Annotated in this window: 107 protein-coding genes, 1 pseudogene and 2 riboswitches (1 of these 110 only partly in view); of the genes and pseudogenes, 54 read left to right on the top strand and 54 right to left on the bottom strand. The window is 63.5% G+C overall.

Annotation, left to right across the window (positions count from 1 at the left end; all coding sequences use genetic code 11):
• From HU720_RS00540 to HU720_RS00530, 3 genes are all read right to left on the bottom strand, one after another.
• Window positions 1-2453, bottom strand: the 5' portion of a protein-coding gene (locus tag HU720_RS00540; RefSeq protein ID WP_186516344.1) for a TonB-dependent receptor. Its footprint begins 7 nt before the window's first position; 2453 of the gene's 2460 nt are visible here — the first part of the coding sequence; the start codon lies at window positions 2451-2453; its stop codon lies beyond the left edge, outside the window.
• 108 nt (window positions 2454-2561) lie between these two features.
• On the bottom strand, window positions 2562-3524 hold the full coding sequence (locus tag HU720_RS00535) for a FecR domain-containing protein (protein WP_186516343.1): 963 nt from the start codon (window positions 3522-3524) through the stop codon (window positions 2562-2564).
• Window positions 3521-4036 carry a sigma-70 family RNA polymerase sigma factor gene (locus tag HU720_RS00530; protein WP_186516341.1) on the bottom strand — a complete coding sequence of 172 codons (516 nt, stop codon included), beginning with the start codon at window positions 4034-4036 and terminating at the stop codon, window positions 3521-3523. Before HU720_RS00530 ends, HU720_RS00535 begins: the two co-directional genes overlap by 4 nt.
• A 168-nt stretch (window positions 4037-4204) precedes the next feature.
• On the opposite strand from HU720_RS00530, the gene HU720_RS00525 reads away from it, so the two are divergent.
• Together HU720_RS00525 and HU720_RS24140 are read left to right on the top strand one after the other, a co-directional pair.
• A complete protein-coding gene (locus HU720_RS00525; protein WP_186516339.1) occupies window positions 4205-5416 on the top strand; it encodes a zinc-dependent alcohol dehydrogenase in 1212 nt (403 codons plus the stop codon).
• Window positions 5413-5685 (top strand): annotated as a pseudogene (locus HU720_RS24140) (short-chain dehydrogenase); the annotation flags it as partial. The gene HU720_RS00525 and the pseudogene HU720_RS24140, both read left to right, overlap by 4 nt.
• A 361-nt stretch (window positions 5686-6046) precedes the next feature.
• Here HU720_RS24140 and HU720_RS00515 read toward each other — a convergent pair.
• Window positions 6047-6271: a hypothetical protein gene (locus tag HU720_RS00515; protein WP_186516328.1), complete on the bottom strand. Its 225-nt coding sequence runs from the start codon at window positions 6269-6271 to the stop codon at window positions 6047-6049.
• A gap of 62 nt (window positions 6272-6333) precedes the next feature.
• Entirely contained in the window at window positions 6334-7056 is a 723-nt protein-coding gene (locus HU720_RS00510) for a DUF72 domain-containing protein (RefSeq protein WP_186516327.1), read from the bottom strand.
• Window positions 7057-7157: 101 nt separating this feature from the next.
• Between HU720_RS00510 and HU720_RS00505 the strand changes: the two genes are divergently transcribed.
• Window positions 7158-7541 carry a low affinity iron permease family protein gene (locus HU720_RS00505; RefSeq protein WP_186516325.1) on the top strand — a complete coding sequence of 128 codons (384 nt, stop codon included), beginning with the start codon at window positions 7158-7160 and terminating at the stop codon, window positions 7539-7541.
• Between the two features lie 6 nt (window positions 7542-7547).
• Here HU720_RS00505 and HU720_RS00500 read toward each other — a convergent pair whose 3' ends face one another.
• On the bottom strand, window positions 7548-7847 hold the full coding sequence (locus HU720_RS00500; RefSeq protein ID WP_186516324.1) for a hypothetical protein: 300 nt from the start codon (window positions 7845-7847) through the stop codon (window positions 7548-7550).
• A gap of 208 nt (window positions 7848-8055) precedes the next feature.
• Between HU720_RS00500 and alkB the strand changes: the two genes are divergently transcribed.
• Together alkB and HU720_RS00490 are read left to right on the top strand one after the other, a co-directional pair.
• A complete protein-coding gene (gene alkB, locus HU720_RS00495; RefSeq protein WP_186516323.1) occupies window positions 8056-8700 on the top strand; it encodes a DNA oxidative demethylase AlkB in 645 nt (214 codons plus the stop codon).
• A 131-nt stretch (window positions 8701-8831) separates the two neighbouring features.
• On the top strand, window positions 8832-9863 hold the full coding sequence (locus HU720_RS00490) for an RHS repeat-associated core domain-containing protein (RefSeq protein WP_186516322.1): 1032 nt from the start codon (window positions 8832-8834) through the stop codon (window positions 9861-9863).
• Between the two features lie 245 nt (window positions 9864-10108).
• Here HU720_RS00490 and HU720_RS00485 read toward each other — a convergent pair whose 3' ends face one another.
• The 8 genes from HU720_RS00485 to HU720_RS00450 all read right to left on the bottom strand — a co-directional run bounded on the left by HU720_RS00485 (window position 10109) and on the right by HU720_RS00450 (window position 23904).
• Window positions 10109-11602: an efflux transporter outer membrane subunit gene (locus tag HU720_RS00485; RefSeq protein ID WP_186516321.1), complete on the bottom strand. Its 1494-nt coding sequence runs from the start codon at window positions 11600-11602 to the stop codon at window positions 10109-10111.
• The gene (locus HU720_RS00480) at window positions 11599-14709 is read right to left on the bottom strand and encodes an efflux RND transporter permease subunit (RefSeq protein WP_186516319.1); all 3111 of its coding nucleotides are present in this window, start codon (window positions 14707-14709) and stop codon (window positions 11599-11601) included. The genes HU720_RS00485 and HU720_RS00480 overlap by 4 nt, the downstream gene beginning before the upstream one ends.
• Entirely contained in the window at window positions 14706-17804 is a 3099-nt protein-coding gene (locus tag HU720_RS00475; protein ID WP_186516317.1) for an MdtB/MuxB family multidrug efflux RND transporter permease subunit, read from the bottom strand. The genes HU720_RS00480 and HU720_RS00475 overlap by 4 nt, the downstream gene beginning before the upstream one ends.
• Window positions 17801-19075: an MdtA/MuxA family multidrug efflux RND transporter periplasmic adaptor subunit gene (locus tag HU720_RS00470; protein WP_186516314.1), complete on the bottom strand. Its 1275-nt coding sequence runs from the start codon at window positions 19073-19075 to the stop codon at window positions 17801-17803. The genes HU720_RS00475 and HU720_RS00470 overlap by 4 nt, the downstream gene beginning before the upstream one ends.
• A 203-nt stretch (window positions 19076-19278) precedes the next feature.
• Window positions 19279-19779 (bottom strand): thiol peroxidase, encoded by a 501-nt coding sequence (gene tpx, locus HU720_RS00465; protein ID WP_186516311.1) that lies wholly within the window; start codon window positions 19777-19779, stop codon window positions 19279-19281.
• Between the two features lie 168 nt (window positions 19780-19947).
• Window positions 19948-21228 carry a serine/threonine transporter gene (locus tag HU720_RS00460; protein WP_186516308.1) on the bottom strand — a complete coding sequence of 427 codons (1281 nt, stop codon included), beginning with the start codon at window positions 21226-21228 and terminating at the stop codon, window positions 19948-19950.
• A 326-nt stretch (window positions 21229-21554) separates the two neighbouring features.
• Window positions 21555-22757, bottom strand: a complete 1203-nt coding sequence (locus HU720_RS00455; protein ID WP_186516305.1) for an aromatic amino acid transaminase — start codon at window positions 22755-22757, stop codon at window positions 21555-21557.
• A 121-nt stretch (window positions 22758-22878) separates the two neighbouring features.
• Window positions 22879-23904, bottom strand: a complete 1026-nt coding sequence (locus HU720_RS00450) for an Ldh family oxidoreductase (RefSeq protein ID WP_186516302.1) — start codon at window positions 23902-23904, stop codon at window positions 22879-22881.
• 606 nt (window positions 23905-24510) lie between these two features.
• On the opposite strand from HU720_RS00450, the gene HU720_RS00445 reads away from it, so the two are divergent.
• The 5 genes from HU720_RS00445 (at window position 24511) to HU720_RS00425 (ending at window position 31463) form a co-directional block, all read left to right on the top strand.
• The gene (locus HU720_RS00445; RefSeq protein WP_186516299.1) at window positions 24511-25320 is read left to right on the top strand and encodes a type 1 glutamine amidotransferase; all 810 of its coding nucleotides are present in this window, start codon (window positions 24511-24513) and stop codon (window positions 25318-25320) included.
• A 374-nt stretch (window positions 25321-25694) separates the two neighbouring features.
• Window positions 25695-26612, top strand: a complete 918-nt coding sequence (gene kdgD / locus HU720_RS00440; protein WP_186516296.1) for a 5-dehydro-4-deoxyglucarate dehydratase — start codon at window positions 25695-25697, stop codon at window positions 26610-26612.
• 168 nt (window positions 26613-26780) lie between these two features.
• On the top strand, window positions 26781-28133 hold the full coding sequence (locus HU720_RS00435) for an MFS transporter (RefSeq protein WP_186516293.1): 1353 nt from the start codon (window positions 26781-26783) through the stop codon (window positions 28131-28133).
• Window positions 28134-28211: 78 nt separating this feature from the next.
• Entirely contained in the window at window positions 28212-29765 is a 1554-nt protein-coding gene (garD, locus tag HU720_RS00430) for a galactarate dehydratase (protein ID WP_186516291.1), read from the top strand.
• Window positions 29766-29882: 117 nt separating this feature from the next.
• On the top strand, window positions 29883-31463 hold the full coding sequence (locus tag HU720_RS00425) for an aldehyde dehydrogenase (NADP(+)) (RefSeq protein ID WP_186516288.1): 1581 nt from the start codon (window positions 29883-29885) through the stop codon (window positions 31461-31463).
• A 141-nt stretch (window positions 31464-31604) separates the two neighbouring features.
• Here HU720_RS00425 and HU720_RS00420 read toward each other — a convergent pair whose 3' ends face one another.
• Window positions 31605-32354: a FadR/GntR family transcriptional regulator gene (locus HU720_RS00420; protein ID WP_186516285.1), complete on the bottom strand. Its 750-nt coding sequence runs from the start codon at window positions 32352-32354 to the stop codon at window positions 31605-31607.
• Between the two features lie 172 nt (window positions 32355-32526).
• On the opposite strand from HU720_RS00420, the gene HU720_RS00415 reads away from it, so the two are divergent.
• On the top strand, window positions 32527-32856 hold the full coding sequence (locus HU720_RS00415; RefSeq protein ID WP_186516282.1) for a hypothetical protein: 330 nt from the start codon (window positions 32527-32529) through the stop codon (window positions 32854-32856).
• A 31-nt stretch (window positions 32857-32887) separates the two neighbouring features.
• Here the strand turns inward: HU720_RS00415 and HU720_RS00410 are convergent, their stop codons facing one another.
• From HU720_RS00410 to HU720_RS00380, 7 genes are all read right to left on the bottom strand, one after another.
• Entirely contained in the window at window positions 32888-33835 is a 948-nt protein-coding gene (locus HU720_RS00410) for a LysR family transcriptional regulator (protein WP_186516279.1), read from the bottom strand.
• Between the two features lie 17 nt (window positions 33836-33852).
• On the bottom strand, window positions 33853-34827 hold the full coding sequence (locus tag HU720_RS00405; protein WP_186516277.1) for a quinone oxidoreductase: 975 nt from the start codon (window positions 34825-34827) through the stop codon (window positions 33853-33855).
• A gap of 106 nt (window positions 34828-34933) precedes the next feature.
• On the bottom strand, window positions 34934-35686 hold the full coding sequence (locus tag HU720_RS00400; RefSeq protein ID WP_186516275.1) for a methyltransferase domain-containing protein: 753 nt from the start codon (window positions 35684-35686) through the stop codon (window positions 34934-34936).
• 63 nt (window positions 35687-35749) lie between these two features.
• On the bottom strand, window positions 35750-38191 hold the full coding sequence (locus HU720_RS00395; protein ID WP_186516440.1) for an alpha/beta hydrolase: 2442 nt from the start codon (window positions 38189-38191) through the stop codon (window positions 35750-35752).
• A 22-nt stretch (window positions 38192-38213) separates the two neighbouring features.
• Complete coding sequence (locus HU720_RS00390; RefSeq protein WP_186516274.1) at window positions 38214-38645, bottom strand: cell division protein; 432 nt, start codon at window positions 38643-38645, stop codon at window positions 38214-38216.
• Window positions 38642-39055, bottom strand: coding sequence for a hypothetical protein (locus HU720_RS00385; RefSeq protein ID WP_186516273.1), 414 nt, complete (start codon window positions 39053-39055; stop codon window positions 38642-38644). Before HU720_RS00385 ends, HU720_RS00390 begins: the two co-directional genes overlap by 4 nt.
• Window positions 39055-39270: a hypothetical protein gene (locus HU720_RS00380; protein WP_186516270.1), complete on the bottom strand. Its 216-nt coding sequence runs from the start codon at window positions 39268-39270 to the stop codon at window positions 39055-39057. Before HU720_RS00380 ends, HU720_RS00385 begins: the two co-directional genes overlap by 1 nt.
• 165 nt (window positions 39271-39435) lie before the next feature.
• Between HU720_RS00380 and ampC the strand changes: the two genes are divergently transcribed.
• From ampC to HU720_RS00365, 3 genes are all read left to right on the top strand, one after another.
• A complete protein-coding gene (gene ampC / locus HU720_RS00375; RefSeq protein ID WP_225917171.1) occupies window positions 39436-40557 on the top strand; it encodes a class C beta-lactamase in 1122 nt (373 codons plus the stop codon).
• Window positions 40558-40559: 2 nt separating this feature from the next.
• Window positions 40560-41183, top strand: coding sequence for a glutathione S-transferase (locus tag HU720_RS00370; protein WP_186516266.1), 624 nt, complete (start codon window positions 40560-40562; stop codon window positions 41181-41183).
• Between the two features lie 306 nt (window positions 41184-41489).
• Window positions 41490-41822 (top strand): hypothetical protein, encoded by a 333-nt coding sequence (locus tag HU720_RS00365; RefSeq protein ID WP_186516264.1) that lies wholly within the window; start codon window positions 41490-41492, stop codon window positions 41820-41822.
• Between the two features lie 49 nt (window positions 41823-41871).
• Here HU720_RS00365 and HU720_RS00360 read toward each other — a convergent pair whose 3' ends face one another.
• From HU720_RS00360 to HU720_RS00345, 4 genes are all read right to left on the bottom strand, one after another.
• A complete protein-coding gene (locus HU720_RS00360) occupies window positions 41872-42177 on the bottom strand; it encodes a hypothetical protein (RefSeq protein WP_186516262.1) in 306 nt (101 codons plus the stop codon).
• Window positions 42178-42366: 189 nt separating this feature from the next.
• On the bottom strand, window positions 42367-42555 hold the full coding sequence (locus HU720_RS00355; protein WP_186516261.1) for a hypothetical protein: 189 nt from the start codon (window positions 42553-42555) through the stop codon (window positions 42367-42369).
• 143 nt (window positions 42556-42698) lie between these two features.
• Window positions 42699-43019 carry a YbjQ family protein gene (locus HU720_RS00350; RefSeq protein WP_186516260.1) on the bottom strand — a complete coding sequence of 107 codons (321 nt, stop codon included), beginning with the start codon at window positions 43017-43019 and terminating at the stop codon, window positions 42699-42701.
• An 85-nt stretch (window positions 43020-43104) separates the two neighbouring features.
• Complete coding sequence (locus tag HU720_RS00345) at window positions 43105-43992, bottom strand: EamA family transporter (protein WP_186516258.1); 888 nt, start codon at window positions 43990-43992, stop codon at window positions 43105-43107.
• A 391-nt stretch (window positions 43993-44383) separates the two neighbouring features.
• Here HU720_RS00345 and HU720_RS00340 point away from each other — a divergent pair, with 391 nt between their 5' ends.
• Window positions 44384-45691 carry a phosphate ABC transporter substrate-binding/OmpA family protein gene (locus HU720_RS00340; protein ID WP_186516256.1) on the top strand — a complete coding sequence of 436 codons (1308 nt, stop codon included), beginning with the start codon at window positions 44384-44386 and terminating at the stop codon, window positions 45689-45691.
• 4 nt (window positions 45692-45695) lie between these two features.
• On the opposite strand, the gene HU720_RS00335 is transcribed toward HU720_RS00340, so the two are convergent.
• Window positions 45696-45989: a DUF1330 domain-containing protein gene (locus HU720_RS00335; protein WP_186516254.1), complete on the bottom strand. Its 294-nt coding sequence runs from the start codon at window positions 45987-45989 to the stop codon at window positions 45696-45698.
• 77 nt (window positions 45990-46066) lie between these two features.
• Here HU720_RS00335 and ribBA point away from each other — a divergent pair, with 77 nt between their 5' ends.
• From ribBA to HU720_RS00305, 6 genes are all read left to right on the top strand, one after another.
• Window positions 46067-47176 carry a bifunctional 3,4-dihydroxy-2-butanone-4-phosphate synthase/GTP cyclohydrolase II gene (ribBA, locus tag HU720_RS00330; protein ID WP_186516252.1) on the top strand — a complete coding sequence of 370 codons (1110 nt, stop codon included), beginning with the start codon at window positions 46067-46069 and terminating at the stop codon, window positions 47174-47176.
• A 294-nt stretch (window positions 47177-47470) separates the two neighbouring features.
• Window positions 47471-48496: an ABC transporter substrate-binding protein gene (locus HU720_RS00325; protein WP_186516251.1), complete on the top strand. Its 1026-nt coding sequence runs from the start codon at window positions 47471-47473 to the stop codon at window positions 48494-48496.
• The gene (locus tag HU720_RS00320; protein ID WP_186516250.1) at window positions 48493-49410 is read left to right on the top strand and encodes an ABC transporter permease; all 918 of its coding nucleotides are present in this window, start codon (window positions 48493-48495) and stop codon (window positions 49408-49410) included. Before HU720_RS00325 ends, HU720_RS00320 begins: the two co-directional genes overlap by 4 nt.
• A 6-nt stretch (window positions 49411-49416) precedes the next feature.
• The gene (locus HU720_RS00315) at window positions 49417-50223 is read left to right on the top strand and encodes an ABC transporter permease (protein ID WP_186516249.1); all 807 of its coding nucleotides are present in this window, start codon (window positions 49417-49419) and stop codon (window positions 50221-50223) included.
• Between the two features lie 20 nt (window positions 50224-50243).
• The gene (locus tag HU720_RS00310; protein ID WP_186516248.1) at window positions 50244-51392 is read left to right on the top strand and encodes an ABC transporter ATP-binding protein; all 1149 of its coding nucleotides are present in this window, start codon (window positions 50244-50246) and stop codon (window positions 51390-51392) included.
• A 119-nt stretch (window positions 51393-51511) separates the two neighbouring features.
• Complete coding sequence (locus HU720_RS00305) at window positions 51512-51886, top strand: DUF2784 domain-containing protein (RefSeq protein WP_186516246.1); 375 nt, start codon at window positions 51512-51514, stop codon at window positions 51884-51886.
• Here HU720_RS00305 and tam read toward each other — a convergent pair.
• Window positions 51863-52639 (bottom strand): trans-aconitate 2-methyltransferase, encoded by a 777-nt coding sequence (gene tam / locus HU720_RS00300; RefSeq protein ID WP_186516243.1) that lies wholly within the window; start codon window positions 52637-52639, stop codon window positions 51863-51865. The two genes, HU720_RS00305 and tam, sit on opposite strands and share 24 nt — an antisense overlap.
• Window positions 52640-52708: 69 nt before the next feature.
• Entirely contained in the window at window positions 52709-53500 is a 792-nt protein-coding gene (gene hisN / locus HU720_RS00295; protein ID WP_186516240.1) for a histidinol-phosphatase, read from the bottom strand.
• A gap of 129 nt (window positions 53501-53629) precedes the next feature.
• Here hisN and HU720_RS00290 point away from each other — a divergent pair, with 129 nt between their 5' ends.
• A complete protein-coding gene (locus HU720_RS00290) occupies window positions 53630-54685 on the top strand; it encodes a HEAT repeat domain-containing protein (RefSeq protein ID WP_186516237.1) in 1056 nt (351 codons plus the stop codon).
• Between the two features lie 12 nt (window positions 54686-54697).
• Here the strand turns inward: HU720_RS00290 and HU720_RS00285 are convergent, their stop codons facing one another.
• The 3 genes from HU720_RS00285 to katG all read right to left on the bottom strand — a co-directional run bounded on the left by HU720_RS00285 (window position 54698) and on the right by katG (window position 59747).
• Window positions 54698-56728 (bottom strand): ATP-binding protein, encoded by a 2031-nt coding sequence (locus tag HU720_RS00285; protein WP_238337584.1) that lies wholly within the window; start codon window positions 56726-56728, stop codon window positions 54698-54700.
• Entirely contained in the window at window positions 56709-57158 is a 450-nt protein-coding gene (locus tag HU720_RS00280) for a nucleoside deaminase (RefSeq protein WP_186516233.1), read from the bottom strand. Before HU720_RS00280 ends, HU720_RS00285 begins: the two co-directional genes overlap by 20 nt.
• A 318-nt stretch (window positions 57159-57476) precedes the next feature.
• Window positions 57477-59747, bottom strand: coding sequence for a catalase/peroxidase HPI (gene katG, locus HU720_RS00275; protein WP_186516230.1), 2271 nt, complete (start codon window positions 59745-59747; stop codon window positions 57477-57479).
• A gap of 285 nt (window positions 59748-60032) precedes the next feature.
• Here katG and HU720_RS00270 point away from each other — a divergent pair, with 285 nt between their 5' ends.
• Both HU720_RS00270 and HU720_RS00265 read left to right on the top strand, forming a co-directional pair.
• Entirely contained in the window at window positions 60033-60938 is a 906-nt protein-coding gene (locus tag HU720_RS00270; RefSeq protein WP_186516227.1) for a LysR family transcriptional regulator, read from the top strand.
• A gap of 101 nt (window positions 60939-61039) precedes the next feature.
• Window positions 61040-61516: a hypothetical protein gene (locus tag HU720_RS00265; protein ID WP_186516225.1), complete on the top strand. Its 477-nt coding sequence runs from the start codon at window positions 61040-61042 to the stop codon at window positions 61514-61516.
• A gap of 207 nt (window positions 61517-61723) precedes the next feature.
• On the opposite strand, the gene HU720_RS00260 is transcribed toward HU720_RS00265, so the two are convergent.
• Together HU720_RS00260 and HU720_RS00255 are read right to left on the bottom strand one after the other, a co-directional pair.
• The gene (locus tag HU720_RS00260; RefSeq protein WP_186516224.1) at window positions 61724-62605 is read right to left on the bottom strand and encodes a LysR substrate-binding domain-containing protein; all 882 of its coding nucleotides are present in this window, start codon (window positions 62603-62605) and stop codon (window positions 61724-61726) included.
• Window positions 62606-62783: 178 nt separating this feature from the next.
• Entirely contained in the window at window positions 62784-63668 is an 885-nt protein-coding gene (locus HU720_RS00255) for a Dyp-type peroxidase (RefSeq protein WP_186516222.1), read from the bottom strand.
• A 183-nt stretch (window positions 63669-63851) separates the two neighbouring features.
• Here HU720_RS00255 and HU720_RS00250 point away from each other — a divergent pair, with 183 nt between their 5' ends.
• Window positions 63852-64739, top strand: a complete 888-nt coding sequence (locus HU720_RS00250) for a bile acid:sodium symporter family protein (RefSeq protein WP_186516221.1) — start codon at window positions 63852-63854, stop codon at window positions 64737-64739.
• Here HU720_RS00250 and HU720_RS00245 read toward each other — a convergent pair.
• Window positions 64669-65169, bottom strand: a complete 501-nt coding sequence (locus HU720_RS00245) for a sterol desaturase family protein (RefSeq protein WP_186516220.1) — start codon at window positions 65167-65169, stop codon at window positions 64669-64671. The two genes, HU720_RS00250 and HU720_RS00245, sit on opposite strands and share 71 nt — an antisense overlap.
• Before the next feature lie 413 nt (window positions 65170-65582).
• Here HU720_RS00245 and HU720_RS00240 point away from each other — a divergent pair, with 413 nt between their 5' ends.
• Window positions 65583-66296, top strand: coding sequence for an MgtC/SapB family protein (locus HU720_RS00240; protein WP_186516219.1), 714 nt, complete (start codon window positions 65583-65585; stop codon window positions 66294-66296).
• On the opposite strand, the gene HU720_RS00235 is transcribed toward HU720_RS00240, so the two are convergent.
• A complete protein-coding gene (locus HU720_RS00235; RefSeq protein ID WP_186516217.1) occupies window positions 66293-67882 on the bottom strand; it encodes a sensor domain-containing diguanylate cyclase in 1590 nt (529 codons plus the stop codon). The genes HU720_RS00240 and HU720_RS00235 overlap by 4 nt on opposite strands.
• A 124-nt stretch (window positions 67883-68006) precedes the next feature.
• Window positions 68007-68249, bottom strand: coding sequence for a hypothetical protein (locus HU720_RS00230; RefSeq protein ID WP_186516215.1), 243 nt, complete (start codon window positions 68247-68249; stop codon window positions 68007-68009).
• A gap of 169 nt (window positions 68250-68418) precedes the next feature.
• Between HU720_RS00230 and HU720_RS00225 the strand changes: the two genes are divergently transcribed.
• Window positions 68419-68910 (top strand): DUF4142 domain-containing protein, encoded by a 492-nt coding sequence (locus tag HU720_RS00225; RefSeq protein ID WP_186516213.1) that lies wholly within the window; start codon window positions 68419-68421, stop codon window positions 68908-68910.
• Window positions 68911-68923: 13 nt separating this feature from the next.
• A complete protein-coding gene (locus HU720_RS00220; RefSeq protein WP_186516211.1) occupies window positions 68924-69175 on the top strand; it encodes a hypothetical protein in 252 nt (83 codons plus the stop codon).
• A 149-nt stretch (window positions 69176-69324) separates the two neighbouring features.
• Here HU720_RS00220 and HU720_RS00215 read toward each other — a convergent pair whose 3' ends face one another.
• The 3 genes from HU720_RS00215 to HU720_RS00205 form a co-directional block, all read right to left on the bottom strand.
• Entirely contained in the window at window positions 69325-69492 is a 168-nt protein-coding gene (locus HU720_RS00215; RefSeq protein ID WP_186516209.1) for a DUF6021 family protein, read from the bottom strand.
• A 76-nt stretch (window positions 69493-69568) separates the two neighbouring features.
• The gene (locus HU720_RS00210) at window positions 69569-70501 is read right to left on the bottom strand and encodes a LysR family transcriptional regulator (protein ID WP_186516208.1); all 933 of its coding nucleotides are present in this window, start codon (window positions 70499-70501) and stop codon (window positions 69569-69571) included.
• A gap of 79 nt (window positions 70502-70580) precedes the next feature.
• Window positions 70581-71276, bottom strand: a complete 696-nt coding sequence (locus HU720_RS00205) for a tRNA (adenine(22)-N(1))-methyltransferase TrmK (protein WP_339599948.1) — start codon at window positions 71274-71276, stop codon at window positions 70581-70583.
• 174 nt (window positions 71277-71450) lie between these two features.
• Between HU720_RS00205 and HU720_RS00200 the strand changes: the two genes are divergently transcribed.
• Window positions 71451-71831 (top strand): RidA family protein, encoded by a 381-nt coding sequence (locus HU720_RS00200; protein WP_186516206.1) that lies wholly within the window; start codon window positions 71451-71453, stop codon window positions 71829-71831.
• A 37-nt stretch (window positions 71832-71868) separates the two neighbouring features.
• Here the strand turns inward: HU720_RS00200 and HU720_RS00195 are convergent, their stop codons facing one another.
• From HU720_RS00195 to HU720_RS00185, 3 genes are all read right to left on the bottom strand, one after another.
• The gene (locus tag HU720_RS00195; protein ID WP_186516204.1) at window positions 71869-72603 is read right to left on the bottom strand and encodes a hypothetical protein; all 735 of its coding nucleotides are present in this window, start codon (window positions 72601-72603) and stop codon (window positions 71869-71871) included.
• A 111-nt stretch (window positions 72604-72714) separates the two neighbouring features.
• Complete coding sequence (locus HU720_RS00190) at window positions 72715-73500, bottom strand: AraC family transcriptional regulator (protein WP_186516203.1); 786 nt, start codon at window positions 73498-73500, stop codon at window positions 72715-72717.
• A gap of 10 nt (window positions 73501-73510) precedes the next feature.
• On the bottom strand, window positions 73511-74053 hold the full coding sequence (locus tag HU720_RS00185; protein WP_186516202.1) for an XRE family transcriptional regulator: 543 nt from the start codon (window positions 74051-74053) through the stop codon (window positions 73511-73513).
• Between the two features lie 154 nt (window positions 74054-74207).
• Between HU720_RS00185 and HU720_RS00180 the strand changes: the two genes are divergently transcribed.
• From HU720_RS00180 to HU720_RS00150, 7 genes are all read left to right on the top strand, one after another.
• Window positions 74208-74990, top strand: a complete 783-nt coding sequence (locus HU720_RS00180) for an aldolase (protein ID WP_186516201.1) — start codon at window positions 74208-74210, stop codon at window positions 74988-74990.
• A gap of 35 nt (window positions 74991-75025) precedes the next feature.
• Window positions 75026-75919, top strand: coding sequence for a dihydrodipicolinate synthase family protein (locus HU720_RS00175; RefSeq protein ID WP_186516200.1), 894 nt, complete (start codon window positions 75026-75028; stop codon window positions 75917-75919).
• A 324-nt stretch (window positions 75920-76243) separates the two neighbouring features.
• Window positions 76244-77431: an MFS transporter gene (locus HU720_RS00170; protein WP_186516199.1), complete on the top strand. Its 1188-nt coding sequence runs from the start codon at window positions 76244-76246 to the stop codon at window positions 77429-77431.
• 176 nt (window positions 77432-77607) lie between these two features.
• Window positions 77608-79737, top strand: coding sequence for a TonB-dependent siderophore receptor (locus HU720_RS00165; RefSeq protein WP_186516198.1), 2130 nt, complete (start codon window positions 77608-77610; stop codon window positions 79735-79737).
• 152 nt (window positions 79738-79889) lie between these two features.
• Window positions 79890-80849 carry a ribonuclease Z gene (locus HU720_RS00160; RefSeq protein ID WP_186516190.1) on the top strand — a complete coding sequence of 320 codons (960 nt, stop codon included), beginning with the start codon at window positions 79890-79892 and terminating at the stop codon, window positions 80847-80849.
• Window positions 80850-80968: 119 nt separating this feature from the next.
• Window positions 80969-81178 (top strand): hypothetical protein, encoded by a 210-nt coding sequence (locus tag HU720_RS00155; protein WP_186516188.1) that lies wholly within the window; start codon window positions 80969-80971, stop codon window positions 81176-81178.
• Between the two features lie 101 nt (window positions 81179-81279).
• Window positions 81280-82464, top strand: coding sequence for an acetyl-CoA C-acyltransferase family protein (locus HU720_RS00150; RefSeq protein WP_186516186.1), 1185 nt, complete (start codon window positions 81280-81282; stop codon window positions 82462-82464).
• 3 nt (window positions 82465-82467) lie between these two features.
• On the opposite strand, the gene HU720_RS00145 is transcribed toward HU720_RS00150, so the two are convergent.
• Window positions 82468-83793 carry a sigma-54 dependent transcriptional regulator gene (locus tag HU720_RS00145; protein ID WP_186516184.1) on the bottom strand — a complete coding sequence of 442 codons (1326 nt, stop codon included), beginning with the start codon at window positions 83791-83793 and terminating at the stop codon, window positions 82468-82470.
• Window positions 83794-84114: 321 nt separating this feature from the next.
• Here HU720_RS00145 and HU720_RS00140 point away from each other — a divergent pair, with 321 nt between their 5' ends.
• Window positions 84115-84381, top strand: a complete 267-nt coding sequence (locus tag HU720_RS00140) for a hypothetical protein (protein WP_186516182.1) — start codon at window positions 84115-84117, stop codon at window positions 84379-84381.
• 95 nt (window positions 84382-84476) lie between these two features.
• On the opposite strand, the gene HU720_RS00135 is transcribed toward HU720_RS00140, so the two are convergent.
• The 4 genes from HU720_RS00135 to cobW form a co-directional block, all read right to left on the bottom strand.
• The gene (locus HU720_RS00135) at window positions 84477-85043 is read right to left on the bottom strand and encodes a VWA domain-containing protein (protein ID WP_186516434.1); all 567 of its coding nucleotides are present in this window, start codon (window positions 85041-85043) and stop codon (window positions 84477-84479) included.
• Window positions 85044-85138: 95 nt separating this feature from the next.
• Window positions 85139-86149, bottom strand: coding sequence for an AAA family ATPase (locus HU720_RS00130; protein WP_186516180.1), 1011 nt, complete (start codon window positions 86147-86149; stop codon window positions 85139-85141).
• Window positions 86150-86151: 2 nt separating this feature from the next.
• Window positions 86152-89913, bottom strand: coding sequence for a cobaltochelatase subunit CobN (cobN, locus tag HU720_RS00125; protein WP_186516178.1), 3762 nt, complete (start codon window positions 89911-89913; stop codon window positions 86152-86154).
• A 3-nt stretch (window positions 89914-89916) separates the two neighbouring features.
• Entirely contained in the window at window positions 89917-90984 is a 1068-nt protein-coding gene (cobW, locus tag HU720_RS00120; protein ID WP_186516176.1) for a cobalamin biosynthesis protein CobW, read from the bottom strand.
• 97 nt (window positions 90985-91081) lie between these two features.
• Window positions 91082-91279, bottom strand: a riboswitch (cobalamin riboswitch).
• A 60-nt stretch (window positions 91280-91339) separates the two neighbouring features.
• Window positions 91340-91561, top strand: a riboswitch (cobalamin riboswitch).
• A 96-nt stretch (window positions 91562-91657) separates the two neighbouring features.
• On the opposite strand from cobW, the gene HU720_RS00115 reads away from it, so the two are divergent.
• From HU720_RS00115 to HU720_RS00085, 7 genes are all read left to right on the top strand, one after another.
• Window positions 91658-91843 carry a CbtB domain-containing protein gene (locus HU720_RS00115; protein ID WP_186516175.1) on the top strand — a complete coding sequence of 62 codons (186 nt, stop codon included), beginning with the start codon at window positions 91658-91660 and terminating at the stop codon, window positions 91841-91843.
• A gap of 10 nt (window positions 91844-91853) precedes the next feature.
• On the top strand, window positions 91854-92549 hold the full coding sequence (locus tag HU720_RS00110; protein WP_186516174.1) for a CbtA family protein: 696 nt from the start codon (window positions 91854-91856) through the stop codon (window positions 92547-92549).
• Entirely contained in the window at window positions 92549-92959 is a 411-nt protein-coding gene (locus HU720_RS00105; RefSeq protein WP_186516173.1) for a cobalamin biosynthesis protein, read from the top strand. The genes HU720_RS00110 and HU720_RS00105 overlap by 1 nt, the downstream gene beginning before the upstream one ends.
• Window positions 92960-92987: 28 nt before the next feature.
• The gene (cobM, locus tag HU720_RS00100; RefSeq protein WP_186516172.1) at window positions 92988-93740 is read left to right on the top strand and encodes a precorrin-4 C(11)-methyltransferase; all 753 of its coding nucleotides are present in this window, start codon (window positions 92988-92990) and stop codon (window positions 93738-93740) included.
• A 64-nt stretch (window positions 93741-93804) separates the two neighbouring features.
• Window positions 93805-94047, top strand: a complete 243-nt coding sequence (locus HU720_RS00095; RefSeq protein ID WP_186516171.1) for a DUF1272 domain-containing protein — start codon at window positions 93805-93807, stop codon at window positions 94045-94047.
• 197 nt (window positions 94048-94244) lie between these two features.
• Window positions 94245-94859 (top strand): response regulator transcription factor, encoded by a 615-nt coding sequence (locus HU720_RS00090; protein WP_186516169.1) that lies wholly within the window; start codon window positions 94245-94247, stop codon window positions 94857-94859.
• 17 nt (window positions 94860-94876) lie between these two features.
• Window positions 94877-98137, top strand: coding sequence for a transporter substrate-binding domain-containing protein (locus HU720_RS00085; RefSeq protein WP_189672589.1), 3261 nt, complete (start codon window positions 94877-94879; stop codon window positions 98135-98137).
• On the opposite strand, the gene HU720_RS00080 is transcribed toward HU720_RS00085, so the two are convergent.
• Window positions 98112-99431, bottom strand: a complete 1320-nt coding sequence (locus HU720_RS00080; protein WP_186516167.1) for a PAS domain-containing methyl-accepting chemotaxis protein — start codon at window positions 99429-99431, stop codon at window positions 98112-98114. The two genes, HU720_RS00085 and HU720_RS00080, sit on opposite strands and share 26 nt — an antisense overlap.
• A 99-nt stretch (window positions 99432-99530) precedes the next feature.
• On the bottom strand, window positions 99531-100550 hold the full coding sequence (locus tag HU720_RS00075; protein ID WP_186516166.1) for a LacI family DNA-binding transcriptional regulator: 1020 nt from the start codon (window positions 100548-100550) through the stop codon (window positions 99531-99533).
• Window positions 100551-100758: 208 nt separating this feature from the next.
• On the opposite strand from HU720_RS00075, the gene HU720_RS00070 reads away from it, so the two are divergent.
• The 3 genes from HU720_RS00070 to HU720_RS00060 all read left to right on the top strand — a co-directional run bounded on the left by HU720_RS00070 (window position 100759) and on the right by HU720_RS00060 (window position 103193).
• Complete coding sequence (locus HU720_RS00070; RefSeq protein WP_186516165.1) at window positions 100759-101298, top strand: gluconokinase; 540 nt, start codon at window positions 100759-100761, stop codon at window positions 101296-101298.
• Window positions 101299-101417: 119 nt separating this feature from the next.
• Window positions 101418-102770, top strand: a complete 1353-nt coding sequence (locus HU720_RS00065) for a GntP family permease (protein ID WP_186516164.1) — start codon at window positions 101418-101420, stop codon at window positions 102768-102770.
• Between the two features lie 120 nt (window positions 102771-102890).
• Window positions 102891-103193 (top strand): hypothetical protein, encoded by a 303-nt coding sequence (locus HU720_RS00060; protein WP_186516163.1) that lies wholly within the window; start codon window positions 102891-102893, stop codon window positions 103191-103193.
• A 367-nt stretch (window positions 103194-103560) separates the two neighbouring features.
• Here HU720_RS00060 and HU720_RS00055 read toward each other — a convergent pair whose 3' ends face one another.
• A complete protein-coding gene (locus HU720_RS00055) occupies window positions 103561-104475 on the bottom strand; it encodes a tyrosine-type recombinase/integrase (RefSeq protein ID WP_186516162.1) in 915 nt (304 codons plus the stop codon).
• 184 nt (window positions 104476-104659) lie between these two features.
• Between HU720_RS00055 and HU720_RS00050 the strand changes: the two genes are divergently transcribed.
• Together HU720_RS00050 and HU720_RS00045 are read left to right on the top strand one after the other, a co-directional pair.
• Window positions 104660-105841: an NnrS family protein gene (locus HU720_RS00050; RefSeq protein ID WP_186516161.1), complete on the top strand. Its 1182-nt coding sequence runs from the start codon at window positions 104660-104662 to the stop codon at window positions 105839-105841.
• A 98-nt stretch (window positions 105842-105939) separates the two neighbouring features.
• Window positions 105940-106572, top strand: a complete 633-nt coding sequence (locus HU720_RS00045; RefSeq protein WP_186516159.1) for a LysE family translocator — start codon at window positions 105940-105942, stop codon at window positions 106570-106572.
• A gap of 3 nt (window positions 106573-106575) precedes the next feature.
• Here HU720_RS00045 and HU720_RS00040 read toward each other — a convergent pair whose 3' ends face one another.
• Window positions 106576-107760, bottom strand: a complete 1185-nt coding sequence (locus tag HU720_RS00040; RefSeq protein ID WP_186516157.1) for an MFS transporter — start codon at window positions 107758-107760, stop codon at window positions 106576-106578.
• 111 nt (window positions 107761-107871) lie between these two features.
• Between HU720_RS00040 and HU720_RS00035 the strand changes: the two genes are divergently transcribed.
• Window positions 107872-108789 carry a LysR family transcriptional regulator gene (locus tag HU720_RS00035; RefSeq protein ID WP_186516156.1) on the top strand — a complete coding sequence of 306 codons (918 nt, stop codon included), beginning with the start codon at window positions 107872-107874 and terminating at the stop codon, window positions 108787-108789.
• Between the two features lie 11 nt (window positions 108790-108800).
• Here the strand turns inward: HU720_RS00035 and nfsB are convergent, their stop codons facing one another.
• Window positions 108801-109454, bottom strand: coding sequence for an oxygen-insensitive NAD(P)H nitroreductase (gene nfsB, locus HU720_RS00030; RefSeq protein WP_186516155.1), 654 nt, complete (start codon window positions 109452-109454; stop codon window positions 108801-108803).
• Window positions 109455-109642: 188 nt separating this feature from the next.
• On the opposite strand from nfsB, the gene HU720_RS00025 reads away from it, so the two are divergent.
• The 4 genes from HU720_RS00025 (at window position 109643) to HU720_RS00010 (ending at window position 112143) form a co-directional block, all read left to right on the top strand.
• Window positions 109643-110473, top strand: coding sequence for an AraC family transcriptional regulator (locus HU720_RS00025; protein ID WP_186516154.1), 831 nt, complete (start codon window positions 109643-109645; stop codon window positions 110471-110473).
• A gap of 49 nt (window positions 110474-110522) precedes the next feature.
• Window positions 110523-111107 (top strand): LysE family translocator, encoded by a 585-nt coding sequence (locus HU720_RS00020; RefSeq protein ID WP_186516153.1) that lies wholly within the window; start codon window positions 110523-110525, stop codon window positions 111105-111107.
• Window positions 111108-111196: 89 nt separating this feature from the next.
• Complete coding sequence (locus tag HU720_RS00015) at window positions 111197-111679, top strand: hypothetical protein (protein ID WP_186516152.1); 483 nt, start codon at window positions 111197-111199, stop codon at window positions 111677-111679.
• Window positions 111680-111765: 86 nt separating this feature from the next.
• On the top strand, window positions 111766-112143 hold the full coding sequence (locus tag HU720_RS00010) for a hypothetical protein (protein WP_186516151.1): 378 nt from the start codon (window positions 111766-111768) through the stop codon (window positions 112141-112143).
• A gap of 3 nt (window positions 112144-112146) precedes the next feature.
• Here HU720_RS00010 and HU720_RS00005 read toward each other — a convergent pair whose 3' ends face one another.
• Complete coding sequence (locus tag HU720_RS00005) at window positions 112147-112506, bottom strand: VOC family protein (protein WP_186516150.1); 360 nt, start codon at window positions 112504-112506, stop codon at window positions 112147-112149.
• Between the last annotated feature and the right edge of the window lie 138 nt (window positions 112507-112644).

Below are 112644 nucleotides of genomic sequence, written 5' to 3'. Positions count from 1 at the left end.
CTGTACTTGACGTTGAACATCACATTGCGTGGGTCGCCATAGTAAGCGGTGTTGTAGTTGCCAATGCCGCTGTAATAGACCCGATCAAACAGGTTATTGACGTTCACCGTACCCTTCAGATGCTCGTCGAAGTCGTAGCTGGCCATCAGCCCAACCAACGCGTAGCTGCCGCGCTCGAACTTTTGCGGGCCAACTGCGGCGGCAAAACTGTCATCGCCGAAGAAAGTCGCACTCTGCCACTGCACATTTCCGCCCACGATCGCCCGGTTCAGCACGCCCGGCAGGCGGTAGGTGGTTGCGGCCTTGAACAGGTGCTGAGGCTGGGTGGTGGCCACACGCACATGGTCGGCATCGTAGGAAGCCTGGTACACGTAGCCTGCATTGATGTTCCAGTCAGGTAGCAACTCGCCGGCAACCTCAAGCTCCACGCCGTTGGTGGTCGCGCCCGACACCGCACGCATTTCTTCAAAACCTTCGCTGTTGGTACGCCCGGTGCTCTGCGCCAGGTTGTCCTGTTTGAGCTGGAACAGCGCAAGGCTTGCGTTGAGGCGCCCATCAAAGTACTCACCCTTGATACCCAATTCGTAGCTCTGCCCGGTCAGCGGCTCGATGGGGTTGTCGTTGGCGTCCTTGTTGTAAGGCTGCGGCTTGAAGATATCGGTGTAGCTTGCGTACACCGTGTATTGCTCATCCAGGTCATACGTAATACCGGCGTACGGAATGACCTCACCGCTGTTGGTGGTCGGGTAGGACCTGCTGATACCCGCGCCGTTGATGCTGTCCAGCGACCATTCATAGTCGTTGACCCGCGCACCCAGAATGACGCTCAAGGCATCGGTGGGTTTGAGCACCACGGCGGCGTAGCTGACTTTCTGCGTGGCTTCGATCTGCTGCGTCGACCACCAGGCCCAGTCGGTCGGGTACGCGGCGTTGTTATCCCAGGTAAACGGGTTGACGCTGGCGTCGGTGGTGCCGTCAGTCCGTTTGGAGGTCGAGCTATTGCGCGCATAGTTGTAGCCGACGACCAATTCGTGGGTGCGGCCAAACAGCTCGAATGGCCCTTTGGCAAACAGGTCGACGGATTTCTCGTCGGTGTCGGTATTGAACTTGGACGCGCCGCCGGCATAAAAACCGTGATCGATGGTGTTGGTCACCGGGTCGATATGCGCGCCCGACAACCCCGCCAGAATTTCGCGAGAGGTGTACTTGCGATAGGACACGGTGCCTTTGACCACCCAGTCGTTCTGCAACTGGTGCTCAAGGCCTACGAACGCGCGGTGGGTGTTCTGGTTGCGGTACGCCCACTTGTCGCCGGGGTTGCTTGAGCGCGACAGGTCGACCCGCCGGCCATCGCTGTAAAACACCGGCAGGTGGGCGTTGGTAGTCGCGTCGTTATTGTTCTTCTGGTAGTCGTAGCCAACGCTCAGGGTGGTGGCATCGTTCAGGTCGGCCTCGACAATGCCGTAGAACACCTGCTGCTCGCCCTTCTGGTAGTCGATGAAACTGTCGTGCTGCTCGGTCCCGGCGACCATACGCCCGCGCAGGGCGCCGCTATCGACCAGCGGGCCAGACACATCCACCTCGGTGCTGTAACGGTCCCACGAGCCCGCTCCTGCCGCCACATGGCCCTGCGCCTCGCGGGTTGGGCGCTTGCGCACCATGTTGATCACCCCGGATGGGTAACCCACGCCGTTGACCAGGCCGGTGGCGCCCTTGAGCACTTCGATGCGGTCATAGATCAGCGAGTTGCCGATGCTGTAGTTGTCGCGCACGTTGCCGCCATCGCTGCTCAGGCTGGGGATGCCGTCGTACTGGAAGGCCTGGATCTCGAAGCCGCGGGCGTAGTAGGTGTAGCCTTCGGAGTTTTCCCGGTTGACGGTGATGCCTGGGGTTTGTTGCAACACCTTGGCCAGGTCGACCAGGCCCTGGTCATCCATTTGCTGACGGGTGATCACACTGACCGACTGCGGCGTCTCGCGCAGCGACAATGCCATGCGCGTGGCCGAGGCGCTCTGGCCGGTGGTGTACGACCCGCTGCCTTCGGTGGTCAGGCCCAGCGCTGCGCTGTTGATGGTGGTGGCGCCCAGCTCTACCGCGCCGTCGGCTTTGTAAAGCGGGCGCAGCGCGTAGCTGCCATTGCTTTGCGGTATGGCTTGCAGCCCGGAGCCTTGCAGCAGCACAGCAAAGCCTTCGGCGACGCTGTAGTTGCCTTCAAGCCCTGCAGATTTCAGCCCGTCGAGCAGCGCCGCATCGAACGACAGCGCACTGCCTGAGGCCGAGGCAAAGGCACTGAGCGCGCGGGTCATGCTGCCGGCCGGCACATGGTAGTACTGCGCGCCGCTGGCCTGCGCGGCGTGTGCCACGTTCGGCAGGCTGGCAACGCCCAAGCCACAAAAACTCAGGCCAAATGCAACGGCAGCGGGCTTGAGCAGCCCATGGTGCGGGTATTTCATTGTTTCCCTTCCCCAAATTGAATCGATCAATCGATACCTGTCAGGGGATGAGCCGAGCGAAGGGTGCAAACAGTGCAATGCGAATGAAAATATTTTTCAATGGTCCGGTCATGCCGGTAGCACGGTCACCCAGTAATCGGTGCGGCGCACGATGCGCAGGCCGAAGCCGCTGTGCAGGGCCGCCAGGGCAAGGTCGATGTCATGCAGAGGAAACGCCCCGGAGATCTTCAACCCGGCGATGGCGGGGTCACACCTCAGCCAGCCATGGCGGTAGCGCGCAAGCTCATCGAGCAGGTCCGCCAGCGGGCGCTCAATGGCGATCAGGCTGCCGGTGCGCCAGGATGCAGCAGTTATGTCACTGTTCCAGGGCTGGCCCAGCGCGTTGGCATCGAAACGCACCTGCTCCCCGGCATTGACCCGCAACGAACCCGCAGTCGCAGCCGGCCGTACCAGAACCGCGCTTTCCAAAACCGCCACTTCGCAGAACTGCGCTTCGACCTGCACGGTAAAGCGCGTCCCCAGTGCCTCGACCTGACCCTGCGCCACATCCACGCGCAACGGCCTGCCCAGCGGGTCGGCAGCGGTTTCGACCAGCACTCGCCCACTCAGCAGATGCAGTAAGCGCTGCGCGTTGTCGAAGCTGACATCCAGTGCCGATTGGCTATCGAGCAACACCCGGCTGCCATCGGCAAGCAGCACCTGGCGCTGCTCACCGACCCGCGTGCGGTAACTAGCCATCAGGCTTGCCCGCCAGTCGCTGTGCCAGCCGTTCCAGCCGACCACGCCGAACCCCGCCAACATCAGCAACTGCTGCAGTACCCGGCGCCGGGTTTCACCGGTATGTTGCAGCACCGGAGCGCCAAGTTCGCCTGGCACACGGGCAATCATCTGCTGCACAGCTTCCACCTGCTGCCACGCCTCGCGGTGCAGCGGGTCGGCGTTGTGCCACTGCTGCCAGCGGGCCTGTTCGGCGGCGCCGCCCTGCCCCGACGACAGCCGCGCATACCACTGCGCCGCGCTGCGCAACGCCTGGCGCTCGGCCAGCCCGAGCACAGCACGTGGCGTAGTCATAGCAGGCCCATGCGCACCAGGCAGCAATGCTCCATGGCCTTGGCCATGTGGTTGTTGACGGTGCGCAGCGAGATACCCAGGCGCTGGGCGATGGCCGGGTAACTCAGGCCTTCGAACTGCGACAGGATGAACGTCTGCCGGACCTTGTCGCCGAGGCTATCGAGCATGCGGTCGATCTCCATCAGCGTTTCCAGCACCAGCGCCTGGGTTTCTTCGCTGGGGTAGACATCTTCGGGCAGCGCCGCCAAGGCTTGCAGGTAGCTCTGCTCCAGGGCACGGCGCCGGTAAAGGTCGATCACCAGGCCCTTGGCAACTGTGCTCAGGTACTGCCGAGGCTGGCGCACATCCAGGGCCTGACGGGCTTTGATCACCCGCACGAAGGTGTCTTGCACCAGGTCCGCGGCATCGCAGCTGCTGCCCAGGCGCTTGCGCAGCCAGTTGCGTAGCCATGGGCTGTGGTCGGCATAGAGGTTATGCAGCGCGGTGCTCAGCGCAAGATCGGTTGAGGCCATGAAAATCAAGTCACTAATGAGAATTAGTTGCAATTTGCCATTTTATTGTGTGTCTTGGCAATGCCAACGCCATGCCCACCACTGGAACAGTTCACCTGAACTTTCCCTCCTCCATTGGCTTCCCCTGTACAGACCACCCCAAAAACAGGCCTCTGCAGGAGTAGAACAATGCGAGCACTGACCTATCACGGCGCCAACGATGTCAGGGTCGACACCGTCGCGGACCCGATCATTCAGGATGAGGACGACATCATCCTCAGGGTGACTGCAACCGCGATCTGCGGCTCTGATCTGCACCTCTACCACGGCAAGATTCCGCATACCGAAGCGGGCGATATCTTCGGTCACGAGTTCATGGGTGTGGTGGAGGACACCGGGCGCGGCGTTACCGACCTGCAAGTCGGCGACCGTGTGGTGATCCCCTTCGTGATCGCCTGCGGCAGCTGTTTTTTCTGCCAGCTCGACCAGTTCGCCGCCTGCGAAACCACCAATACGGGCCGGGGCGCGATCATCAACAAGAAAGGCATCCCGCCGGGCGCCGCGTTGTTCGGCTACAGCCACCTGTACGGCGGCGTGCCTGGCGGCCAGGCCGACTACGTGCGCGTGCCCAAGGCCAACGTCGGGCCGTTCAAGGTGCCGGGCACGCTGACCGACGATAAAGTGCTGTTTCTGTCGGACATCCTCCCCACCGCCTGGCAGGCCGTGACCAACGCACAAATTGGCCAAGGCTCGACGGTTGCCATCTATGGCGCAGGCCCCGTGGGCCTGCTGAGCGCGGCATGCGCGCGCATGCTGGGGGCACAAAGCATCTTCATGGTCGACGACAACGACTACCGGCTGGCCTTCGCCCGCGACACCTATGGCGTGATCCCGATCAATTTCACCCAGGACGACGACCCCGCCGACAGCATCATCCGCCAGACCCCGGGCATGCGCGGGGTGGATGCGGTCATCGATGCGGTGGGTTTTGAGGCCAAAGGCAGCACCACCGAAACGCTGCTGACGGCGCTGAAGATCGAAGGCAGCAGCGGCAAGGCGTTGCGCCAGAGCATTGCAGCGGTGCGCCGTGGCGGGGTGGTCAGCGTGCCGGGGGTGTATGCGGGGTTCATCCATGCCTTCATGTTCGGCGATGCGTTCGACAAGGGCCTGACCTTCAAGATGGGCCAGACCCACGTGCAGAAATTTCTCCCGGAGCTGCTCGATCATATCGAGGCTGAGCGCTTGCACCCCGAGTTGATCGTCACCCACCGCCTGGCGCTTGAGGAGGCGGCCTTGGGCTACAAACTGTTCGACCAGAAGCAGGACGACTGCCGCAAGGTCATTCTGGTGCCCGGTGCCGCCTCTGGCACGCTGGGCGATTTTGGAGGGGCGCGGCCATGATTGACTTGGCAACCGGCATGCGCCCGGGTGAGCGTTATCGCATCGAGAATACGGAGCGTGTGCACCCTTTCCCGGGGTTCTTCCTGGACGGCAAGTACTACCTGGGCCCGGAACTACTCACCGCCGTCGGCTGGCTTGAAGGGACCCGATTCATCTACGACGCGCTGGACCCGACCGGCGAACCGGTATTTCCCAACCGCGCAGCGGGTAATATCGAGAACCTGGTGTTAACGCTGGTTGACGGCACCCGCCTTGAGGTTTCTCGTCTCAAACAGTGGCCCCCTGAAGACGCCGAGCCGGTGGCGGGTGATAGTGCACAAGGCAGCGGTGACGCCGACGCAGGGCTGGCGCCGGAAACGGACGCTGGGCAGGCTGGTGGGCGCCAGCGCACGCCAGCCGTGTCGCGCTTGTGGGTGGCAGGTGCGCTTGTGCTGGTAGGTGCATCCGTGGTGCTGGCCTGCTTGCGTGGCCGGCGCTGAAACCAAGGTGGGCACGGCGTCTGTAGGAGCGGCCTTGCGCCGCGAAAGGGCTGCGCAGCAGCCCCTATGATCTGCAAATCATGCAGAATCGCTGGGGCTGCTTTGCAGCCCTTTCGCGGCACAAGGCCGCTCCTCCATTGACCGTGTTGACTCAACGGTGCGTTTTGTTTTCAACCTCTGCCAACTGCCGCTTGATCGCTTCTGCCTGCTCTTCCTGCTCTTTGATCGAGGTCGGCGTAATAACCTTGTCCACGGTCTCGGTACCCGGTTCTGGACGCTCCAGCACTGGGTCAGGGGAACCCTCGCCACGCTGCGCCTGCTCGGAAGAAATCGGCCGAGGCACTTTGTCGGCCGCTTTGCTTTCGGTACGGTTCATAACGCTCTCCTGATGGGCTTGATGTCTTTCAGAAGAACCCGAACCTGCCGCAAAAGTTTGATTTAACTGCCTCGCTGCAAGCAGCGTTGCAGTTGCAATGCGTTGGCCAAGGCCGCCCCTGAGGCGGTGTTATCGAAAATGCACCATGTGGGTACGCCTGCGGCTTGGCTGGCGCGCAGCTGCTCGGCCAGTCGCTGCACAAATGTTGCTTCATATTCACTGTGATAGAGGCGCGGCTCGCCATGCAAACGCCAGTAGACCAGCCCCGGCCATCCGCCGGGCTGCGCATCGCTGGCAAAACGCGCGGGGCTCGCCGCCACCTGGGCGACTTGCAAGTCGTGCAACAGCGCCTGAGCCGCCTGCCAACTGTGATGCCTGGGCTCGACTGCCACAGGGCCATCATAGCGTTGACGCAGTGCGTCGAAAAACCGCTGAGCCGTAGGCGCATCGAAACTCAGCGAGGGCGCAAGTTGCACCAGCAGGCAGCCCAGGCGACTGCCCAGCTCGCCACATTGCGACAGAAAGCTATCGAGCTGCGCCTCACAACCCTGCAGACGCTGAACATGGGTGATCGCCTTAGGCACCTTCACCGAGACGCGAAACATCGGGGGCACCGACGACGCCCAGCGCGCATAGGTTTCAGGGCGGTGCGGGCGATAGAACGAGCTATTGATCTCAACCGCATTCAAACGCGAGGCATAGCGCTGCAGATGGCTGCCGTGCTGGGCAAACTCATGGGCATGCTGGCGTGACAAACTCCAGCCCGCGCAACCCAAGTGAATCATGCTCGTACTCCCCTTGACCCGACTCATTGCAGTCGAATGTTAAAAAAGATTTCTGTGCCACGTCGTGGTCCGACTATTGAACGACCCCACGGAGGTAGCTCATGAAGTTCGCGCAATTCTGCCAATGGCTGTCCAACCAGGCCGGCCGCCCCAGTACATTCTTCATCGCAATTATGCTGATCATCATGTGGGCGGTATCGGGGTCATGGTTCCATTACAACGATACCTGGCAGTTGATCATCAACACCTCGACCACTATCGTCACCTTCCTCATGGTGTTTTTGATCCAGAACACCCAGAACCGCGACAACGACATCATTCATGTGAAACTCGACGAACTGATCCGCGCATCGAAATCGGCGCAGCGCTCGGTACTAGACCTCGAAGCTATGGACAGCAAGGCGCTGCGCGAACTGCGCAAGGAATATCGCGCTCTGGCGGGGGGTTGCCCTGACAAAGATGACTGCACGCCCCCGCAGGCTTGAGGCCGCTCAAATACCAATGCTTGCGACGCCCCTGATGACCGGGGCCGCAGTTGCCTTGCGCCGGGCGTAGCCCACTCCCCAGACCATTGCCCGGCTGACACTCTCACCGGGCCGCTGGGTGTATGCACGCTCGCACACCACAGCGCCATCGGCGCGATACACGCCAATGAACAATTGCGTTGCGCCTGTGCGTGACAAGCGACCCTGGACCTCTATGCAGGTGCCGTCATCCAGGGTTTCTTCGTGGATTTGGTGGTGCAGAATCACGTCGCACCACTGCCGATAGACCTCGCCTCGTCTTTTCATCGATCTACCCTCGTTGTCATTGTTCTAGGTAGAGCGTCAGGCACCTGTAAAGGGTCGAAATGAATCAGCGCCAGCAGACAGTCGGGCGCCCGACTACAGCAGCCTGGCCCTCACCCGCCAGAATGTTGGTCCGCCAGTCGGCCCTTGGGTGGCCGTAAGCCGTGGGGTAAACTGCCTTCGCAGTCTTATCGAGCAATTGGCCAGTGCCATGATTCAACCTGATCTCGACCTGTTTGGCCCTGCACCGCAGCAACTAGCCGCCCATACGGTGCTGCTGCCAGGGTTCGCCGTGGCGCAGACCGAACCGCTGCTTGACGCCCTGCGGCCAGTGCTCAGGGCCGCGCCTTGGCGCCATATGCTGACCCCCGGGGGGCGCAGCATGGCCGTGGCCCTTAGCAACTGCGGCGCGTTGGGCTGGGTGAGTGATGAGCGTGGCTACCGCTACAGCGCACTCGACCCACAAAGCGGCGCGCCCTGGCCTGCCCTGCCCCCGGTACTGCTGGCCTTGGCCAGCGCCGCTGCTACACAGGCCGGCTTTGAAGGCTTTGTGCCTGACGCCTGCCTGATCAACCACTACCTGCCCGGCACTGGCCTGAGCCTGCACCAGGACCGCGACGAACAAGACGTCAGCCAGCCTATCGTGTCGATTTCTCTGGGGCTGCCGGCAGTGTTTCTGTTCGGTGGCCTGCAACGCGGTGATCGGCCCCAACGTATCGCCCTCAATCATGGGGACATACTGGTGTGGGGCGGCGAAGACCGGCTGCGCTTTCATGGAGTGATGCCGGTCAAGCCTGGCGTGCATCCGCGCCTGGGCGAGCGACGGATCAACTTGACCTTGCGCAAGGCTGGGTGAATCGAGGTATTGATAGCTCGCCTGAAACGACTAACGCTTTTGTGCGGCGGTCGCCTGATAGATTTGCCAGTTTCGGTTGAGGCTAGAGTTGTTCAAACTGAAACGACACTTACCCGGGTGGGGGTGCCCCCATGGCTGACAGAGTTTCGGTGTTCTATTTAGGCGAACAACCCACAACATTGATTGACGAAAGGCAGAAGATCCAACTGTTCCGATCTGGGTCGATGCCCTTGGCGCAGGCCATACAGTATCAATCTTCGACGGTGTACGCATTACTCGGATGCGATGCCATGGAGTCTCCGATTTGTCCGTTGGCATTGGGTGCTCTGCCAGTTGCTTACACACCCTACGGCTACAGCAGGAACGATGACGCAACTATACAAGGCTTCACCGGGCAACTGCGCATTTTTTTCCCACATGCTTATCTTCTAGGAAATGGTGTACGTATTTTTAGTACTATATTGATGCGCTTCTACAGCCCAGATTTTTCATATAGCCCTTTCGGCGCAGGCGACATCAACAGCTATGGCTATTGTGGCGCAGACCCTGTCAATTACTCTGATCCATCAGGCTTTATGCTAAGACCCAGTCGTTCATCAGCATCGCTCATCACACCACCTAGAAGTAGATCGGTATCCCCGATTTCCAGCAACACACTCTCTCGCTCTAGGTCACCGTCGCCTCATATCAACGATATCTTTTCCACTCCCGATTATGTCCAAATGCCCCATCAATCAACCTCGCCCAATACTAGCCGCGCAGTGACTCCTAGACCAGTGAGTCCACCCCGCGCAGTGACTCCTAGACCTGTGAGTCCACCCCGCGCAGAGACTCCTAGACCAGTAGTTCAACCTAGTCACCCCGCTCCGCAACCGAACGCTGAACCTCAGGGCTACGCTAGGAGAAGCCGTGGGGATCGTAGTGTAGATCAGATATCGGCGGCCACTGCCAGCGCCATATTAGAAGTGATAGACAAAAACGATCAGCCATGGAAGCCGCTTACTTTAGAAAAAACCAACGAAATCAGAAGAGAAATCGTTACAGCGAGGCAGGCCGGACGATCTGCGTCTTCAATCTATGTCAAACACGAACTCAATCCACGCCAACGTGGATTAGCAAGTTCTTGGCTTAGCAGAATGGCTTCCATCAAGAGAAAAGAATAAAGATCACCCTCCACAGACTAGAATATAGATTTGAAACGAACACGCTCAAAAAGATAACCCGACTAAAAAACATCCCCGTCAGACTTAATTCAACGTAGCGCCAAGCTCTTTGCAGATCGAGCGATTGGAATACACTCATCGAGCAAAAAACAATCAAAGACCTTGCCTCTATCCCTTCAGCACAATTGCGGGCCAGAGGCATCCAAGGTACCGGCTCCTGACACGAACCGGCACCGATGGGGGGGTCAGTCTGCTTGTTCTGCGGCAAACGCCCGCTGCTCATCCCACCCCCCACCCAATGCCGCAATCAACTGCACGCTGGCAAGCAAACGCCCCTGCAGCAGCGTCAGCGCACTGCGCTCGTTGCTCAGGGCCGTGGTCTGCACGTTGACCACGTCCAGATAGCCGATAAGCCCGGCCTTGTACTGGTTCTCGGTCAACCGCAACGATTCGCGGGCAGCCTCCAGCGCCTCTTGGCGCACCACGGCTTCATCGGCGTACACCTTCAACTGCACCAGGTAGTTCTCGACCTCCTTGAACCCGTCCAGCACGGTCTGGCGGTACTGGGCGACGGTCTGGTCGTAGACGGCCACCGTGCGGTCCACCTCGGCGCTGCGTTTGCCGGCGTCGAACAGGGTCAGCGCCAACTGCGGGCCGACCGACCAGAAGCGGTTGGGCAGTTCGATCCAGTTGTTGAAACTGCTGCTGGAATAGCCGCCGCTCATGCTCAGCGACAGGTCCGGGAAGTACGCCGCGCGGGACACGCCGATATTGGCATTGGCGGCCATCACGCTGCGCTCGGCAGCGGCGATGTCGGGGCGCCTTTCCAGCAATTGCGACGGCAGCGCCACAGGGATCTGCGGCAGCGTCGGGATGCTCTGGGTGGCCGCCAGGGCGAAATTGGCCGGTGCCTTGCCCATCAGTACCGCGATGGCGTTTTCGTACTGTGCGCGCTGCCAGGCCAGGTCGATCAGGTCGGCCTGGGTACTTTTGAGCTGGGTACGCGCCTGCGCCACCGCATCCGGGCCGGCAACCCCTGCGCGGTACTGGTTCTGGTTCATTTTCAGCGACCGTTCGTAGGCGGCCACGGTGGCTTCGAGCAGGCGCTTCTGTTCGTCAATCACCCGCAGTTGCAGGTAGTTCTGCACCAACTCCGACTGCTGGCTCAGGCGGATAGCCGCCATGTCGGCAAGGCTTGCCTGGGCGCTGGCCTGGTTGGCATTGAGGGTTTCGCGCAGCTTGCCCCACAGGTCGACTTCCCAACTCACGCCTAACTGGGCGTTGTAGGTGTCGCGGATGCCGCTGCTGTTGTTCGACAGGCTCGAGCTGGAGCTGCCGGTGCCCTGCGCCGAGCGGGTCTTGCCGGCAGACAGCTCAAGGGACGGGAACAGCGAAGCGCGGCTGCTGCGCACCAGGGCCTGGGCCTGGCGGTACTGGGCTTCGGCCTGTGCGACGGTCTGGTTGCTGCGGTTTAGCTCCTCGACCAGCGCATTGAGCTGGGCATCGCCATACAGCTCCCACCAGGCCCCACGGGCAATGGCGTCGGACGGGTTGGCCTGGGTCCAGCCTTCGGCCTGTTTGAACTGCGCCGGGGTGGCGAGTTCAGGGCGCTGGTAGTCAGGGCTCAGGGTGCAGGCGCTGAGCATCACCAGGCATAGGCCGGCGCCTGCCAGGCGCGAACCGCGACCCGCAGTGAGCATTTGCAGGGCACGGTGCAGTGGAGAATGGGCAAAAGTCATAGCGGGGTATCCAGGGCAGCGTCGGTGCGCACGCCGCGCCAACGGTTGAAACGGTGGCGCAGGCGGTCGAGGTACAGGTAGACCACAGGCGTTGTATAGAGCGTCAGCACCTGGCTGAACACCAGCCCGCCAAGAATGGTCAGGCCCAGCGGCTGGCGCATTTCGGCGCCCTCGGCGCTGCTCAGCAGCAACGGCAGCGCGCCGAGCATTGCCGCCAGCGTGGTCATCAGGATTGGCCGCAGGCGCAGCAAACACGCGCGACGGATCGACTCTTCAGGCGAATAGCCCTCGTTGCGCTCAAGTTGCAGCGCCAGGTCGATCATCAGAATGGCGTTTTTCTTCACTACACCAATCAGCAGAAACAGCCCCAGCAGCGAAATCAGGCTGAACTGCCCGCCGGTGAGGTACAGCGCAAGCAACGCCCCGACCCCGGCCGAGGGCAAGGTGCTGAGGATGGTCAACGGGTGAATGTAGCTCTCGTAGAGAATGCCCAACACCAGATACACCAGCAACAAGGCACCCAGGATCATGAATGGCTGGCCTTCGGCGGTCTTGCTGAAGGCATCGGCGGTGCCGCCAAGCTTGGCGATGACCGACTCCGGCAAGCCAAGCTTGGCCACCGCACGCTCCAGCGCCGCCATGGCCTGGTCCGGGCTGTAGCCTTCAGCGACATCGAAAGCGATGTCCTCGGAAGCAAACTGGTCCTCGTGGCTGACGCGGTCGTTGGCCAGGGTGTTCTCATAGCGGGCAATGCTCGACAACGGCACCCGTGCCCCCTCGGCGGTGATCACCTGCACCTGCTCCAGCGTGCTTGGGTCCCAGGCATAGCGTGGGTTGATTTCAAGCACCACCTGGTACTGGTTGAGGCTGTCGTAGATGGTGGAGATCTGCCGCTGGCTATAGGCGTTGTTGAGCACCGTGGTGACCATGTCCATGTCGATGCCGAGGCGCTTGGCCTGGTCGCGGTCGACCACCAAGGTCACCTGTTGGGTGCCGGCACCGTCACGGGCGTCGATAGCGGTGAGTTCGGGCAATTTGCGCAGCTCGGCAACCACTTTCGGGAACCACTCGCGCAGCGCCGCAAGGTCGCCGCTCTGCAGGGTATAGAGGTACTGCGAGGTGCTTTGGTCACGGCCGCCACCGCCCAGTTGCAAGTCCTGGTCGGCCATCAGGTACAAACGCCCACCGGGCACCTTCGGCAGCTCCTTGCGCAGGCGCTCGATCACTTTCTGTGCATCTTCCTTGCGTTCGCCGATGGGTTTCAGGCGCACCAGCACGAAGGCATTGTTGGTACCGCTGTTGCCGCCGATGAACCCCGCCACGCTTTGCACCGCAGGGTCCTTGAGCAGCGCCCGGCGGTAGATTTCCATCTTCGGCTGCATAACGCTGAAAGACAGGCCGTCGTCGCCACGCACAAAGCCCTGCAACTGGCCGGTGTCCTGCTGCGGCATCAGGGTTTTGGGCACCACCACATACAGCACCACATTGAGCACGATGGTCGCCAACAGGCTCAACAGCGTCAGGCGGCGATGGCGCAGCGCCCAGCCCAGGCTCTTGTCATAGCCGTCAACCATGCGCTGGTGAATGCGGTCGCTGAAGCGTTGCAGGCGCGTCTGTTGCTGCGGCCCATGCACCTTCAGCCAGCGTGAACAGAGCATCGGCGTAAGGGTCAGCGACACCACCAGAGAAACGATGATCGCCGCTGCCAAGGTGATGGAAAACTCCTTGAACAGCCCGCGCACGATGCCGCCCATGAACAGGATCGAGACGAACACTGCCACCAGCGACACGTTCATCGACAGCAGGGTAAAACCAACCTCTTTGGCGCCCTTGTAGGCGGCGCTCATGGGGTTTTCGCCGTTTTCGATGTGCCGCGAGATGTTCTCCAGTACCACGATGGCATCGTCCACCACCAGGCCCGTAGCCAGGATCAGCGCCATCAACGACAGGTTGTTCAGTGAAAACCCGCACAGGTACATCACCGCAAAGGTGCCGACCAGCGACACCGGTACCGCAAGGCTTGGGATCAGCGAGGCGCGGAAGTTGCCGAGGAACAGGTAGACCACCAAGATGACCAGCACCACGGCGATCAACAAGGTGTGTTCGGCCTCTTTCAAGGTGGCCTTGATCACCGGCGAGCGGTCCATGGCGATATCGAGCTTGACGCTTGCCGGCAGCAGCGACTGCAAGGCCGGGATCTGCGCCTTGATCTGCTCGACGGTCTGGATGATGTTGGCGCCGGATTGGCGGTTGACCACCAGCAGCACCGCGGCCTGGTCGTTGAAGAAGCCGCTGTTATAGCGGTTTTCGACGCCATCGCTGACCTTGGCTACATCGGACAGGCGCAGAATGGCGCCGTCTTGCTGGCGAATGACGATGGGCTTGTAGTCTTCAGCCTTTTCCAATTGGTCATTGGCACGCACCTGCCAGTTGCGCTCCTGGTCTTCGACAAAGCCCATCGGCCGGCGCTGGTTGGAATTGGCAACCGCTGTGCGCACATCGTCCAGGGCCAGCCCGTACTGGTTGAGCAATTGCGGCTCCAGTTCGATACGCACGGCAGGCAAGGAGCTGCCGCCGATCTGCACTTCCCCTACCCCGCTGACCTGAGCCAGGCTCTGCGACAGAATGGTGTCGGCCAAATCGTACAACTGCCCCTTGGCCAGCACCGCTGAGGTGAGCGAGAGCACCATGATCGGCGCCTGCGAAGGGTTGATCTTCTTGTAGGTGGGCATGCTGCGCATGCCGCTGGGCAACAGGTTGCGCGAGGCGTTGATGGCCGCCTGCACCTCACGGGCCGCACCGTCGATGTCGCGGCCCAGCTCGAAGCCGATGATCACCCGAGTCGAGCCCTGGTTGGAGCTGCTGGTCAGCGTGGTAACGCCGGCGATGCTGCCCAGCTTGCGCTCAAGCGGCGTGGCCACGGTGGAAGCCATCACTTCAGGGCTGGCGCCAGACAGGTTGGCGCTGACCACGATGACCGGGAAGTCCATCTGCGGCAACGGCGACACCGGCAGCAGGTTGAAGCTCACCGCCCCCAGCAGCATGATCGCCAGGCTCAGCAGCATCGTTGCTACCGGGCGGCGGATGAATGGGCCGGACAGGTTCATGCGTCAGCCTTCTGCATGTCCGCTGCCGGGCGCCAACGGCGTGCCAGGCGGTCGAAGTACAGGTAGATGACCGGCGTGGTGAACAGCGTCAGCACCTGGCTGACCAACAGCCCGCCGACCATCACCAGGCCCAGCGGCTGACGCAGCTCGGCGCCGGAGCCGGTGGCAAGCATCAGCGGCACCGCCCCAAACAAGGCCGCCAGCGTGGTCATGAGGATTGGCCGGAAGCGCAGCAACGCCGCCTGGTAGATCGCATCCTGGGGGCTCATGCCTTGGTTGCGCTCGGCCTCAAGCGCAAAGTCGATCATCATGATCGCGTTCTTCTTGACGATACCAATCAACAGGATGATGCCGATGATGGCAATCATGCCCAGGTCATTGCCGCTAAGTAGCAACGCCAGCAACGCCCCCACCGCCGCCGAGGGCAGCGTGGACAGGATGGTCACCGGGTGCACGTAGCTTTCGTACAGCACCCCCAGCACGATATACATGGTGACCACGGCCGCCAGAACCAGCAGCAAGGTGCTCGACAGCGAGGCCTGGAACGCTTCGGCGGCGCCCTGGAAGCGCGTCTGCACGCCCAGCGGCATGCCGATGTCCTTCTGCACCTGCTCGATCACCTGCACCGCCTCGCCCAGCGACGAGCCGTGGGCCAGGTTGAACGACATCATCACCGCCGGGAACTGGCCGATATGCGAGATGGCCAGTTGCGCCTGGCGCTGTTCGATACGCGCCAGCGCCGACAGGCGCACCTGGCCGCCATCTGCGGCTTTCACATGGACCGATTCCAGGGCCTTGGGGCCAAGGCTGGCGGCGGTCTGCGACTGCAACACCACGCGGTACTGGCTGGCCTGGGTATAGATGGTGGAAATCTGCCGTTGGCCGAACGCATCGTACAGCGCGTTGGTAATCTGCGACACGCTGATGCCCAGGCGGCTGGCCATGTCCCGGTCGATCACCAGGTACACTTGCAGGCCCTTGTCCTGCAGGTCGCTGGCCACATCCTGCAACTCGCTGCGCTGCTGCAGCGCCTGCACCAGTTTGCCCGACCATTCGGCCAGCATCTCGGCGTCTGGGGAGCTGAGGCTGAACTGGTACTGGGTGCGGCTGACCCGGTCCTCGATGCTCAGGTCCTGCACCGGCTGCATGAACAGGCGGATACCCACCAGCCGGTCGAGCTGCGGCTGCAGCCGGGTGATCACTTCGGCGGCGCTGACATCGCGCTCGCCATGGGGCTTGAGGTTGATCAGCAGGCGACCGCTGTTGAGCGTGGCGTTGTCGCCATCGACGCCGATATACGACGACAGGCTCTGCACCGCCGGGTCCTTGAGGATGACATCAGCCAAGGACTGCTGGCGCTGGCTCATGGCGGCGAACGAGGTGGCCTGGGGCGCTTCGGAGATGCCCTGGATGACACCGGTGTCCTGCACCGGGAAGAACCCCTTGGGCACTATCAGGTACAGCACCACGGTCAGCGCCAGGGTTGCCACCGCCACCAGCAAGGTCAGCGGCTGGCGCTTGAGCACCCAGGTCAGGCCGGTGGCATAGTGCTTGATCAGCCAATCGATCCAGGCGCCGCTGGCGCGGTAGAAGCGGCTTTGCTCCTCTTCCTTGGGTTCACGCTTGAGCAGCCGCGCGCACATCATCGGCGTCAGGGTCAGGGACACTACCAGCGAAATCAGAATGGCCACTGCCAGGGTGATGGCGAACTCACGGAACAGGCGCCCGACCACATCGGCCATGAACAGCAGCGGAATCAGCACCGCGATCAGCGAGAACGTCAGCGAGATCAAGGTGAAGCCGATCTGCCGGGCGCCCTTGAGCGCCGCCTGCATCGGCGTCTGCCCTTCTTCGATGTGGCGCGAAATGTTCTCCAGCATGACGATGGCATCATCGACCACAAAGCCGGTGGCGATGGTCAGCGCCATCAGGGTCAGGTTGTTGACCGAGAAGCCCGCCAGGTACATCACCCCGAAGGTGCCGATCAGCGACAGCGGCACTGCAATCGAGGGAATGATGGTGGCACTGACCCGGCGCAGGAACAGGAACGTCACCATGACCACCAGGGCAATGGCGAACAGCAGTTCATGCTGCACGTCGCGCACGGCTGCGCGGATGGTCTGGGTACGGTCGGTCAGCACGCTGACATCCAGGCCCGCGGGCAGGTTGTCGGTGATCGACGGCAGCATCTGCTTGATGCGGTCGACCACATCGATGACGTTGGCACCCGGCTGACGCTGGACATTCAGCAGCACCGCTTCGTTCTTGTTGGCCCAGGCGGCCAGGCGCTCGTTCTCGGCACCGTCGACGATTTCGGCGACGTCCCTCAGGCGCAACGGCGCGTCGTTGCTGTATTTGAGGATGAGGTTGGCGTACTCCTCGGGCGAACGTAGCTGGTCGTTGGCATCGAGCATCGACACCCGCGTCGGGCCATCGAAGTTACCCTTGGGCTGGTTGACGTTGGAAGCGCCGATCAAGGTGCGCACGTCATCCAGGTTCAGGCCATTGGCGGCCAGGGCATCGACGTTGACCTTGATGCGTACCGCCTGGCGCTGACCGCCGGCGATACTGACCATGCCGACGCCGCTGATCTGCGCGATTTTCTGCGCAACACGGGTATCGACCAGGTCGTTGAGCTTGGGCAACGGCATGGTTTTCGACGAAATGGCCAGGGTCAGCACCGGGGTGTCGGCCGGGTTGACCTTGTTGTACACCGGCGGCGCCGGCAGGTCGCTGGGCAGCAGGTTGCTGGCCGCGTTGATGGCCGCCTGCACCTGCTGCTCGGCGACATCCATGTTCATGTCGAGGCTGAAACGCAGGGTCAGCACCGAGGCGCCGCCGGAGCTGGTCGAGGCCATCTGTTCCAGGCCCGGCATTTGCCCGAACTGGCGTTCGAGCGGCGCGGTGACAGCACTGGTCATCACCTGCGGGCTGGCGCCGGGGTACAGGGTCATGACGCGGATGGTCGGGTAATCGACCTGGGGCAAGGCTGCCACCGGCAGCATCTTGTAGGCAATCAGGCCAGCCAGAACGATGGCCAGCATGCTCAGCGTGGTTGCGACCGGGCGCAGGATGAACAGGCGAGAGAGGTTCATGCGCCAGCCTTGCTGCCCGATTCAGCGCTGTCTGCCGAGCCTTTGGCGTCCTGGCCCTGCAAGTGCTGGCCAGGGGTGGTCGGCACTTGCGCGCTGTCTTCGACCACCTCGACCTTGGTGCCCTCACGCAGGCGGTCGGTGCCTTCGAGCACCAACCGGTCGCCTGCGGCCAGGCCTTCGAGGATCACACTGTTCTGACCATCGCTCGGCCCCACCTTGAGTTTGCGGATGTTCACCGTGTTCTCCTGGTTGACCACATAGGCGAAGGTGCCGTCGTTGCCAAACTGGATAGCCGCTGCCGGGGCCAGTACCACCTGTTTGAGGGTGTCGGCCAGCAGGCGCACGTTGACGAACTGGTTGGGGAACAGCGCATGGTCCTTGTTCTGGAACGTGCCTTTGAATTTCAAAGTGCCAGTGGTGGTGTCGATCTGGTTATCGAGGCTGCCCAGCACACCGCTGGCCTGCAGCTTGCGGTCGCCACGGTCCCAGGCCTCGACCGCCAGGCTTGCGCCGCTGCGGTAGCGTTCGAGCACGGTATCGAGCTCGGTTTCAGGCAGGGTGAAAGCGACGTTGATCGGCTCGGTCTGGGTGATCACCACCAGCGCGGTGGTGTCGTTGGCCGCAACCAGGTTGCCCAGGTCGAGCTGACGCAGGCCCAGACGGCCGCTCAAAGGTGCACGAATCTGGGTGAAGTCGAGGTTCAGGCGGGCATCGTTGACTGCCGCCTGGTTGGTCTTGACCAGCCCCTGGAACTGCGCAACCTGCGCCTGAGCGGTGTCGAGGGTCTGTTTGGCGATGCTGTCTTCGGCGTACAGGCCTTTATAGCGGGCCAGGTCCACCTGGGCGTTTTGCAACTGTGCCTGGTTTTGCGCCAGGGTACCTTCGGCCTGTTGCAAGGCGATGCGGTACGGGCGTGGGTCGATTTCGGCGAGCAGGTCGCCGGCCTTGACCTGCTGGCCTTCCTTGAAGTGGATCTTCACCAGTTCCCCTGCCACCCGGCTGCGCACATTGACCGTGTTGGTGGCGGTAACGGTGCCCAGCGCCTTGTAGTACAGCGGGAAATCGCCGACTTTCACAGGTTCGACGCGTACCGGCACCGGGTCTGCCGAAGCGCCGAACCCTGGCCGCCCGCCCTTGCCCGCCCGGCCACCAGGGGCATGCTGGTCAGCAGTCGTTGCGGGCCACAGCCACCAGGCCAGCAGGGCCACCAGCAGCAGGATCAGCAGGCCGAACAGCCAGCGACGAGAGGTACGGGAATTGGACACTTGCATGGGTCGAACGAACCTTGTTCAGAAAAGGACGGGCGTGGCGAGGGTGAACGATAAGCACTGGCATTGGATAAGCAAAGGAGCTTTACCAGTGATTTACCTTCGGCTGACGATGCCAAGGGTGTGAACTTTAAACGAAAACGGCCCGGAACAGGTTCCGGGCCGTTATCAGCGAGTAACAGGCGAACTCGCCGTGGCAGAAGCCGTTACTTCAGGACAGCCAGTGCGGCGTCGTAGTTCGGCTCTTCGGCAATTTCGCCAACCAGCTCGCTGTGCAGCACCTTGTCGTTTTCATCCAGCACCACGACGGCGCGGGCGGCAAGGCCGGCCAGTGGGCCGTCGGCGATGGCAACGCCGTAGTTTTCGAGGAACTCGCGGCCACGCAGGGTCGACAGGTTCTTCACGTTTTCCAGGCCTTCAGCGCCGCAGAAGCGTGCCTGGGCGAATGGCAGGTCGGCCGAGATGCACAGCACCACGGTATTGGCCACGTCGTTGGCCTGGGCGTTGAACTTGCGCACCGAGGTGGCGCAGGTTGGGGTGTCGACGCTTGGGAAGATGTTCAGCACTTTGCGCTTGCCGGCGAAATCTTTCAGCGAGGTGTCAGCCAGGTTGCCAGCAACCAGCGAGAAAGCAGGTGCCTGGGCGCCAACCTGTGGCAGGGTGCCGTTGACTTGTACCGGGCCGCCTTTGAGAGTCACTTGAGCCATTGCGAAATCCTTCATGCGAGGTGGGGAAAAGGAACCAGAGTTAAGCATGAAGGCGTGCAAGTGCCTATAAGCAGAGGGGAAATTGTTTTATTGCCGGACAATTCCTGTGGACAAAAAAATGTCCGGGTGGCTACAGCACACCCGGACATGTCTTACAGCAACGATACGTCAGGCCAGCAAGCCGTAAACCACCGAGGTCAGCGCAACCAGGCCGACGACCACAACGAACAGGTTGGACAGCGCGCCACTGTACTTGCGCATCGAGGGTACGCGGCGGATGGCGTACATCGGCATCAGGAACAGCAGCACCGCGATGATCGGGCCGCCGAGCGATTCGATCATGCCCAGAATGCTTGGGTTGAGGGTGGCGACGATCCAGCACACCACCAGCATCAGCGCAGCGACGGTGCGGTCCATGGCCTTGGCGCCTGGGCGCAGGCCGGTCTTGAGGATCATGCCCTTGAGGCCTTCGCTGGCACCGATGTAGTGGCCCAGGAACGACTTGGCAATGGCAATGAACGCAATCAGGGGCGCTGCAAAGGCGATGGTCGGCTGCTCGAAATGGTTGGCCAGGTAGGACAGGATCGACAGGTTCTGCGCCTTGGCCTCGGCCAGCTGAACGCTGCTCAAGGTGAGCACGCAGCTGAATACAAAGAACAGCACCATCAGCACCATCAACAGGTGCGCACGGCGCAAAATCTGGCCGCTGCGCTGATCGGCGTGGTCGCCATAGCGGCGCTTCTGGTCCACGGCAAAGGCCGAGATGATCGGTGAATGGTTGAACGAAAACACCATCACCGGAATAGCCAGCCACACGGTGTGCAGGAACGCCGAGCCGGTCGGCACCTGGGTCGCGGTGTCGAGAATACCGCCCGTCCAGTGCGGCACCAGGTACAGCGCCAGCAGCGCCAACGCGACGATGAACGGATACACCAGCAGGCTCATGACTTTCACCGTGGCCTGCTCGCCGCAGCGCACGATGGCCAGCAGGCCCAGAATCAGCACGAATGACAACAGCGCACGCGGTGGCGGCGCGATGTGCAGTTGGTGCTCCAGGAAGCTGCTGACGGTGTTGGTCAGGGCCACGCTATAAATAAGCAGGATCGGAAAAATTGCAAAGAAGTACAGCACGGTGATCATTGCACCGGCGGTAATGCCGAAGTGTTCCTCGACCACCTTGGTGATGTCGCCATCGCTGCGCCCAGACAGCACGAAGCGCGTCAGGCCGCGGTGGGCGAAATAGGTCATCGGGAACGCCAGTGCAGCGAGGATCAGCAGCGGCCAGAAACCGCCCAGGCCGGCGTTGATCGGCAGGAACAAGGTGCCGGCGCCGATGGCTGTGCCGAACAGGCCCAGCATCCAGGTAGTGTCGTGACGCGACCAATCGCCAAGGGTGGCGGGTGTCGATTCTGTAAAGCGTTGCTCAACGCTTGAGGCCTGCTCATTCATTCCGGGTGACGCTCCACTCGCAAGACTGCAACAGGCTGAGAATGGCGAAACAAACGATTCGCACAACTCAACCGGATAAAGAGGGGCGCGATTGTGCATGCAAAGGTTGCACTTGGGGAAGCCCTGTCCGAAGGGCGGTTGCACTTGTCTGTACAACAAAGCGGGTTTCAGAGCTGAGAAGCGTGAAACCCTGCACCGGCCTTATCGCAGGCTAGCGCCAGCTCCCACAGGTTCTGGGCCAGCCCCCGACATCAAGGCTGAGCAAGTTCGAACTGTGGGAGCTGGCGACAGCCTGCGATGAGGCCAATGCAGGCTTGCCCCGTGGCTCAGCCCTTCTGGTGCACCGCCGCAAAGGCTTCAGCAACCTGGCGCAGGTTGGCCGGACGCAGGCCCGACATGCACACACGGCCGCTGTCGATCAGGTAAACGCCGAACTCGTCACGCAGGCGACGCACCTGCTCGACACTGAAACCTGTGTAGCTGAACATGCCGCGCTGGCGCAGGAAGAACTGGAAGTCCTCGCCAGGCAGCAGCTCGCCGAGCAGGTCAACCAGGCCCTGACGCATGTCGAGGATACGCTTGCGCATGACCTCGACCTCAGCCGCCCACTGGGCGTTGAGCGCGGCATCACCCAGCACACCCGCCACCAACTGCGCACCAAACGCAGGCGGGCTCGAGTAGTTGCGCCGGACAGTAGCCTTGAGCTGGCCCAGCACGCTGCCTGCGGTTGCCACGTCGTCACAGACTATCGACAAACCGCCGACCCGCTCGCCGTACAGCGAGAAGATTTTCGAGAACGAGTTGCTCACCAGGCACGGCACACCGGCACGGGCCATTTCGCGGATGGCGAAGGCATCTTCGACCAGGCCTTCACCGAAGCCTTGGTAGGCGATGTCAAGGAACGGGATCAGCTCGCGAGCCTTGACCACTTCGACCACTTGCTGCCATTGCTGCTGGTCGAGGTCTACGCCGGTTGGGTTGTGGCAGCACGGGTGCAGCAGCACGATGCTGTTTTTACCTAGGGTGTTCAGCGTGGCCAGCATGCCGTCGAAGTCGACGCCGCGGGTGGCGTCATCGAAGTACGGGTAGGTATTCACCTTGAAGCCCGCGCCCTCGAAAATTGCCCGGTGGTTGTCCCAGGTTGGGTTGCTCACCCAAACCTCGGAGCCTGCGAAGTAGCGCTTGAGGAAGTCGGCGCCGACTTTCAGCGCGCCGGAGCCGCCGACGGTCTGCACGGTGGCCACGCGACCGGCGGTGACTGCCGGGTGGTCGGCACCGAACAGCAGCGCCTGGATGGCCTGGCGATAGGCGGCCAGGCCTTCCATTGGCAGGTACAGCGAGGCTGCGTGTGGCTGGCCGGCCTGGCGTTGCTCAACTTGGGCCACCGCCGCCAACTGCGGCACTACACCGGCTTCGTCGTAATACAGGCCGATACTCAGGTTGACCTTGTCGGCACGGGGATCGGCCTTGAAAGTCTCCATCAGCGAGAGGATCGGGTCGCCGGCATAGGCATCGACATGTTTGAACACAGCGTGCAGCTCCTTGGAAATCAGGACAGTTCGGGAAAGGCTGCACGGAGCATACCCGCTGTGCGGCGCGAGGAACATCACTGATGTGCAAGGCGCTGGGTGCAGGGCTGCAAAGGCCCGCTCAGCGCAGCAGCGCGTTCAGCCCGGCGAGTTCCTCTGCACTCAACGCCACCCCTTCCCTGCTCGCGATTTCGCGCTCGCGGTAACGCCGCTCGCCGGGCAGGCGCGTCAGCCCCACGGCGTGCATCTGCTCGACCATCGCCCGGCTGCGTTGGGCAAAGCGCTCGCCCTCGGCCTTGCTGGGGTCGATAACGATGATCAGTTGCCCGGTCCAGGGCGTCTTTGCGCCTGGATGGCCGGCCCAGTCGAACTCCCAGGAGAAATTGCCGCCAGTCAGGGCTGCCGACAGCAGCTCGACCATCATCGACAGCGCCGAGCCTTTGTGGCCGCCAAACGGCAACAGCGCGCCGCCGTCCAGTATCGCCTGCGGGTCGGTGGTCGGCTGGCCGTCGGCATCGACGCCCATTCCCTCAGGCAAGGCCTGCCCGGCGCGGGCGGCGATCTGCACATCGCCATGGGCCATGGCGCTGGTGGCCATATCGAACACGATCGGCGGATGGCCGGCGCACGGGGCGGCGAAGGCAATCGGGTTAGTGCCGAACAATGGCTTGTGCGCGCCGTGGGGGACCACGCAGGTCATGCTGTTGACCACGCTCAGGGCAACCAGCCCCTCATCGGCAAACGGCTCGACATCTGGCCACAGGGCAGCGAAGTGATGGGAATTGTGGATGGCCAGCACCGCGATGCCGGCACTGCGCGCCTTGCTCACCAGCAACGGGCGCGCCGCCGCCAGTGCCGGCTGAGCGAAGCCACCCGCGGCGTCCACCCGCACATAGCCTGCAGCCACATCGGTTACCTTGGGCTCTGCCTGGCCGTTGACCCAGCCACTTGCCAGCGTCGAAACATAGCCGGGCATGCGGAATACCCCATGGCTATGGGCGCCATCGCGTTGCGCGCTGGCGCAGTTACAGGCCAGTGCAGCGGCCACTTTCTCGCTGCAGCCATGGTGCTGGAAAATGGCCCCTAACAGTTGCTGCAGCTCATCGAAGGGCAAGCGTATTGCGGGGCTTGCGGAAGACGCGGACATCTGGTGCTCCTTTATAGGTATTGTTTCAGCAACAGCGCAATGAGGGGACTGTCCCGCGAATGGGGTGTGGCTGTCAAAGCCAGCCAGCAGCGCTGGAGAGTTGACGCGCGAGGGCTTGCCGGGCCGCTTTGCGGCCCATCGCGGAGCAAAGCCCGCTCCCACGCCGCCCAGCTCTCTGCGCGAAAGCGCAGCCCAAACGGCTGGGTGATCTTCCACAGAATGCATGTAAAGCTGCTTTTGTGGGAGCGGGCTTGCCCCGCGATGAGGCCGCCTCAACACTGCACTCGAGCGCATTTTCGGGTGGACAGACACGCTGGACATTGCAGCCACGCAAAGACCCAACTGCATCGTTAAATATTATTGACCCAATCCCCTGCCAAACCCTTGCCGATCAAGGCGCCGAACACCTACACCCCCCGAAAACCCTCCCCTTAAGGCCATGCCACTCGTTTGACATATCGAACGGCTCTGGCAAGCTACATCTCAGGCCCCGACCGGTATCGCTGCAACAGCGAACCGGCAGTGCTCGGGGCCACAGGCTGCATCGCTGGCTCCGGCTCTGCGCCTGCACAACAACGACAGGCACGACCTGTCCCAAGGTGACATATGTCCAACAGCAACATTGGCAATAAACAACCCGCCCTGCGCAAACCCGTCGTATTGATGACCATGGGCAGCCAGGAGCGCAAAGGCCATGACTATCAGGTCATGACCCACAAATACATCACCCCGCTGGTCGAGTTTTCCGAGTGCGTGCCGGTGCTGGTGCCCACCTGCTGCGGCATCGACGACCTTGAGTCGTACCTGGACATGGCCGACGGCGTTTACCTCACCGGCGCGGGCAGCAACATCGACCCGGCCCTCTACGGCCAGGAAAACCAAACGCCGGGCAAAGGCCAGGACCCACAGCGCGACTTGTTCGATATCCCGCTGGTCAAGGCCGCCCTCAAGCGTGGCCTGCCCATTTTCGGCGTGTGCCGCGGCATGCAGGAAATCAACGTGGCGCTGGGCGGTGACATTTACCAGAAGGTCTACGCCGAGCCGGGTTTCAATGACCACCGCGAAAACCCCGAAGACCCGGTCGATGTGCAGTATGCCCAAGTGCATGCGGTGAACATCCAGCCGGGCAGCTGGCTGCAAGACGTGCTCGGCACCGACCAGATCCGCGTCAACTCGCTGCACGGCCAGGGCCTGCGCAACCTGGGCGCTGGCCTTGAGCCTATCGCCCACGCCGAAGACGGCCTGGTTGAAGCCATTCATGGCCCGAGCATTTCGCCCTTCCTGTTCGCGGTGCAGTGGCACCCGGAGTGGCAGGCAGCGAAGAACCCCGACTCGATCAAGATTTTCCAGGCCTTCGGCGACGCTTGCCGGGCCCAGGTGCGCAAGGCCCAGGTCAAGCGCCACCACGCGGCCTGATCAGCCGAAGCTTCGTCAGGTTTTGATCGCGGGGCGGCGCAAGGTCGCCCCTGCTTCCCGGTCACCCTCTGCTGGTCCCAGATCACCTTCCGTGGAAGCGGGCGGCGGGCGTGTGCCTGTCCCCGCGATCTTTTTTCTTTTTTTGAAGAGATACGATGACTCACTTGATGAGTCGTTGCGATGGGCTGTGGCCGCTCTGTGCCTGGGCTGGCACTACCGCGGGGCAAGCCCGCTGCCACGTTGAAATACCGGTCACAAGGTGGAAAAGGGAAAAAAATGCTGATGGGGACTAGTCATCCGCTAGGTTGTACGATAACTTACCTCCAACGCAGAACAACAACCTTCACCCCAAGCGCCACAGGATGCTAACAACAATGAATCCACAAGAACTGAAATCCATCCTCTCCCACGGCCTGCTGTCTTTCCCGGTCACCGACTTCAATGCCCAGGGCGACTTCCACCAGGCGGGCTACATCAAGCGTCTGGAATGGCTCGCCCCTTACGGCGCCAGCGCGCTGTTCGCCGCCGGCGGTACCGGTGAGTTCTTCTCCCTGGCCGCCAGCGAGTACAGCCAGGTGATCAAGACTGCGGTCGACACCTGCGCAACATCGGTACCGATTCTGGCCGGCGTTGGTGGCTCCACCCGCCAGGCCATCGAATACGCTCAAGAAGCCGAGCGCCTGGGCGCCAAGGGCCTGCTGCTGCTGCCGCACTACCTGACCGAAGCCAGCCAGGACGGCGTTGCCGCCCACGTTGAGGCCGTGTGCAAGTCGGTCAACATCGGCGTAGTGGTCTACAACCGTAACGTCTGCCGCCTGAATGCCGACCTGCTGGAGCAACTCGCCGAGCGCTGCCCGAACCTGATCGGCTACAAGGACGGCCTGGGCGATATCGAGCTGATGGTTTCGATCCGCCGTCGCCTGGGCGACCGTTTCAGCTACCTGGGCGGCCTGCCGACCGCAGAAGTGTATGCTGCGGCCTACAAAGCCTTGGGTGTGCCGGTTTACTCCTCGGCCGTGTTCAACTTCGTACCGAAGACCGCGATGGACTTCTACCACGCCATCGCCCGCGAAGATCACGAAACCGTTGGCAAGCTGATCGACGATTTCTTCCTGCCCTACCTGGAAATCCGTAACCGCAAAGCTGGCTACGCGGTGAGCATCGTCAAGGCTGGCGCCAAGCTCGCCGGTTACGATGCAGGCCCCGTGCGTACCCCGCTGACCGACCTGACCGCACAAGAGTACGAGATGCTCGCAGCGCTGATGGACAAGATGGGCCCGCAAGGCCTGTGATGCTCCGGACCCGCTAAGCGGTCCATCGTAGCCAGGGCTGGCTCTCCACGGATGATGTGGGGGCTGGCACCTGCCTGTGATGGGCCTTGAGGCGGTTCCCGCACCCTGCCCTGGTGCGACATACAATTCGAAAGCCCGCAAAAAAAATAACTAGTGGGAGTTACCAGCATGCAAGCGAAAAAGACGCATGTGCGCTACCTGATCCTGTTGATGCTGTTCCTGGTGACCACCATCAACTATGCAGACCGCGCCACCATTGCCATTGCCGGCTCCAGCCTGCAAAAAGACCTTGGCATTGACGCCATCACCCTCGGCTACATCTTCTCGGCGTTCGGCTGGGCCTACGTGGCGGGTCAGATTCCTGGCGGTTGGCTGCTCGACCGTTTCGGCTCGAAAAACGTCTACGCCTTCAGTATTTTCACTTGGTCGCTGTTCACCCTGCTGCAAGGTTTCGTCGGCGGCCTGCCGATCGCCTGGGCAGTGGTAACCCTGTTCACCCTGCGTTTCCTGGTCGGTTTCGCCGAAGCGCCATCGTTCCCCGGTAACGCGCGCATCGTCGCGGCCTGGTTCCCGACCCAGGAACGCGGCACTGCCTCGGCGATTTTCAACTCGGCGCAGTACTTCGCCACCGCCCTGTTTGCTCCGATCATGGGCTGGATCGTGTTCACCTTCGGCTGGGAGCACGTGTTCGTGGTCATGGGCGTGCTTGGCATCCTGTTCTCCGGTGTCTGGCTCAAGACTATCTACAACCCTCGTCAGCACCCGCGCATCAGCCCCGCAGAGCTTGAGCACATCGAGCAGAATGGCGGCCTGGTCGACATGGATCAGAAACGTGGCAACGATGGCCCGAAATGGGGCTACATCAAGCAACTGCTGACCAGCCGCATGCTGCTGGGCGTCTACCTGGGCCAGTACTGCATCAACGCCATCACCTACTTCTTCCTGACCTGGTTCCCGGTGTACCTGGTGCAGGAGCGCGGCATGACCATCCTCAAGGCCGGCATCATCGCCTCCTTGCCGGCCATCTGCGGCTTCATCGGTGGTGTGCTCGGTGGCGTGCTGTCCGACTGGCTGCTGCGCCGCGGCAACTCGCTGACCTTCTCGCGCAAGCTGCCGATCGTCTGCGGCCTGTTGCTGTCCACCACCATGGTGTTCTGCAACTATGTCGACGCTGAATGGATGGTGGTGGGCTTCATGACCCTGGCCTTCTTCGGCAAAGGCATCGGTGCACTGGGCTGGGCCGTGGTTGCAGACACCTCGCCCAAGCAGATCGCCGGCCTGTCAGGTGGTTTGTTCAACACCTTCGGCAACATCGCCTCGATCACCACGCCTATCGTGATCGGCTACATCATCAACGCCACCGGCTCGTTCAAGTGGGCCCTGGTGTATGTCGGCGCCAACGCACTGGTGGCGGTGTTCAGCTACCTGGTGATTGTCGGCCCGATCAAGCGCATCGAGCTCAAGGACGTGCCCAAGGATGCAGCAGCACCCAAGGCAGAACTTGCCGGCTCCCGTCCGTAACTGAAATACCCCGGCGCCCGTCATACGGCGCCGGTGGCCGTATAAAAGCCTGAAAGAAATGACAAGAAGGGCCTGACCATGCAGTTGATCGAACATTCCGAGTCGCCCCGCTACGTCCGCCTGCACGATGACGACAACGTCGTGGTGGTGGTCAACGACGGTGGTCTGGGCGAAGGCGCCCGTTTCGCCGACGGCCTGACCCTGGTTGAAGGCGTGCCACAAAGCCACAAGGTCGCCACCGTCGACATCGAACAAGGCGCCCCGGTGCGCCGCTACGGCCAGATCATCGGCTACGCCCGTGAGCGCCTGCTGCAAGGCAGTTGGGTCAAGGAAGATCAACTGGACATGCCGGCAGCGCCCGAGCTCGACAGCCTGCCACGCTGCGATGCCGTCCCCGCGCCGCTGCCAGCGCTCGAAGGCTTTACCTTCGAGGGCTACCGCAACGCCGACGGCACTGTCGGCACCCGCAACATCCTTGGCATCACCACCACCGTGCAGTGCGTGACCGGCGTGCTGGACCACGCCGTCAAGCGCATCCGCAGCGAACTGCTGCCCAAATACCCCAACGTCGACGACGTGGTCGCCCTCACCCACAGCTACGGCTGCGGTGTGGCAATCAACGCCCGCGACGCCTACATCCCGATCCGTACCGTGCGCAACCTGGCGCGCAACCCGAACCTGGGCGGCGAAGCCCTGGTCATCAGCCTGGGCTGCGAAAAACTCCAGGCCGGCCAGGTGATGCACGAAGGCGACCCATCGGTAGACCTCAGCGAGCCGTGGCTATACCGCCTGCAGGACGCATCGCTGGGCTTCGTCGAGATGATCGAGCAGATCATGCAACTGGCCGAAACCCGCCTGAAAAAGCTGAACCAGCGCCGCCGCGAGACCGTTCCGGCCAGCGAGCTGATCCTGGGCATGCAATGCGGCGGCAGTGACGCCTTCAGCGGCATCACCGCCAACCCGGCACTGGGCTACGCCGCCGACCTGCTGGTGCGCGCCGGCGCCACGGTGCTGTTCTCGGAAGTGACCGAGGTGCGCGACGCCATCTACATGCTCACCTCTCGCGCCGAAACGCCGGAAGTGGCCGAAGCGCTGGTGCGCGAGATGGACTGGTACGACCGCTACCTGCAACAGGGCGCAGCCGACCGCAGCGCCAACACCACGCCTGGCAACAAAAAGGGCGGGCTGTCGAACATCGTCGAAAAATCGCTGGGTTCGATCGTCAAATCCGGCAGCGGTGCCATTCAAGGCGTGGTCGGCCCTGGCGAGCGCGTTTCGCGCAAGGGGCTGATCTTCTGCGCAACCCCGGCCAGCGACTTTGTCTGCGGCACCCTGCAACTGGCTGCCGGCATGAACCTGCATGTGTTCACCACTGGCCGCGGCACCCCCTATGGCCTGGCCATGGCGCCGGTGGTGAAAGTCTGCACCCGCACCGAGCTTGCACAGCGCTGGCCGGACCTCATCGATATCGACGCCGGGCGCATCGCCAGCGGCCGTTCGAGCATCGAGGAGCTAGGCTGGGAACTGTTCCATTACTACCTGGACGTGGCCAGCGGCCGCAAACAGACCTGGGCCGAAAAACACGCATTGCACAACGACATCACCCTGTTCAACCCGGCGCCGATCACCTGATGCCCGGCGCCTGCCCGATTTCCCAGTGTGTCGCGACCGTTGTGGGGCCCGCCCCCATAACGGTCAAGCGAACCTGCCCCAATAGCATTCTTCCTTCAGCTACTACAGGAGCACACCATGCCTGAGATTCTCGGCCACAACTTCATCAATGGTCAGCGCAGCGCCGCCGGCCAGCAACGCCTGCAAAGCCTGGACGCCACCACCGGCGAAGCCCTGCCCTACAGCTTCGCCCAGGCCCTGGAAAGCGAAGTAGACCAGGCCGCCCAGGCCGCCGCCGCGGCCTTTGTCGAGTTCCGCCAACTGGCGCCTGCGCGCCGCGCTGAATTCCTCGAAGCCATCGCCGCCGAACTGGACGAGCTGGACGACAGCTTCGTGGCCATCGTCTGCCGCGAAACCGCGCTGCCGGCTGCCCGTATCCAGGGCGAACGTGGCCGCACCAGCGGCCAGATGCGCCTGTTCGCCCAAGTGCTGCGCCGTGGCGACTACCTCGGTGCACGCATCGACCTGGCCCTGCCAGAGCGCCAGCCGCTGCCACGCGTAGACCTGCGTCAGATGCGCATTGGCGTAGGCCCGGTGGCCGTGTTCGGCGCCAGCAACTTCCCGCTGGCGTTCTCGACCGCAGGCGGTGACACCGCAGCCGCCCTGGCTGCCGGCTGCCCGGTGGTGTTCAAGGCCCACAGCGGCCACATGGCCACCGCCGACCTGGTCGGTTGCGCCATCGTCCGCGCCGCCGAACGCACCGGCATGCCCAAGGGCGTGTTCAACATGGTGTTCGGTGGCGGGGTCGGCGAATGGCTGGTCAAGCACCCGGCCATTCAGGCAGTGGGCTTCACCGGTTCGCTCAAAGGCGGTGACGCCCTGTGCCGCATGGCCGCCGAGCGCCCGCAACCGATCCCGGTATTCGCCGAGATGTCCAGCATCAACCCGGTGATCGTGCTGCCTGGCGCACTGGCCAAGCGTGGCGAGGCAATCGCCCGTGAACTGGCAGGTTCGGTGTGCATGGGCGCTGGTCAGTTCTGCACCAACCCAGGCATGGTCATTGGCCTGCAGTCCCCCGCCTTCACCCAGCTGCTGGGTGAGCTGGGCCAGCACCTGGACCAGCAAGCCGGTCAGACCATGCTCAATGCCGGCGGCCTGCGCAGCTACGTGGGTGGGCTTGAACACCTGCATGCCCATGCCGGCATCGAGCACCTGGCAGGCCAGCCACAGGAAGGCAGCCAGGCACGCGCCCAGCTGTTCAAGGCTGATGCCAGCCTGCTGGTAAACGCTGACCCGCTGCTGCAGGAAGAAGTGTTTGGCCCGACCACGGTCGCAGTCGAAGTGGCGGACAACGCGCAACTGCGCGCTGCCCTGCAAGGCCTGCGTGGCCAGCTGACCGCCACGCTGATCGGTGAAGCCGAGGACTTCGAGGCCTTTGCCTGGCTGGTGCCGCTGCTGGAAGAAAAAGTGGGCCGTATTCTGGTCAACGGCTACCCGACTGGCGTTGAAGTGTGCGATGCCATGGTCCACGGCGGCCCATACCCCGCCACTTCCGATGCCCGTGGCACCTCGGTCGGCACCCTGGCCATCGACCGCTTCCTGCGCCCGGTGTGCTACCAGAACTACCCACAGGCCCTGCTGCCAGAAGCGCTGCGTGACACCAACCCGCTTGGGCTGCGTCGACTGGTCAATGGCAAGTGGAGTGATGCGGCGATCTGATCGCTCGCTTTGGATCGACAAGGGCCGCTTTGCGGCCCTTTTCGCGTTTTAAGGCCAGCCTTACAGAATGGATCCCTGCAGGGGCGGCCCTGTGCCGCGATGGGCTGCGCAGCAGCCACAAATCAACGCCATCGCAGGGTTTCAGCCCCCCTGCGCTTCAGCCTCTTCATGGGCCTGACGCAAACGCTCACGGCTGTTGCTCAGGTGCAGGCGCATGGCCATTTTCGCCCCCTCGGTATCACGCCGGGCAATCGCCTCGAAGATCGCTTCGTGTTCGTGCACCAAGCGGCCCATGTAATGGGCCTGGTCATCATGGGCCAGACGCGCCGAATTCAACCGGGTACGCGGGATGATGCTGGTGCCCAGGTGATGGATGATGTCGGCAAAGTAGTGGTTGCCACTGGCCTGGGCGATGCGCAGGTGGAACTGGAAGTCCGCCGACACTGCATCAGAGGCGTGCGCCGCCCCTTCATTGAGCTCATCGAGCGCAGCGCGCATGCCTGCCAGTTCTTCATCGCTACGGCGCAATGCCGCAAGGCCGGCTGATTCGATTTCCAGGGCGATGCGCAGCTCCAGCACCGAGAGCACCTCGCGCAGGGTGACGATGGTCGCGGGGTCGATACGGAAACCGCCGCTGCTGGGCGTATCGAGCACGAAGGTGCCGATGCCGTGGCGTGTCTCGACCTGGCCTGCGGCCTGCAGGCGCGAGATGGCCTCACGCACCACAGTGCGGCTGACGCCTTCCTCGACCATGATCTGCGATTCGGTGGGAAGCTTGTCGCCGCGCTTGAGCTGGCCACTGCGAATGCGCTCGGTCAGCACCGTGACCAGTTCCTGCGCCAGACTGCGCGGCTTGCGCCGGGTGCGTGGCTGTACCTGCTGCTCTGTCATGCCCTGTACGTTTAGTAGTGATAGACGGCGTAATGATAGCGCATGCGGTTGTACGATCACATATGCGCCTGTGTATTTAATGCGCAGCCGCTTGGGGACTTCAAAGTGCTGGCCCCCTGCTACCGCAACACAGGGCAAACTCCGTTTTCCTTCAGACGCTTAGGACAGCAACATGCGGGTATTTCTAGCAACTGTCGCCGGCTGCCTGCTGGCCGCAACCGCCTTCAGCGCCCAGGCCCGGGCCTTGAGCCAGAACGAACGGCAGGTGTGCGGCTGGGGCGCGCAGATTGCCGCCGAGGCGCAACAGGCCAAGCTTTCCGGGGTTACGTTGTACGCCACCCGCAAGAAACTTCAGGCGCGCAAATTCAGCAAACCATGGATGCGCATGACCGCCTTCGGCATTACCGAACAGACCTACAACAGCCGATCGCGGCTCAAGCCAGCGGCGATCAAGCAAACGTACTACGAACAATGCGCTCAGCACGCGGTAGCAAAGAAATAATCAAAGAGAATCAAGACTTTAGAGTCACAACCTAAAGTTTATCAACAACTTCAGCAGGGGCGCGCCGCCAGGGTGCGCCGTCCTTGAAAACCCCTTCCAGCCACGCCTTGAATGCCTGCAAGGCTGCCGTGTTCAGCCGCGCTGATGGCCGAACCAGGTAAATGCCCGCCGCGACGTCCAGTTGCCAGCCCGGCAGCACCCGCTGAAGCAACCCCGCCTGCATATCCTCGACCATCAGCCAGTCACCGCCGGCCAGAATCCCTACCCCACGCCGTGCGGCCTCAAGCAATGCCTCGTTATCGTTACCACGCAAGTTACCGGCCACCTTGACGCTGAACTGCCGCCCTTCACTGGTGAGCCGCCATTCAGGAAACGAGCGTAAGCCACTGAAACCCAAACAATTGTGCGCACTCAAATCAGCCGGCTGCTGCGGTACTCCGTGCTTGGCCAGATAACCCGGTGCTGCGCAGAGGATGCGCCGGTGATCACAGAGCTTGCTGGCCACCAGGCGGTTGTCCGCTAGCTCACCGATGCGGATGGCGGCATCGAAGCCTTCGCCAACCAGGTCCACGAAGCGGTCGGCATATTCCGCCTCCACCGTGACCTGCGGATAGGCCAGCACGAAGTCGGCAATCACGCCGCTCAGCCAACGTCGGCCCATGGCGGCCGGCAATGCCAGGCGCAAACGGCCGCGCACCTGGGCCGCGCCCTCGGCGGCCTCCTGCTCGGCCTCATCAATCAGCCTGCTGGCAAGGCGCAGCCGCTCAACCAGGCGCTCCCCCTCATCGGTAAAGCGCAACTGCCGGGTAGTGCGCTCGACCAGGCGAATACCCAAACGCTGTTCCAGCGTACCCAAACGGCGCGACAGCACCGAAGGATGCCGCTCCAGCTGGCGGCCGGCAGCGGCGAACGAGCCCTGCTCGTGCAGGGCCAGCAACGTAGCGATTTCGTCGGCCCGGCGGCTGTCGAAGGGGTCCATGGCAAGGCTCGTGTGGCTCAGGGGGTGAGAATCAGCGCGCCTTCGGTTCGCCCCTGCTCCAGGTCCTCATGGGCCCGGGCAGCGTCGGTCAACGGGTAGCTACGCCAGATGCGCGCCTGGATGATACCTGCGCCCAGCGCTGCCAGCACCTCGCTTGCACGGGCCTGGTATTCCTCGGGCGTGCGGGTATGGGCGGCCAGGGAGGGCCGGGTGACAAACAACGAGCCCTTGGCGTTGAGGGTCGCCATCTCGATGGCGGCGGGTGCGCCCGAGGTGCCCCCGAAGGACACCAGCAAGCCGCGCGGGCGCAGGCTGTCGAGGGACGCTTCCAGCGAGACTCGGCCAACGCTGTCGTAAACCACGTCCACACCCTGCCCCGCAGTCAGCTCGCGGACTTGCGCGGCCAAGGTCACCGCGTCGAACACCAGCACATGGTCGCAACCGGCGGCCTGGGCGCGGGCAACGCTTTGCGGGCGCGATACCACACCGATCACGCTTGCCCCAAGGTGCTTGGCCCACGGCACCATCAACTGCCCCAGCGCACCGGCCGCGCCGTAGATCAACACCCGCGTACCGGGCCCGACCGGGTAGGTGCTGGTCAGCAGGTATTGCGCAGTAATGCCCTTGAACAACACCGCCGCTGCCTGCTCGTCGCTCACCCCATCGGGCAGCTTCACCAGGCGCTCGGCCGGGAACAGCCGGCCACTGGCGTAGCCACCCACAGGCCCGGTGGCGTAACCCACCCGATCACCGGCCTGCACGCTTGTCACGCCAGCGCCTACTGCGCTTACCCGGCCTGCCCCTTCAAGGCCCAGCCCGCAAGGCAAGGGCAATGCCGCACCGCCCTTGCGCTGCAGGACGTCCAACGGGTTGACACCGATAGCTCTCTGTTCCAGCCAGACTTCGCCGGGGCCGGGCTGCTGAACGGGGGTGTCCTGCAACTGCAACACTTCAACGCCGCCGGTTTGCTGCAGCACGATTCGCTTTGCCATGGTGGTTTCCTCAACGTTCGATCAGTGGGCTCAGCCTAGGCTGCTGCACCAAAGCGAACAATCAGGGCTGCTGCAGATCATTCGTGCACTGCCCGCACTAATGATTTCAGCGTTTGCGCGCAACCACCCCAAAGGCCATGTCACCGATGTAGATAGCCTTGGACTGACGACGCTCCGCATCGAGGCGCACCTGCAGGGTATCAATCGATACTTGCCGCGCCGTCGCCACACCATGGGCGATGATGCGCGGCAGGCATGCCCGGACGATGTCAGCCAAGGCGTAGGCAATTTCGGGGGTTTGCACCAGCGCCTCGGCGCGCAGGTCTTCGATGTCCAGCCCGGCATCGGCAAAAACAGGCTGAAGGTTGAAGCCGATATGCAGGTCGGCGCCCTCTTTGGCCAGCATGCCCTGCAGCCATTTTTGCGCTTTGCGGTGCAGCGGGAACGGTGCAAGGCTGGCCGGCGTGAGGGTGCTGTCATGTTCCTGGAAGACCATCACCCCACCGGGCAGCAGGTACTTGGCCAAACCGCGCACAGCCTTCACCGGCTCCGCCTGATACATCAGCACCCGGCGCCCGACGATGGCGTCGAACAGCCCAAGGCTGGCTGGCAGCGCATGCAGGTCGCAGGCGATGAACTCAGGCGGCCTGGCGCCCTTGGGCGTCTGCCGCTGCCGCGCCTGATGCAGCGCGGATTCAGCCTGGTCGATACCGACCACAGCGCCATCAAGCCCCACCAGGCGTGCCAGCAACCAACTGACATCACCACTGCCACAGCCGACATCAAGCACACGCATGCCTGGGCCGATCTGCGCGTCCTGCAGCAAGCGCGTGGTGAAATCAGCTTTCGCAAGTGCCATGCCGTGCTCCTTCGCGAGGGAGCGCCAGTGTGCCGAGGCCTGGGGGCCGGGCACAAGGCGTAATCACTGATCGCCCAGCAAATGCAGTTCACCGTCGCGGTACAGCACTTCACGCCCAACCCAACTGGCGTCAACCTGTGGCAGCACCGCCGAGGGCTTGCGCAACTCGCGCAGCAGCGTGGAGCCATGGGACAAACGCCCGCCCATGCGCGCGATCACCGCCCGAGCGGCCTGGTAGTCGGCATGCCGGCCCGGATCAAGGGCATCCTCAAGCAGGATGTCCTGGCCCAGAACGCCTTGCACCTGGCCCGGGTAGATCATGAAGCCGCTGGCCTGCTCGGCGCCGTCGCGCCCGTCCTGCCAGAAACTGCCGGTGCGGCTGCGCGCCTGCGGATGCGGGCCGAACCAGTACCCTCGGTCGGCCTGGGGCATGGCGTGGTGCAGGCGCATGAAGATGCGCATGAGGTTGTCGCGGTACCACTCACGCACCTGCAAGTAGTAGCCGCGCATGCCCGGCAGGCCCAGGCGATGGGCAAGCCTCGCCCGGCGCGGCCACGCCGGCAGCGCTTGCAGTGGCAGTTCTGCAGTCACCGGGCGTGGCGTGGCCGGGTCGGTCTCCCACGGCAGGCGGTGGGGCTGCTGATGCACATTGTCATAAGCGGTTGGCGGTCGCCCAAGCAACGCCCCGCCGCTGCTGGCAAGCGCAGTAGCGATGCACAGGTTGCCCTGTACCACGAACACGTAGAAGCGGCAGAACCAATCAGCCAACTGCTGGCCATCGGCGCCGTCCTTGCACAGTTGTGCCAGCTCCTGGTCGAAACGCTGCAAGCCAGGCGCGAGCGTTTGCAGGTGCGCACGCGCCTTGTGCTGCATGCGCAGCAAGCGCGGCGCAGCCCCGAGCAGGCGCAACGGGCGCCAAGGCAGATGCGGCGCGGCACCGCCCACCTCACCGGCATAGCTGGCCGAGGCGATGCCCCAGTCAGCCAGACGGGCCAGGAACAGATCGTTGTTGATGTAGGAGGCGCCGTCATACAGCGCCGTGAAGGGTTCATTGTCCTGCAAGACACGGCTGTCCCAACGCGCCATCACCGCGGGAATACTGGCGGCAGCGCGGCGCTGGGCATATTCGACGAAACGGCTGGGTTGCGGCGGCAGAATTTCGCCGATATTGGCCGCCGTCAGGTGGCGACGCCAGCCGTGTTCGCTGATCGGGCGGTATTGCAGCAGCCACAGCTGTTGGCCATCCCACGCCCACTCGACATCGCCGGGCACGTAATGAAACACCTTGAGCACACCTTGCAGGAAGCCCCACAGCCGCTCTGCGCTCAAACCCTGCAGCGTTGCAAAGCGCCCGCTCTGCCATGCGCTGCCAAGGCGTGAAAGGACCGCGCGCTGCGGTGAAGCACGGCCATCAGCAAGCGCCTCAAGGTGGCCTTCGACCCATTCCAGCTCAACGGCCAAGTGGCGCACGAAGGCAATGCCGGAGACCTGCGGGTTGATAAAGCGCTGCACCACGACTTCTTCGACGCCCATGCCACGCAGGTCGGCGACCCGTGGCGCCACTTCAACGGCGGGCACACGCAGGTAGGTGGTGCTAAGGCCTGCATTGGCGGCATCGGCTTGATCCTCGCCGTAGCTCGATGAGCGCACCGCCCAAGTGACGCCGGGCGTGGCTGCAAGCAACGCGCTCAAACGGGGGTCGGCAGGGTCTTCCAAGGTCAGCGCCTGCGGCACCGGCTGCCCGGCAAGCTGCGCCAGACGCAGCCGCCCGCCCTTGGTGTGGGCGACGAAGCCGGCCTCAGCCGAGTCCAGCCAAGCGGCAAAGGTTGCGGGTGCATCGATCCACGGATAATGCCCCCAGCCAGGTTGCAAGCTTACCCGCAGGTCTGCCCGCGCAAGGATTGCCGACCACGCCGCAGCCTGGGCAATGCCCAGCAGCCTGTCCTGGTCTCCCCAGACCAACTCGACCGGGTCTGTCACCCACTCAAGCAGGGTCAGCGCGTTGTCCGCTCGCAACTGCTCCCAGGACGGCACAAACGCACGGCACCGCGCATAACCGCGCCCCATGCGCAGGTATTGCCCAGGGGTCCAGCGCAGACGTGAAAACTTATGGGCAAACCGCTCTGGATAGTGGCTCACCAACCAATGAATGGCCGTACGCAAAGGCCGCGGCGACATCAGTGCCGGCAGCCTGCGCTGCCACAAAAACGCCCCCACTGGCGCCAGCAGCACACTGCGCGCGAAGTGCCCAGGGCGCCGTTGCAGGGCGTGCAGCACGATCAGCCCGCCGACCCCCACGGCCATGATCGCCTGCCCAGGCTCGGTCAGCGCCAGTAGCGCATCGGCGTAGCCCCCCAGGTCATCACAAGGCGGCTGCGGGTTATCGCCGAACCCCGGCAGCTCCAACGGCTGCACCCGGTACGTGTGAAAATGCACCAACGCGTCGTCCCACCAATCGGCGGCACTGCCGTTACCGGCCAGCAGGTACATCAAGGGCTTGCTCATCGGCACGATCACATCCTTTGGCTCAGGCGACACGGTCATGGCGGCGCAACCAGTAAAGCGGTGGCAGCAAGGCCAGCAGTGCCAGGCTGTCGACCAGCAGGTGCGACCACATGCCCACCTGCAACGACACCACGATGTCCTGTGGCGCCCACAGCAACAGGCCAGCCATCAGCCAGCCCCAGGCGGCGCTGCTGCGGTAGCGGTCGGCCAGCCGGACCAGCGCCAGCATGTACAACGCGTAGCTTTGCAGCGTGGCCCCAAACAGTGCCACCCACCAGACTTGCTGGCTGTGGCCCGCTGCCGGCGCCGCCTGGCCCCAGAACGCCAGCTCAAGCGACAGCAGGTAACCGCTGAGCAGGCCGGTATTGCCGGCCCAGGTCAGCAGCAGGCCACCCAGCAGATGCAAAACCGCAACGGCTTGCAACCAGAGGATCAGTTTACGGCGGAGGGTCATCGCGGCTCCCTGGGGCGCAACATGGCGCGGTAGGCGATATCCAGTGCAACGGCGAGCAACATCAGGCCACCATTGAGCCCTGCGGTCAGCGTGCCGCGCAGAGGGTGGTCAGGCAACAGCCAGACGAGCACCAGCGCGGTCATCAGCACAGTGGCGACCAGGCGCGCCTTGAGGTTACTGACGAAAATCAGCGCCAGGTTAAGCACCACGAAGAGGTTGAGCAAAAAATGCAGGGTCATGCCCAAGGCATAGCCGGTGCGCCGTGGCACACCGTAGATGCCGGTGTAGATATCCCAGGCCAGGCCCCACAGCAGTGGGTAGGCAATGCACGCCAGCACATGGCCAGCCGCCCGAGCCAACCACGGCATACGTACGAAACACGCCTTGGCCCGCAATGCCAACGCTGTCATCAGGCCACCCGCTGGTTGAGGTAATAGGTGCCCGCGGCATGCAACACCGGCATGCACAACATGGCCAGCACGCACAGCACGCGGTACGCCCGCGCCCGGCGCAGCGGCCCGTAAAGGCCGGCAATCAACACCGCCAGGTTGAACAGCGCCAGGCTGCCGAACAGGTCGCGGTCGGCCAACATGGCCAGGTAGCTGTGCAACGGGTAGTCGTTCATGGGTGGGTTTCAGTCCGTTGAAGGGGGGCGGGGGCGAATGCTACACGCCTTGAATACGCCACGGGAGAGCCATCGCGGCCTTGTTTGGGGCCGATACCGGCGCTATGGTCGGCAACTGCCCTGCCGCTGACACAAGGACCACTGCCCATGCCCCGCCCCAACGCCATGCTGCTAGCCCTTGCCGCAGTGCTGGCTGCCCCGCCGCTGCTGGCCGCCGACCTGCAAAGCGAGGTCGATGCGGCCATTGAGCCGCTGATGCGCGAACATGGCATTGCCGGCATGGCAGTTGCGATCTACGACAACGGCCAGGCCCACTATTTCAACTACGGCTGGGCCAGCAAGCGCGACAAGGTCGCGGTGACCCGCGATACGCTGTTCGAGGTGGGTTCGGTGAGCAAGATCTTCACCGCCACCCTTGTTGCCATGGCCAGCGTCGAAGGCAAGCTGGACCTCGATGCCCCCGCCAGCCAATACCAGCCAGCCCTGGCCGGCAGCGCCATTGGCAGTGCCACGGTGCGTGAGCTTGGCGCGTACAGCGGCGACTGCCTGCCCTTGCAGTTCCCCGATACGGTGCAGACGCCAGAGCAGACATTGGCCTTTTTCCAACACTGGCAGCGACGTAGCGAGCGCGGTAGCCAGCGTTGCTATTCCAACCCGAGCCTGGGGCTGTTTGGCGATCTGGCTGCCCGTGCCCAGCAACAACCTTTCGCTCAGGTGATGACAGAGAATGTGCTGCCGCGCCTAGGCCTGCAGCACACCTGGCTGGAAGTACCGGCAAACGACCGCGGGCTGTATGCCCAGGGCTATGACGCCGATAACAAGCCCGTGCGCGTGGGGCCAGGCCCTTACGCCGAGCAAGCCTACGGCATCAAGACCAGCGCCAGCGACCTGTTGCACTTCGTGCAGTTGCAACTGCAGCCCGCCCCGCGCGATGCCGCCGTGCGCCAGGCAATTGCCATCACCCAAGGCGGTTATTTCGAAGTGGGCGCCATGACTCAAGGCCTGGGCTGGGAGCGCTACCCCTACCCGGTCAGCCTGGAGACCTTGCTTGTCGGCAACAGCGCAGCAATGATCCGGGAACCCCAGGCCACTCGCCCCATCACCCCGGCGCTGCCCGCAGAGCCTGCCGCCTGGTACAACAAGACCGGCGCCACCAATGGCTTTGGCGCCTATGTCGCATTTGTGCCAGCCCGGCAGGTAGGCATCGTCATCCTGGCGAACCGCAATTACCCCAACGAGGCACGCGTACGCGCCGCCTATCGCATTCTGTCCAGCATGGAGCAATGAAGATGTTGAAGATTCTCGGCAAGGCCTCGTCGATCAACGTGCGCAAGGTGTTGTGGGCGTGCAGCGAACTAGGCCTGGGCTACGAACGCGAGGACTGGGGTAGCGGCTTTCAGCCCACAGACACGCCTGCCTTCCTGGCCTTGAACCCAAACGCCATGGTGCCAGTCATCGTCGATGGCGATTTCGTGCTGTGGGAGTCCAACACCATCCTGCGCTACCTGGCCAACCAGCACGGCGGCGCGCACTTGTACCCGGCCGCCCCTCGCGCCCGCGCAGCCGTGGACCAGTGGCTGGACTGGCAGGCCACCGACCTCAACGACGCCTGGCGCTACCCGTTCATGTCTCTGGCGCGCCAGTCACCGGCCCATCAGGACCCCAAACTGCTGGCTGCCGGCTGCGCGTTGTGGAACGCCAGGATGGAGCTGCTGGAAAGCCGCCTGCAGGCCACCGGTGCCTACGTTGCCGGTGCCGATTTCAGCCTTGCCGATGTGGTGATCGGGCTGTCGCTCAACCGCTGGCGGCGCACGCTGACAGAGCGCCCGCACCTGCCGGCGCTTGAGGCTTATCACGCCCGTCTGCGCGAACGCCCAGGCTATCTCGAGCACGGCGACAACGGTTTGGTCTGATAGGCACTGATGGATTGTCCGACAAGATGTAGTGACTAAAAATATTCACTACAAAACCATTGACGCCTTTCCCACAGCTTGTGCATGATGAGGCCGTCTCCCTGATCGGGAGCAGTGGCAAGGGTGTTCCAGACGGCTTGCGCGGTAACGCAGGCCGTTCGTGGAGAGGGAATCTGCCCAGAAGGCAGCGTGTGAAAGCCCCTGTTGCAATGCTGCTGTAGCAGCCTTGGTAGTGCGCTACATAGGTGGCGCCAATGTGAACTTCACCTTCGAACTTCACCAACAAATGAGCGTAATGGGGGCTTTATGATGAACTTGAACGACAAACCAACCATCGACCAATTGGCTGAGCTGTTCGCTGCACGCAAGGACAGCCTCGACGACCACCTGCTGTGGGTTAGCCAGTCTGGCGAAGTCCGTCTGGACCGCCTGCCGCCTAACACGGTCGAGGACGAGTTCGAATCGCACATGCCGAGCATGCGCGCCCGCTTCAAGGTGTACCGCCGCGGCCAAGGCTACGTCGGCAAGAAAGCAGCCGCCGACACCGGTTTTGTAGGCCGCGTGCTGCAAACCCTGCAACAGGAATGGCCCGACGCCCGTGAGCATCAGGCAGTGAAGGTGATCGAAACCTTGAACTGACCCGGCCTTTCGCACAGCACATCAGCCCGGCCCAAAAGGCCGGGCTTTTTCATGCCTGGCGCCTTTGCGGCAATGTGCTGGGCAGCGGCAATGCACCCGTGGCCAGTGCGCGTGCCCGGTTGACGCCCCATACCAGCGCGCGGGTCATGGTTTCGCCTGGGCGAGTTGGGTAGTACTCCTCGAGCAGCGCCCCGCCCCCTCGTGCGTAGATCCCCAGAAACAGCTGGGTGGCGCCCAGCCGCGACAGCCGCACCTGCACATCTATGCTGGTGCCATCGCTGAGTTCTTCATCGTGGCAGCGGCTATGCAAGTGTGCATCAGCCCACTGCCAGTAGGTTTCTTCCCTGATTCGCATCGGCGTCACTGCTCCATTTGATCGAATGCCGCGCAAGGAGAGCACAGTTGCCAACGCGCCGCGAGCGCGACCCGCAAAAAACCTGCGCAGGGTCAACAAACCGTTGGAAAACCTCCCGTTGGGCGGTTTTGTGCACCCCATATGCAACTGGGGCTGCATAGGCAGCCCCAGTGGGTGTGGAATGAACGGTTACTTTTTAGCGGGCAGGCGCGGCGTGAAGCGGCCCTTCTTGCTGCGCTGCAAATGTGCCGGCTGCAGCTGTTCGGAATCGTCCAGAGTCATGTTGGCAAAGCCCAGCCGTACCGCCGCCTGGCCACAGCGCACCTGACTGTTGATCGGAAATGAATCGTTCAAGTCTTCGAAGTAGGATTCGCTCATGCCCTTGTCTCCCTCAACTGATGACCGTGCCGGCAAACAACCTGTTTGCCCAGAATTAGCAGCGGCCCCGATGAAATGAGACTAGCCGGTCATTTGCAGACCAGTCGGACAATAAACCGCTGCCCGACCAATGGCACATTGCCTTATCTGAGCCGTACCGCTGTGCCGGTGGCGAACACTACAACCATGCCGCCCTGCACCGATGGCATGCTGATTTCAAAGTCGACACCCAGCACGGCATCGGCTTGCAACTGCCGTGCCCGGGTCTTGAGTTCTTCGGTGGCCTGCTCACGCGCCAGCTTTAGCGCGCTCTCCAGGGTTTGCGAGCGGCCCCCGAAGAAGTCGCGAAAACGCGCGAAGAAATCGCGCACGAAGTTGATACCCTGCACCGATTCGGCGCTGACGACACCCAGGTATTCAGCGACGGGCCGGCCTTCGAGTTGGCTGGTGGTGGAAATGATCATGGCGATGGCTCCGTTGGCCTGGCAAAGAGGGACCGAGTCTAACAGAGCCAGGCTAAACAGCTGAGCGGGGGTGTTTGCGTCTGTGTCAACGCGCCGTGGCACTACGCAAGCGCTGGCGCAAACGTGGCCCGAACACATTGATGAGCAAACCGAGCATCACCAGAACGGCACCCCAGCACTGCGCCACACTCAGGCGTTCGCCAAGCAGCAATGCCGATGAACTCAGGCCGATCACTGGCACCAGCAGCGAAAATGGCGCCACCTTGCCTGCCGGGTGGCGCGACAGCAGCGTGCTCCACAGGCTGTAGCCGAGCATGGTGGCAACGAACGCCAGGTAGATCAGCGCCAGCACCGAAGCCCAGCTGATGTTCAACAGCGCATGGCTGATGACCTGCGGCCCCTCCAGCCACCACGACAAAGCCAGAAACGGCAACGGCGGAATCAGCCCGCCCCAGATCACCAACGCCACCAGATCGATCTGGCCAAAACGCCGGGTGATGATATTGCCCATACCCCACATCGCGCCGCCGCACAGGGTCAGCAGCAAGGCGATCAGCGGAACGTGGCTGCTGTTTTCGCTGCCAATGACGGCAAGCCCCGCTGCCGCCACCAACAGCCCGAGAACACTGGCCACACGCAAGCGCTCCCCGAGGAACAGCGCAGCAAAACCTAGGGTGAAGAACGCCTGGGATTGCAGCACCAGCGAGGCCAGCCCTGGCGGCATGCCGCTGTACATGGCCTGGAACAGGAACGCGAACTGGCCCAAGGAAATGGTGGCGCCATAGGCAATCAGCCAGCGCCACGGCAGGTTCGGGCGCTTGACCAGCAATACCGCAGGGAATGCCACCAAGGTGAAACGCAAGGCACCGAGCAGCATCGGCGGCAGGCCGTCGAGGCCGACCTTGATCACTACAAAATTGACGCCCCAGGCGATGATCACCACCAGGGCGATCAGCAGGTCCTTGACTGGCATTGCACGCATTCCTTCTTCAGGCTTTTATTCGACATATTTCGTAACAGCATAAGGTTATACCCCCGGATCAGACCGATACAGTTCCGCGTAGGCATTGCATAACAGTCGGCTGTAACGCCCTGCCCCCACAAGGCTGCGCCCGGCCACTACCTGGGTGGTTGGCTTGGACACCTGCGGGAGATTCCGTGGTTTTGTGCAAGCCCGCACTGGCCTCATCGCAGGCTGGCGCCAGCTCCCACAGGGTGTGGGTCAACCCCCAATATCGAGGCTGGACACATTCACTGTGGGAGCTGGCGTCAGCCTGCGATGAGGCCGGAGCAGGCCTGCGTCATCGAACAGTCACGCAACTGTCGTAATCTGCGGCGCATCTCCGTGCCAAAGGTTATCCGGCATGCACCGCCCCTTCGCTCTCCTGCTTTGCCTGCTCTCAAGCCTGGCCTTGGCCGAGCCCGCACAGCTGCGTATCCAGGGATCCAACACCGTTGGCGCTGCACTGGGCCCGGCACTGGTGCGCGGCTTGCTGCAAAGCCAAGGCGCCAGCGCAATCGAAACCACCCCGGGCACTGCGGCAAACGAAACCCAGGTTCTCGCCCGCAGCCGCGACAACCAGCCGCTACGCACCGAAATAGCCGCCCACGGCACAAGCACTGGCTTCGCCGCGCTGGCATCAGGCAACGCCGACCTGGCAGCGGCTTCGCGGCCGATCAACGACAGCGAAGTACAGCAACTGCAAGCGTTCGGCGACATGCGCGGCGCCAGCGCTGAACAGGTGATTGGCCTGGATGGTGTGGCAATCATCGTCCACCCCGACAACCCACTGGGCCAACTGACCACCGCGCAACTGGCGCAGGTGTTTTCAGGCCAGGTGCAGCGCTGGGAACAGTTGGGCGTGCAAGGCGGCAACATCCACCTTTATGCCCGCGATGATCGCTCAGGCACCTTCGAAACCTTCAAGGCATTGGTGCTCGACCCGCAACAGCGCCGGCTGGCCGCTGATACCCAGCGCTTCGAGTCCGCCGATGAACTGGCCGAGCGAGTCAAGCTTGACCGCCAGGCCATTGGCTTCAGCGGCCTGGCCACGGTGCACGGGGCCAAGGTGCTGGCGGTCGCCGAGGGCGATGCCCCGGCACTGCCGCCAAGCCGGGCACTGGTGGCCAGCGAAGATTACCCGCTGTCTCGCAGGCTCTACCTTTACCTGCCAGCCCATGCCCGGCCGCAGGCGCGCGCGCTGGTTGAATTTGCGCAGAGCCCGGCCGGGCAGGCGATTGTCGCTGAGCAGGGGTTTGTCTCGCAGCAGATCAAGGCGCTGACGGTGCCCGCGCAGGCCGATCTGCCACCCGGCTATAGGGCACTCAGTGCCCAGGCGCAGCGGCTGACGGTGAACTTTCGTTTCCAGCAAGGCAGCGCCAGCCTCGACAACAAGGCCCTGCGCGATGTGCAGCGGGTCAGCGACTACTTGCGCCAGGCTGGCAAGTTGCAGGGCAAGGCCGTGCTGGTAGGTTTCGGCGACCCCAAGGCAACCCCAGGGCGCGCCGCCCTGCTCTCACGCCTGCGGGCCATGGCGGTACGCCGCGAGTTGGCGCGGGCCGGGGTCGAGGTCAAGGACGTCACCGGGCTCGGTGATGAGCTGCCGGTGGCGGACAATGAGCTGGAACAGGGGCGGTTACGCAACCGCCGTGTCGAGGTATGGGTGTACTGAGCCGTCAGGATGCGACGCCTTCGACGATAATCACCTCGGCCTTGGCCACCCCTTGGCGATGCTTGCACGCCTCTTGGTAGAGGTCCGAACGGTAGCAGGCCAACGCCTGTTCATAGGAGTCGAATTCGATCACCACGCTACGCTGAGGTGTTTCCCTCCCCTCCATGGCCTGGCTGCGCCCGCCCCGGGCCAGAAAGCGCCCGCCAAAGGCCACGAACGCCGCCGGAGCACGCTGGGTGTATTGCTGGTATTGCTCAAGGTCGCTGACATCGACGTGGGCGATCCAGTAAGCCTTCATGGGTCATGCTCCTGCTTCAGGGTTATTGTGTATGATGGTATACCATAAAAATTACCAAACCACGGTGAGCGTGCAGCATGGCATTCAACAGCATCGAAGAACTTCTCGAGGATTATCGCCAAGGCAAGATGGTCCTGCTGGTCGATGACGAAGACCGCGAAAACGAGGGCGACCTGCTGATCGCCGCAGAGCATTGCGACGCCGCAGCCATCAATTTCATGGCGCGCGAGGCACGCGGGCTGATCTGCCTGACCTTGACCGACGAGCATTGCCAGCGCCTGGGCCTTGAGCAGATGGTACCGGCCAATGGCAGCGCGTTCAGCACCGCCTTCACTGTATCGATCGAGGCAGCCAGCGGCGTTACCACGGGTATTTCCGCCGCTGACCGGGCGCGCACCGTGGCTGCCGCCATGGCCGCCGACGCCCGCCCTGAAGACGTGGTGCAGCCGGGCCATATCTTCCCCCTGCGCGCCCGCGAAGGCGGCGTGCTGACCCGCGCCGGGCACACCGAGGCCGGCTGCGACCTGGCGCGCCTGGCGGGCTTCAGCCCGGCCTCGGTGATTGTCGAGGTGCTCAACGATGACGGCACCATGGCGCGGCGCCCCGACCTTGAAGTATTCGCCGCGCGTCACGGCATCAAGATCGGCACCATCGCCGACCTGATCCACTATCGCCTGAGCACCGAGCAGACCGTCAAGCGTATTGGCGAGCGCGAAATGCCCACGGTGCATGGCACGTTCCGCCTGGTGACCTACGAAGACCGCATCGAAGGCGGCGTGCACATGGCCATGGTGATGGGCGACATTCGTCGCGAACAGCCGACGCTGGTGCGGGTGCATGTGATCGACCCGTTGCGCGACCTGGTCGGCGCCGAATATGCAGGCCCCGCCAACTGGACGCTGTGGGCAGCGCTGGAGCGGGTCGCCGCCGAAGGCGCCGGGGTGGTGGTGATTCTGGCCAACCATGAGTCCTCCCAGGCGCTGCTCGAGCGGGTCCCCCACCTCACCCAGCCGCAGCGCCCGTACCAACGCGGCCAGTCGAAGGTGTACTCGGAAGTCGGTACCGGCGCGCAGATTCTGCAGGACCTGGGCGTAGGCAAGCTGCGCCACCTTGGCCCGCCACTGAAGTACGCAGGGCTTGCGGGCTACGAGCTGGAAGTGGTGCAAAGCATCCCTTTCGCAAGCTGAAAGCGGCAAGCGGCAAGTGAAAAGCGGATCTGCGTAGCCACGCGGTCCGCTTTTTTCTTTCAGCTTGCCGCTTGAAGCGTGCCGCCAGGAAAAGAGTGATGGCCGGTCGCCCACTCCCCCTTGCGAAAAGTTTGGAATACCATAATATGATATCCCGTAGACCTTGAATTCCCCGGCCGTACCTACACTCACAGGGCGACCACACGACGCACATTGATTTCTGCTCCCCGAACACAGTTGGCGGGCGCACTACCAGCCCCGCCTCGAATAACAAAAAGCAACGAGGGCGTAACCATGCTGTTGAGCAAACGTGTAACCGCAGTGCTGTCTGCCAGCCTGCTGACCTTGGCCTGCCAGGCCGCGCAGGCCGCTGATAACGTCAACTTCGTAAGCTGGGGTGGTAGCACCCAGGATGCGCAGAAAGACAGCTGGGCTACCCCATTCAGCAAAGCAACCGGGATCAAGGTCGTCCAGGACGGCCCAACCGACTACGGCAAACTCAAAGCCATGGTCGAGAGCGGCAATGTGCAGTGGGATGTGGTCGATGTCGAAGCCGACTTTGCCCTGCGCGCCGCCAGCGAAGGCCTGCTCGAGCCCCTCGATTTCAACCAGATCAAGCGCGACAAGATCGACCCACGCTTTGCGTCCGATCACGGCGTCGGCTCGTTCTTCTTCTCCTTCGTACTCGGTTACAACGAAGGCAAGCTCGGCGCCAACAAGCCTGTGGACTGGTCCGCGCTGTTCGACACCAAGGCTTACCCCGGCAAACGCGCCCTGTACAAATGGCCAAGCCCCGGCGTGCTGGAACTTGCCCTGCTGGCGGACGGCGTAGCCCCTGACAAGCTCTACCCGCTGGACCTGGACCGCGCCTTCAAGAAGCTCGACACCATCAAGAAAGACATCGTCTGGTGGGGCGGCGGCGCCCAGTCCCAGCAACTGCTGGCATCCGGTGAAGCGACGCTTGGCCAGTTCTGGAACGGCCGCGTCTACGCCCTTCAGCAAGATGGCGCCCCGGTGGGCGTGAGCTGGAAGCAGAACCTGGTCATGGCTGATTTCCTGGTTGTCCCCAAAGGCGCCAAGAACAAGGATGCGGCCATGAAATTTATCGCCAATGCCAGCAGCGCCAAAGGCCAGGCTGATTTTGCCAACGCCACGGCCTATGCGCCGGTCAACGTCGATAGCGTGCCCATGCTGGACGAGCAGCTCGCCCCGAACCTGCCCACCGCCCACGCCGCCGACCAGGTCACCCTGGACTTCGCCTACTGGGCAAAAAACGGCCCGGCCATCGCCGCCCGCTGGAATGAGTGGCTGGTCAAATGAAAGTCGCCATCAACGCCCTGCACAATGCGCAAGGAGCCCCTTCGGGGGCCGGCGCACCACCGGCGGCCGAACGCCGCCCAGCCCTGAGCCAGCGCTGGAAAGGCAGCCGTAACCTGCTGCCGGCCCTGCTCTTTCTTGGCCTGTTCTTCTTTGCCCCGCTGATCAGCCTGCTGCTGCGCGGCGTGCTGGAGCCGGTGCCAGGGCTGGGCAACTACGAGCAGCTGTTCGCCAACTCGGCCTATGCACGGGTGCTGTTCAACACCTTCTCGGTGGCCGGCCTGGTGACGCTGATCAGCGTACTGCTGGGCTTCCCGCTGGCCTGGGCGATTACCCTGGTGCCTAAAGGCTGGGGCCGCTGGCTGCTGAACATCGTGCTGCTGTCGATGTGGACCAGCCTGCTGGCGCGGACCTACTCGTGGCTGGTGCTGCTGCAGGGTTCGGGGGTGATCAACAAGGCGTTGATGGCCATGGGCATCATCGATGCCCCGATCGAAATGGTGCACAACCTCACGGGCGTGGTGATCGGCATGAGCTACATCATGATCCCGTTCATCGTGCTGCCGTTGCAGGCAACCATGCATGCCATCGACCCAATGGTGCTGCAGGCCGGCTCCATCTGCGGCGCAAGCCCCTGGACCAACTTCTGGAAGGTGTTCCTGCCACTGTGCCGCTCGGGGCTGTTCTCCGGGGCACTGATGGTATTCGTCATGTCCCTGGGCTACTACGTGACGCCGGCACTGCTGGGCGGCGCGCAGAACATGATGCTGCCCGAATTCATCATCCAGCAGGTGCAGTCGTTCCTGAACTGGGGCCTGGCCAGCGCCGCCGCGGCACTGCTGGTGATCATCACCCTGGTGCTCTTCTACCTGTACCTGAAGCTGCAGCCGGAATCCCCGGTCGGCAACGCGAGGTAATCCGCCATGCTTCTGTCCCCCAATGCCATGGGTCGCCCGCTGCGCACCGGCCTTTATGTAACCACCGGGGTTATTGCAGCCTTTCTGCTGCTGCCGGTGGTGTTCATCATTCTGCTGTCGTTCGGCTCCTCGCAGTGGCTGGTGTTCCCGCCACCGGGCTGGACGCTCAAGTGGTACGAGCAGTTCTTCTCCAACCCAGAGTGGATGGACGCAGCGCTGGCCAGCCTGAAGGTGGCGATACTCACCACCGTCGCGGCCGTAGCGCTGGGCCTGCCCACCGCGTTTGCCCTGGTACGCGGCCGCTTCCCGGGCCGTGAAATGCTCTATGGCCTCTTCACCATGCCGATGATCGTGCCGCTGGTGATCATCGCCGTTGCCGTGTACGCGCTGTTTCTGAAGCTCGGCTACACCGGCACGCTGTTCGCGTTTGTGGTCAGCCACGTGATCGTCGCCCTGCCCTTTACCATCATTTCCATCATCAATTCGTTGAAGCTGTTCGACCAGTCCATCGAGGACGCTGCGGTGATCTGCGGGGCTTCGCGCCTGCAAGCCATCTTCAAGGTGACCTTCCCGGCCATTCGCCCAGGCATGATCGCCGGCGGCCTGTTCGCGTTTCTGGTGTCGTGGGATGAAGTGGTACTGAGCGTGATGATGGCCAGCCCCGACCTGCAGACCCTGCCGGTCAAGATGTGGACCACCCTGCGCCAGGACCTGAGCCCGGTCATCGCAGTCGCCTCGACCCTGCTGATCGGCCTGTCGCTGCTGGTCATGGTAATTGCCGCCGCCCTGCGCCGCCGCGCCGAAAACGCCTGAGTGCCCGGAGAGAATAAAAAATGAGTGCAGTGATCAAAGAAAACGCGCCGAACAAGACCCTGGTCAGCCTGCGCGGCCTGAACAAGCACTACGGCGACTTTACCGCCGTAGACAACCTCGACCTGGAAATCCAGGACGGGGAGTTTCTGACCTTCCTCGGCTCCAGCGGCTCGGGCAAGTCCACCACGCTGTCGATGCTGGCAGGCTTTGAAACCCCAAGCAGCGGCGAGATTCTGGTCGATGGCCAGTCGCTGGTGAATGTGCCACCGCACAAGCGTGACATCGGCATGGTGTTCCAGCGCTACTCGCTGTTCCCGCACCTGAACGTGCGCGACAACATCGCCTTCCCGCTGGCCATCCGCAAGCTGTCCAGTGCCGAGACCAAAAAGCGCGTCGACGCCATGCTCAAGCTGGTGCAACTGGACCCGTTCGCGCACCGCAAGCCTTCGCAGATGTCCGGTGGCCAACAGCAGCGTGTGGCAATCGCCCGCGCGCTGGTGTACGAGCCGCGTATCCTGCTGATGGACGAGCCGCTCGGCGCGCTGGACAAAAAACTGCGTGAAGACCTGCAGGATGAACTGCGCCAACTGCACCGCAGGCTCGGCATCACCATCGTCTACGTCACCCACGACCAGGAAGAAGCCATGCGCCTGTCGCAGCGCATCGCGATTTTCAGCCACGGCAAGATCGTCGGCCTGGGCACCGGCTTCGACTTGTACCAGAACCCGCCCAATGCCTTTGTCGCCTCGTTCCTGGGCAATTCGAACTTCCTGCGCATCAAAGCCAGCAGCAACGGCGCCGGCAGCTTCGAAGGCCAGCAGTTGGCCATTCGCCTGACCCCGGGGCTGGCCGCCGAGCAGCAGGCACTGATCATGGTCCGCCCAGAGAAAGCCCTGGCACTGAGCGCCGAACAGGCTGCCCGCGAGCCGTTGCCGGCGGGCTGGAACGAAGTCGGCGCGACCGTTGGCGAGGTCTTGTTCCTCGGCGAAAGCCAGACCTGCCATGTTGTTACACAGGGCGGCACCGAACTGACGGTCAAGGCATTGTCTGCGGCGGGCATGCCCATGCGGCCGGGGGAGCAGGTGAAAGTGCGCTGGGCAGTGGCCGATGCGTGCATCTACACCGAATGGGCAGAAAGCGATTTGAGCAAATCTGCCGGCGCGCACTGAGGCGCTGCGGGTTGAGGTGACCAGTTGTTGCAGGGGCGGCATGCGCGCCTGCGACAACGTGTACTGCTCGGTGAAACCTGCTCTAATACGCGCCTTTCCACCTCCAGCAGCACACTCTCATGCTCTATCGCCTGGCCGCAGACGCGTTGGTTCTGTTTCACCTGTCGTTCATTCTTCTGGTGCTGTTCGGCGGCCTGTCGGTGCTGTGGCGGCGCCGCGCCGTCATCTTGCACCTGCCGGCCCTGGCCTGGGGCCTGGCGGTGGAAGGGTTACATTTGCAGTGCCCACTCACCGAATGGGAAAACCGCCTGCGCTTTGCTGCCGGCGACCAGGGCTACCCTGGCGGTTTTGTCGAACACTACATCTGGCCGATGATCTACCCCGCAGGCCTTACCCCGCAAATCCAGCTCTGGCTGGGCAGCTTCGTCGCGCTGCTCAACCTGGGTGTCTATGCCTATGTGCTGTGGCGTTTAACGCGTCGCCACCACGAATAACCGCGGGAACGGCAGCAGCACCTTGCCGTCACTGGCGGCCGGGTATTCGTTGTGCATGGCCTGCTGGTACAACTGCAGGAAGTGTTCCTGCTCCTGGGCATCCAGGCGGGCCAGGTAAGGGCGCAGTGCCGAACCCTTGAACCACTCCACTACCGCTTGCGCGCCGCCTTCGAGCGGATGGTGATAGGTGGTGCGCCACACTTCAACCCGCGCGCACAACGGGCTGAGCAGGTCGTAATAGAACGCGGCACTGTGCCGTGGCGGCAGGCTGAAGTCGGCGAAACGCTCCGCCCATGGGCCGCACGCGGCGATCTCGCGCAATTGGCGATGGGCGGGCTCGTCGAGGTTGTCGGGGGTTTGCACGGCAAGGCTGGCGCCGTCACTGAGCTGGCGCACCAGGTGCGGGTACAAGGTGCCGTGGTCGGCCACCCACTGCAACGAGGCGTTGGCGAGAATCAGGTCCTGGGGCACCGCGGCCGTCCAAGTGGCGATATCGGCGATTTCGCAGCGTACTCGGGGGATGCTCAGGCGCGGGCGTTGACGGGCCTTGTCGATCATGTCCGGGTCGCTGTCCAGCGCCATTACCTGGGCATCGGGGTGGCGCTGCAACAGCACTTCAGTGGAGTTGCCGGGGCCACAGCCAAGGTCGGTGGCATTGCGCACAGGCCGTGGCGGCACGGCAGCAAGCAGATCGCGTACGGCGCGGGTGCGTTCAGCTTCGAATAGCGAATATTGGGTGGCGGACCAGGCCATGTGCGGGCTCCTTGAATGGCGATGCAGCTAGCATAAAACAGAACGGGCGGCGCCAGGCCGCAGTGTTGCCTACAGGGCGTGACGCAGCATCTGCAGCAGTTGCGGATGCAGGGCGGGGTCGCCGCAGGCAACCACGCAACCGCCGTTGTGCGCCGAGCTGCCGTCCCACGCGGTAATCACACCGCCTGCGCCTTCGATGATGGGTATAAGCGCCTGCACATCGTAGGGTTGCAGGCTCGCCTCGACGATCACATCGACAAAGCCCGAAGCAAGCATGCAGTAGGCATAGCAGTCGCCGCCATAACGCAACAGCCGGGCCTGCTCGGCCACTTGGGCAAAGGCCTGCTTGCGCGCCTCGGTGTCGAACATGTCCGGCGTGGTGCACATCAGCGTGGCCGAGCTCAGGTCGTCGCAGCGGCGGGTCTGCAATGGCGCGCCATTGCACCAGGCGCCCTGCGGCGTGCCGACGAAGCGTTCAGCGGTGAACGGCTGGTTCATCACCCCGATGCGCGGCGCAGTGCCATCGTTCAGCGCAATCAAGGTGCCCCACAGCGGCAGGCCGGTAATGAACGCGCGCGTACCGTCGATGGGGTCGAGCACCCAGGTCAGCGGGCTGCTTCCGACTGCAACGCCGTGTTCTTCACCGAGAATACCGTGCTCGGGGTAACGCGCCTGGATCAACGCCCGCATGGCTTCTTCGGCGGCCTTGTCGGCCACGGTGACTGGGTCATACAGCCGCCCGCCCTTGTCCTCGACCGCAAGCGGCGCGCGAAACCAGGGTTTTATCGCCGCCGCCGCAGCCTCGGCCAGCTCTTCGGCAAAGATGCGCAACTGGCCAATCTGTTCGGCGCTCAGGGACATGGGGGCAGGCCTCTTGAAGGATGAAAGGTTGGCATCATACCCGAGCCAGACGCACCTCATCGGCCAGACCGTTGCATTTGCCGCCGGGCTGTCCCAAGCTTTGCCCTCCACGCCGCCACGGATCGCACAATGTCAAGACGCCACCACCTGTTGATCGCCCTTTTGCTGTTGATCCTGGTGCCGGGCGTGCTCAGCTATATGTGGCGCCCGCAGCAAACGCCTGCGCCGACACTGCCACCGCACAGTTACGCCAAGGCGCTGCGCCAGGCCCACGATGGCCTGCCCGGCGCCGCACGGGTGCTGTACCAGCAGTTGCAGCGCGACGATCTGCAGCCCATCCGCCGTGCCGCGCTGTATGCAGAGTTGCCCAATTACCCTTCGCCGCAAGCGCTCAAACTGGCGCGCCTGGACCTTGAGCACGATGACCCAATGGTACGCCGCGCGGCCATCGCCAGTATCCGCCGCCTGGTGCCTGCGGCGCAGCGCAGCCTGGTACTCGGCCCACTGCTCGAAGATGACGAGCAAAGCGTACGCTTTGCTGCCGTCGATGCGTTGCTGGGCCTGGACCCGGATGCCATCGGGTTGTACTTCGGGCCGTTCCAGGAGGCCCTCGAGAACTACCAGCAAACCCTGGAACAACAGCAGGATGACGCCGAGGCGCAAGTGCACCTGGCACGCCTTTACATGCACGAACAAGCTTACGAGCAAGCGAATGCCGCCCTGCAGCGCAGCCTCGCGCTGGCGCCCGAGGGGCTCGACGCACTGGCAGCGCAGGTTCACCTGCTGGAGCAGCAGGGCCAGCAGGATGCTTCACGCCAGGTGCTGGCCAAAGCGCTGGCCATACGCCCAGACTCGGCATTTCTGCAATACCAGCTGGGTTTGTGGCTGACCCGCCACCAGCAGCAAGAGTACGCACTGCTGGCGCTGTCCCGCGCCGTGGAGCTTGAGCCGGACAACAGCGACTACCGTTACACACTGGCGGTAACCCTGCACCAGCTCGACCAGGTGCAGGCCGCGCAGCAGCAGTTGGAGACGCTGCTCAACCACCAACCAGCCAATCGCCGCGCACGGGTGCTGCTGATCCAGTACTGGAAAGAAACCGGCCAGTTGCAAAATGTGCAGGTGTTGCTGGCCGAACTTGAGCAGCAAAACCCTGACGACCCGGCGCTGCAACAAGGGCTGTAAGCCAGGCGTGGCTCACTCGTGCAGCATGTGCTGCACCTGGCGGCAGAGCGTGTCCAGGCTGAAAGGTTTGTACAGCAAGGCAGTGCCGGGCTGGTCGAGTACGTGTTGCTCGACCGGCTCTTCGGTGTAGCCGGTGATAAACAGAATTTTCTGCCCAGGGTCCAGCATGCGCAGCGCCCTGGCCACCTGGCGGCCATTGAAGCCACCCGGCAAGCCGATATCGGTGATCACCAGCTCGAAGGGGCCGGCACTGCGATAAGCGCCCAACGCCGTATTGGCGTCAGGGGCATCACTCACCTCGTAGCCACGGTCGACCAACGCCTCTTTCATCAGGCCGCGCAGGTTGACCTCGTCATCGATCAGCAACAAGCGCTCGCCATGGGCCTGCATGGGCTTGGGCTGAAGCTCCGGCTGCACCGGCAGGCTGCCTTGGTACCTGGGGAACATCATCACCACCCGCGTACCGTGGCCGAGCTTCGACTCCAGCCACACCTGGCCGCCGGACTGGTGTACGAAACCATGCACCATGGCCAAGCCCAGCCCTACGCCGTGCCCCATTTCCTTGGTGGTGAAGAACGGCTCGAAGGCGTGGGCAGAGGTCTCGCCGGACATACCGTGCCCGTCGTCCTCGACCTGAATGACCACATAATCCCCTGCTGGCAAGCCTGAAGGCTGCCCGGCGGTGTAGCTAAGGCGTTCGTTGTAGCTGCGGATCTGCACCTTGCCGCGCCCCAGGCACGCCTCGCTTGCGTTGGCGCAAAGGTGCATCAGTGCATTGCGCAACTGGTCCGGGTCGAGCTGAACCGGCCACGGCGCGCTGTCGAGCTGCCACTCCAGGTGAATGTCCCCACTCAGTGCCTGGCGCAGCATCGGTTCGGCCTCACGCATCAGCCGGCTGACATCCAACGGGCTAGGCGACAGCGGCTGGCTGCGGGCGAACGCCAGCAGGTTGTGGGTCAGCCCGATGGCGCGCTCGGCGCAGTCGCGGGCCATCTTCACATAGTCTTCCAGGCGCTCGGTGCGGCCCTGCAACAGCCGCCGCTCGAGCCACTCAAGGCTGCTGCTGACGCCGCTGAGGACGTTGTTCATCTGATGGCCGTAACTGCCCGCAACCTTGGCCACCGACTCCATGCGCTGGCTGTCGCGCACCGCCGCCTCGGCCAGGCGCTGTATGGACTTGCGCGTTTCGGTAATATCGCGCCCGACCAGCATCGGCATGGTTTGCCCCGCCAGCGTGGTCCAGCTGAACCAGCAGTAGTGGCCCTCGGCATGGCGCATGCGCGCCTCGAAGGTCGAAGCCGCACCACCCTTGTACAGCGCCGTAAGGGCCAATATGCAGCCGGTCCGCTCGGCAGGGTGCACCAGCTCGGAAAGGGGGGTTGCCGGCTGGCTTTGCGCGGTCCAGCCTAGCAACCGCTGCCATGCCGGGTTGGCCATGCGCACCTGCTGGTTGTCATCGAGCATCAGCATGACATCGGGCGATAGCTGCCAGGTATGCTGGCTGTCAGCCAGGTAGCTGACCAACTGCGCCTCGAACGACAGCGCCCGCTCACGCCATTCGCTGGCAGCCTCCGCGCTGGCTGAAGCAGCAATCAAGGTATGAACAAAGCCCGCCACCGCGCCTTGCTCGTCGCGAATCGGCGAATAACAGCAGGTGAAGCGGGTTTGCTGCTGGTCTATAGGCAGCAACACTTCGGTGATACTGCCCTGCCCCTCCAGCGCCTGGAACACCGCAGCGCCCATCACCGCCCAGGCGTTGCCCCACAGCCCATGAAAGGCGCAGCCTTGGCGTGCCTGGATTGGATAGGCATCGTTATGGATGACACTCAGGTCCGAGCCCCACACCAGTGCACAGGGGAATGGCGACAAGTGCAGCATGTCGACGGCAATGCGCAGCGTTGCCGGCCACTTGGCCAGCGGGCCTAGCGGCGTGCGGCTCCAGTCGGTGCCGGCAATCGACTCGTTGGCGGCAGGCAGCGGCGCCAGATGGATGACTTGAATGTTGTTTTCCATCGCCAGGTCATCAGCAGCCAATGTCTTCATTCCAGAGCTTTGGTTGCTCTGCGATAAACCGGCGCATCATGTTCTGGCAGGTTTCGTTGTGCAGCACCTCAAGCCTTACGTCGCGGCTTTTCAGCAGCTTCTCTTCGCCCATGAAGGTCACGTTCTCGCCGATTACCACATGCTTGATGCCGTACTGCAGAATCGCACCGCTGCACATGGCACAGGGCGACAGAGTGGTGTAGAGGGTGGCCTCGCGGTAAACGCTTGCGGGCTGGCGGCCTGCGTTTTCCAGGGCGTCCATCTCGCCATGCAGAATGGCGCTGCCTTGTTGCACGCGGCGGTTGTGGCCACGCCCGAGAATCCTGCCGTCGTGTACCAGCACAGAGCCGATCGGAATACCGCCCTCGGCAAGCCCTTTCTGGGCTTCATCGATAGCGGCCTGCATAAACTCGTTGGTGACCTGTTCCATAGGTAGCGTTTCCTTCGGCTGCGTTTGCAGCAGCCTAGCACAACGCCTTGAGCACGATTCAAGGGGGCACCGCACTGGCTGGTGATGGACATCATTGTGGGAGATCGCCCAGCCCTTCGGGCTGCGCTGTCGCGCAGAGAACTGGGCAGCGTGGGAGCGGGCTTGCCCCGCGATACCGGCGTAGCCGGTGCCATCCATCGCGGGGCAAGCCCGCTCCCACGTTTCTAATAAAATCAGTTAGTTAGCGTTTGTTCTATGAGAGCGGCCTTGTGCAGCGATGGGCCGCTCCTACACTGGGCAGCGTCGCTTGGGGTTTATCTAGCGCGCTGCGGATGGGTCGCGGTGTTGGTCCAGATCGAACCGGTCCAACTCCATGACTTTTGTCCACGCCCTGGCAAAGTCCCGTACGAACTTCTCGCCCGCGTCACTGCTGCCATAGACCTCGCTCAGTGCACGCAACTGCGCGTGCGAGCCCATTACCAGGTCTACCCGGCTGGCACTCCACTGCGGCTGGCCGGTGGCGCGGTCACGGCCTTCGAAGGCTTCGTTGTCGGCCGAGGTCGGCTTCCATTCGATGCGCATATCCAGCAGGTTGCGGAAGAAGTCGTTGGTCAGTACGCCGGGCCGCTCAGTGAAAACGCCCTGAGTGCTGCCGCCGTGGTTGGCGCCAAGCACGCGCAGGCCACCTATCAGCACGGTCAGCTCCGGAGCCGTGAGCGTCAGCAACTGGGCCTTGTCCAGCAGCAGTTTCTCAGCCTTGACGCTGTAGCGCGCCTTGCTGAAGTTGCGAAAGCCATCGGCCAACGGTTCGAGCACGGCGAACGACTCGACATCGGTCTGTTCTTGGGAGGCATCTACCCGGCCTGGACGGAATGCCACCTTGACTGAATGGCCGCCGTCTGCGGCCGCTTTTTCCACGGCGGCAGTGCCGGCCAGGACGATCAGGTCGGCCAGGGAAATATGCTGGCCGCCGGCCTTGAAGCCGTCCTGGATCTGCTCCAGCACTTTCAACACCTTGTCCACCCCCTGATTCGCGGCCCAATCCTTCTGAGGCGCCAAGCGGATGCGCGCGCCGTTGGCGCCGCCGCGTTTGTCCGAGCCACGGAAGGTCGACGCAGCCGCCCAGGCAGCCGAGACCAGTTCGCCAACGCTCAGGCCCGAAGCCAGCACCTTGGATTTGAGCGCGGCGATGTCGGCCTCACCCAGCACTGGGCCATCGGCCTTGGGCAGCGGGTCTTGCCACAGCAGCTCCTCTTGGGGCATTTCCGGGCCCAGGTAACGTGCCAATGGGCCCATGTCGCGATGGATCAGCTTGTACCAGGCACGGGCGAAAGCGTCGGCCAATTGCTCGGGGTTTTCCTTGAAGCGCCGGGCGATGGGCTCGTAGACCGGGTCGAAGCGCAGTGCCAGGTCCGAGGTCAGCATCGACGGGGCGTGACGCTTGGTGGGGTCATGGGCGTCTGGCACGCTGCCGGCGCCTTTGCCGTCCTTGGGCCGCCACTGGTGTGCCCCGGCGGGGCTTTTGGTCAGTTCCCAGTCAAAGTTGAAGAGGTTCTCGAGGTACTCATTGCTCCAGCGCGTCGGCGTCGAGGTCCAGGTCACTTCCAGGCCGCTGGTAATGGTGTCGCCGCCCTTGCCAGAACCAAACTTGTTGCTCCAGCCAAGGCCCTGCATTTCCAGCCCGGCAGCTTCTGGCTCGGCGCCGACATTTTCGGCAGGGCCTGCGCCGTGGGTCTTGCCGAAGGCATGGCCACCGGCGATCAGTGCCACGGTTTCTTCATCGTTCATGGCCATGCGGCCGAAGGTTTCGCGGATATCCTTGGCGGATGCCGCCGGGTCAGGGTTGCCTTCCGGGCCTTCGGGGTTTACGTAGATCAGCCCCATCTGCACGGCCGCCAGCGGGTTCTCAAGGTTACGCTCCCCGGCCAAGGTGCGGCTCTGCTCCTCGCCATGCTTGGCGGGTTCGGCTACCAGGTCGCCCTGGCCCGGCGCCTGCGCCTTGCCGTAGCGGGTATCGCCACCCAGCCAGACCTTCTCCGAACCCCAGTACACGTCTTCATCCGGCTCCCACACATCAGCCCGCCCGCCAGAGAAACCGAAGGTCTTGAAGCCCATGGATTCCAGCGCGACGTTGCCGGTGAGCACGATCAGGTCGGCCCAGGAAATCTTGTTGCCGTATTTTTGCTTGATTGGCCACAAAAGGCGCCGGGCCTTGTCCAGGCTGACGTTATCCGGCCAGCTGTTGAGCGGTGCAAAGCGTTGCTGACCGGAGCCTGCGCCGCCACGGCCATCGCCAATGCGATAGGTGCCTGCACTGTGCCAAGCCATGCGCACGAACAGCGGGCCATAGTGGCCGAAATCGGCCGGCCACCAGTCCTGGGAGTCGGTCATCAGCGCCGTCAGGTCTTGCTTCAAGGCTTGGAAATCGAGGCTCTTGAATGCCTTGGCGTAGTCGAAGTCCGGGTCTGGGCTGGCCTTTGCAGAGTGCTGGTGGAGGATTCTCAGATTGAGCTGGTCGGGCCACCAGTCACGGTTGCTGGTGCCGCTGCCGGCAGTGTGATGGAACGGGCATTTCGATTCGTTCGACATCTGTTTCTACCTTTGGGTCGGGTCTGCTCATCAGGTGTCGTCGGTCTGTGCCGACATCCGGGTTGCCAAGGTGTCAGGGCGGCGGGGCCTGCGTCTTGCACCAGGGTGCTCAGGGGCCTAACGCGGCGGGCATCCGAAGCTGCCACGCAGAAGACTAGCCGACCTTGCGCAGAGGTCTAATAGAGCCGCTATTGAGCGCCAATAGCCTGCGCACATCGGTACAAGCCAGACGCCATGATCTGTGCTTGAATCTGCTGCCCCCTTCCTGCTGCAAGGCCCCCGTGCATGAACCGCAACGACCTGCGCCGCGTCGACATGAACCTGCTGGTAGTGTTCGAGGCGTTGATGATCGAACGCAACCTGACCCGCGTTGGCGAAAAACTGTTCATCACCCAGCCCACGGTCAGTGCCGCCCTCGCCCGCCTGCGCGACCTGTTCGACGACCCGTTGCTTATCCGCAATGGCCGGGCCATGGAGCCTACGCCCCGGGCAATGCAGATCTTCCACGAGCTGGGGCCAGCCATGGATGTCATCTCGGCGGCCATCAGCCGTGCCAAGACCTTCGAGCCGGCAAGCAGTTGCAACGTGTTCCGCCTGGGGCTGTCGGACGACGCCGAGTTCGGCCTGTTCCCGCCATTGCTTGAAGCGCTGCGCAACGAAGCCCCGCAGATCAGCGTGGTGGTGCGCCGGGCAAACTTTCTGCTGATGCCGGCACTGTTGGCATCGGGTGAAATTTCGGTGGGGGTGAGCTACACCACCGACCTGCCGGCCAATGCCAAGCGCCGCAAGCTGCGCGATATCGGCGTGCGCGTGCTGCGCGCCGATGATCGGCCGGGGCCCTTGACGCTGGATGAATACTGCAGCCGCCCGCACGTCATGGTGTCGTTCTCAGGCGATATGAGCGGCAACATCGACCTGGACCTTGCACGCATCGGGCGCTGCCGCAAGGTGGTGCTGGCGGTGCCGCAGTTCGGCAGCCTGCGGGCGCTGCTGCGTAATACCGAGATGATTGCCACCGTGCCCGACTACGCCGCCTGCGCACTGGCCGATGACGGCAGCTTGCGCGCAGACCCTGCGCCGTTCGAAATCAGCGAAGCTGAGCTGTCGATGGCTTGGAGCAGCGCCCATGACAACGACCCTGCCGAACGCTGGCTGCGCGAGCGTATTTTGCAGTTCATGAGCACCCATTGAACCATCAACCCCGTCGATAGCTACCATGCCTGCCATCGAGTTCCCTCGCCGTAACGGCTTGGCCAGAATGGCGCCATTGGATCTTCGACGAGGCACTTCCCATGAAAACCGGCATGTTCGCCGCCCTGCTGGCCCTGCTCGCCACCCTCACCGGCTGCGCCAGCCAACCTGGCAGCCAGCCACTAGGCCACTTCTATTCGGCCACCGCCCTCTCCAGCGTCACCCTGAGCCATGGCCAGCACGTGGCGGTACTGCTGGGCCGCGACAGCGCATCGACCATGGACTACCTGCAACATCGCCACGACCGCCGCGCTGCGGCCAATGGCCAGGCGACGCCGGTGGCCACCCTGGGTGGCAATCAGGCCTATGCCTGGCTGGCTGACTCACTGAGCCAGAACTTCGCCGAAGTGACCTTCTATGAAGACCTCGATACCCTGCTGGGCGACAGGCCCGATGTGATCGTGCTGCTGGACAGTGACGACAAACTGGCCAGCGGCGCGCAGAACCCGCGGGCGGGCGCGCGTTTTTTCGATAATCAACTGACCTACATTGGCCGCATGGAAAACCCGGGCCGGTAGCCAGCGCCGAATTCCGGGGCCGCACACTTCTGTGCACGCATGCTCCGGCCTCATCGCAGGCTGTCGCCAGCTCCCACAGGGATCCGGGGAGGCCTCGATATTGTGGCTGTGCGCAATCTTTGTGGGAGCTGGCGACAGCCTGCGATGAGGCCAGGCCAGGGTTGTACAAAACCCTGGAGTTTCCCACAAGCCCACAGAACCAATCGTTCAAATCACCTGCTCAGCCAGCAACTCGGTCAGCACCTCAGCCAGCGCCTTGACCATCAGGTCGGCAGTCGGCCGGCAGACGATGACAATCTCATAGCTGTCCACCTCCGGTAGCCCTTGGCCCACACCCAATACCCGGTGCTCCGCCGTCGCCGCACGCGGCGGCAGCAGGCTGATGCCCATTCCGTCAGCCACGGCCGCCTGGATGCCACTCAGGCTAGAACTGGTGAAGCTGATGCGCCAGCGCCGGCCCATGCCTTCGATGGCGCTGATCATGTCATCGCGGTACAGCCCACGGGGCGGAAAGGTCACCAGCGGCACCGGGTCCAGCTCGAAGGCTGGCAGGCGCGCACTGTCGATCCACTGCAACCGCTCCGGCCAGCAGGCGACGCCTTCGCGGCTGTTGCGCCGCTGCTTGAGCAGCACCAGGTCGAGCTCGCCGTTGTCGTAAGCCTGGCTGAGATCGCGGCACAGGCCGCTGGTAACCTCCAGCTTGACCTGCGGGTACTGGCGGCTGAACGCCGACAACGCATTGGTGGTCCGCCCGCCGACAAAGTCTTCCGGCACACCCAGGCGCACGGTGACACCCACCATCGCCCCCGCCAGCGCTTCGAGCATCTGGTCGTTCAGGGCCAACATGTGCCGCGCATAGCCCAGCAAGGTTTGCCCGGCATCGGTGGCCAGCACATCGCGGTTGCCGCGAACCAGCAGGCGGTGGCCGACCATGTCTTCGAGGCGGCGCACCTTCTGGCTGATGGTCGACTGCGTAGAATGCAGCCGCGCCGCCGCCGTGGTGAAGCTACCGCAATCGGCAACCACCACGATGGCACGCAGCAGGTCGAGGTCGAACAAGGCTCTATTCGATTTCAAGCTGATGGACATCGGGTTATTCAACTTTTGAATGATAGTGCCGATTTCTACCATGCCCTGGGGGCCAATGACAGCTTATGCCGGTTTAGTCCGCATCGCGGGGCTAGCCCGCTCCCACAAAAAGCGCGCGCCCTGCGCAACAACACAGCCGAGTCGCACGCATTTGACCACTGCTAAAAACCCGTAATTGTCAGCAGTCGCCAAGCAACAAGCGCAAATCAGCCCCACCCTCGCCCATCGGCGGGAACCAGTAATACCCCCCGCTAAGCGGCCGGCTGAAGCGGTACAAGGCATCGACCACCCCATCTTCCAGGCCGCTCATGCGCCGCAGTTGAACCTCAAACGCCTCAAGCGAAAAGCCCAAGGCAACAAATGCCAGGCCCGCGCCACGCTCATCAGTCCAGGACACCGAACGCCGCACCATGAACGCCTCAGGGTCATAGCTCTCCTGGGCGGTACGTTTGACGTGGGCAGACTCCGGCGCATCCTCCAGCTCTTCGTTGTCGCTCAGCCGACGGCCAATGATGTCGTCCTGCTCAGCCTGCGGCAAAGACTTGAAGTAGTTCAGGTCGTGCTTCCACAGCTGGAAGGCAGCAAAGCTTGAGCCAGACAGCCCGGCAACCTCGCCCGGCACGATAGCAGCCTGCACCGCATCATCATCGGCGGGGTTTTCGGTGCCGTCTTCATAGCCGGTCAGGTCGCGCCCGCCGTCGTGCAGAAAACCGTCAACGCTGTCCACCAGCCGCAACGCAGGGGCCAGCCGTTGCTGCAGCGCCTGAGCACGCAAGAACAGCTCGCCACGCTCCTCGCCCCGCAACCACAGCCACAAGGCGTGCTGGGTAGCCGGGTTTTCCACCACTGCCTCAAGCTGCGGGAAGCTGCGCAGGCCCGGCACTTCACGGCCCAGGGCTTTGGCCAACGGCGCGCCGATGGCCAGCAGCAGGCTGCGCCCGTCAACCTCGGCAAGCAACGGGTCGAGTACGCCGGGCAAGGCCTCGACCACGTCGAGGGCAAAGAACAGGTGACGCGCGTGGGTCGGCACCGGGGTGGCGAGCAGGCCTTGCTGGAACGGCATGGTGGGCTAATCCTTCGGCAAAAGCGCGAATGCTACTGCGCCAGACGCTGCACCGCAACGCGGCGCGTGGCCGCTGCCCATCACGCTTGCCGTAACAAACAGTTACCAAGTATGGCTTATTGCGATTAGCTATCGATTCCACGCCACCTAGACTGCGCAAGATCCTTCGTCGAGAGCGCCTCCATGACCGCATCCCCGTTGCTCACCGCCATTTTGCCGCTTGCCCTGGGCATCATCATGCTGGGCCTCGGCCTGTCGCTGACCCTGGCGGATTTCGCGCGGGTGGTGAAATACCCCAAACCCGTGGTGATCGGCCTTGCTTGCCAGATCCTGCTGCTGCCGCTGGTGTGTTTCATGATCGCCAACGGCTTCGGCCTGGAGTCGGCGCTTGCCGTCGGCCTGATGCTGCTCGCAGCCTCCCCCGGCGGCACCACGGCCAACCTGTTCAGCCACCTGGCCCACGGCGACGTGGCGCTGAACATCACACTCACGGCGGTCAACTCGCTGATCGCCATTCTGACCATGCCGTTGCTGGTGAACCTGTCGTTGATGTGGTTCATGGCCTCTGACCAGGCCATCCCGCTGCAGTTTGCCAAGGTCATGCAAGTGTTCGCCATCGTGCTGCTGCCGGTGGCACTGGGCATGCTGATCCGCCATTTTGCCGCAGGCTTTGCGGCGCGCATGGAAAAACCAATGAAGCTGGTAGCAGCGTTGTTCCTGGCCTTCACCATCGTCCTGGCACTGGCCAAGGACTGGCAAACCGTGGTCGAGTACGCGCCCATCGTCGGCGGCGCGGCGCTGCTGTTCAACCTGTTGAGCCTGGCGGTGGGCTATTGGGTACCGCGCCTGCTGAGCATCCCCAAGCGTCAGGCAATTGCCATTGGCATGGAAATCGGCATCCACAATGGCACGCTGGCGATTGCCCTGGCACTGAGCCCAAGCTTGCTCAATAACGCCACCATGGCGGTGCCCGCCGCGATCTACAGCCTGATCATGTTCTTCACGGCTGCGGGGTTTGGCTGGTGGGTGAGCCGTGGGCGGGCGTCCGAAGTTGCCTCAACTGCCGCTTGAGCACCGGCACGGGCGGGGCGTAAAAAAAGCCGAACGACACACCGCCCTGCCGCCCCTTGACCGCATGGTGCAGCCGGTGCGCGCGATACAAGCGCTTGAGGTAACGGTTGACCGGCTTGGGCGCGCGCGGCCAGTGGCGGTGGAACAGCCCGTCATGCGCCAGCACATAGGCCACACCATAGGCCGCCACCCCGCCGCCCACCCACTGCAATGGCGCGTGCCCGGCCTTGCCGAGCGCCACCAGTGCAGCGGCAATCACGGCCAGCGCCGCCAGGTAGATATCGTTGGTTTCCAGCACCCCAAGGTGGGGTTCATGGTGCGAGCGATGCAGCCACCAGCCCCAGCCGTGCATGACGTACTTGTGGGCCAGCGTACCGACGCCCTCCATGGCCACCAGTGTGCCAAAAAGCACGGCGAGATTGAGCAACATGGGACGGTCCGGCAAAGGCGATAACGGGCACTAAGGTTAACATTGCCGGGTTTGTTGCAGGAAAGTTCGCCATGACGCAATTGTCATGATCCTGCCCTTGACCCCGGCGAGGCTGCGGCGTAACGTCCGCGTCGCACTCTTGCCCCCTACGGAGAACCCTGCATTGGACAGTAGCCCCAGTCGATTGCGACAGGCCCACACGGCGAGCTAGTCCGGCAGCGTCCCTGCCACTGTCTGGCCGCCTTATGGTAGACGGTGGTTTTTCAGCCTCACACGGCTGACCCCTCCTCTTCTCTTCCCAGCCTTTACGCCCTTGGCGTATGGCATGTGGCCCTGCGCATTCACCGTTTTTGCTTTTGCGCCGCCCGCTGGCGACGCTTGAACGGGCACAGGCCCGTGCAACGAGGTTTGCGATGGATTGGAAAATTTTTCTGCTGCGCGTAAGCGTGGCTCTGGTACTCGGCGCGCTGATCGGCGCAGAACGTCAACTGCGCCAGCGCATGACCGGCCTGCGCACCAATGCCCTGGTCAGCACCGGCGCCTGCCTTTTCGTACTGATGACCCAGGCAGTGCCGGGCATGCTGCCCGCCGATGCCTCGCGGGTGGCTGCCTACGTGGTGTCCGGCATCGGCTTTCTGGGCGGTGGCGTGATCATGCGTGATGGCTTCAATGTGCGCGGCCTGAACACCGCTGCAACGCTGTGGTGCACCGCCGCAGTTGGCGTGCTGTGCAGCCTGGGCCTGTTGCTGGAGGCCGCTATCGGCAGCCTGGTGGTGCTGTGCGCCAACATTCTACTGCGCGACATCGCCCAGCGTTTGGACCGTCAGGAGGTACTGCCGGCAAGTGAAGTCGAGCAACGCTTTGGCGTGCGTATCGTCTGCCGCGCCGAGGACGAGATCCAGGTGCGTAGCCTGATGCTGCATAGCCTGAGCGACCCCTGCCTGCGCCTGCAATCGCTGCACAGCGAAGACCTGGACGACGCGGCGCGCTTGGAAGTGCGCGCCGAGCTGCTCGGCACAGCACAAGCGCACACCTCGCTGGAGCGGCTGGTAAGCCGGGTCAGCCTTGAAAAAGGCGTGAGTGCGGTGCGCTGGCAGTTGCTGGCTGAGCCAATGACGGCCGACTAGGCGGTCGGGTTCAACTGCCCCTGCCCAGCACCGGCGTCCACGGCGCCGGCCAGGCAGTAGCGGTCGCGCCCCTGGCGCTTGGCTTGATAAAGCGCGGCGTCCGCAGCTGCCATGAGGTTTTCTGGGGATACCGTCTCAAGCGTCGGCGCCCCCATCGCAAGGCCTGCGCTGACCGTCACATGCCCAAGCGGGCTGCCGCCATGCTCGATGGCCTGGCGGCGCAGCAGTTGCAGAATCTCCTGCACCAGCTGGCTGGCGCCTTGGGCGTCGGTGTCCGGCAGCAATACCGTGAACTCCTCGCCGCCATACCGTACGGCCAGGTCACCGGGGCGCTTGAGCACTTGCTTGAGTACCTCGGCGAAACGCCGCAGGCACTGGTCACCGACCAAGTGGCCATAGCGGTCGTTGTAGGCCTTGAAGTAGTCGAGGTCGAGCATCACCAGCGCCAGCGGGTAGCCTTGGCGCCGGGCGCGACCGATCTCAGCCTCCAACACCCCATCCAGGCGGCGGCGGTTGCCAAGACCGGTCAGGCTGTCCGTCAGCGCCAGGGCCTTGAGCGTCTGGTGCGCCTGATGCAGGGCGCGCTCGATGGCGATACGTTCGCGCAGTTGGCGCAGTACCACCCAACCGAACGCGGCAAGGCCCACCAGCAACAGCAGCAACACCACCAGCGAACGGATCATGTCGTGCCGCCATGGGGCGATGATCGACTCGCGCGACAGCCCCGCCTCTACCACCAGCGGGTAGCTCGACAGCGCACGGTAGCCATACAGCCGCGGGGTGCCGTCAACGACCGCCACCGCCTGCGCCACGCCTTCGCTGGCGAACGGCAGGTATTTGCGGAAGATTTCGCTGTCGGCCAGGCTGTTGCCGATCACCCGTTCAACCGAGGGCCTGCGCACCAGGATGGTCCCGTCGCGCTTGGCCAGCACCAGGGCGCCACGCTCGTCGATCTTGAAGTCGCCGTAATAGCGCACGAACCAGTCGACCTTGATGGTACCCAGCAGCACACCGGCAAAGCGGCCATCGGGGTATTCCAGACGGCGTGAAATGGGGATGATCAGGTCGCCGGTGGAGCGGCTGCGCACCACCGAGCTGATCAGAACCTGGCGGCCAGTATGGGTGCGGTGATAGATGAAGTAGTCGCGGTCGGCGTTGTTGGCATCCGGCGGCACCGCGTCCTGGTCGGTGACGATCCAACTGCCGTCCGGGGCGTACACGAACAGGCCGTGCAACTGCGGCATGATGCGCGCCTGCTGCTTGAGCAGCGCGTGCAAGCGTGCCTTGTCGATATGGTCGAAACCATCGCCCTCTAGGCGTTCGGCCAAGGCCGCGGTCATTGCATCGACCTGCCGGATAGCATCTTCAGCGTGCTGGGCGGTGGCCCGGGCCAGGTTGGTCACGGCATTTTCGGCAGTCAGGAATGCCTGGCGATAGTCGCGCCAGACGCGCCAACCCTCGATCAGCACAAAGGCGATCATCACCGCAGCCATAAACCCCAGCACCAGGCGAAACAGCGCTACAGCGCGTTGTTCGCTGGTCGGCGCCAATAGACTGTCGTCAGTCTGTTTGCGGGCTGCACACATTGAAATCCCTTGTCATCGAGTGTTTGCCGCCCATGACGATAGTCCAGCACGTAGTTGCGCAGGGCCCGGGGCGCCGGCGCGCGGATTGTAGAGCCAAGGGTGCGGCGCCACAACGTCCAAATGCTCACGCATCGGGATCATCGACGCGCGCCCGCACTGCCGCCTGCAAGGCGAGCACATGCGCGTCGTCGGCCAAGGCCTTCAGCGCCAGCCAATCGTCCCACTCGATAGCGCCATCGTCGCGCAGCGCTTCGGCCGTGCGCACAAGCTCATGGTGGTAAGCGTCGGGGGCTTCGCGGCGGTAGCTTTCGTCGTCGTACTGGGCGTACCAGGCTGCAAGTTCCGGGATGCTGCGCTCGATGCTCATGGCGTTTCTCCAAGGGCTGTCGGTGTAAGGCATCTGAGCCTGGACGCCAGGCGTTGTTCAACCGGGTTGCCATACGGCGCCGCCGTTGCAATCAAATCAAACCTTTGGCCAGGGGCGAGGCTCAACCGTACGCGACACTGACGTCGCGCCACCCGTTAAGGAGTTCGCCATGACCTTCAAATCACTGTCCCTGGCCATTGCCATGTCCATCGGCGCTGTGCCGGCCGCGTTCGCGGCCTCCGACGATTTTGTCGACAGCGCAGCCGAAGGCGGTATCGCCGAAGTGGTCACGGGCAAGTTGGCACTGGAAAAAAGCCAGAATGCCGAGGTGCGCAAATTCGCCGAGCAAATGGTCAACGACCATACCAAGGTGAATCAGGAGCTGATGGCACTGGCCAAGCGCCTGAATATCGACGTGCCAGATGAAGCCAGCCTGACCGACAAGGCGCGCAAGATGATCCTGGACATGCGCGAGGAGTCGTTCGACCGCGCCTACGCCAACAATCAGGTCGATGCCCACGAAAAAACCATCGAACTGTTCAAACGTGAGGCTGAGTCCTCCGACAAGGCCGAACTGAAGGCCTTCGCCAAGGAAAAGCTCCCAGCCCTTGAGCACCATCTGCAAGAGGCCAAGAAACTCCAGGCCACCCACAGCAAGTAAAAGAGGTGCACCGATGAGCAATACCGATCTGCAAAACGAGCTACTGACCCGCCTGCTGCACGCCCACCCACAGGGCCTGGGCAAGGAAATCCTCGACAACTATCGCGGTGAGCGGGCGGTTGCCGGCATGCTCAAGACCCTGCAGGAGCAGGGCCTTATCCATGACGGCAGCGTGAGTGTCGATGACAGTCACGAGCTAAGCGTGAGCTACCCGATCAAGCTGTCGTCGGCGGGCGTGGAAGCGGCGAAAAGAGCTGAGGCGTAAGACCCATCGGTTGAGCTATCAGGGCCGCGTTGCGGCCCATCGCGGTGGTTCGGCATGCCGAGCAAGCCCGCTCCCACAGGGACCGCGGGCTTTTGATCTCGTGGGAGCTGGCGCCAGCCTGCGATGGGCCCCAACACAGCGATTGGCCTTTACTGTTGCTTTTCAACGTCCCGCGGCGGCTTGGCTGGCCCTTGCGGGTCGACCTGCGGGTCATCAAGGTCAGGGGAATCGGGGTCGAAGCCCGGGTTTTCCGGCTGCGTTGCATGCTCTGAAGAGTGCGGGCCTTTGTCGTGCTTGTCGTTCGGGGCTTGCGGCATGACAGTTTCTCCTTAGGGTGTCCTGAAGAGAACACGCGCAGGCCGGCAAAGTTTGATCGATATGCCCGGCGGTCACTCAGCGCCAGTACTGGGGCTGCTCGACAACCTGCATGTGCGCGGCAAACACCAGCGGCAATTGCTCTTTGAGGAAGTCGATCCAGGTGCGCACCTTGGCATCCAGATAATGCCGCGAGGGGTAGATCGCGTAGATTTCGCGCTGGCGCAGCCGGTGCGGTGCCAACAGCCGGCACAAGCGCCCGTCCTCCAGCGCCTGGCTTGCCGAATAATAAGGCAGCAGGCCAACCCCCATCCCCAGCTCAGTGGCCCTGACCATGGCGTCGGCGACGTTGGTCAAGAACGTATCCTGCGGCTCGATCACGCAGTTTTCCGGTGCCTGGCCAAACGACCAGTCCTCTTCGAACAAGGGGTCGACAGTGCGCAGGCAGACATGCTGGCGCAGGTCTTGCGGGCACTGCGGCACACCTTTGCGGGCCAGGTAATCGGGCGAGGCACACAGGATGCTGTGGATCCCGCCCAGCGGGATGGCGATCAGTTGCGAGTCTGGCAGGCCCTGGCCGATGGCGATCACTACATCGTGGCCTTCGGCAAGCGGGTCGGGGTTGCGCTGTGACAGCGTCAGTTCCATGACCACTTCAGGGCACGCAGCGTTGTAGCGCGCCACCAGCGGCATCATCAACAGGCCCAGGCCGTGGGTGCAGTGCACACGCAGGCGGCCTCGGGGCGTGAGGTGCGCGCCGCGAGCTTCGTCCATGGCTTCGTTGGTCAGCAACAGGATCTGCCGCGAACGCTCCAGAAAACGCTCGCCCGCCTCGCTCATGCGCAAGCGCCTAGTGGTGCGATGCAGCAGACGGGTCTGCAACTGGTTTTCCAGCTCTGCGACGATGCGCGACACCTGCGCCGCCGAGATGTCCAGGGCATTGGCGGCAGCGGCAAAACTGCCGCATTCCACTACGCGGGCGAAGGTGCGCATTGCGTGCAGCATGTCCATGGGCGGGGTCTCACTCCTGCGTCAAAGGCAAGAATCTAGCACGGCCCTGCCCCTTTATTGTGAAACGCCAAGGAGTGAGTCAGGCAAGCACCGCGCTGATCCACTCGATCTGGCGCTGGAAATCTTCGATCTTCTCTTGCGCCACCGCCTCGCGGGCACGGCCAAAGTTGGCCAGGGTCTGTTGCTTCTGGCGCAGCATGCGCTGCCACTTGAACAGAAACGCCGGGCTACGGGCCGCGAGCAGGCAGGGGCCGAAATACAGCTGCTCCGGGCTGTAGACGGCCGCCTGGCCTGGTTCGGCGACGATGATTTCGTAGTCGAAGCGGTTTTCCCGCAGCACTTCTTCGCAGACGATGCCGTAGCCGTTGTCCATCAGCCACTGACGCAGCGGTTGCTCGCCGCCATTGGGCTGCAGCACCAGGCGCTCGTGGCCGCTGAGGTACGCCTTGCCGGCGTCGAGGATGTCGCGAATGGTCTCACCGCCCATGCCGCACAGGCTCACAACCGTAATGTCGTCACCCGGTTCGATGGCCGCCAGCCCGTTGGCCAAGCGCACCGTGGCCTGTTGCTCAAGGCCGTTGTCGCGCACGCTGCGCATGGCCGCATGGTACGGGGTCAGGGCCACCTCGCCGGCCAGCGCCGACGCAATCGCCCCGCGCAGCAGCAGCGCCACCGGCAAGTAGCCGTGGTCCGAGCCGATGTCAGCCAGCCGTGCGCCGGCCGGGATGTGCGCTGCGACCCGTTCAAGGCGCATGGACAATGTGTTCTGGTTCAACGGTTGCCTCGTTCTACAGCGAGCCCGGCGCTTGCGCCCGGTTGGGGGCGCGATTTTGCCCGTCGCCGCGGCCCTTTTCAAATCCGCACGACCGAGCGGGCGCGTGAAGATGCAATTGGGGCAACGTCTGGAGTAGGCTTGGCCGCTTTCCCTCCGTTGCAAGGCGAAGCACCCATGGCAAACGCAGATATCATCTTCACCCCAGACTCTGACGCCGGCTCCATCTCTTCGGACGTCGCTGAATACAACGGCGTGCTGGTCACCACGCAAATCCCGATCCGGGCCGATGGTGAACTGGAGCTGGGCGATATCACCACCCAGTGCGAAGCCACCCTGCAGGCACTCAAAGATGCGCTGGAGCGCGCCGGCAGCTCCATGGGCCGCGTGCTGCACCTGACCATCTACCTGACCGATATGGCCGACCGCGCCGTGTTCAACGAGGTTTACCAGCGCTTCTTCAGCAAGCCCTGGCCGGTGCGCGCGGCAGTGGGCGTTGCCGCGCTGGCCTTCCCAGGCATGCGCGTGGAAGTCACGGCGATGGCCGCCAAGGGCTGAATGCACGGTGCGGTGACGGGACGCGCGTGCGGCCCGTTCACTGCACCGGCAGGAAGTTCATCAGCAACAGGCTCTGCGCATAGTTGAGCCCGATGCGCCGGTAGCGCTCGTCGAGCATCTGCGCCAGCAGGTCCAGGCGGGCGACGATCTTGCCGAACTCCACGGCAAAACTCAGGTTGCTGCCCTGCTCGGAAATTTCGTTGGAAAACAGCAGCAGTACGCCGTTGGCATCCTGGCGCTGGCTGAGCATCCAGGTGGCTTTTTCGATATTGCGCGCAGCGTTGTTGACGAACAGCGGGTCGATGGTATCGGTCATGTAGAACTCGGTACGCCCGCCGTGGGCGGTGACGATCATGCTGCCGATGGCGTAGATGAAGGCGCCGACGCGGTCGCCTTTGAACTGCGGGTCAAGTGCGTAGCTCAGCGCCGCCAGGTCACGCCGGTCACCCAGTTGCGCCAACGGCTGGCGCTGCTCGATGGCAATGCGGATCTGCCGCGCCGCGGTGGTGGCATCGAGGTAGCCAGACTGTTTCCACTGGTTGGGGTTGCGCAGGTAGAGCTTGTCCATCAACAGGTACAGGCTACGCAGGTTGTCGCGCATGGCCAGGGTCGCCATGCGGTCGACGCTGGTCTGGAACAGTTCGTCAGGCTTGCCCTTGCCGAACTGGTTGAGCATGTCGCGGCTCTGCTGCTGGGTGCAGGCGGCGAGGCACAGCAATACACCTGCAAGCAGCAGGCAACGCGGGAGGATGGGGGGTCGTGTTGCAGCCATCTGCACCGGAAAATGTCAGCGGCCCAGCCGGGGGTCGGCGCAGCCCAACGCTTGATAGAACACGAAACCTTGAAAAAGTGCGGTGGCACGGGTGGATTTGTGCAATTGCGCCTAGCTCTGGGCGTCGCGGTAGTGCCCAGGAGTCATCGCCAGGTGCCGCTTGAACGCTCGCTGCAGATGCGCCTGGTCGGCAAAACCTGCTTCAAGCGCCACCTCGGCAATCGGCCGGCCAAGGCGCAATTGGGCGCGCGCATATTGCACCCGCTGATCGAGCAGGTAGCTGTGGGGCGTCAACCCGAAGCGCTTGCCAAAGGCACGGATCAGATACCCGCGTGACAAGCCCACCGCCGCGCAGATAGCGTCGATGTCAATGGCGTCCGACCGGTGGGCACGAATGAACGCGGCAGCCATTTCCAGTCGCGGATGCGTCGGTGCACGGGCGGGCACTGTGTTGCCCAGCAACCCTGGCAGCCTCTCGAACAGTGCCACCAACAGGGCGTGCTTCGCAGCCGGCGAACGCTCATCGAACAACCCGGCGAACACCTCCAGCAAATGCCCATACAACGCAGTCGAGGTGCTCAAGGTTGCGCTTGGCAGCGCGAAACTCTGGGCCTGTAGCCAAGGCAGGTCGACGTACAGCATCAGGTAGGCCCAGGGTTGCCCGGCGATAGGGTTGCAGGTATGCACCACGCCTGGGTTCATCAGCACCGTGGTGCCCGCGGCGACCTCGTGCTGGGCATCGCCGGTGAGGTAGCGGCTGTGACCACCGGTGATGATGCCGAGGGAAAAACTCTCGTGGGAGTGCGCGGCGTAGCACACCTGTCGGCCGTCGGCCACGCAGCGGGCTTCGACGAAGGGTAATGCCGGATCGCGCCAGAACCGCGAGACCTCGCTCATCGCCCTGCCCTCACCCTTCCCCGCCCTGCACCACTACCAGCAACTGCGCCTGCTGCTCGCCCACCGAGCGCAGGCGGTGCGGGGTCTGGGCGTTGAAGTGCAAGGCGTCACCTGCTTGCAGCAACACCCGTTCGCTCATGAAGTCGACTTCGACCTGGCCTGCATGAACGAACAGGAATTCTTCGCCCTCGTGTTCCTTGAACGTCGGGTCGCTGAACTCGGTAGGCGGTTGAATGAGAAACGGCAACAAGCTGCGCTGGCCCACCTGGGAGGTCAGCACCGCGTAGCCCGGCCCCTCGCCGCTGCCTACCAGCGCCTGCCGCTCGCCCTGACGCACCAGGCTGTAGCGTGCCTGGCCTTCGGCCTCGTCTGCAAACAGCTCTTCGACATTGACGTTCAACGCCCGCGCAAGCTTGAGCGCCGCCGCAATCGACGGCGTGTTCAAGCCACGCTCGACCTTGGACAGGTAGCTCTTGGTCATGCCGGACTTTTCAGCCAGCAGCTCAAGGGTGACTCCCAGTTTTTTACGCAGCAACTTCAGTCGGATAGACATTTAAAGCAGGTTTCCCGGACGTACGCACTTGCTTATGACACTTTGTGTCATGTAATGTTTTGTGTGTCATTGAAGTGGCCGCCCCTCCACCGTCGAAAGCTGAAGGGCGGCCCGGCCATGACCTCTACCATCACGCCACCGAGGATAACCCCCAATGGCCAATACCCTGACACACAGCAAAGCGCAGCTGGTGCAAGCGGCACTGACGCAGATGCAAGGCGCGCTTGCGGATAATACGTGGACCGTGCGCGAAAAGCTGGCCCTGACCTGCCGAATTCTGTTCGACAACGGCCATGACTCGGGCCTGGCCGGCCAGATCAGTGCGCGCGGGCCGCAGCCAGGCACGTTCTATACCCAGCAGTTGGGCCTGGGTTACGACGAGATTACCGCCACCAACCTGCTATTGGTCAACGAAGACCTCGAAGTGCTCGAAGGCCAGGGCATGCCCAACCCGGCCAATCGCTTTCACACCTGGGTGTACCGGGCACGGCCTGATGTAAATTGCATCATCCACACCCACCCCACCCACGTTGCCGCGTTGTCCATGCTCGAAGTGCCGTTGCAGGTATCGCACATGGACCTGTGCCCGCTGTACGAGGATTGCGCATTCCTGCAAGCCTGGCCTGGCGTGCCGGTGGGCAATGAGGAAGGTGAGATCATCAGCGCGGCACTGGGCGACAAACGGGCGATTCTGCTCGCGCATCACGGCCAGTTGTCGACCGGGACCAGCGTTGAACAAGCGTGCGTTTACGCGCAACTGATCGAACGCGCCGCGCGCCTGCAATTGCTGGCCATGGCCGCTGGCAGCATCAAGCCGATTTCCCCTGAGCTTGGCCGCGACGCCCACAACTGGATCGACCGACCAAAGCGCCATAGCGCAGCATTCAGCTATTACGCCCGGCAGGCCTTGCGCAAGCATGCCGACTGCCTTGCCTGACCCCCTCTTTTGCCTTGCCTGCGGAGCGTTACCCCATGACCACCCCATTTCACGGCATCATCGGCTACACCATTACCCCGTTCAGCCCTTGCGGCGAACAGCTTGACCTGCCAGCGCTGGGCCAGTCCATCGAGCGCCTGATCGAAAGCGGCGTGCACAGCATCGCGCCATTGGGCAGCACCGGTGAAGGTGCCTACCTGAGCGACACCGAATGGCAGCAGGTAGCCCGGCACAGCCTTGAGTGCATCGGCAAGCGCGTGCCGAGCATCGTCAGTGTGTCCGACCTCACCACCGCCGGTGCCGTGCGCCGCGCCCGCTACGCCCAACAGCACAGGGCCGATGCAGTCATGGTGCTGCCGTGCGCGTACTGGAAGCTGAGCGAGGCGGAAATTATCCAGCACTACCGCAGCATCGGCGCGGCTATCGATTTGCCGATCATGCTCTATAACAACCCCGCCACCAGCGGCACCGACATGCCGGTGGAGCTGATCCTGCGCATCGTTGGCGAGGTCGATAACGTCACCATGGTCAAGGAGAGCACGGGCGATATTCAGCGCATGCACAAACTGCAGGTGCTCGGCGAAGGCCAGGTGCCGTTCTACAACGGCTGTAATCCTTTGGCGCTGGAAGCCTTCGTTGCCGGGGCGAGCGGCTGGTGCACGGCAGCGGCAAACCTGATTCCCGAGCTCAACCTGAGCCTTTACCAGGCGGTTGCAGCCGGCGATCTGCAACAGGCGCGGGCGCTGTTCTACCGGCAGTTGCCGCTGCTGGACTTCATTCTCAAGGGCGGTTTGCCGGCAACGATCAAGGCAGGGCTGGCGCTGACCGGGCTCCCCGTTGGCGAGCCACGCCGGCCGGTGTTCGGGCTCGATGACAGCGGCAAGGCCACGCTGCGCAGCCTGCTGGAGGAGCTGCACGGGGCTGCATGATGTGGCCTGACTCATCGTAGCGGCTCAACGCAGAGCCCCCATCAGATAGGGCTGTTGTGGCGAGCGGGCTTGCCCCGCGTTGGGCTGCGAAGCAGCCCTGAAACTCACCTAGGTATTCGCTCAAATACCGTAAATGGGTAAGGTCCAGGGCCGCTTCGCAGCCCAACGCGGGGCAAGCCCGATTGCCACAAGGATTTGTGTGGGTTTGGACCCAGCAAGCTGGTCGCGCCCGGTGCCAGCCTCGGATCACCAAGCTCGACGCCCCTGCCGGCAATTGTCTATCATCCTGCATCAAACGTTTCAGCATGTTTCGCAAGGATATAGATGTCTCTCCCCCAATCTCCCCCGCAACTCCCCGCCAAATCCACCGTCGTGAAAATGGAAGCCGCCATGGCCCTTGGCAGCTTCGCCATCGGCACCGGCGAGTTCGCTATCATGGGCCTGATGCCCGATATTGCCAGCAACCTGAACCTGACCGAACCCCAGGTGGGCCATGCCATCAGTGCCTATGCACTGGGGGTGATGGTCGGCGCGCCGGCGCTGGCGATTCTTGGCGCCAAGCTGCTGCGCAAGCACATGTTGCTGCTGCTGATGGCGCTGTACGCCATCGGCAACCTGGCAACCGCCTTCGCCCCGTCGTTCGGCGGGCTGGTGGCGTTCCGCTTCATCAGCGGCCTGCCCCATGGCGCTTATTTTGGTATCGCCGCTGTGGTGGCATCGAGCATGGTGGCCAGCAACCAGCGCGCCGGGGCCGTCGCGCGGGTGATGATGGGGCTCACCTTGGCGATGTTGCTGGGCAATCCGGTGGCCACGCTACTCGGGCAGTGGTTCGGCTGGCGTTCGGCGTTCGTGCTGGTGGCCACCATCGCGCTGTGCACCATCGCCCTGGTGTGGCGCTATGTGCCGCAGCCACACGATGAGCCTCGCAGTGACCCGCGCAAGGAGCTGCGCGCCTTTGCCCTGCCGCAGGTGTGGATGGCGCTGGCCATCGCCTCCATCGGGTTTGCCGGCATGTTCTGTGTGTTCAGCTACCTGGCGCCGACCATGCTGCAGGTGACCAAGGCCTCGCCACAGTGGATTCCCTTCGGCCTGGCGGCTTTTGGCATTGGCGGCATCGTTGGCAATATAGTCGGCGGCAAGCTGTTCGACCGCCTGCAGTTCCGCGCCGTCGGTATTGTGCTGGTGTGGTCGATGGCGGTGCTGGTGTTCTTCTCCTTCGCCGCGCATTCGCTGTGGACGCTGCTGCCTGCAGTAGCGCTGGTCGGCACCATGATCGCGCTGGCCGCACCGCTGCAGATCCGCCTGATGGACATCGCCCATGAAGCCCCAAGCCTGGCAGCTGCCTCCAACCACGCTGCGTTCAACCTGGCCAACGCCCTAGGCCCGTGGTTTGGCGGCATGGCCATCAGCGCAGGCCTGGGCTGGACCAGCACCGGCTACATCGGCGCTGGCGCAGCGCTTGCGGGGCTGGTGATCTACCTGATTGCCCGGCGCATGAAAGGCGGCCACTGACCCGCCCCTGCCTGGCGCAGCGACACGCGCTGCGCCAGGCACACCTGCACCAACCTGGTACGCCCGTCACAGTCGGCATCCAGTATGCCAAAACATCTGGTAATGGGAATTGTTACCAGATAATATCGCGCCGCGTTTACACCCTCTCCGTGACCTTTCTTCCAGGACCTGAACCGATGCGTTACAGGATTGTTTCGCTGTGCCTGCTACACGCTGCCCCAATGCTCACCTGGGCGGCAACCACCCCCGTCGATACCTCGGCAGGCATTCAGCTTGAAGCTGTAAACATCAACGCCGACGCCGACTACGAGCGCGCCGACAGCCCGGTACAAGGCTACCGCGCCACCCGCTCGGCCAGCGCCACGCGCACCGACACGGCCTTGCATGAAACACCGCAGTCGGTCAGCGTCGTGCCCAAGGATGTCCTGGAAGACACCAGCGCCACCCGTTTGCAGGATGGCCTGGACTACGCAGGCGGTGTGGGCCGTGCCAACAATTTCGGCGGCCAGGGCCTGACCACCTTCACCGTGCGCGGCTTCACCACCGGGGAGTTCTACCGCAACGGTTTCCCGATCAACCGCGGCTACCCCAACGCCCCGGATGCCAACACCGTCGAGCGCCTGGAAGTGATCCGCGGCCCGGCCACCAGCCTGTATGGCCGTGGCGACCCGGGCGGCACCTTCAACATCGTCAGCAAGCAGCCGCTGCCGGAGCAGAAGGTCACCCTTGGCAGCCAGTTCACTGACCAAGGCATGCACCGCGCCACACTCGATGCCACCGGCCCGCTCAACCAGGACGGCAGCCTGGCGTATCGCCTCAACGTGCTGGGTGAAGGTGGCGAGACATTCCGCGATGACGTGCAGACCGAGCGCTACGACGTGGCGCCGGTGCTCAGCTGGCAGGTCAACGACAGCACCAAGATCGTCTTTGAAGGCGATTTCATGCGCAATAACCACCCGTTGGATCGGGGTTTGACGCGTTTCCCAACACAGAAAGCCAGCGCTTCGCGCGACACCAACGCCTGGGAAAAAGGCAGCGACAACCTGCTGCATAACGACAACAACATGGCTCAAGTGCGGTTCGAGCATCTGCTCAATGAAGACTGGACGCTGGGTGGCGGGTTCCAGTTTCTCGATGGCTCACTCAAAGGCAATGCGGTCGAAGCGTACGGCGTTACGCCCAATGGCCAGGCCCTGCGTCGTAACTTCAACTATCGCAAGTTGGAGTGGACTGATCGCGACTGGCAGTTGAACCTGACCGGCCACTTCGATACCGCTGGTTTTGCCCACACGCTGCTGACCGGGGTCGAGTATGAGAACTATGATTACAACTCGATCATCCTGCGCTCTACCGCGCCGTACCTGATTGACATCAACAACCCGGTACTGGGCCAGCCGCGTCCCGCACTGAATGCCCGCCCCACCACTTGGGATAAAGAAAACCTGCAAACCTGGGCGTTCTTCATCCAGGACCAGGTAGCCTTGACAGAACGGCTGAAAGCGCTCGCGGGTATACGCCTGGAACGCTTCGAGCACGACTACGTCAACAAGCTCGATGACAAGGGCGACTTCACCAAAGGCCAAAACGCCGTTACCCCACGCTTCGGCCTGATCTACGATCTGACCGACACCGTCGCGGTCTACGCCAACACCGCACGTTCCTTCAAGCCCAACAGCGGTACCCCGCAAGCAGGCGGTGGCTTCGACCCGGAAAAGGGCAAGTCGTACGAGCTGGGCATGAAGTGGGAAGCCCTCGACCGTCAACTGACGGTCGATGCGGCGATCTACCACATCGTCAAGGAAAACGTGCTGACCAACGATCCAAACGACCCCACCAACACCTTCAAGGTAGCGGCAGGCGAAGTGCGCAGCCGTGGCCTAGATATCAACATCGCCGGCAATATCACCCCCGAGTGGCGCATGATCGGCGGCTACGGCTATGTCGATGCCATGGTTACCAAGGACAACGTGCTGGAAAAAGGTACGCGCCTGGCCAATATTCCGCGTAACACCTTCAGCCTGCTGAACACCTACGAGTTCCAAGACGGCGTGGTCAAAGGCCTTGGCCTGGGCATGGGCGTGAAGTACGTGGATGACCGCGCCGGGCAAACGGCCGCGACTACCTACACCATGGAACGCTACAGCGTTGTTGACCTGCTGAGCTTCTACAAGGTCAACGAGCACGTGCGCCTGAACCTGGATGTAAAGAACGTGTTCAATAAAGGGTATGACGAAGGTGCGTTCAACGCCTACGTCTACCCAGGCGAGCCGCGCACTGTACAAGCTGGGGTGGCTTACACCTTCTAAGGTCCGTTGCCCGTGCACTCCTGGTCTACCGCTCCTGCGCAGACCGCGCTGGCCTGGCTCGCAACGGGGCCCTGTTCCCGCCCCGACGACCATGCTAGCCTCCGCGCGCCTCGCCCTGCGAGGCTGGACAGTCTTCAGGCAAGGAGTCAGGCATGGACCTGCAGTTTCTGGGCACCTCATCAGGGGTGCCTACCAAGGCCCGCAACGTCAGCGCGACCGCCGTCATCGAATCCGCCGGCCACGGTTGGTACCTGGTCGACTGTGGCGAAGGCACACAGCACCAGTTGCTGCGCAGCCCGCTGTCGGTCCGCGACCTGCGCGGCATTCTCATCACCCATGTGCACGGCGATCACTGCTTCGGCTTGCCTGGGCTGCTGGCCAGCGCCGGCATGTCAGGGCGCAGCGAGCCGCTCACGCTGGTTCTGCCAGCGGCCTTGCAGGGCTGGGTGCAACAGACCCTCGCCGTAAGCGAGACCTACCTGCCCTTCGAACTGCAAATACAGACGTTGGAGACCTTCAGCGGCCTGCAAAACGGCAATATCAGCGTGTGCACCGTGGAGCTTTCGCACCGGGTACGCTCCTGGGCGTATGTCTTCGAAGAGCGCGACCCCTCCCCCCGGCTGGATACCGAACGGCTCAAAGCCGATGGCATTCCCGCCGGGCCACTGTGGGGGCAACTGGCCCATGGCCAGGCGGTAGAGCATCAGGGCCGCCAGCTCGATCCGCTTGCCTACCTGCAGCCCACACGCGCTCCACAGCGGGTAATCGTCTGCGGCGACAACGACCGGCCCGAGCTGCTGGCAGGTGTTGCCCAGGGCGTTGACGTGCTGGTCCACGAAGCCACCTTCACCCAGCCTGTGATCGACCGCAGCCAGACCAGTTTCGGTCACAGCACCGCAGCGGCCGTAGCGCTCTTCGCCGAGCAGGCAGCGGTGAAAAACCTGGTGCTGACCCACTTCAGCGCCCGCTACCAGTGCGCGCCCGGTCGCGGCAACAGCATCGAGGAAATCCGCCAGGAAGCCCTGGCCGGCTACCACGGCAACCTGACCCTCGCCCGCGACTTGCAGCGCTACCATTTGGGCCGCGACGGCGTATTGGTGCAGGCAAACTGAGCGAAAACCCTGGCCGGCGCAAAACTGACCAAACCGTTAACGTTGGCAAAATCTGCGGTCTTCATCATGCGTGGCAATCGGCCATTGGCCACCTGCCTAACCCACTGGAGACTGCAACAATGAAAACCCTCGCCATCGCCCTTGCCCTGCTGGCCACAACCACCGTGACGTCGGCCTTTGCCGAAGGCGGCGCCGACCGCCTGCGCGAGCGCAGCGACCAATGGGCCGTGCAACGCCAGCAGGCGCAAGAGGCCGTCGCCAAGCGCCAGGCCGAGCAAGGCAACCGCCAGGCTGATGTCCCGCGCACTGAAGCCAAACCTGCGAGCTGAGCGAGCAGCGCTTTGCAGGTCTTTGCCTAGACTCCTTGCACACAGGTAGCGTTGGTACCTCGCAGAGGGCGCCCCGCTACGTCGTCGCACAAGGAGCAACCATGAGCAGCACGCAAATCTACATCGTCAGCGCAGTACGTTCGGCCATCGGCAGTTTCGGCGGGTCACTCAAAGACCTGCCACTGGCCGACCTCGCCACCCAAGTCACCCGTGCCGCCCTCGAGCGCTCCGGGGTGGATGCCGCACAAATCGGCCATCTGGTCATGGGCAACGTGATCCCCACCGAACCGCGTGACGCCTACCTGGGCCGCGTTGCGGCTATCAAGGCCGGCATCCCCAAAGAAACCCCGGCATTCAACGTCAACCGCTTGTGTGGCTCGGGGCTGCAAGCAATTGTTTCGGCAGCCCAGGGGCTGTTGCTGGGTGATAGCGATATCGCCCTGGCGGCGGGCGCCGAAGCCATGAGCCGCAGCCCGTATCTGCTGCCCCAGGCACGCTGGGGCGCGCGCATGGGCGACCTGCAAGGTATCGATTATATGGTCGGTGTGTTGCAGGACCCATTCGAGCACTTTCACATGGGCATCACTGCCGAGAACGTCGCTGCAGGCCACGGCATCACCCGCCAGATGCAGGACGAAACCGCGCTGGCCAGTCAGCAGCGGGCCGCCCGGGCGATAGCCGAAGGCCGCTTCAACGGGCAGATCGTGCCGATTGAGGTCCCTACCCGCAAAGGCTCCGTGCAGTTTGCCGTTGATGAGAACGTGCGCGCGGAACTTACCACCGAACAATTGGCGGGCATGAAAGCCGTATTCAAGAAAGACGGCACGGTAACCGCCGGCAACGCCAGCAGCATCAACGACGGCGCCGCAGGCCTGGTGCTGGCTACGGGCGATGCCGTGCGCCGCCTTGGCCTCAAACCGCTGGCGCGCCTGGTGGCGTACGCCCACGCCGGCGTGGAGCCCGCATTGATGGGCCTGGGGCCAATCCCGGCCACGCGCAAGGTGTTGGAAAAGGCCGGCCTGACGGTCGCCGACCTGGATGTGATCGAGTCCAATGAAGCCTTCGCCGCACAGGCCTGCGCCGTGGCCCGCGCATTGGATTTTGACCCGGACAAGGTCAACCCCAACGGCTCGGGCATTTCGTTGGGGCACCCGGTCGGTGCTACCGGCGCTATCATCGCCACCAAGGCCATCCATGAGCTGCAAAGGATACAGGGCCGCTACGCCCTTGCCACCATGTGCATCGGTGGCGGGCAAGGCATCGCCGTGGTCTTTGAGCGCACGTAAGCGTCAGCGAATCTGGTGCTTGTGTAGCAGGCGGTAGAAGGTGGGCCTTGAAATGCCCAGCACTTTTGCCGCAATGCTCATGTTGTCGCTATGCCGATCCAGCACATCGCACAGCGCCTGGCGCTCGGCGCGGTGCTTGTAATCTTCCAGCGTGCCCAGCGGCAGGTCTTGCTCCTGAGTGTCCTGAAGGCCAAGGTCTTGCGCTTCGATCTGCCGGCCCTCGGCCAGCACCAGGCCACGGCGCACGCGGTTGGCCAGCTCACGCACGTTGCCCGGCCAGTCGTGCAGGCCCATGGCAGCCAGGGCGCCATCGCTGAACGAGCGGGGCCGGCGCCCCGTTTCAATGCTGTAGAAATGGGCAAAATGGCTGGCCAGCAACGACAGGTCGCCGTGCCGGTCACGCAGCGGTGCCGTGACGACCTGCAGCACGTTGAGCCGGTAGTACAAATCTTCGCGAAAGCGCCCAAGGCCGATAGCCTTTTCGAGGTCGACATGGGTCGCCGCCAGCACCCGCACATCCACCGGGATAGGCTGGTTGCCCCCCACGCGCTCGATGTGTTTTTCCTGAAGAAAGCGCAGCAGATTTGCTTGAAGTTCGAGGGGAAGATCGCCGATCTCGTCGAGAAACAACGTGCCACCATGGGCCGCCTCGATACGCCCGACCTTGCGCTGGTGCGCACCGGTGAAGGCGCCTTTTTCATGGCCAAACAACTCGGATTGAATAAGGTGCTCGGGGATTGCCCCGCAGTTGATGGCGATAAACGGCTGGTCATGGCGCTGCGACAGGCGATGTAGCGTGCGCGCCACCAGCTCTTTACCCGTGCCGCTTTCCCCGCGTATGAGCACCGGTGACTCGGTGGGCGCCAGCTTGCCCAACAGCTTGCGCAACTCGCGGATCGGCCGACTTTCGCCGAGCAGTTCGTGCTCATGCTCATCCACCCGCACCGCACCTTTGCCGCGCAGCCGCGCCATGCCGAAGGCGCGCCCCAGCGTCACCTGGACCCGCGAGACGTCGAAGGGCAGCGTGTGAAAGTCGAAAAACCACTCGCAAACGAAGTCACCGACATTTTGCATGCGCAGTTCTTCAGCGCTTAGCACGGCGATCCACTCGGTCTTGCTGCGCTGGATGAGGTCCCTGACCGCATCGGGGTGACGCAAGTGCGAAGCCTGCAGGCGCAGCAAGCCAACATCGCACGGGTGCTCAAGGGCGGTATCCAGCGTGCAGGTGCGCACCTCCCAGCCCACACCGCGCAACCCAGGCAACAGGCGGTGGCAGTCTTCGCAGGGGTCGACAATCAGCAGGCGGCGATGGGAAGCAGGCTCGAGCATGACCGTTCCTTGGCGCCGGTAATCGGCTTTTTTTCGAATAAACAGTAAGTTGCGACGCCAGAAATAACAGTAGCAATTAACTTGACGCGCTCGACTACCGTTGGTCAGCCCGTTTTACTCGCCGCGAATTTTCATCGCATATCGGCGTCACACGCCGCAGCACCGGCAATGTTAAAAACCCTTAACTTAAAATTTTCAGTTGTTATGTGACTTCACCCCTGACCTGGAGCATCAGTACGAATAACCCCGCGCTGTACGCTATGCCGGAACAACATCGCGGAAACTACTTTTCGCTGTTTGGGACCATAGAGAGACCGAGCCATGAATGCCCCGTTGCGCGTCAACGAAGCCCTGCTGATTGCCGACCACGCCTTCGAACCGTTCCAGTGCGTTGCCTGGGATGCACCCAACGGTACCGGTGAGCTGACGCTGGCAGTGATTGACCGGACCAGCACCCGCATTGGCGCCAAGCAAGTCTCCTCGCGGGTCTATTCCGACCCTGCGCAGTGGGCCTGCCTGATCGAAGAAGTGCGCGCCGAACTGTGCCAGAAAGGCTACGACCTGCAGCCGTGGTCGATGCCCAAGTAAGTACACCCGCCACCACACGTGCGTGGCCGCCACGCACGTGTTGCAACTTGGCCTGCAACTTTTACGGTAGCGGCATTGTGTCGCAGCCGGCCGCCTTAGTTAACTTTCTGAAACTGGTCTATATGCCGGTATTCGGCACAAAGTTGCTCGGCAAGTTGCTGCGCCCGCCCGACCCGCACTGCGGCCCGCTCTATATCTACCACTACGGTGGCGCAGGGCAGAGGCTGCAAGCCAGCCCATGGCGTCAGCCGACCGTCGGTCAGGATCAGGCAGCGCTGGGTTTCGTGGGGCAGCCGCCTGGCCCTGGTTTGCAGCCAGGTTCGCGCCTCATCCAGCGCTGCCAAGAGCGGCGTGCCGCCACCTGCGCCCAACCCATCAAGCCACGGCTGCAACGCAGCTGACGCCTTCAGGCCATGGCGCTGCCAGCGCGGTGTGTCGCCGCTTGCGGTCAGCAGCGCCAGCCGCGCCCGTTGCCGGTAGGCCTGGTCGAACACCCCGGCCAGCAGGCCTTTGGCCTGGCTCAAGGCGTGCTGACGGCGGGTCGAAGCCGAGGCATCGACGATAATCAGCCACAACTGCGGCGCCTGCGCCTGGCGCTGCTGCCAGCACAGGTCGCGCTGTGTGCGTGGGCGCCCCTTGAGCAGTGTCGCCAGCCAGGCGATGTGCCCGCGCCCGGAAGCCGTGGCGCGCCCACGGGGCGCACCTTGCACACGGCCTGGGCGATGTCTGGCATCCAGCGCTTGGCTGCGGCGGATGCTCAGGGCTTTTTTGCCCAGTTCGGCACCTCACGCCGGGCGCCGGTAGCCACTGGCTGTGGCGCCATGGCCCCCCAGTTGCCCTGCCCTTCGCCTTGCTGGGGTTGATCGGGCTGCCCGCCACTTGCTGGTGGCGGCTGTTGGCTTTGCGCCTGCGGGGCGTCGGTGTTGCGGCGATGGCGCAGGGCGAATTCGGCGACCGCCTCGACATCCTCTTCGCAAATGTGCCCGGCGCCACGCCACGCGGCGTGGGCACGGGCGGCGCGCAGCCAGACAAGGTCGGCGCGCAAGCCGTCGACCCCTGCGGCAAAGCATCGCTCGGTGATCCAAGCCAAGGCCTGGTCATCCAGTGCAATAGCGGCCAGGCGCTCCCGGGCGCCGTGGCAGCGCTCGCGCAGTTGCGCCTGGGGCGCTGCCCATTCGGCGCAGAAAGCGTGCGGGTCGCTGTCGAACGCCAGCCGGCGGCGGATGATCTGCTGGCGCGCTTCAGGTGCCGGCAAACCCTGCAGTGCGACATTCAGCCCGAAACGGTCGAGCAACTGCGGGCGCAACTCGCCTTCTTCTGGGTTCATGGTGCCGATCAGCACGAAACGCGCCGGGTGGCGATGGGAAATACCATCGCGCTCGACACGGTTGGTGCCACTTGCCGCCACGTCCAGCAACAGGTCGACCAGCGGGTCGGGCAGCAGATTCACTTCATCGACGTAAAGCACCCCGCCATCGGCATGGGCCAGCACCCCCGGCGAGAACTTCGCCTGGCCCTGTCCCAGGGCCGCATCGAGGTCCAGCGTGCCCACCAGGCGCTCTTCGGTGGCGCCCAAGGGCAAGGTGACGAACGGCCCGTCGCCGAGCAGGTCAGCCAAGCCTCGGGCCAGGGTGCTCTTGGCCATGCCGCGTGGGCCTTCGATCAGCACACCACCGATTTTAGGGTCGATGGCGGTCAGGCACAGTGCCAGTTTGAGGTCGTCGGCCCCGACCACGGCGGCCAGGGGAAATTGCACGGGTTCGGTCATGGTCAGCAGTCTTCCTCGCCCTCGAGCAACTGTTGCTCAAGGCTTTCGCGGTAGTCGCCCGGTTCCTGCCAGAGCCCGCGTTGCTGGGCTTCCAGCAAGCGCTCGGTAAGGTCGCGCAAGGCTTCGGGGTTGTGTTCACGCATGAAATCACGGGTGGCCGGGTCGAGCACGTAGGCGTCGGCCAGGCCCTGGTAATGGTGGTCGTCGATCAGGTGGGTGGTGGCATCGAAGGCGAACAGGTTGTCCACCGTGGCCGCCAGCTCGAAAGCACCTTTATAGCCATGCCGCTTGGCGCCGTCGATCCACTTGGGGTTGAGGGCGCGGGCGCGTATTACCCGGTTGAGTTCCTCTTTAAGGGTGCGGATACGCGGGCGGTCGGCCTGGCTGTGGTCGCCGTGGTAACTGGCGCGGGTACTGCCGGCCAGGGTTTCGGCGGCAGCCAGCATGCCGCCCTGGAACTGGTAGTAATCGTTGGAATCGAGCAGGTCATGCTCGTGGTTGTCCTGGTTCTGCAGCACCGCCTGCACCTGGCTCAGGCGCTGGGCGAAACGCTCGCGGGCCGGGGTGCCTTCGTCGGCGGTGCCATAGGCGTAGCCACCGTGGTTGAGGTACACCTCGGCCAGGTCGTCGCGGCTGTTCCAAAGGCGCCCGTCGATGGCGTTCTGCACCCCGGCGCCGTAAGCACCAGGCTTGGCGCCGAAAACACGCCAGCCGGCCTGGCGTGCTGCAAGTTCGGCGTCCATGCCCTCACCGACCAGCGCCTGGCGCTCGGCGCGCACGCGGGCGGCAAGGGGGTTGAGGTCATCCGGCTCGTCCAGCGCGGCAACCGCCTGCACCGCCGCATCGAACAGGCGAATCAGGTTGCCGAAAGCATCACGGAAGAACCCCGACACCCGCAGCGTAACGTCGACCCGAGGGCGGTCGAGCAAGCTCAGCGGCAAGATTTCGAAATCATCGACACGCTGACTGCCGGTAGCCCATACCGGGCGCACGCCCATCAGCGCCATGGCCTGGGCGATATCATCGCCGCCGGTACGCATGGTCGCGGTGCCCCACACCGAAAGGCCGAGCTGGCGCAGGTGGTCGCCGTGATCTTGCAGATGGCGTTCGAGGATCAGGTTGGCCGAGGCAAAGCCCAGGCGCCAGGCGGTGGTGGTGGGCAGGTTGCGCACATCCACGGTGTAGAAGTTGCGCCCGGTCGGCAGCACATCCAGGCGCCCACGGCTGGGCGCGCCACTGGGGCCGGCCGGCACGAAGCGCCCGGCCAGCGCCGCCAGCAACGCGTCGATTTCGGCAGGGCCGCAGGCGTCCAGGCGCGGCGCCACCTCGTTGCGCAGGGCGTGCAGCACGTCTATGACCGGCAGCCAGCTACTGTCGTCCGGCAATGCCAAGGTTGCCTCCAGGGCCTGGCCGATCAGCGTCAGCGCAAGCTGCTCAAGGCGCTCGCGGGTGTCACCCGTGATGCGCCAGGGCGCGCTGTCGACCGCTTGCAGCAGCGCCGGGCGCGGCCCTTGCCAGGGCTCGCCGAGGTCGCAGTCCAGCGGGTCGAAGCCCAGCGCCATGGCCTTGGCCAAGGTGCGAATCAAACTTGCATTGCCGCCGCGACCGTCGCCACGCTCGACCCGCAGCAACGCCAGCAGCGTATCACTGCGCAGGCGGCCCTGTGGCGACTCGCCGAACACGTGCAGGCCATCGCGGATCTGCGATTCCTTGAGGTCGCACAGATAGGTGTCCAGCCGCGGCAGCCACACCGCCGCATCGTCCAGCTGGCCCTCGAGTTGCAGCTCGCGGTCGATGTGGTTGGCCTTGACCAGTTCCAGAATGTCCCGCTGCAACTCACGTGCTCGGCGCGGGTCGAGCAATTGCGCTTCATAATATTCGTCGGCCAGTTGCTCCAGATCGCGCAGCGGGCCGTAGGATTCGGCGCGGGTCAGCGGCGGCATCAAGTGGTCGATGATAACCGCCTGGGTACGGCGCTTGGCCTGGGCGCCCTCACCCGGGTCGTTGACGATGAACGGATAGATGTTCGGCAGTGGCCCGAGCAATGCGTCCGGCCAGCATTCACGCGACAGGCCCACACCCTTGCCCGGCAGCCACTCAAGGTTGCCGTGCTTGCCGACGTGGATAACCGCATCGGCGGCGTAGCTGTTGCGCAGCCAGAAGTGAAACGCCAGGTAACCATGGGGGGGCACCAAGTCCGGGTCGTGGTACACCGCACTCGGGTCGACCTGGTAGCCCCGCGCAGGCTGAATGCCGACAAAGGTCAGGCCATAGCGCAGCCCGGCAACCATCAGCCGGCCGTTACGGTGCATCGGGTCCTGCTCGGGGGCGCCCCAACGTTCCAGCACGGCGCGCTGGTTGGCCTGCGGCAACTGGGCAAAGGCGGCTTGATAGTCGGCCAGGCTCAAGCTTTGGGCGCAGGGGCGTTGGTCGAGGTGGTCAAGGTCGTTGGTTACGCCGCCGAGCAGTTGCTGAATGAGCGCAGTGCCGCTGTCCGGCAGCCCGGCAACCGGGTAGCCCTGCCCCTGCATGGCCTGCAGGATATTCAGCGCCGCCCCCGGCGTATCCAGGCCGACACCGTTGCCGATGCGCCCGTCGCGGGTCGGGTAGTTGGCCAGCACCAGGGCGACGCGCTTTTGCGGGTTATCCAGGCGCGCCAGTTCGACCCAGCGGCGCGCAAGTTCAGCGACAAAGTCCATGCGCTCAGGGTGCGCGCGGTAGCACACCACGTCGGACTGGCTGCGCTCGCTGTGCCAGGCAAGGTCTTTGAAACTCACCGGGCGGGTGATGATGCGCCCGTCCAGCTCCGGCAAGGCAATGTGCATGGCCAGGTCACGGGCGCCCAGGCCCTGCGCGCTCTGCTGCCACGCCGGCTGGTTGTCCTGGGCGCAGATCGCCTGCAACACCGGCACGTCACGGCGCAGCGGGCGCAGGTTGGGGCGTTCGGGGCTGGACAGGGCAAAGCCTGTGGTATTGATGATGACCTCGGCCTCGACCTCGTCCATCCACGCCTCGACCTGTTCAAGGCATGCTGACTCCTTCAGGCTGGCCACGGCGATCGGCAACGGGTTCAGCCCGCAGGCCTGCAGGCGCTGGCAGAACACATCGATGAACCCGGTGTTGGCCGCCTGCAGGTGCGAGCGGTAGAACAGCAGCGGAGCCACTGGCCACTGCGGGTTCCATTCGGCGTACCAGTCCTGCAGCACCGCACTGGGCAGTGTTGGGTGGTAAACCGCCGTGCGCGGCAGCGGCTGGGGTTCGTCCCAGGCGTAATCGCGCTCCAGCCAAAGGCTTGCGAGGCAGTTGAACAGGTTGAGCGCATTGGCCTTGCCGCCTTGGCGCAGGTAATGCCAAAGGCGCTCGGCCTGCGCCCCGGTGACATTGCCCAGGCCGGTGAGCTCCGGGTCCGGGCGGTCATCGCCCGGCACCATGATCAGTTGCACGCCGCGGCTGGCCAGCTCGACCAGTTGCTCGACGCCATAGCGCCAGTAACCGACCCCGCCGTGCAACGACACCAGAATCACCTTGGCATGGCGCAGCACCTCGTCGACATACAGGTCGACCGAAGCGTGGTTCTGCACCTGCATGGGGTTGGCCAGGCGCAGGCTGGGGAAGTGTTCAGGCAGTTGCTCGGCGGTTTCGGCGAGCAGCGCCAAGTGCGAATCGCCGCTGCACAGAATCACCAGTTCCGCTGGGGTCTGGCCAAGGTCAGCGATACTGTCGTCCGGCACGAAGCCGCCGGGCTGGGTGCGCAGCAGGTGCATCGGTCAGGCGCCCAGCGCCTGGCGCAGGCGGGCTTCCAGGTGCACGGCATCGAGGTCCTGACCGATCAGCACCAGGCGGGTGATGCGTGGTTCTTCGCTGCGCCAGGCGCGGTCGAAGTGTTTGTCGAAACGGGTGCCGACACCTTGGATCAACAGGCGCATCGGCTTGCCAGGGATGGCCGCGAAGCCTTTGGCGCGCAGAATGCCGAACTCGGTGACCAACTGCGTCAGGGCGCCCATCAGCAGGCTTTCGTCGGCTTCAGGCAGGTCGATGGAGATGGAGTCGAAGGCGTCGTGATCGTGGTCGTCATGGTCGTCGCCGTCGTGGTGCGAATCGTGGTGAGTGCGCCGGCCATCGATGTGCGCTTCGGATTCGGCACCGACACCCAGCAGCACGTCCAGCGGCAGCCGGCCACTGCTGGCCTCGATCACCTTGACCGCTGGCGGCAGCTCTTGCGCGACTTCTGCGCGGACCTTGGCCAGGCCTTCGGCGTCGATCAGGTCGGCTTTGTTCAACACCACCAGGTCGGCGCTGGCCAGTTGGTCGGCGAACAGCTCGTGCAGGGGCGACTCGTGGTCCAGGTTGGGGTCGAGCTTGCGCTGGGCGTCGACCTGGTCCGGGTAGGCGGCGAACGTGCCGGCGGCTACGGCCGGGCTGTCGACTACGGTAATGACCGCATCGACCGTACAGGCGTTACGGATTTCTGGCCACTGGAAGGCCTGCACCAAAGGCTTGGGCAGCGCCAGGCCGCTGGTTTCGATAAGAATGTGGTCAAGGTCGCCACGGCGGGCAACCAGTTCACGCATCACCGGGAAGAATTCTTCCTGCACGGTGCAGCACAGGCAGCCGTTGGCCAGCTCATAGACGCGGCCATTGGCCTCTTCTTCGCTGCAGCCGATGCTGCATTGCTTGAGGATTTCGCCATCGATGCCCAGCTCACCGAACTCGTTGACGATGACCGCAATGCGGCGGCCTTGGGCGTTGTCGAGCATGTGCCGCAGCAACGTGGTTTTACCCGAACCGAGAAAACCGGTAACGATGGTGACGGGGAGCTTGGCCAGTGTTTTCATGCGAGTGCCCTTGGCTGCAATGGCGCGGGCATGCGGCGGGACCGCCACGGGCGCTGATGGCCGGGCGTGTTCGCCACCGGATCACCCCGCCCGGTTTAAAGTCGAAAAGTTGCGAGGCAGGTCTCCTGGCTTGCACAGTGCCGGCCGCTAAGCCAGCAGGTGGGCGCCTTCCCGCATTCGCAGTGGCCATGCCAACCTTGTCGGATGTGCTTACAGTTGCGGGGGCAGCCGCGGCTTGACCGCGTTCCCGTCTTAGCTCCAGCACCGCTGGAGAACCTCGAAACGGCAAGGCTACGCAGTGCCCGCAATCCGGTCAACCGCCGTGGCGATTGACGCCCGCCCTGCCCCGTGATTTGCTAGCGAACTGCGTCCAGGTGCCCCTTAGGGGTGAAACGGGAAACCGGTGCGCCTTGAGCCTTTACAAAAGGGCCAGGCAAATCCGGTGCTGCCCCCGCAACGGTAAGCGAGAGAAGTGTCCAGACCACTGTGCCGCGCATTGGCATGGGAAGGTGACACTTGAACGGAGCCCTGCTCCGCCTCGCAAGCCCGGAGACCGGCCTGACGTCAACTCAACACCCCGCGGTGGGCGGGCGCTGTCGTTTACCCTGGGCCCTGGTGCCCGGGGTCGCCGCGCTTGCCCGTTGCCACAACAAAAGCAGCAGAGGAACGCGTCATGCCTATCAGCACCGCCAAACACAGCATCGCCACACCCGCCACGCTCAGCCAGCGCCTGATGGTTGCCATTGGCGCCAGCGTGCTGGGCCTGTCCCTGGTGTACTTCGCCGGTTTTTCGCATATCGAAGCGGTGCACAACGCGGCCCACGATACCCGCCACAGCGCCGCCTTCCCCTGCCACTGAGTAGCCCAGCATGATTACCCGTATCGCCCGTACCGCGGGCTTCAGCGGGCTGCTTGCAGCCTTGCTGCTGACGTTGCTGCAAAGTTTCTGGGTAGCCCCGCTGATTCTGCAGGCCGAAACCTATGAAAGCGCCGCCCCCGCGGCAAGCCACCCTGCTGAAGGTGAAGCTGTCGCCGCGCATGAACATGAACACAGTGCCGAAGCCTGGGAGCCTGAAGATGGCTGGCAGCGCGTGCTGTCCACCACCGGTGGCAATTTGGTGGTAGCCGTCGGCTTTGCCCTGATTCTCGCAGCGCTCTACAGCCTGCGCGCACCGGGCCGGGTCAGCAGCGGCGCCTGGTGGGGCCTGGCAGGCTTTGCGGTGTTCTGCCTGGCGCCGACACTGGGCCTGCCGCCCGAGCTGCCCGGCACGGCCGCTGCCGACCTGGGCCTGCGTCAGAACTGGTGGGTCGGCACCGCTGCCGCCACCGCTGTCGGCCTGGCACTGCTGGTGTTCGCCCGGCACTGGTTGCTCAAGGTGCTTGGCGCCGTGCTGCTGGTCATCCCCCACGTGATCGGCGCTCCACAGCCAGAGGTGCACGAAAGCCTGGCACCCGCCGCACTGGAGACTCAGTTCAAGATTGCTTCGTGGCTGACCAACGCGGCGTTCTGGCTTGCGCTGGGCCTGCTCAGTGCGTGGCTGTACCGCCGCTCCAGCGACGCCTGATGGCCTGCCCCCACCCCGAGCCTGTGCTGTTCGCAGGCTTCGGCTGCCGGCGCGGCTGCTCGCAGCAAACCCTGACAGCACTGCTGCACCAGACCCTTGCCAAGCATGCCCTGCCCTTGAACGCCGTGCGCGGCATCGCCAGCATTCAGGTCAAGGCCGACGAGCCTGGGCTGCTGGCGCTGGCCGAGGCACTCGGGTTGCCTTTGATCTGCTTCGAAGTCAGCCAGTTGGCGAGGGTTGAGCACCTGCTCAGCCAGCGGTCAGCCAGCGCCTTCGAACATACCGGTTGCTGGGGCGTTGCCGAAAGCGCCGCACTGGCTCTGGCCGAAGGCCACAGCCTGCTGCCTCACTTGCGGGTTACACGCCAAGTGCTTGATGGCGCTACCCTGGCGCTGGCTTGCGGCCGATAATGCCTCCTTTTACCCGCAAGGATTTTTCATGACGGTCTATTTCATCGGTGCCGGCCCCGGCGACCCCGAGCTGATCACGGTCAAGGGCCAGCGGCTGATCAACCAGTGCCCGGTGATCATCTATGCAGGCTCTCTGGTCCCCCCAGCGGTACTGGCCGGCAACACCGCCGAACGCGTGATAAACAGCGCCGAGCTGCACCTGGAACAGATCATCGAGGCCATGCGCCAGGCCCATGCCGATGGCCAGCACGTCGCGCGCGTGCACAGCGGCGACCCCAGCCTGTATGGCGCCATCGGCGAACAGATCCGCCATCTGCGCGAACTGGGCATCGACTACCAGATCATTCCAGGGGTAACCGCCACGGCCGCCAGTGCAGCGCTGCTTGGCTGCGAGCTGACCCTTCCGGACGTCGCACAAACGGTGATCCTGACCCGCTATGGCGACAGCTCACCCATGCCGGCCGGCGAACAATTGAATGATTTGGCGCGCCACGGCTGCACGCTTGCAATTCACCTAGGCATTCGCAACCTGGCACGTATCGTTGCAGAGCTGGTGCCCCACTATGGCGCCGACTGCCCGGTGGCCGTGGTACACCGCGCCACCTGGCCCGACCAGGACTGGGCCCGCGGCACGTTGGCCGATATTGTCGAACAGGTGGGGCGCAAGGGTTTCAGGCGCACGGCGTTGATCCTGGTAGGCCATGTGCTGGGCGATGCCCCGTTCGCTGACTCGGCGCTTTACCGCGCAGGCCACGCACACCTTTACCGCCCTGGCCCTTGAACCGATTGCAGCACCTGTCGGCGGCGTAGCACACTGCTATTTTAAGCCCACCGGAACCTCGCCCATGCTTGAGCTACGCCCCAACTGCGAATGCTGCGACTGCGACCTGCCGCCAGACAGCCCGGACGCGCTGATCTGTTCGTTTGAGTGCACGTTCTGTCGAGCGTGCAACCAAAAACATCTGCATGGGCACTGCCCGAACTGCGCAGGCCAGCTGAGCCCGCGCCCCACGCGCGTAGGTAGCGCACTGCAGAATAACCCCGCCACGACCCAGCGCACCCTCAAGCCGCACCCAGGCTGCGCCTGAAACAGCCTTGGAAGCTCCGTCCTAGGACCTTTTGTAGTCCTTTTCAACAAAGTGCCGTTGCCTTTTCAACATGCCTATAATCACCTATTACCAAAGGATCTGAATGTACGTAATGTGCCCGCTGCTCGGTTCTGTGGCTCTCAGGCTCGAGGTTTCAAGACAACAACAAGCGGGCTCATTTCTACAGGAGTTACCCAATGACAACCGTGCTGCTGGTCGATGACCACTCCATCGTGCGTCTCGCCGTGCGCGTGCTGCTGGAACGCGAGCGCTTCGCCATTGTCGGCGAAACCGGAAAAGGCAAAGAAGCAGCCCGCCTCGCGGCGGAAACCCGGGCGGATGTGGTGATCCTCGACATAGGCCTACCCGACCTTGACGGCATGGAAGTGATCAAACGCCTCAAGCTGCTCGACCCGCCCCCCAAGATCATGGCCCTGACCGGCCAACCTGCCGACCTGTACGTGCGCCGTTGCATGGATGCAGGCATCAGCGCCTTCGTCAACAAGGACGAAGACCTCGACGCCTTGGTATTTGCTCTAAAGGCACTGGTCAAAGGCTATTCGACCTTTCCGCAGATGGCCGTCAACATCAATACGCTGGAAAGCGAAAGCGAACGCCTGCAGTGCCTGTCCAACCGTGAGATGGAAGTACTGCGCAGGCTGTGTGCCGGGCAAAGCAACAAACTCATCGGCGAGCAGATGAACCTGAGCGCCAAGACCATCAGCACCTACCGCGGCCGAATTCTGGAGAAGCTCAAGGCCGAGTCGCTGGTCGAGATGGTCGACCTCGCCAAACGCAACAACGTGGTCTGACCGTGTATCGGGGCACGTTGCTGTGCCTGCTGCTCGCCGCCTGCCTGCCTTCGTGGGCAGAACCCTCTGGCGAAAGCCGAAACCTGCTGGCTCGGTCACAAAGTGCCGGGCCGCCCCTCAAACTGTCATTGCCCGACCGCGAGTGGCTTGCAACGCGTGAAAGCCTGCGCCTGGGCACCTCGCGCCCCGACTACCCGCCTTTTGATATCAATACCAGCCAGTCCGACTATGAAGGCCTGAGCGCCGACTACGCCGGCTTGATTGGCGAACAGCTTGGCGTGCCGGTAAAAGTCTGGCGCTATGCCACCCGAGAGCTGGCCATTGCCGCCCTGCACCGGGGCGAAATCGACCTGCTGGGCACCTCCAACGCCTTCGAAGCCGCCGATGCCGAGCTTGCCCTCAGCCAGCCCTACGCAGACGACTTGCCCGTAGTGGTCAGCCGCCGCGGCTATTCGTTGCGCGATGCCGGCGACCTTGCTGGCAAGCGCCTGGCCATGGTCGACCACTACGTACCGTTTGAGGCGGTGCAACGGTTGTACCCCGAAGCTCAACTGCGCTTGTATCGTTCCACCTTGGCCGGCGTCGCGGCGGTGGCGCTGGGCCAGGCAGACGCGTACCTTGGCGATGCCATCAGTACCGATTACGTGCTTGCCAAGGGTTACCAAGGCCTCGCAGGCATCGATCATTTCGTCAAAGCGCCCGCCAGCACCTTTTCGTTTGCCATGGACCGCGACAACCTGCGCCTGCAGCAACTGGTCAATCAGGCGTTGCAACGCATTGCCGACAGCGAACGCCTGAACATTCTGCGCCGCTGGACCCGTGGCAGCAGCGGCACGTTGCTCGACCGACGCCTGGACGCCCTGACCCCCGAAGAGCGCAACTGGATCAGCCAGCACCCCAATATACGGGTCATGATCAACACCCAACTGGCACCAGTGTCGTTCACCGATGCCTTGCAACAGCCGCGCGGCATCGCCATCGATGTGCTGGAGCAGATAACTCGGCGCACCGGGTTGCACTTCGAAATCGTGTTCGCCGATTCCTTCGACGCAATGCTGGACGCGGTAACCCAAGGCAAGGTCGACATGCTTGGCGCCATAGGGGTCGACCCGCAGCAGGCCGCACGCGTGCGCTACAGCCGCCCGTTCATGATCAGCCCACGGGTGCTGGTAACCCGTAGCGATGCCCCGCCCCTGGACGACCGCGCCCCGCTGCACGGCATGCGCGTGGCAGTGTTGCAAGGCTCACCGTTGCGCTCGGACCTTGCGCAGCCTGCAACGCTTGAAGCGCAGAACCCGTTACAGCTGTTGCAGGCGGTGATTGACGGCAAGGTCGACGTGGCACTGAGCAACGGCGTCAACGCCAGCTACTTCATCAACCAGATCGCCAACGGCAAACTCAAGATCGCCGCGCAGCTGGCGGATGAACCCATACCTGCAAGCTTTGCCGTCAACCCGGCGCAGCCGCAGTTGCAGGCGATCCTGGACAAAGCACTGTTGAGCCTGCCGCCCGATGAGCTCGACCAGATGATCGACCGCTGGCGCATCAGCGCGGTGGCCAGCGACAGCCCGTGGCGCAATTACCGTACCCTGGCCCTGCAAATACTGGCACTGGCGGCAGTGCTGCTGATTGGCGTGGCGTTCTGGAACCGTTACCTGCGCAGGCTGATCCAGCACCGCAGCGAGGCCCAGGAAGCTCTGCAAAAGCAACTGGGGCTGAGCCGCGCGCTGCTCGAACAACTGCACCAGGCCAAGAATGAGGCCGAACAGGCCAGCCAGGCCAAAAGCACCTTCCTGGCGGTGATGAGCCACGAGATCCGCACCCCGATGAACGCCGTCATCGGGCTGCTGGAGATGGCCCTGCAAGAAAGCCTGCATGGGCGCAGCGACAGCCAGGCCCTGGAAACCGCCCACACCTCGGCGATCGGCCTGCTGGAGCTGATTGGTGATGTGCTGGATATCTCGCGCATCGAGTCGGGCCGCATGACCCTGAACCCGGTGACCTGCGACCTGAGCGCGCTGGTGCAGGCAACCCTGCGCATGTTCGAAGGCAACGCCAGGGCCAAGGGCATCGCGCTGCACGCAGTGCTTCCCGGCAGCCCCTGCTGGGTCGAGGCCGACCCACTGCGGCTCAAGCAGGTGCTGGCCAACCTGGTCAGCAACGCGATCAAGTTCACCCAGCGCGGCAAAGTAGATGTATCGCTGCGCACCGCGCCTGCGGCCGAGGGCAAGCTCGATGTCATGCTGCAGGTCAAGGACAGCGGTGTCGGCATCAGTACGGCCGACCAGCAGCGGTTGTTCAGCGCCTTCGTCCAAGCGGATGACCGCCAGGGGCGCCAAGGCGCAGGCTTGGGCCTGGTGATCAGCCGCAGCCTGAGTGAGCTGATGGGCGGCGCGCTGACCTTGCAAAGCCTGGAGGGCCTGGGCACCCAGGTTGACGTGCAACTGACGCTGCCCCACGCATTGCCGCCCAGCAAGGCAGCACCCAGCGGCTCAGATTCGCTAACCGACAGCCGGGCGCTCAATATTCTGGTGGTCGACGACTACCCCGCCAACCTGCTGTTGCTAGACAAGCAACTGAGTTCGCTCGGCCACCGGGTCACCAGCGCCGAACACGGCGAAGCGGCATTGACACTGTGGCAAGGTGGCCGTTTCGATGTAGTGATTACCGACTGCAACATGCCCGTGATGGACGGCCACACCTTGGCTCGGCGGATCCGCGAGCTGGAGCAGGCACGGCAACTGCCACCCTGCCGCATCATCGGTGTCACCGCCAACGCAATGGCCGAAGAGCGCGAACGCTGCCTAGCCAGCGGCATGGACGACTGCCTGTTCAAGCCGCTGGGGTTGCGCGCCTTGCAGGCTGGCCTGGCGCAGGCCGCAGCGCTGGCATTTGCCGACGCTGTACAAACGGGTGAGCCGGCCTTGCGCGCCAGTGGCTTCGAGCTGGCCAAGCTTCGGCACCTGACCCAGGACGACCACCAGTTGACCTTGACCCTGCTCAGCCAACTGGCCGACAGCACCGCAGAAGACTTGCACTCACTGCGCGAGCTGGGTGCGGATGCCGAACCCTACGCTTTGGCGATGGCGGTGCACCGCATCAAAGGTGGCGCGAAGATGCTCAAGGTCAGCGTGGTGGTGCGCGACTGCGAAGCAATCGAACATGCCCTCGCCCAAGGGCACGCCTGCGAGTCCCTGCTGCTGACGCTGTTAGCCAGCTTGCAGGGCCTCGAGCGCGAGCTGCGCGAGAGTTTCAATGCAATTGAAGGGTCGAACTGATCTGGCTGATGGCGTCGACCACATGCCGTGAGCCTTGCTGAATTTCCAGGATCACCGTGCCCGCTTCATTGGCCAGTTCCACGCCAATGCAAGTACGCGACAAGCTCGACTGCATGCTTGCCACCGCCGTCAACGACAGGTCGTGGTTCTGCCGCACCACCTCGACAATTTCCACGGTCGCCTTGCTGGTGCGCGCAGCGAGGGTGCGCACCTCGTCGGCCACCACCGCAAAACCACGCCCATGCTCACCTGCCCGTGCCGCCTCGATGGCAGCGTTGAGCGCAAGCAGGTTGGTCTGGTCGGCGATGCCGCGAATGGTCGCGACGATCTGCCCGATGACCTCTGATTGGCGGCTGACCGCATCGATGGTTTGCGCAGCTTGATTGAGTTCGGCGGAAATCTGTTCGATAACCTGCACCGCCTGTTGCACCACCTGGCTGCCTTTGCGCGCGCAGGCATCGGTTTGCACGGAGCTTGCATGGGCGGCATCGGCGGCGGTCTGCTGGGTGCTGATCTGGCCGGTGATGTCGCTGGCGAACTTCACCACTTTGCACAGGCGGCCCTTGTTGTCGAAAATCGGGTTGTACGACGCTTCCAGGTAGACGGTACGTCCATGTTTATCGACCCTTTCGAAGCGGTGCGAATGGTATTCGCCACGATTGAGCGAAGCCCAGAACTCGCGGTATTCGGCCGATTCACGCTCATGGGGCAGGCAGAACAGCCCGTGATGGCGGCCAACCACTTCATCCAGGCGGTAGCCCAAGGTGTCGAGAAAATTCTGGTTGGCCTTGATTACCCGGCCTGCCGGGGTGAACTCCACGACTGCCATGGAGCGGCCAATGGCCTTGAGCAAGCTTTCGCTCTCGTGCTCCTCGATCACATGGCGGGTGATGTCGGACGCCACTTTGATCACGCTGGTAACCTGCTGCTGTTCATTGAGCACCGGCATGTAGCTCGCTTCCAGCCAGACTTCGCGCCCGGCCTTGTCGAGCCGCTCGAAGGTGCCGCTTATGGCCTTGCCCTCGCGCAGCTCTCGCCACAGCTGCTGATACTCCGCGCTCTTGGCATAACCTGGGTCGCAGAAAATTCGATGGTGTTTGCCGAGAATATCGTCAAGGCTGTAGCCCATGGTGTTGCAGAAGTGCTCGTTGGCAGCGAGGATCGTACCGTCGGGAGCGAACTCGATCATTGCCATCGAACGGCTGATCGCCGCAAGCTTGGCCTGCATCCCTGCCAGCGCGTCGCGGCAGCGCTGAATCTCGACCAGATCGGACTTGCGGTGATACTCGAACATGAGCGTGCCTCCTTGAGCGCCACGGGGTCTCAAGGAGCATAGATCGGAGCCGTATCCGTGCAAGCGATCTGCTATCACCGCGGACCAGGCATTTACCGCTCAGGAACTCTCGCGCACCATCAGCTCGAAGCCCAGGTCCTGCTGCTCTGCACCTACGCGCTTGCCGTCGAGCAGCCCCAACAGCGCCTGCGCTGCGCTGCGCCCCACCGCAGCGCGCGGCGTGCGAATGGACGTGAGTGGCGGGACCATGTGCGCCGAGGCCGGCAAATCGTTGAAACCGACCATCGCCACTCGTCGGGGCACTTCGATGCCTTCGCGCAGCGCCTGCAATACCGCACCCTGGGCCAGGTCGTCATTACAGAAGAAAATCCCGTCGACATCCGGTGCCTTGGCCAGCAGGCGGCTGAAAAGCTCACCGCCAAGGCCAATGGACGACGGCTGCGGGTCGAGCACTTCCAGCTCGGTGGCCTGCAAGCCGGCCTCGACCAGCGCCTGGCGGAAACCTTCGGCACGCTGCATGACCCGTGGGTCCAACTGCGCGGCAATGAACGCCAGGCGCCGCCGGCCGCGCTGCAGTAGGTGGCGTGCGGCGGCCCGGCCTGCTTCGAACTGGGAAAAACCGACCGACAAGGCACCCGCCTCGCCACCCAGTTCCATCATGTGCACGCGCGGCACCTGGCTTGCGTTAAGCAGCAGGCGCGAGCCTTCGCTGCGCTCAAAGCCGGTCAGCAGCATGCCGCAGGGCTGATAGGCCAGGTAATTGCGGATCAGGTTCTCTTCTTCGGCGATATCGTAGTGATAGTTGCCGATCAGCACCTCAAGGCCACGCGGGCGCATGACCTCGTGGATGGCCTCCAAGGTGTCGATGAACAGCTGGTTGGACAGCGACGGAATCAGCACCACCACCGAATGGCTGCGCGCCGAGGCCAGCGCGCGGGCAGCAGGGTTGGCGATATAGCCCAGGCTCGCGGCAGCGGCCATGACTTTTTCGGCCAGCGCGGGCGCAACTGTGCTCACGCCACGCAAGGCGCGCGAAGCGGTAATCGGGGAAACCCCGGAAAGCCTGGCGACTTCTGCCAGCGTGGGACGACCTGTAGTGCGGGAGCCGGTACGGGACATGGATGTTGTAATTTTACTACTTGCAGGAATGGGGAACGGTCACTAAGGTAGCGCTGTCTCAGGACGCAAGCAATGCAAACGTGGCAACAGGCATGTGCAGAGCGTCCATACTGCCCAAAACAAGATCAATAACACCCCGGAGGGTGGCGCCGGTACCTTCGACTCGCCGTAGTCGAGACAGCGCTATCTCACCGAGCAGGAGGTACTGATGAACCCTTCCCTGACCGCGATCGTGGTAATGGGCGTGGCTGGTTGCGGCAAGAGCTGCATCGGCGCTGCCATCGCCGCGCGCAGCGGCGGCCGCCTGATCGAAGGCGATGCCTTCCACCCTGCCGCCAATATCGAAAAGATGAGCGCCGGCATCCCCCTTGACGACGACGACCGCGCCGGCTGGCTGCTGCGCCTTGGCGAAGAGCTGCAGGCCACGCTGGCTGCAGGCGAGCGCCCGATCCTGACCTGCTCAGCGCTCAAGCGCCGCTATCGCCAGACCCTGCGCGACGCCGTGCCCACCCTGGCGTTCGTGTTCCTTGAACTGACCCCGGAAGAAGCCGAAAAGCGCGTGCTGGCCAGGCCTGGGCATTTCATGCCCGCCAGCCTGATCGAAAGCCAGTTCGCCGCCCTGGAAACCCCTGAGGGCGAGCCGCACACCCTGGCGCTGGACGCCACGCGCCCAATTGCAGCGCTGGCCGAGAGCGTGGACACCTGGCTAAAGCGCGACGGTGAGCGGAGCTTGGCGCGTATCGCCTGAACAGGCGGTTACCCGGCTCACCGAAGATAGCGCTGTCTCAAGGCTTCACCCTTTGCAATACGCTGCACCTGAAAACGCTACGCCACTAACAACAACGACAAGACCGAGGCATAAGAACCATGTTCGGACTGGCTACTGATACCTTCCTGTTGCTCGACGCGCTGGTCACCATCGTCGGGCTGATCCTGCTGATCACCCATTTCAAGGTCCACCCCTTCGTTGCCCTTACCCTGGCCGCAGGCTTTCTCGGCCTGACTTCCGGCATGCCAGTGGCCAAGGTCATGAAGTCGTTCCAGGACGGCTTTGGCGGGGTGCTGGGCTTTGTCGGCATCGTCCTGGCGCTGGGCACCATGCTCGGCAAGCTGATGGCCGATTCCGGCGGTGCCGACCAGATCGCGCAAACGCTGATCCGCGCCTTCGGCAAACAGAAGGTGCACTGGGCGATGATGTTCGCCGCCTTCCTGGTAGGCATCCCGCTGTTCTTCGAGATCGGCTTCGTGCTGCTGATCCCGCTGGTGTTCATCGTCGCCCGCCGCTCGGGGGTGTCGCTGGTGAAAATCGGCATCCCGCTGCTGGCCGGGCTTTCGGTGGTCCACGGCCTGGTGCCACCACACCCGGGGCCGCTGCTGGCTATTGGCATCTTCAACGCCGACATCGGCAAAACCATCTTCTACGGCCTGCTGGTGGCGCTGCCCACGGCAGTGATCGCAGGGCCGCTGTTCGGCAACTTCATCTCGCGCTACATCCCCGGTAACCCGTCGCAGGAGCTGATGGACCAGATTGCCCGCGACTCCAGCCGCGACAACCTGCCAAGCTTCGCCATCACCCTGGCTACCGTGCTGCTGCCGGTGGTGCTGATGCTGCTCAAGACCTTCGCTGACGTGGTGCTGCCTGCCGAGCACATCGTGCGCCAATGGATGGACCTGATCGGCCACCCGATCACCGCCCTGCTCGCGGCCCTGCTGCTGGCGTTCTACACCTTTGGTTCGGCTCGCGGTTTCAGCCGCCAGCAAATCATGAAGATGCTCGACCAAAGCCTGGCGCCCACGGCCGCCATCGTGCTGATCGTCGGGGCCGGCGGCGGCTTCAAGCAGATGCTGGTAGACACCGGCGTGGGCAATGTCATCGGGCAGATGGCCGTGCAGGCTGAAATCTCGCCAATCATGCTGGCCTGGCTGGTGGCAGCCGTGATCCGCATTGCCACCGGCTCTGCAACCGTGGCTACCATCACCGGCGCCGGCATCGTCGCCCCGGTGATCGACCTGGTACCCGGCGTCAACCGCGAGTTGCTGGTACTGGCCACGGGCGCAGGCTCGCTGATCCTGTCCCACGTCAACGACGCAGGCTTCTGGCTGGTCAAGCAGTACTTCAACATGACTGTGGCCGAAACCTTCAAGACTTGGAGCATGATGGAGACCATTCTTTCGGTGGTCGGCATCATCTTCATCATGTTGCTGTCGATGGTGGTGTAACCGTTGATCGGGGCGATGGCACCTTGATGAAGGGGCGCAGGCCCTAATGGGAAAGACGGCGTGGGGTGTATTTTGCGCCCTGCGCTGTCCGGCCTCAGTCATCGCAAAGGAGTCTGCCCTATGAAACGTGCTTATTTGCTAGCAGCCCTGCTCGCCTCGCCACTGGCGTTTGCCGTCGGCACCGGGACTACCTACCCGGACGACCCGCACAACCCGGCCCCACAACCTGGCGTGGACAGCACCCTGAACCCCATCGAAAAGCCGATGCCACGTGACACCGACCCGCGTATCCAAGGCAACGACCCGGACAGCCCGCCGAGCAAGCAAAACGACAGCCGCGACCTGCCGGGGATGAACGGCGGTAGTGGGTCTGAAGGGATGGGGCGTGATGGTGGTGGCTCAGGCAACGCTGGCAAGCCATGACAGGTTTGTATAATGTCATGGCCTCATCGCAGGCTGGCGCCAGCTCCCACAGAGGCCATGTTTAACCGCAACACTGCTGGTTGGACCCAACCCTGTGGAAATGATAGAGAGTTGTGGCGAGCGGGCTTGTCCCGCGCTGGGCTGCGCAGCAGCCCTAAAAACCCAAGGGGCTGCTGCGCAGCCCAACGCGGGACAAGCCCGCTCGCCACAAGGAGATATGTCTGGCGGGAAGAGGCTTGTACAAAACCATAGAATCTCCCACCAGGACCGCGTCAGCTGCGATATGGGTGCCTGGCTCAATTCTTGTGGGAGCCGGCGCCAGCCTGCGATGAGGCCGGTCCAAGCCTGCGCAGCAACGTCAGCGTGATCAGTAATCCAACCGTTCCACCGCCCGCCGCCGCTCGTTGTCATCGCGCCGGTCATACGCAGCGGTGGTCTGGATATTGGCGTGGTGCGCAAGCTTTTGGGCAATCGACAGGTCATGCTCCTCGATCACCCGGGTGATGAACGCCCGGCGGAAGTCATGCGGCATGATCTTCGCGCCTACCTGTGCGCCGCGCTGGCGAGCAATGTAGTAGATCGCATGCTTGGTGATGCGCGCGCGGGTGATGTGGTTGCCCCGGCGGATGCGATTGAACAGAAAACCATCATCCTCCACGCCGGCCGGCAATTGCTGGCGGCGCAGGTCCAGCCAGGCTTGCAACTTCTCGAACGCCCATGCCGGGGCGTATTTGAGCAACTGCCGGTTGCCTTTGCCCAGCACCACCACGCTGCGTTCGGCAAAATCGACCTGAGCCAGGTCGACGTCCACCGACTCTGACTTGCGCATGCCGGTGCCGTACAACAGCGCCAGTATTGCCGCATCGCGTACGCCCTGCGGGCGCGGGTCGGCCGCACAGACATCCATCAATTCGCGGATCAAGCTGCGCCGCAGGTTGCGCCCCGGCGGCAGGCGGCTGCCACTGGCCGGCTTGATCTCGCGGATCTTCAGCAGTTGCTCATGCTCGATCAGCCCTTGGCGCCACGCCTCGTTCATTACCCCACGCACAGCATTCACATAAAGCGAGGAGGTGTTCGGGGCGTAGCCATCGGTGCGCAGCGCGGCGACCAATGCAACCACGTGGCCGGGCTCAAGGTGGTGCCAGGGCACATCGGCAATGTCGACCTCGACAAAGCCCAGGCGATCGGCGGCGTCCTGCAGGATGTAGCGCATGGTCAGCTGGCTGGAGGGGGCCAGACGGGCCAGGTACTGCAGCAGCGGATTGCGCAGAAGGTCGGTCACAACGAAAGTCCTGTAGCGTGGAGCGGGTCAATATGACTCTTAATGCTGTCGTAACGACAGCATCCGGCATGAGTCATTGTGACCGCAAAGGCTGCCATCACCTTGATATTCAAGGCTTTGCGCGATGGCACGAATCGTGATGGTACCCCATCACTCTTCCGGAATCGAACCGAGGTCCGCCCTAATGCTCGTTCAGCCGATCAGCGCCCGCCCGCGCCAAGCCCTCTGGGCGCTGGGTTTTCGCCCGTTCTTTCTGGCCGGCAGTGCCTTCGCACTGGTCGCCCTGCTGTTGTGGGGGGCGGTGCTGACCGGCATCGTGCAGCCAACGCCCGCCGGCGGCATGCTCGCCTGGCACCGGCACGAGATGCTGTTTGGCTTTGCCGTGGCGATTGTCGCGGGGTTTCTGCTGACGGCCGTGCAAACCTGGAGCGGCATGCCGGGGTTGTCCGGGCGGCCGCTGCAAGGGTTGTTTCTGCTGTGGCTGCTGGGCCGAGTGAGCTGGTTCGTGCCACTGCCCTCTTGGTTGCTGATAACACTGCACGGCGCCTTCCTGCCGCTGGTGGCACTGGCCCTGGCGCGGCCGATCGTCATCCGGCGGCTGCGTAACAACTACCCGATCGTGGTGCTGGTGATGCTGCTGGCGGGCTGCCAGTGGCTGACCCTGCTGGGCTGGCTGAACCAGGACGAACGCTGGCAGCGCCATGGCGTGCTGGCCGGGCTATGGCTGGTAGCGGCGATGATGAGCGTGATCGGCGGCCGGGTGATTCCGTTCTTCACCCGTCGCGGGCTGGGCAACATGGCCCCTGCGATACCGCGCCCTTGGCTGGACCGGGCTTGCCTGCTGGGCAGCATCGCATTGCCGGCAACCTATGCGCTGGGCCTCAACGACACTCCACAACCGCTGATGGCGGTGCTGTTCGCCGGGCTGGGTGCACTGCACGTGGTGCGGTTGGCGTTGTGGCATGACCGCGGCATCTGGCGGGTACCGCTGCTGTGGTCGCTGCATGTGGCCTACGCGTGGCTGGTCCCGGCCTGCCTTGGGTTGGCGTTGTGGCATGCCGGGGTCGAGGTCAGCCCGAGCCTCGCGGTGCATGCCTTGAGCGTGGGCGGCATGACCGGTTTGATCGTGGCGATGATGGCACGGGTGAGCCTGGGGCATACCGGGCGGGCGCTGGAAGTGCCGCGCAGCGTAGGTTGGGCGTTTGCATTTATCCAACTGGCAGCCTTGGTCCGCGTGGTCTGTGTGCCATTCACGGCGCAGGCGTTGGGTCTATCGGTGCTGCTTGCAGCCACAGGCCTGGGGCTGTTCGTTTGGCACTACTGGGCGATATTGACCCAACCCCGGGTGGATGGGATGGCTGGGTGACTGCTCGCCTTGGCGCGCCAAATGAGTGCATGGGGGCTGGCGGAGCGGCTGCAGAGCTGGCATCTTGACGCCTTCCCCCGCGCAACAGGACGCGCCCAATGGCTTTGCACCTCTGGCTGACTTTCTCCCTCGCCTACCTGATCACCTCACTCAGCCCCGGCCCCAATGTGCTGCTGACCGTGCGCAACGCGCTGCGCTACGGCCCGTCGGGGATGGGCATGACCCTGTTTGGCAACCTCGCCGCGCAATTGCTGGCAATCAGCGCAGTGGCGATGGGCGTGGGCGCCCTGCTGGTGTCGCTGCCAGCGGCGTTTCTTGCGCTCAAACTGGTCGGCGCGGGGTACCTGATCTATCTCGGCCTGCGTCAGCTACTGGCACGTCGCCCCGCCAGCATCCCTGCCGAGCAGGTCGCACGGGTCAGCAACCACAGCAAATGGCGCATTGGCCTTGAGGCGTTTCTGGTATCGGTCAGCAACCCCAAGACCTTGGTGTTCTTCTGCGCCTTCCTGCCGCAATTTCTCGAGCCAGGCCGGCCCATTTTTGGCCAGTTCGCGGCCATGTACCTGAGCATGGCGCTGATTGTCTGCCTGGTGCACTCGGTGTATTGCTTTACCGCCTACCGCTTCGGCCAGCGCCTCAAGGCATCGCGGGTTGCCGCCTGGTGCAAGCGCGCTACCGGCGCCCTCTTCATCGGGCTGGGTGTGCGCCTGCTCAACACCAAGGCGGTCTGAGCGCTATTCGCCGGCCTTGAGCAGCAAGGCCGCGATGATTGCCAGCAGGGCAAACACACAAGCGACATAACCCAAGGCGCCCAGGCCCAAGGTCTGGATCGCCACGCCCCCCAGCGCGGCGCCTGCGGCAATACCGCCGTTGGCCGCCGACACATTCAACGTCCCCGCCAGCGCCTGGGCCTTGGCCCCGGCTTGCATCACCCGCACCTGGCACACTGGGAACAACGCTGTGTAGGCAATGCCCCAGAGCACCAGCGCGGCGATCAGCAATGGCGTGTTCGCGGCCAGCGGCACTGCCGCGCCCATGCCCACGGCCAGCATTACCAGCAACAGTACGGTGGCACGCAGCGGGCTGCGGTCAGTGATGCGCCCGGCCAAGGCGTTACCCAGCATACCGACCACGCCAAAGCCCATCAGCCACCAGCCGACCTGGCTGGCCGGCACCCCGGCCACCTGCTCGAGGATCTCGGCCAGGTAGGTGTAGGCGGTGAACATCGCACTGAACACCAGCGCCGACAACAGCACATGGGCAATGAAGCGCCGGTCCTTGAGGATTACCGTCTGCCGCTCGCCGCTGGCCCGCTTGGGCACCGCCGGCATGCTCGGCAGGCACGCCGACATCAGCAGCGCAACCAACAGGCACAGGCCTGACAACAGCCAGAAACTGCCGCGCCACCCCACCAGCCCCGCCGCCACGGTGCCCAATGGGATGCCGAACACGAATGCAGCAGTGATGCCCAGATAAACCCGCGACACCGCCCAACCCTCGCGGCCTTTGCCGGCCAGTTGCCCTGCGCTTTCGCTGGCGGTGCCCCAGAACACAGGCAACGCCAACGCGGCGATGAACCGCGACAGGGCCAGCACCCACAGGTTGGGCGCCACTGCCGAGAGTACATTGGCTGCGGCAAACACCAGCAGAATGCCGATGAACAGCGGTTTGCGCGGCAGCGGTGACAGCCAGGCGGTCAGCGGCGGGCCGAACAGCATGACTGTCACCGCGAACAGGGTGACCAACTGGCCGGCAGCGGCGACGGACAGGCCCAAGTCCCGCGCCAGTGCCGGCAACAGGCCAAGAATCAGAAATTCGGTGGTCAGCACGGCAAAGCCGCCGATTGCGAGCAGTGCAATGGGCAGCCCGGCGCGGCTGGCCGGGCGCTCGGCTTCACAGGTCACAGCAGAGGTTGGCATAGCTAAACAATCCTGTATAAACGACGGGCCAGTTTAATCGGGAACTATATTCCGATTGCTGGCACTTATTCCGATATAAGCAGAACAGAATTCACTAATAGCGAGCCGAACATGAGCGCCTCCGAACGCCTCAAGGATATCGACCTGTTCGTCAGCGTGGCCAATGCTGGCAGCTTCAACGCCGCTGCCGAGCGCCTGAACCTTACCGCCTCGGCTGTCAGCAAAGGCATCGCGCGGCTGGAGCGGCGCCTGCAGGTACGCCTGTTCGAGCGCACCACCCGGCGCCTGGCGCTGACCGATGGAGGCGCGGCCTACTACCGCACCTGCAGCCGGGTGCTGGGCGAGCTGGAAGATGCCGAGCTAGCGCTGAACGATGAGCACAAGACGCCCAGCGGCACCTTGCGCATCGACCTGCCGGCCAGCTTCGGTCGCCTGCATGCGCTGCCGGCGGTGCTGGCGTTTGCCGCGCAGCATCCCAAGGTACAGCCACACATCACAATGTCAGACCGCTTTGTTGACCTGGCCGAACAAGGTATAGACGTTGTGGTACGTATCGGCGGGCCAGACACCTGGCAGCCCGGCATCGAGCACCACTACCTGGGCAACCAGCGCCTGGTGTTCTGCGCATCTCCCGCCTACCTGGCCCGCCATGGCACGCCGCGCAACGAACAGCAGTTACACGCCCACGGCTGCGTGCTGTATGCCAACACCGACGGCAGCACCCCGCCGCTGCACTTCACCGGCTCGCGCCAAGGGGTGGACCAGCTAAGGGCGATGCCCGGGCGGCTGGCGATTGGTGATGGTGAAGGCCAGGCCATGGCTGTGGTGGCCGGGCTTGGCATCGCCCAGTTGCCGACCTGGCTGGTGCAGCGGCAACTGGATGACGGCAGCTTGCAACAGATACTGCCCGAGTGCGAGGTTCAAGGGCTGCCCATCAACCTCGCCTGGCGCCGCAACCGCGGGCATCTGCCCAAAGTCAGCGGGCTGGTGCACGCCTTGGGCGAGCGCCTGGCAGCGGTGATCAGGTAGCGTCAGGCAGGTTACAGGAACGTGAAGACCTGCTCAGCCGGCAGGCGCGACTTGCCAAGCCCTGCGTTGAAGTCTTCGCTGCTGCGGTAGCCCAGCGCCATGACCACGACGCTGGTCAAACCGCGCTCACGCAGGCCGAGTTCTGCGTCCATCACCTTGAAGTCGAACCCTTCGATGGGCGTGGCATCAAGGTCATAGGCCGCAGCGCCCAGCAGCGCGGTGCCCAAGGCCAGGTACACCTGCTTCTCCATCCAATGCTGCAGGTCCTTGTAGTTGTAACGGTGCAGGTCGGCGTAGAAGCGCCGGGTCTGGTCACCGGTGGCCTTGGCCTGCTCGTCGCGGTAGCGGCCGTCTTTGTCTTCCTGGGCCAGCACCGCCTGCAGGTGGGCATCTGTCATGTCGGTACGTGCCGCGAATACGATCACATGGGAGGCGTTGAGGATCTTCGCCGTGTTGTAGGCGTAATCGGCCTCGGTGCTCTTGGCAAGGCGCGCCTTGCCCTCGGCGCTGTCGGCGACAATGAAATGCCAAGGCTGCGAGTTGACCGAGGACGGGCTGTGGCGCAGTTGTTCGAGCAACGCATCGACAGTGGCCTGGGGGATGCGGCGGCTGGCATCGTAGGCTTTGGTGGTGTAGCGGCGCTTGGCCAGGGCAACAGTATCCATCAATGCAAATTCCTGTGGGGTCATGGGGTGAGGCGCATCTTAGCGGCACGCCGATAAAAGAAAACCCGCGCAATCGAGCAACACTTTCAGCGCAACGGCGAAAATCCCGTCCTTCGCGCTGCACATTCGTTCCAGACCTGCCCGTGCAGCTGGGTTAAGGTAGGCGCTTTCTCTGCAAGGGCTGCCCCATGAGCCACTGGATTGACCTCAGACAGGACGCCGACACCGGCATCGAGTCGGTCCGCGCGCATTTCACCGGCCACGCCTACGACCCGCACTGGCACGATAGCTTTCTGGTGGGTTGCACCGAACAGGGCGTGCAGCAATTCCATTGCCGACGGGTGCGTTATCACAGCACCCCCGGGCAGGTCTTTCTGCTCGAACCCGGCGACCTCCACGACGGCCTGGCCCCCACCGCCGAGGGCTTTACCTACTCAACCCTGTACCTTGAGGCCGCCTGGCTTGAGGCCGAACTGCGCGCGCTGTTCGAACACGCCCCCGCCAGCGCCCTGCCCAGCTTTGCCGCAACCTTGCATTGCGATGCGCGGCTGGCGGGTGCGACGGCGCGGGCCTTTCATTCGGTGCACCAGCAAGAACTGCGCATCGTGCGCCAGACCGCGCTGGACGACCTGCTCGCCTGCCTGACGGGCCACCTGCAATGGCGCAAACGGCTGGACCCCGACCCACGGCTGCCGCTGACCGCGCAGATCGCCCGCGATTACCTGCATGCCCATTTGGACCAGGACATCGGCCTGGTGGAGCTGGCGCAGGTCTGCGGGGTCGATCGCTTTCGCCTCACCCGCGCCTTCAAAGCGGCCTTCGGCCTGGCCCCGCACGCCTACCTCATCCAGCTGCGCCTGGCCCGTGCGCGGCAGTTGCTGGCCCGGGGCGACACCCCGGCAGAAGTCGCCATGGCCTTGGGTTTTGCCGACCAGAGCCACTTGGGCCGCTGGTTCCGCCGCGCCTTCCGGCTGACCCCGGCCGACTACCGCAAGCGCTGCTCAAACCTTCCAGACTGAGGCAACCCCAGCCGCGAACATGGGTTTCGTTCAACCGGAGCCTTTGCCCATGTCACACACGTTGTTGCCCTTTATGCTCTTTGCCCTGGCCGGCAGTATCAGCCCAGGGCCGACCAACCTGCTGATCCTGGCGCATAGCGCCCGTCACGGCCTGCGCGCAAGCCTGGCGCCGATGCTCGCGGCCTGTAGCGCAGCAACGCTGATCGTGTTGCTGGTCGGGCTGGGGCTGGGTGAGTTGCTGCTGAGCTACCCACTGGCCCAGCAGGTGATGAGCTGGGGCGGTGCGTTGTGGCTGAGCTGGCTGGCCTGGCGCATGCTGCGCGCTGCCGGTGAACCCTTGCAGGCCCAGGCCAACGGCGGCTTCAGCGCCTGGAGCGCGGCCACACTGCAGTTGGTCAACCCCAAGGTATGGCTGATGGCAGTGGCGATGATCGGGGTGTTCGCCACACCCATGCTGCCGGTGTGGCGCTTGTCGCTGGTGTTCTTGCTGGTGGCGATACCGTGCATGACCACCTGGGTGCTGCTGGGTGTCGGCAGCGCCCGCTGGCTGCGTTCACCACGCGTGCTGCGCTGGTTCAACCAAAGCTTGGCGGGGTTGCTGCTGGTGTCGGCGTGGTCGGCGGTGCTGGTTTAGTTTGCCTACGGCAGGCAGAGCCTAAGTTGCCTTGCCCCCTGCTGCTTGCAGTACACTCGCCGGCTTGACCCGTGCCCAAGGCCCTGACCATGCTCGTTCTGTGTAAACGCCTGCTGCTCCCCCTGCTGCTGCTCACCGCTCTCACCGCCTGCGACCAACAGCCTTCACGCGAGGAGCAGATCGTCTCGAGCCTGCCACTGCAGGAAGCCTACGACCACAATATCGACCGCATGGCGCAGCTGTTGGCGATGACCCACCGCCAGGTGCCGCAGGAGAAAATCCGCGAAGTGCTGCGCAAGCACCTCACGGTCGATGACCAGCGCGAGGACCTCTACCGCCTGTACAGCAAGAAGAATTTCAACGACCAGGAGTTCGCGCTGATCGTCGAGGCGACCCGTGACCCGGCCAAAGCCAAGGCAATGGGCGAGACCGAAGAAGGCAAGCGCCTGGGCGACAAGCTTTCCAACTTGATGCGCGAAAGCGCCAACGACCCCAAGGTGCAGGCCATCGTCGAGCAGCGCATGCGCCAGGTGAATATCGAGCTGGAACAGATGGGCCAGCCGCAGGGCTGACTGTCGGCACCGCCCGTCGCGGCGCGGGCACCCGCGCCGCTGGTGACTTGCCAACACTTAGGTAATCACCCGATCGGGAGACCGACATGAACCGCAATCAACTGCATGGCCTGTGCCTGGCTTTGTGCCTGAGCACCGGCGCCCCGCTCGCCCTGGCGGCGACGGACATGAACGACAACCCGCCCCTGCCCGGCCAGCAACAACCTGGTACGGGCACCCTTGACCAACGCGGCCCAAGCGGTTCGGGGGTGCCGGGCGATGGCATGGGCACAGGCGACGGCACCGTCAACCCTGGCAACGATGACACCCGCAATGGCGTGGGCAACCCGGGGACGGGGCGTACCGCTCCGGATGTAGGCAACCCCGGCGGCATGCGTACCACACCTGACGCCGGCAACCCCGGCACGGGCCGTGGCACCCCGGCCACGCCAGGCTCTTCCGGGGGGACTGGCGGTGGAGGCTAGAGTTTATTCAGGCTCGGCGGACCACACGGCAAGCTCATAGCCATCGGGGTCGATGAACTGGAAACGCCGCCCGCCAGGGAAGGCGAATATCTCTCGGCTGATCCGCGCCCCAGCGGCCTCGACCCGGCGCTGGGCCGCGGCCAGGTCTGCGGCGTAAAGAATGACCAAAGGCCCGCCTGGGCGTACCGGCTCACCCGTAGTGAAACCACCGGTAAGCCGGCCATCGCTGAATTCACAGTAGGTCGGCCCGTAGTCGGTGAAGCGCCAACCAAATACAGCGCCGTAAAACGCCTTGCTACGGGGGATATCGGCAACGTTGAATTCGATGTTGTCGATCTGCTGGTCCTTGCCTCGCTGGCCCATGGCGGCCTCCTTGGTGGGTAATGGAGCGCTAGCATAGTGCCGGGGCATCCTACGGTCCACGCTGTAGGAGCGGCCTTGTGTCGCTAAAGGGGCGCGTAGCGGCCCCAGGATCTGACATCAGGCTGACATCGCCGGGGC

The organism is Pseudomonas sp. SWRI51 (assembly GCF_014268825.1).
GTDB lineage: Bacteria > Pseudomonadota > Gammaproteobacteria > Pseudomonadales > Pseudomonadaceae > Aquipseudomonas > Aquipseudomonas farsensis.
Note: the sequence above shows the minus strand (reverse complement) of the source record. Positions and strands in the feature narration are given on the sequence as shown.

Excerpts from the sequence above, each read along its gene's own strand:
- HU720_RS00150 (WP_186516186.1), top strand. The coding sequence starts at position 81,280 with ATGAGCAGCACGCAAATCTACATCGTCAGCGCAGTACGTTCGGCCATC.
- HU720_RS00470 (WP_186516314.1), bottom strand. The coding sequence starts at position 19,075 with ATGCAAGTGTCCAATTCCCGTACCTCTCGTCGCTGGCTGTTCGGCCTG.
- HU720_RS00015 (WP_186516152.1), top strand. The coding sequence starts at position 111,197 with ATGCTCGTTCTGTGTAAACGCCTGCTGCTCCCCCTGCTGCTGCTCACC.
- HU720_RS00185 (WP_186516202.1), bottom strand. The coding sequence starts at position 74,053 with ATGTCTATCCGACTGAAGTTGCTGCGTAAAAAACTGGGAGTCACCCTT.
- ribBA (WP_186516252.1), top strand. The coding sequence starts at position 46,067 with ATGGCATTCAACAGCATCGAAGAACTTCTCGAGGATTATCGCCAAGGC.
- HU720_RS00475 (WP_186516317.1), bottom strand. The coding sequence starts at position 17,804 with ATGAACCTCTCTCGCCTGTTCATCCTGCGCCCGGTCGCAACCACGCTG.
- cobN (WP_186516178.1), bottom strand. The coding sequence starts at position 89,913 with ATGCACCTGCTGCGCACCCAGCCCGGCGGCTTCGTGCCGGACGACAGT.
- HU720_RS00195 (WP_186516204.1), bottom strand. The coding sequence starts at position 72,603 with ATGGCTGCAACACGACCCCCCATCCTCCCGCGTTGCCTGCTGCTTGCA.
- HU720_RS00340 (WP_186516256.1), top strand. The coding sequence starts at position 44,384 with ATGCACCGCCCCTTCGCTCTCCTGCTTTGCCTGCTCTCAAGCCTGGCC.
- ampC (WP_225917171.1), top strand. The coding sequence starts at position 39,436 with ATGCTGCTAGCCCTTGCCGCAGTGCTGGCTGCCCCGCCGCTGCTGGCC.
- HU720_RS00410 (WP_186516279.1), bottom strand. The coding sequence starts at position 33,835 with ATGGACCCCTTCGACAGCCGCCGGGCCGACGAAATCGCTACGTTGCTG.
- HU720_RS00080 (WP_186516167.1), bottom strand. The coding sequence starts at position 99,431 with ATGTTCGAGTATCACCGCAAGTCCGATCTGGTCGAGATTCAGCGCTGC.
- HU720_RS00165 (WP_186516198.1), top strand. The coding sequence starts at position 77,608 with ATGCGTTACAGGATTGTTTCGCTGTGCCTGCTACACGCTGCCCCAATG.
- HU720_RS00070 (WP_186516165.1), top strand. The coding sequence starts at position 100,759 with ATGAACCCTTCCCTGACCGCGATCGTGGTAATGGGCGTGGCTGGTTGC.
- HU720_RS00210 (WP_186516208.1), bottom strand. The coding sequence starts at position 70,501 with ATGGACATGCTGCACGCAATGCGCACCTTCGCCCGCGTAGTGGAATGC.
- HU720_RS00320 (WP_186516250.1), top strand. The coding sequence starts at position 48,493 with ATGAAAGTCGCCATCAACGCCCTGCACAATGCGCAAGGAGCCCCTTCG.
- HU720_RS00360 (WP_186516262.1), bottom strand. The coding sequence starts at position 42,177 with ATGCGAATCAGGGAAGAAACCTACTGGCAGTGGGCTGATGCACACTTG.
- HU720_RS00180 (WP_186516201.1), top strand. The coding sequence starts at position 74,208 with ATGGCCAATACCCTGACACACAGCAAAGCGCAGCTGGTGCAAGCGGCA.
- HU720_RS00170 (WP_186516199.1), top strand. The coding sequence starts at position 76,244 with ATGTCTCTCCCCCAATCTCCCCCGCAACTCCCCGCCAAATCCACCGTC.
- HU720_RS00140 (WP_186516182.1), top strand. The coding sequence starts at position 84,115 with ATGAATGCCCCGTTGCGCGTCAACGAAGCCCTGCTGATTGCCGACCAC.
- HU720_RS00415 (WP_186516282.1), top strand. The coding sequence starts at position 32,527 with ATGCGGGTATTTCTAGCAACTGTCGCCGGCTGCCTGCTGGCCGCAACC.
- HU720_RS00175 (WP_186516200.1), top strand. The coding sequence starts at position 75,026 with ATGACCACCCCATTTCACGGCATCATCGGCTACACCATTACCCCGTTC.
- HU720_RS00385 (WP_186516273.1), bottom strand. The coding sequence starts at position 39,055 with ATGACAGCGTTGGCATTGCGGGCCAAGGCGTGTTTCGTACGTATGCCG.
- HU720_RS00110 (WP_186516174.1), top strand. The coding sequence starts at position 91,854 with ATGATTACCCGTATCGCCCGTACCGCGGGCTTCAGCGGGCTGCTTGCA.
- HU720_RS00525 (WP_186516339.1), top strand. The coding sequence starts at position 4,205 with ATGCGAGCACTGACCTATCACGGCGCCAACGATGTCAGGGTCGACACC.
- cobM (WP_186516172.1), top strand. The coding sequence starts at position 92,988 with ATGACGGTCTATTTCATCGGTGCCGGCCCCGGCGACCCCGAGCTGATC.
- HU720_RS00095 (WP_186516171.1), top strand. The coding sequence starts at position 93,805 with ATGCTTGAGCTACGCCCCAACTGCGAATGCTGCGACTGCGACCTGCCG.
- HU720_RS00355 (WP_186516261.1), bottom strand. The coding sequence starts at position 42,555 with ATGAGCGAATCCTACTTCGAAGACTTGAACGATTCATTTCCGATCAAC.
- HU720_RS00535 (WP_186516343.1), bottom strand. The coding sequence starts at position 3,524 with ATGACTACGCCACGTGCTGTGCTCGGGCTGGCCGAGCGCCAGGCGTTG.
- HU720_RS00460 (WP_186516308.1), bottom strand. The coding sequence starts at position 21,228 with ATGAATGAGCAGGCCTCAAGCGTTGAGCAACGCTTTACAGAATCGACA.
- HU720_RS00240 (WP_186516219.1), top strand. The coding sequence starts at position 65,583 with ATGGATTGGAAAATTTTTCTGCTGCGCGTAAGCGTGGCTCTGGTACTC.
- HU720_RS00420 (WP_186516285.1), bottom strand. The coding sequence starts at position 32,354 with ATGACAGAGCAGCAGGTACAGCCACGCACCCGGCGCAAGCCGCGCAGT.
- HU720_RS00425 (WP_186516288.1), top strand. The coding sequence starts at position 29,883 with ATGCCTGAGATTCTCGGCCACAACTTCATCAATGGTCAGCGCAGCGCC.
- HU720_RS00230 (WP_186516215.1), bottom strand. The coding sequence starts at position 68,249 with ATGAGCATCGAGCGCAGCATCCCGGAACTTGCAGCCTGGTACGCCCAG.
- HU720_RS00215 (WP_186516209.1), bottom strand. The coding sequence starts at position 69,492 with ATGCCGCAAGCCCCGAACGACAAGCACGACAAAGGCCCGCACTCTTCA.
- HU720_RS00245 (WP_186516220.1), bottom strand. The coding sequence starts at position 65,169 with ATGTTGCTCAATCTCGCCGTGCTTTTTGGCACACTGGTGGCCATGGAG.
- HU720_RS00290 (WP_186516237.1), top strand. The coding sequence starts at position 53,630 with ATGTCAAGACGCCACCACCTGTTGATCGCCCTTTTGCTGTTGATCCTG.
- HU720_RS00235 (WP_186516217.1), bottom strand. The coding sequence starts at position 67,882 with ATGTGTGCAGCCCGCAAACAGACTGACGACAGTCTATTGGCGCCGACC.
- HU720_RS00405 (WP_186516277.1), bottom strand. The coding sequence starts at position 34,827 with ATGGCAAAGCGAATCGTGCTGCAGCAAACCGGCGGCGTTGAAGTGTTG.
- HU720_RS00490 (WP_186516322.1), top strand. The coding sequence starts at position 8,832 with ATGGCTGACAGAGTTTCGGTGTTCTATTTAGGCGAACAACCCACAACA.
- HU720_RS00005 (WP_186516150.1), bottom strand. The coding sequence starts at position 112,506 with ATGGGCCAGCGAGGCAAGGACCAGCAGATCGACAACATCGAATTCAAC.
- HU720_RS00090 (WP_186516169.1), top strand. The coding sequence starts at position 94,245 with ATGACAACCGTGCTGCTGGTCGATGACCACTCCATCGTGCGTCTCGCC.
- HU720_RS00435 (WP_186516293.1), top strand. The coding sequence starts at position 26,781 with ATGCAAGCGAAAAAGACGCATGTGCGCTACCTGATCCTGTTGATGCTG.
- HU720_RS00510 (WP_186516327.1), bottom strand. The coding sequence starts at position 7,056 with ATGATTCACTTGGGTTGCGCGGGCTGGAGTTTGTCACGCCAGCATGCC.
- HU720_RS00505 (WP_186516325.1), top strand. The coding sequence starts at position 7,158 with ATGAAGTTCGCGCAATTCTGCCAATGGCTGTCCAACCAGGCCGGCCGC.
- katG (WP_186516230.1), bottom strand. The coding sequence starts at position 59,747 with ATGTCGAACGAATCGAAATGCCCGTTCCATCACACTGCCGGCAGCGGC.
- HU720_RS00020 (WP_186516153.1), top strand. The coding sequence starts at position 110,523 with ATGTCACACACGTTGTTGCCCTTTATGCTCTTTGCCCTGGCCGGCAGT.
- alkB (WP_186516323.1), top strand. The coding sequence starts at position 8,056 with ATGATTCAACCTGATCTCGACCTGTTTGGCCCTGCACCGCAGCAACTA.
- cobW (WP_186516176.1), bottom strand. The coding sequence starts at position 90,984 with ATGAAAACACTGGCCAAGCTCCCCGTCACCATCGTTACCGGTTTTCTC.
- HU720_RS00155 (WP_186516188.1), top strand. The coding sequence starts at position 80,969 with ATGAAAACCCTCGCCATCGCCCTTGCCCTGCTGGCCACAACCACCGTG.
- HU720_RS00380 (WP_186516270.1), bottom strand. The coding sequence starts at position 39,270 with ATGAACGACTACCCGTTGCACAGCTACCTGGCCATGTTGGCCGACCGC.
- HU720_RS00075 (WP_186516166.1), bottom strand. The coding sequence starts at position 100,550 with ATGTCCCGTACCGGCTCCCGCACTACAGGTCGTCCCACGCTGGCAGAA.
- HU720_RS00285 (WP_238337584.1), bottom strand. The coding sequence starts at position 56,728 with ATGAAGACATTGGCTGCTGATGACCTGGCGATGGAAAACAACATTCAA.
- HU720_RS00200 (WP_186516206.1), top strand. The coding sequence starts at position 71,451 with ATGGCAAACGCAGATATCATCTTCACCCCAGACTCTGACGCCGGCTCC.
- HU720_RS00315 (WP_186516249.1), top strand. The coding sequence starts at position 49,417 with ATGCTTCTGTCCCCCAATGCCATGGGTCGCCCGCTGCGCACCGGCCTT.
- tam (WP_186516243.1), bottom strand. The coding sequence starts at position 52,639 with ATGGCCTGGTCCGCCACCCAATATTCGCTATTCGAAGCTGAACGCACC.
- HU720_RS00335 (WP_186516254.1), bottom strand. The coding sequence starts at position 45,989 with ATGAAGGCTTACTGGATCGCCCACGTCGATGTCAGCGACCTTGAGCAA.
- HU720_RS00115 (WP_186516175.1), top strand. The coding sequence starts at position 91,658 with ATGCCTATCAGCACCGCCAAACACAGCATCGCCACACCCGCCACGCTC.
- HU720_RS00485 (WP_186516321.1), bottom strand. The coding sequence starts at position 11,602 with ATGACTTTTGCCCATTCTCCACTGCACCGTGCCCTGCAAATGCTCACT.
- HU720_RS00130 (WP_186516180.1), bottom strand. The coding sequence starts at position 86,149 with ATGACCGAACCCGTGCAATTTCCCCTGGCCGCCGTGGTCGGGGCCGAC.
- HU720_RS00045 (WP_186516159.1), top strand. The coding sequence starts at position 105,940 with ATGGCTTTGCACCTCTGGCTGACTTTCTCCCTCGCCTACCTGATCACC.
- HU720_RS00250 (WP_186516221.1), top strand. The coding sequence starts at position 63,852 with ATGACCGCATCCCCGTTGCTCACCGCCATTTTGCCGCTTGCCCTGGGC.
- HU720_RS00480 (WP_186516319.1), bottom strand. The coding sequence starts at position 14,709 with ATGAACCTGTCCGGCCCATTCATCCGCCGCCCGGTAGCAACGATGCTG.
- HU720_RS00325 (WP_186516251.1), top strand. The coding sequence starts at position 47,471 with ATGCTGTTGAGCAAACGTGTAACCGCAGTGCTGTCTGCCAGCCTGCTG.
- kdgD (WP_186516296.1), top strand. The coding sequence starts at position 25,695 with ATGAATCCACAAGAACTGAAATCCATCCTCTCCCACGGCCTGCTGTCT.
- HU720_RS00060 (WP_186516163.1), top strand. The coding sequence starts at position 102,891 with ATGAAACGTGCTTATTTGCTAGCAGCCCTGCTCGCCTCGCCACTGGCG.
- HU720_RS00040 (WP_186516157.1), bottom strand. The coding sequence starts at position 107,760 with ATGCCAACCTCTGCTGTGACCTGTGAAGCCGAGCGCCCGGCCAGCCGC.
- HU720_RS00025 (WP_186516154.1), top strand. The coding sequence starts at position 109,643 with ATGAGCCACTGGATTGACCTCAGACAGGACGCCGACACCGGCATCGAG.
- nfsB (WP_186516155.1), bottom strand. The coding sequence starts at position 109,454 with ATGGATACTGTTGCCCTGGCCAAGCGCCGCTACACCACCAAAGCCTAC.
- HU720_RS00445 (WP_186516299.1), top strand. The coding sequence starts at position 24,511 with ATGTCCAACAGCAACATTGGCAATAAACAACCCGCCCTGCGCAAACCC.
- HU720_RS00010 (WP_186516151.1), top strand. The coding sequence starts at position 111,766 with ATGAACCGCAATCAACTGCATGGCCTGTGCCTGGCTTTGTGCCTGAGC.
- HU720_RS00280 (WP_186516233.1), bottom strand. The coding sequence starts at position 57,158 with ATGGAACAGGTCACCAACGAGTTTATGCAGGCCGCTATCGATGAAGCC.
- garD (WP_186516291.1), top strand. The coding sequence starts at position 28,212 with ATGCAGTTGATCGAACATTCCGAGTCGCCCCGCTACGTCCGCCTGCAC.
- HU720_RS00265 (WP_186516225.1), top strand. The coding sequence starts at position 61,040 with ATGAAAACCGGCATGTTCGCCGCCCTGCTGGCCCTGCTCGCCACCCTC.
- HU720_RS00365 (WP_186516264.1), top strand. The coding sequence starts at position 41,490 with ATGATGAACTTGAACGACAAACCAACCATCGACCAATTGGCTGAGCTG.
- HU720_RS00500 (WP_186516324.1), bottom strand. The coding sequence starts at position 7,847 with ATGAAAAGACGAGGCGAGGTCTATCGGCAGTGGTGCGACGTGATTCTG.
- HU720_RS00530 (WP_186516341.1), bottom strand. The coding sequence starts at position 4,036 with ATGGCCTCAACCGATCTTGCGCTGAGCACCGCGCTGCATAACCTCTAT.
- HU720_RS00310 (WP_186516248.1), top strand. The coding sequence starts at position 50,244 with ATGAGTGCAGTGATCAAAGAAAACGCGCCGAACAAGACCCTGGTCAGC.
- HU720_RS00515 (WP_186516328.1), bottom strand. The coding sequence starts at position 6,271 with ATGAACCGTACCGAAAGCAAAGCGGCCGACAAAGTGCCTCGGCCGATT.
- HU720_RS00160 (WP_186516190.1), top strand. The coding sequence starts at position 79,890 with ATGGACCTGCAGTTTCTGGGCACCTCATCAGGGGTGCCTACCAAGGCC.
- hisN (WP_186516240.1), bottom strand. The coding sequence starts at position 53,500 with ATGTCCCTGAGCGCCGAACAGATTGGCCAGTTGCGCATCTTTGCCGAA.
- HU720_RS00035 (WP_186516156.1), top strand. The coding sequence starts at position 107,872 with ATGAGCGCCTCCGAACGCCTCAAGGATATCGACCTGTTCGTCAGCGTG.
- HU720_RS00065 (WP_186516164.1), top strand. The coding sequence starts at position 101,418 with ATGTTCGGACTGGCTACTGATACCTTCCTGTTGCTCGACGCGCTGGTC.
- HU720_RS00350 (WP_186516260.1), bottom strand. The coding sequence starts at position 43,019 with ATGATCATTTCCACCACCAGCCAACTCGAAGGCCGGCCCGTCGCTGAA.
- HU720_RS00190 (WP_186516203.1), bottom strand. The coding sequence starts at position 73,500 with ATGAGCGAGGTCTCGCGGTTCTGGCGCGATCCGGCATTACCCTTCGTC.
- HU720_RS00050 (WP_186516161.1), top strand. The coding sequence starts at position 104,660 with ATGCTCGTTCAGCCGATCAGCGCCCGCCCGCGCCAAGCCCTCTGGGCG.
- HU720_RS00395 (WP_186516440.1), bottom strand. The coding sequence starts at position 38,191 with ATGAGCAAGCCCTTGATGTACCTGCTGGCCGGTAACGGCAGTGCCGCC.
- HU720_RS00400 (WP_186516275.1), bottom strand. The coding sequence starts at position 35,686 with ATGGCACTTGCGAAAGCTGATTTCACCACGCGCTTGCTGCAGGACGCG.
- HU720_RS00450 (WP_186516302.1), bottom strand. The coding sequence starts at position 23,904 with ATGTCCGCGTCTTCCGCAAGCCCCGCAATACGCTTGCCCTTCGATGAG.
- HU720_RS00305 (WP_186516246.1), top strand. The coding sequence starts at position 51,512 with ATGCTCTATCGCCTGGCCGCAGACGCGTTGGTTCTGTTTCACCTGTCG.
- HU720_RS00220 (WP_186516211.1), top strand. The coding sequence starts at position 68,924 with ATGAGCAATACCGATCTGCAAAACGAGCTACTGACCCGCCTGCTGCAC.
- HU720_RS00225 (WP_186516213.1), top strand. The coding sequence starts at position 68,419 with ATGACCTTCAAATCACTGTCCCTGGCCATTGCCATGTCCATCGGCGCT.
- HU720_RS00370 (WP_186516266.1), top strand. The coding sequence starts at position 40,560 with ATGTTGAAGATTCTCGGCAAGGCCTCGTCGATCAACGTGCGCAAGGTG.
- HU720_RS00105 (WP_186516173.1), top strand. The coding sequence starts at position 92,549 with ATGGCCTGCCCCCACCCCGAGCCTGTGCTGTTCGCAGGCTTCGGCTGC.
- tpx (WP_186516311.1), bottom strand. The coding sequence starts at position 19,779 with ATGGCTCAAGTGACTCTCAAAGGCGGCCCGGTACAAGTCAACGGCACC.
- HU720_RS00390 (WP_186516274.1), bottom strand. The coding sequence starts at position 38,645 with ATGACCCTCCGCCGTAAACTGATCCTCTGGTTGCAAGCCGTTGCGGTT.
- HU720_RS00255 (WP_186516222.1), bottom strand. The coding sequence starts at position 63,668 with ATGCCGTTCCAGCAAGGCCTGCTCGCCACCCCGGTGCCGACCCACGCG.
- HU720_RS00260 (WP_186516224.1), bottom strand. The coding sequence starts at position 62,605 with ATGTCCATCAGCTTGAAATCGAATAGAGCCTTGTTCGACCTCGACCTG.
- HU720_RS00345 (WP_186516258.1), bottom strand. The coding sequence starts at position 43,992 with ATGCCAGTCAAGGACCTGCTGATCGCCCTGGTGGTGATCATCGCCTGG.
- HU720_RS00270 (WP_186516227.1), top strand. The coding sequence starts at position 60,033 with ATGAACCGCAACGACCTGCGCCGCGTCGACATGAACCTGCTGGTAGTG.
- HU720_RS00145 (WP_186516184.1), bottom strand. The coding sequence starts at position 83,793 with ATGCTCGAGCCTGCTTCCCATCGCCGCCTGCTGATTGTCGACCCCTGC.